Annotated in this window: 102 protein-coding genes and 1 tRNA gene (1 of these 103 only partly in view); 41 read left to right on the top strand and 62 right to left on the bottom strand. The window is 71.3% G+C overall.

Annotated elements, in window-relative coordinates:
• The first annotated feature begins 1061 nt into the window (after window positions 1–1061).
• A complete protein-coding gene (locus ACGFZQ_RS21420) occupies window positions 1062–2264 on the top strand; it encodes an amino acid deaminase/aldolase (protein WP_393841646.1) in 1203 nt (400 codons plus the stop codon).
• Here the strand turns inward: ACGFZQ_RS21420 and ACGFZQ_RS21415 are convergent.
• Genes ACGFZQ_RS21415 through ACGFZQ_RS21400 form a run of 4 tightly spaced genes read right to left on the bottom strand, consistent with a single transcriptional unit; the run spans window position 2261 to window position 6652 of the window.
• The gene (locus ACGFZQ_RS21415) at window positions 2261–3079 is read right to left on the bottom strand and encodes a DUF2510 domain-containing protein (RefSeq protein WP_393841813.1); all 819 of its coding nucleotides are present in this window, start codon (window positions 3077–3079) and stop codon (window positions 2261–2263) included. The genes ACGFZQ_RS21420 and ACGFZQ_RS21415 overlap by 4 nt on opposite strands.
• Before the next feature lie 38 nt (window positions 3080–3117).
• Window positions 3118–3909, bottom strand: a complete 792-nt coding sequence (locus ACGFZQ_RS21410; RefSeq protein ID WP_393841645.1) for a 3-oxoacyl-ACP reductase — start codon at window positions 3907–3909, stop codon at window positions 3118–3120.
• Complete coding sequence (locus tag ACGFZQ_RS21405; protein ID WP_393841644.1) at window positions 3906–5285, bottom strand: aldehyde dehydrogenase family protein; 1380 nt, start codon at window positions 5283–5285, stop codon at window positions 3906–3908. Before ACGFZQ_RS21405 ends, ACGFZQ_RS21410 begins: the two co-directional genes overlap by 4 nt.
• A gap of 8 nt (window positions 5286–5293) precedes the next feature.
• Window positions 5294–6652 carry a glutamine synthetase family protein gene (locus ACGFZQ_RS21400; protein WP_393841643.1) on the bottom strand — a complete coding sequence of 453 codons (1359 nt, stop codon included), beginning with the start codon at window positions 6650–6652 and terminating at the stop codon, window positions 5294–5296.
• Between the two features lie 95 nt (window positions 6653–6747).
• On the opposite strand from ACGFZQ_RS21400, the gene ACGFZQ_RS21395 reads away from it, so the two are divergent.
• Window positions 6748–7482: a FadR/GntR family transcriptional regulator gene (locus tag ACGFZQ_RS21395; protein WP_393841642.1), complete on the top strand. Its 735-nt coding sequence runs from the start codon at window positions 6748–6750 to the stop codon at window positions 7480–7482.
• 53 nt (window positions 7483–7535) lie between these two features.
• Window positions 7536–8222 (top strand): gamma-glutamyl-gamma-aminobutyrate hydrolase family protein, encoded by a 687-nt coding sequence (locus ACGFZQ_RS21390; RefSeq protein ID WP_393841641.1) that lies wholly within the window; start codon window positions 7536–7538, stop codon window positions 8220–8222.
• Here ACGFZQ_RS21390 and ACGFZQ_RS21385 read toward each other — a convergent pair.
• Window positions 8206–9159: a phosphotransferase family protein gene (locus tag ACGFZQ_RS21385; RefSeq protein WP_393841640.1), complete on the bottom strand. Its 954-nt coding sequence runs from the start codon at window positions 9157–9159 to the stop codon at window positions 8206–8208. The genes ACGFZQ_RS21390 and ACGFZQ_RS21385 overlap by 17 nt on opposite strands.
• 70 nt (window positions 9160–9229) lie before the next feature.
• Window positions 9230–10168, bottom strand: a complete 939-nt coding sequence (locus ACGFZQ_RS21380; protein ID WP_393841639.1) for a LysR family transcriptional regulator — start codon at window positions 10166–10168, stop codon at window positions 9230–9232.
• A 70-nt stretch (window positions 10169–10238) separates the two neighbouring features.
• On the opposite strand from ACGFZQ_RS21380, the gene ACGFZQ_RS21375 reads away from it, so the two are divergent.
• Window positions 10239–11357 (top strand): TDT family transporter, encoded by a 1119-nt coding sequence (locus tag ACGFZQ_RS21375; protein WP_393841638.1) that lies wholly within the window; start codon window positions 10239–10241, stop codon window positions 11355–11357.
• Here ACGFZQ_RS21375 and ACGFZQ_RS21370 read toward each other — a convergent pair.
• The 6 genes from ACGFZQ_RS21370 to ACGFZQ_RS21345 form a co-directional block, all read right to left on the bottom strand.
• A complete protein-coding gene (locus tag ACGFZQ_RS21370) occupies window positions 11269–11985 on the bottom strand; it encodes a helical backbone metal receptor (RefSeq protein ID WP_393841637.1) in 717 nt (238 codons plus the stop codon). The two genes, ACGFZQ_RS21375 and ACGFZQ_RS21370, sit on opposite strands and share 89 nt — an antisense overlap.
• The gene (locus ACGFZQ_RS21365; RefSeq protein ID WP_351735882.1) at window positions 11985–12554 is read right to left on the bottom strand and encodes an XRE family transcriptional regulator; all 570 of its coding nucleotides are present in this window, start codon (window positions 12552–12554) and stop codon (window positions 11985–11987) included. The genes ACGFZQ_RS21370 and ACGFZQ_RS21365 overlap by 1 nt, the downstream gene beginning before the upstream one ends.
• A gap of 151 nt (window positions 12555–12705) precedes the next feature.
• A complete protein-coding gene (locus tag ACGFZQ_RS21360) occupies window positions 12706–13140 on the bottom strand; it encodes a hypothetical protein (RefSeq protein ID WP_393841636.1) in 435 nt (144 codons plus the stop codon).
• A 534-nt stretch (window positions 13141–13674) separates the two neighbouring features.
• Complete coding sequence (locus ACGFZQ_RS21355) at window positions 13675–15807, bottom strand: zinc ribbon domain-containing protein (protein ID WP_393841635.1); 2133 nt, start codon at window positions 15805–15807, stop codon at window positions 13675–13677.
• Window positions 15808–16268: 461 nt separating this feature from the next.
• On the bottom strand, window positions 16269–18056 hold the full coding sequence (locus ACGFZQ_RS21350) for an ABC transporter permease/substrate binding protein (RefSeq protein ID WP_393841634.1): 1788 nt from the start codon (window positions 18054–18056) through the stop codon (window positions 16269–16271).
• The gene (locus ACGFZQ_RS21345) at window positions 18049–19122 is read right to left on the bottom strand and encodes a glycine betaine/L-proline ABC transporter ATP-binding protein (RefSeq protein WP_393841633.1); all 1074 of its coding nucleotides are present in this window, start codon (window positions 19120–19122) and stop codon (window positions 18049–18051) included. The genes ACGFZQ_RS21350 and ACGFZQ_RS21345 overlap by 8 nt, the downstream gene beginning before the upstream one ends.
• 218 nt (window positions 19123–19340) lie before the next feature.
• Between ACGFZQ_RS21345 and ACGFZQ_RS21340 the strand changes: the two genes are divergently transcribed.
• Together ACGFZQ_RS21340 and ACGFZQ_RS21335 are read left to right on the top strand one after the other, a co-directional pair.
• On the top strand, window positions 19341–20270 hold the full coding sequence (locus tag ACGFZQ_RS21340) for a 5'-3' exonuclease H3TH domain-containing protein (RefSeq protein WP_393841812.1): 930 nt from the start codon (window positions 19341–19343) through the stop codon (window positions 20268–20270).
• A 115-nt stretch (window positions 20271–20385) separates the two neighbouring features.
• The gene (locus ACGFZQ_RS21335) at window positions 20386–21234 is read left to right on the top strand and encodes a siderophore-interacting protein (RefSeq protein WP_393841632.1); all 849 of its coding nucleotides are present in this window, start codon (window positions 20386–20388) and stop codon (window positions 21232–21234) included.
• An 89-nt stretch (window positions 21235–21323) separates the two neighbouring features.
• Here the strand turns inward: ACGFZQ_RS21335 and ACGFZQ_RS21330 are convergent, their stop codons facing one another.
• The 3 genes from ACGFZQ_RS21330 to ACGFZQ_RS21320 form a co-directional block, all read right to left on the bottom strand.
• Complete coding sequence (locus tag ACGFZQ_RS21330; RefSeq protein ID WP_351735892.1) at window positions 21324–22100, bottom strand: ABC transporter permease; 777 nt, start codon at window positions 22098–22100, stop codon at window positions 21324–21326.
• Window positions 22097–23104, bottom strand: coding sequence for an ABC transporter ATP-binding protein (locus ACGFZQ_RS21325; protein WP_393841631.1), 1008 nt, complete (start codon window positions 23102–23104; stop codon window positions 22097–22099). The genes ACGFZQ_RS21330 and ACGFZQ_RS21325 overlap by 4 nt, the downstream gene beginning before the upstream one ends.
• A 168-nt stretch (window positions 23105–23272) precedes the next feature.
• A complete protein-coding gene (locus ACGFZQ_RS21320) occupies window positions 23273–23905 on the bottom strand; it encodes a PadR family transcriptional regulator (RefSeq protein WP_393841630.1) in 633 nt (210 codons plus the stop codon).
• 203 nt (window positions 23906–24108) lie between these two features.
• Here ACGFZQ_RS21320 and ACGFZQ_RS21315 point away from each other — a divergent pair, with 203 nt between their 5' ends.
• Window positions 24109–25644 carry an amino acid permease gene (locus ACGFZQ_RS21315; protein WP_393841811.1) on the top strand — a complete coding sequence of 512 codons (1536 nt, stop codon included), beginning with the start codon at window positions 24109–24111 and terminating at the stop codon, window positions 25642–25644.
• 110 nt (window positions 25645–25754) lie between these two features.
• Window positions 25755–26702 carry an RluA family pseudouridine synthase gene (locus ACGFZQ_RS21310; protein WP_393841629.1) on the top strand — a complete coding sequence of 316 codons (948 nt, stop codon included), beginning with the start codon at window positions 25755–25757 and terminating at the stop codon, window positions 26700–26702.
• A 9-nt stretch (window positions 26703–26711) separates the two neighbouring features.
• Here the strand turns inward: ACGFZQ_RS21310 and ACGFZQ_RS21305 are convergent, their stop codons facing one another.
• From ACGFZQ_RS21305 to ACGFZQ_RS21280, 6 genes are all read right to left on the bottom strand, one after another.
• Complete coding sequence (locus tag ACGFZQ_RS21305) at window positions 26712–28223, bottom strand: cytochrome P450 (RefSeq protein WP_393841628.1); 1512 nt, start codon at window positions 28221–28223, stop codon at window positions 26712–26714.
• A gap of 22 nt (window positions 28224–28245) precedes the next feature.
• Window positions 28246–28866, bottom strand: coding sequence for an ATP/GTP-binding protein (locus ACGFZQ_RS21300; RefSeq protein WP_351735904.1), 621 nt, complete (start codon window positions 28864–28866; stop codon window positions 28246–28248).
• Window positions 28847–29275, bottom strand: a complete 429-nt coding sequence (locus tag ACGFZQ_RS21295) for a DUF742 domain-containing protein (RefSeq protein WP_351735906.1) — start codon at window positions 29273–29275, stop codon at window positions 28847–28849. Before ACGFZQ_RS21295 ends, ACGFZQ_RS21300 begins: the two co-directional genes overlap by 20 nt.
• Entirely contained in the window at window positions 29272–29679 is a 408-nt protein-coding gene (locus tag ACGFZQ_RS21290) for a roadblock/LC7 domain-containing protein (protein WP_351700336.1), read from the bottom strand. The genes ACGFZQ_RS21295 and ACGFZQ_RS21290 overlap by 4 nt, the downstream gene beginning before the upstream one ends.
• Window positions 29676–31298: a sensor histidine kinase gene (locus ACGFZQ_RS21285; RefSeq protein ID WP_393841627.1), complete on the bottom strand. Its 1623-nt coding sequence runs from the start codon at window positions 31296–31298 to the stop codon at window positions 29676–29678. Before ACGFZQ_RS21285 ends, ACGFZQ_RS21290 begins: the two co-directional genes overlap by 4 nt.
• 323 nt (window positions 31299–31621) lie before the next feature.
• On the bottom strand, window positions 31622–32248 hold the full coding sequence (locus ACGFZQ_RS21280) for a helix-turn-helix domain-containing protein (protein ID WP_351735910.1): 627 nt from the start codon (window positions 32246–32248) through the stop codon (window positions 31622–31624).
• Between the two features lie 183 nt (window positions 32249–32431).
• Between ACGFZQ_RS21280 and ACGFZQ_RS21275 the strand changes: the two genes are divergently transcribed.
• Genes ACGFZQ_RS21275 through atzF form a run of 4 tightly spaced genes read left to right on the top strand, consistent with a single transcriptional unit; the run spans window position 32432 to window position 39039 of the window.
• The gene (locus tag ACGFZQ_RS21275; RefSeq protein WP_393841626.1) at window positions 32432–33256 is read left to right on the top strand and encodes an urea amidolyase associated protein UAAP1; all 825 of its coding nucleotides are present in this window, start codon (window positions 32432–32434) and stop codon (window positions 33254–33256) included.
• Window positions 33253–33855, top strand: coding sequence for an urea amidolyase associated protein UAAP2 (locus ACGFZQ_RS21270; RefSeq protein ID WP_351735914.1), 603 nt, complete (start codon window positions 33253–33255; stop codon window positions 33853–33855). The genes ACGFZQ_RS21275 and ACGFZQ_RS21270 overlap by 4 nt, the downstream gene beginning before the upstream one ends.
• Window positions 33852–37364 carry a 5-oxoprolinase/urea amidolyase family protein gene (locus ACGFZQ_RS21265; RefSeq protein WP_393841625.1) on the top strand — a complete coding sequence of 1171 codons (3513 nt, stop codon included), beginning with the start codon at window positions 33852–33854 and terminating at the stop codon, window positions 37362–37364. Before ACGFZQ_RS21270 ends, ACGFZQ_RS21265 begins: the two co-directional genes overlap by 4 nt.
• 19 nt (window positions 37365–37383) lie before the next feature.
• The gene (atzF, locus tag ACGFZQ_RS21260) at window positions 37384–39039 is read left to right on the top strand and encodes an allophanate hydrolase (RefSeq protein WP_393841624.1); all 1656 of its coding nucleotides are present in this window, start codon (window positions 37384–37386) and stop codon (window positions 39037–39039) included.
• A gap of 96 nt (window positions 39040–39135) precedes the next feature.
• On the opposite strand, the gene ACGFZQ_RS21255 is transcribed toward atzF, so the two are convergent.
• The 11 genes from ACGFZQ_RS21255 to ACGFZQ_RS21205 all read right to left on the bottom strand — a co-directional run bounded on the left by ACGFZQ_RS21255 (window position 39136) and on the right by ACGFZQ_RS21205 (window position 50539).
• Window positions 39136–41988: a DEAD/DEAH box helicase gene (locus ACGFZQ_RS21255; RefSeq protein WP_393841623.1), complete on the bottom strand. Its 2853-nt coding sequence runs from the start codon at window positions 41986–41988 to the stop codon at window positions 39136–39138.
• Window positions 41989–42071: 83 nt separating this feature from the next.
• Window positions 42072–43016, bottom strand: coding sequence for a twin-arginine translocase subunit TatC (tatC, locus tag ACGFZQ_RS21250; RefSeq protein ID WP_393841622.1), 945 nt, complete (start codon window positions 43014–43016; stop codon window positions 42072–42074).
• A gap of 47 nt (window positions 43017–43063) precedes the next feature.
• Window positions 43064–43351, bottom strand: coding sequence for a Sec-independent protein translocase subunit TatA (gene tatA / locus ACGFZQ_RS21245; protein ID WP_351739787.1), 288 nt, complete (start codon window positions 43349–43351; stop codon window positions 43064–43066).
• A gap of 260 nt (window positions 43352–43611) precedes the next feature.
• The gene (locus ACGFZQ_RS21240; protein ID WP_351739790.1) at window positions 43612–43806 is read right to left on the bottom strand and encodes a hypothetical protein; all 195 of its coding nucleotides are present in this window, start codon (window positions 43804–43806) and stop codon (window positions 43612–43614) included.
• Window positions 43807–43816: 10 nt separating this feature from the next.
• Window positions 43817–44050 carry a hypothetical protein gene (locus ACGFZQ_RS21235; RefSeq protein ID WP_351740300.1) on the bottom strand — a complete coding sequence of 78 codons (234 nt, stop codon included), beginning with the start codon at window positions 44048–44050 and terminating at the stop codon, window positions 43817–43819.
• Between the two features lie 107 nt (window positions 44051–44157).
• Window positions 44158–45177: a WYL domain-containing protein gene (locus ACGFZQ_RS21230; protein WP_351739793.1), complete on the bottom strand. Its 1020-nt coding sequence runs from the start codon at window positions 45175–45177 to the stop codon at window positions 44158–44160.
• Between the two features lie 19 nt (window positions 45178–45196).
• A complete protein-coding gene (locus tag ACGFZQ_RS21225; RefSeq protein ID WP_351739796.1) occupies window positions 45197–46150 on the bottom strand; it encodes a WYL domain-containing protein in 954 nt (317 codons plus the stop codon).
• 206 nt (window positions 46151–46356) lie between these two features.
• Window positions 46357–46728 (bottom strand): FKBP-type peptidyl-prolyl cis-trans isomerase, encoded by a 372-nt coding sequence (locus ACGFZQ_RS21220; RefSeq protein ID WP_393841621.1) that lies wholly within the window; start codon window positions 46726–46728, stop codon window positions 46357–46359.
• Between the two features lie 74 nt (window positions 46729–46802).
• Window positions 46803–47804, bottom strand: a complete 1002-nt coding sequence (locus ACGFZQ_RS21215; RefSeq protein WP_393841620.1) for an FKBP-type peptidyl-prolyl cis-trans isomerase — start codon at window positions 47802–47804, stop codon at window positions 46803–46805.
• Between the two features lie 104 nt (window positions 47805–47908).
• Window positions 47909–49270 (bottom strand): Pup--protein ligase, encoded by a 1362-nt coding sequence (gene pafA, locus ACGFZQ_RS21210; RefSeq protein WP_020117715.1) that lies wholly within the window; start codon window positions 49268–49270, stop codon window positions 47909–47911.
• Window positions 49271–49279: 9 nt separating this feature from the next.
• Complete coding sequence (locus ACGFZQ_RS21205) at window positions 49280–50539, bottom strand: MFS transporter (RefSeq protein WP_382535246.1); 1260 nt, start codon at window positions 50537–50539, stop codon at window positions 49280–49282.
• A gap of 88 nt (window positions 50540–50627) precedes the next feature.
• Here ACGFZQ_RS21205 and ACGFZQ_RS21200 point away from each other — a divergent pair, with 88 nt between their 5' ends.
• Window positions 50628–51644, top strand: coding sequence for a LacI family DNA-binding transcriptional regulator (locus ACGFZQ_RS21200; RefSeq protein WP_351739809.1), 1017 nt, complete (start codon window positions 50628–50630; stop codon window positions 51642–51644).
• Window positions 51645–51724: 80 nt separating this feature from the next.
• Here the strand turns inward: ACGFZQ_RS21200 and prcA are convergent, their stop codons facing one another.
• From prcA to arc, 6 genes are all read right to left on the bottom strand, one after another.
• Window positions 51725–52483, bottom strand: a complete 759-nt coding sequence (gene prcA / locus ACGFZQ_RS21195; RefSeq protein ID WP_382535254.1) for a proteasome subunit alpha — start codon at window positions 52481–52483, stop codon at window positions 51725–51727.
• A 71-nt stretch (window positions 52484–52554) separates the two neighbouring features.
• Window positions 52555–53400: a proteasome subunit beta gene (prcB, locus tag ACGFZQ_RS21190; RefSeq protein ID WP_351739816.1), complete on the bottom strand. Its 846-nt coding sequence runs from the start codon at window positions 53398–53400 to the stop codon at window positions 52555–52557.
• Entirely contained in the window at window positions 53352–53663 is a 312-nt protein-coding gene (locus tag ACGFZQ_RS21185) for an endonuclease VII domain-containing protein (protein WP_393841619.1), read from the bottom strand. The genes prcB and ACGFZQ_RS21185 overlap by 49 nt, the downstream gene beginning before the upstream one ends.
• Before the next feature lie 117 nt (window positions 53664–53780).
• Window positions 53781–53999 (bottom strand): ubiquitin-like protein Pup, encoded by a 219-nt coding sequence (locus ACGFZQ_RS21180; RefSeq protein WP_351739822.1) that lies wholly within the window; start codon window positions 53997–53999, stop codon window positions 53781–53783.
• A gap of 195 nt (window positions 54000–54194) precedes the next feature.
• Window positions 54195–55706: a depupylase/deamidase Dop gene (gene dop, locus ACGFZQ_RS21175; protein ID WP_393841618.1), complete on the bottom strand. Its 1512-nt coding sequence runs from the start codon at window positions 55704–55706 to the stop codon at window positions 54195–54197.
• Window positions 55707–55950: 244 nt separating this feature from the next.
• Window positions 55951–57717, bottom strand: a complete 1767-nt coding sequence (arc, locus tag ACGFZQ_RS21170; RefSeq protein WP_393841617.1) for a proteasome ATPase — start codon at window positions 57715–57717, stop codon at window positions 55951–55953.
• A gap of 536 nt (window positions 57718–58253) precedes the next feature.
• On the opposite strand from arc, the gene ACGFZQ_RS21165 reads away from it, so the two are divergent.
• Window positions 58254–58559, top strand: coding sequence for a ferredoxin (locus ACGFZQ_RS21165; protein WP_393841616.1), 306 nt, complete (start codon window positions 58254–58256; stop codon window positions 58557–58559).
• A gap of 46 nt (window positions 58560–58605) precedes the next feature.
• Here the strand turns inward: ACGFZQ_RS21165 and ACGFZQ_RS21160 are convergent, their stop codons facing one another.
• From ACGFZQ_RS21160 to ACGFZQ_RS21150, 3 genes are all read right to left on the bottom strand, one after another.
• Window positions 58606–59187, bottom strand: coding sequence for a hypothetical protein (locus tag ACGFZQ_RS21160; protein ID WP_351739831.1), 582 nt, complete (start codon window positions 59185–59187; stop codon window positions 58606–58608).
• A gap of 529 nt (window positions 59188–59716) precedes the next feature.
• Entirely contained in the window at window positions 59717–60619 is a 903-nt protein-coding gene (locus tag ACGFZQ_RS21155; RefSeq protein ID WP_351700261.1) for a tRNA (adenine-N1)-methyltransferase, read from the bottom strand.
• A gap of 71 nt (window positions 60620–60690) precedes the next feature.
• Entirely contained in the window at window positions 60691–62205 is a 1515-nt protein-coding gene (locus ACGFZQ_RS21150) for a site-2 protease family protein (protein ID WP_393841615.1), read from the bottom strand.
• A gap of 140 nt (window positions 62206–62345) precedes the next feature.
• Here ACGFZQ_RS21150 and ACGFZQ_RS21145 point away from each other — a divergent pair, with 140 nt between their 5' ends.
• Both ACGFZQ_RS21145 and ACGFZQ_RS21140 read left to right on the top strand, forming a co-directional pair.
• Entirely contained in the window at window positions 62346–63287 is a 942-nt protein-coding gene (locus ACGFZQ_RS21145; RefSeq protein ID WP_393841614.1) for a RecB family exonuclease, read from the top strand.
• Window positions 63288–63302: 15 nt separating this feature from the next.
• On the top strand, window positions 63303–63974 hold the full coding sequence (locus ACGFZQ_RS21140) for a response regulator transcription factor (protein ID WP_020939010.1): 672 nt from the start codon (window positions 63303–63305) through the stop codon (window positions 63972–63974).
• Window positions 63975–64046: 72 nt separating this feature from the next.
• Here the strand turns inward: ACGFZQ_RS21140 and ACGFZQ_RS21135 are convergent, their stop codons facing one another.
• The 3 genes from ACGFZQ_RS21135 to metH form a co-directional block, all read right to left on the bottom strand.
• Window positions 64047–65648: an ABC transporter substrate-binding protein gene (locus ACGFZQ_RS21135; RefSeq protein ID WP_393841613.1), complete on the bottom strand. Its 1602-nt coding sequence runs from the start codon at window positions 65646–65648 to the stop codon at window positions 64047–64049.
• A gap of 422 nt (window positions 65649–66070) precedes the next feature.
• Entirely contained in the window at window positions 66071–66772 is a 702-nt protein-coding gene (locus ACGFZQ_RS21130; RefSeq protein ID WP_393841612.1) for an HAD family hydrolase, read from the bottom strand.
• 128 nt (window positions 66773–66900) lie between these two features.
• Entirely contained in the window at window positions 66901–70416 is a 3516-nt protein-coding gene (gene metH / locus ACGFZQ_RS21125) for a methionine synthase (RefSeq protein ID WP_393841611.1), read from the bottom strand.
• 377 nt (window positions 70417–70793) lie between these two features.
• Here metH and ACGFZQ_RS21120 point away from each other — a divergent pair, with 377 nt between their 5' ends.
• From ACGFZQ_RS21120 to ACGFZQ_RS21085, 8 genes are all read left to right on the top strand, one after another.
• The gene (locus tag ACGFZQ_RS21120; protein ID WP_393841610.1) at window positions 70794–71558 is read left to right on the top strand and encodes an IclR family transcriptional regulator; all 765 of its coding nucleotides are present in this window, start codon (window positions 70794–70796) and stop codon (window positions 71556–71558) included.
• Window positions 71559–71935: 377 nt separating this feature from the next.
• Window positions 71936–72730, top strand: a complete 795-nt coding sequence (locus ACGFZQ_RS21115; RefSeq protein ID WP_351739849.1) for an MIP/aquaporin family protein — start codon at window positions 71936–71938, stop codon at window positions 72728–72730.
• A gap of 63 nt (window positions 72731–72793) precedes the next feature.
• Window positions 72794–74332 (top strand): glycerol kinase GlpK, encoded by a 1539-nt coding sequence (glpK, locus tag ACGFZQ_RS21110; protein WP_351739851.1) that lies wholly within the window; start codon window positions 72794–72796, stop codon window positions 74330–74332.
• A gap of 53 nt (window positions 74333–74385) precedes the next feature.
• A complete protein-coding gene (locus tag ACGFZQ_RS21105; protein ID WP_351739854.1) occupies window positions 74386–76002 on the top strand; it encodes a glycerol-3-phosphate dehydrogenase/oxidase in 1617 nt (538 codons plus the stop codon).
• Window positions 76003–76179: 177 nt separating this feature from the next.
• On the top strand, window positions 76180–76722 hold the full coding sequence (locus ACGFZQ_RS21100) for an SMI1/KNR4 family protein (protein WP_393841609.1): 543 nt from the start codon (window positions 76180–76182) through the stop codon (window positions 76720–76722).
• Window positions 76723–76837: 115 nt separating this feature from the next.
• The gene (locus tag ACGFZQ_RS21095; RefSeq protein WP_393841608.1) at window positions 76838–77635 is read left to right on the top strand and encodes a nucleoside phosphorylase; all 798 of its coding nucleotides are present in this window, start codon (window positions 76838–76840) and stop codon (window positions 77633–77635) included.
• Window positions 77636–77690: 55 nt separating this feature from the next.
• Entirely contained in the window at window positions 77691–78362 is a 672-nt protein-coding gene (locus ACGFZQ_RS21090) for a FadR/GntR family transcriptional regulator (RefSeq protein WP_351739862.1), read from the top strand.
• A gap of 163 nt (window positions 78363–78525) precedes the next feature.
• Window positions 78526–79569: a PAC2 family protein gene (locus ACGFZQ_RS21085; RefSeq protein ID WP_351739864.1), complete on the top strand. Its 1044-nt coding sequence runs from the start codon at window positions 78526–78528 to the stop codon at window positions 79567–79569.
• A 60-nt stretch (window positions 79570–79629) separates the two neighbouring features.
• Here the strand turns inward: ACGFZQ_RS21085 and ACGFZQ_RS21080 are convergent, their stop codons facing one another.
• From ACGFZQ_RS21080 to ACGFZQ_RS21060, 5 genes are all read right to left on the bottom strand, one after another.
• Window positions 79630–80571 (bottom strand): SMP-30/gluconolactonase/LRE family protein, encoded by a 942-nt coding sequence (locus tag ACGFZQ_RS21080; protein ID WP_393841607.1) that lies wholly within the window; start codon window positions 80569–80571, stop codon window positions 79630–79632.
• Window positions 80572–80797: 226 nt separating this feature from the next.
• Window positions 80798–82027: a cysteine--1-D-myo-inosityl 2-amino-2-deoxy-alpha-D-glucopyranoside ligase gene (gene mshC, locus ACGFZQ_RS21075; protein WP_393841606.1), complete on the bottom strand. Its 1230-nt coding sequence runs from the start codon at window positions 82025–82027 to the stop codon at window positions 80798–80800.
• Window positions 82028–82130: 103 nt separating this feature from the next.
• Window positions 82131–82946 carry an SCO1664 family protein gene (locus tag ACGFZQ_RS21070; protein WP_393841605.1) on the bottom strand — a complete coding sequence of 272 codons (816 nt, stop codon included), beginning with the start codon at window positions 82944–82946 and terminating at the stop codon, window positions 82131–82133.
• Entirely contained in the window at window positions 82910–83500 is a 591-nt protein-coding gene (locus ACGFZQ_RS21065) for a DUF3090 domain-containing protein (protein WP_351739875.1), read from the bottom strand. Before ACGFZQ_RS21065 ends, ACGFZQ_RS21070 begins: the two co-directional genes overlap by 37 nt.
• A gap of 105 nt (window positions 83501–83605) precedes the next feature.
• Window positions 83606–84292, bottom strand: coding sequence for a histidine phosphatase family protein (locus tag ACGFZQ_RS21060; protein WP_351739878.1), 687 nt, complete (start codon window positions 84290–84292; stop codon window positions 83606–83608).
• A 173-nt stretch (window positions 84293–84465) separates the two neighbouring features.
• On the opposite strand from ACGFZQ_RS21060, the gene corA reads away from it, so the two are divergent.
• Complete coding sequence (gene corA, locus ACGFZQ_RS21055) at window positions 84466–85470, top strand: magnesium/cobalt transporter CorA (RefSeq protein ID WP_393841604.1); 1005 nt, start codon at window positions 84466–84468, stop codon at window positions 85468–85470.
• Between the two features lie 31 nt (window positions 85471–85501).
• Here corA and ACGFZQ_RS21050 read toward each other — a convergent pair whose 3' ends face one another.
• Window positions 85502–86290, bottom strand: coding sequence for a ferritin-like domain-containing protein (locus ACGFZQ_RS21050; RefSeq protein WP_393841603.1), 789 nt, complete (start codon window positions 86288–86290; stop codon window positions 85502–85504).
• A 228-nt stretch (window positions 86291–86518) separates the two neighbouring features.
• A complete protein-coding gene (locus tag ACGFZQ_RS21045; protein WP_382535335.1) occupies window positions 86519–87574 on the bottom strand; it encodes an LLM class F420-dependent oxidoreductase in 1056 nt (351 codons plus the stop codon).
• Window positions 87575–87829: 255 nt separating this feature from the next.
• Between ACGFZQ_RS21045 and ACGFZQ_RS21040 the strand changes: the two genes are divergently transcribed.
• The gene (locus ACGFZQ_RS21040; protein WP_351700030.1) at window positions 87830–88813 is read left to right on the top strand and encodes an aldo/keto reductase; all 984 of its coding nucleotides are present in this window, start codon (window positions 87830–87832) and stop codon (window positions 88811–88813) included.
• Complete coding sequence (locus tag ACGFZQ_RS21035) at window positions 88810–91074, top strand: helix-hairpin-helix domain-containing protein (RefSeq protein ID WP_393841602.1); 2265 nt, start codon at window positions 88810–88812, stop codon at window positions 91072–91074. The genes ACGFZQ_RS21040 and ACGFZQ_RS21035 overlap by 4 nt, the downstream gene beginning before the upstream one ends.
• 69 nt (window positions 91075–91143) lie before the next feature.
• Here the strand turns inward: ACGFZQ_RS21035 and ACGFZQ_RS21030 are convergent, their stop codons facing one another.
• Window positions 91144–91866, bottom strand: a complete 723-nt coding sequence (locus ACGFZQ_RS21030; RefSeq protein WP_393841601.1) for a hypothetical protein — start codon at window positions 91864–91866, stop codon at window positions 91144–91146.
• A gap of 47 nt (window positions 91867–91913) precedes the next feature.
• Between ACGFZQ_RS21030 and ACGFZQ_RS21025 the strand changes: the two genes are divergently transcribed.
• Entirely contained in the window at window positions 91914–92102 is a 189-nt protein-coding gene (locus tag ACGFZQ_RS21025; protein WP_046732800.1) for a DUF5703 family protein, read from the top strand.
• A 104-nt stretch (window positions 92103–92206) separates the two neighbouring features.
• Here the strand turns inward: ACGFZQ_RS21025 and ACGFZQ_RS21020 are convergent, their stop codons facing one another.
• The 3 genes from ACGFZQ_RS21020 to ACGFZQ_RS21010 all read right to left on the bottom strand — a co-directional run bounded on the left by ACGFZQ_RS21020 (window position 92207) and on the right by ACGFZQ_RS21010 (window position 95075).
• Window positions 92207–93235, bottom strand: a complete 1029-nt coding sequence (locus tag ACGFZQ_RS21020; RefSeq protein ID WP_393841600.1) for a chaplin family protein — start codon at window positions 93233–93235, stop codon at window positions 92207–92209.
• A 135-nt stretch (window positions 93236–93370) separates the two neighbouring features.
• The gene (gene chpH / locus ACGFZQ_RS21015) at window positions 93371–93604 is read right to left on the bottom strand and encodes a chaplin ChpH (protein ID WP_123978334.1); all 234 of its coding nucleotides are present in this window, start codon (window positions 93602–93604) and stop codon (window positions 93371–93373) included.
• Between the two features lie 145 nt (window positions 93605–93749).
• Entirely contained in the window at window positions 93750–95075 is a 1326-nt protein-coding gene (locus tag ACGFZQ_RS21010) for a M20/M25/M40 family metallo-hydrolase (protein WP_393841599.1), read from the bottom strand.
• A 211-nt stretch (window positions 95076–95286) separates the two neighbouring features.
• Between ACGFZQ_RS21010 and ACGFZQ_RS21005 the strand changes: the two genes are divergently transcribed.
• Window positions 95287–95374 (top strand) — tRNA-Leu (locus ACGFZQ_RS21005).
• Between the two features lie 52 nt (window positions 95375–95426).
• Here ACGFZQ_RS21005 and ACGFZQ_RS21000 read toward each other — a convergent pair.
• Both ACGFZQ_RS21000 and ACGFZQ_RS20995 read right to left on the bottom strand, forming a co-directional pair.
• Window positions 95427–95663, bottom strand: coding sequence for a DUF397 domain-containing protein (locus ACGFZQ_RS21000; protein ID WP_351739900.1), 237 nt, complete (start codon window positions 95661–95663; stop codon window positions 95427–95429).
• A gap of 3 nt (window positions 95664–95666) precedes the next feature.
• Window positions 95667–96533 (bottom strand): helix-turn-helix domain-containing protein, encoded by an 867-nt coding sequence (locus ACGFZQ_RS20995; protein WP_393841598.1) that lies wholly within the window; start codon window positions 96531–96533, stop codon window positions 95667–95669.
• Window positions 96534–96816: 283 nt separating this feature from the next.
• Here ACGFZQ_RS20995 and ACGFZQ_RS20990 point away from each other — a divergent pair, with 283 nt between their 5' ends.
• From ACGFZQ_RS20990 to ACGFZQ_RS20970, 5 genes are all read left to right on the top strand, one after another.
• Window positions 96817–97218 (top strand): ATP-binding protein, encoded by a 402-nt coding sequence (locus tag ACGFZQ_RS20990; RefSeq protein WP_393841810.1) that lies wholly within the window; start codon window positions 96817–96819, stop codon window positions 97216–97218.
• Between the two features lie 434 nt (window positions 97219–97652).
• On the top strand, window positions 97653–101522 hold the full coding sequence (locus tag ACGFZQ_RS20985; RefSeq protein ID WP_393841597.1) for a Pls/PosA family non-ribosomal peptide synthetase: 3870 nt from the start codon (window positions 97653–97655) through the stop codon (window positions 101520–101522).
• 77 nt (window positions 101523–101599) lie between these two features.
• Window positions 101600–102946, top strand: coding sequence for a M1 family metallopeptidase (locus ACGFZQ_RS20980; protein WP_393841596.1), 1347 nt, complete (start codon window positions 101600–101602; stop codon window positions 102944–102946).
• 39 nt (window positions 102947–102985) lie between these two features.
• Window positions 102986–103393 carry a YchJ family protein gene (locus ACGFZQ_RS20975; protein ID WP_382535364.1) on the top strand — a complete coding sequence of 136 codons (408 nt, stop codon included), beginning with the start codon at window positions 102986–102988 and terminating at the stop codon, window positions 103391–103393.
• A 108-nt stretch (window positions 103394–103501) separates the two neighbouring features.
• On the top strand, window positions 103502–103981 hold the full coding sequence (locus tag ACGFZQ_RS20970; protein WP_393841595.1) for a general stress protein: 480 nt from the start codon (window positions 103502–103504) through the stop codon (window positions 103979–103981).
• 21 nt (window positions 103982–104002) lie between these two features.
• On the opposite strand, the gene ACGFZQ_RS20965 is transcribed toward ACGFZQ_RS20970, so the two are convergent.
• A complete protein-coding gene (locus ACGFZQ_RS20965) occupies window positions 104003–104704 on the bottom strand; it encodes a FadR/GntR family transcriptional regulator (RefSeq protein WP_393841594.1) in 702 nt (233 codons plus the stop codon).
• 160 nt (window positions 104705–104864) lie between these two features.
• Between ACGFZQ_RS20965 and ACGFZQ_RS20960 the strand changes: the two genes are divergently transcribed.
• On the top strand, window positions 104865–105386 hold the full coding sequence (locus ACGFZQ_RS20960; RefSeq protein WP_393841593.1) for a gluconokinase: 522 nt from the start codon (window positions 104865–104867) through the stop codon (window positions 105384–105386).
• 41 nt (window positions 105387–105427) lie between these two features.
• Window positions 105428–106825 carry a gluconate:H+ symporter gene (locus ACGFZQ_RS20955; RefSeq protein WP_393841592.1) on the top strand — a complete coding sequence of 466 codons (1398 nt, stop codon included), beginning with the start codon at window positions 105428–105430 and terminating at the stop codon, window positions 106823–106825.
• Window positions 106826–106909: 84 nt separating this feature from the next.
• Here the strand turns inward: ACGFZQ_RS20955 and ACGFZQ_RS20950 are convergent, their stop codons facing one another.
• The 3 genes from ACGFZQ_RS20950 to ACGFZQ_RS20940 all read right to left on the bottom strand — a co-directional run bounded on the left by ACGFZQ_RS20950 (window position 106910) and on the right by ACGFZQ_RS20940 (window position 109283).
• Window positions 106910–107533 (bottom strand): cytochrome b/b6 domain-containing protein, encoded by a 624-nt coding sequence (locus ACGFZQ_RS20950; RefSeq protein WP_393841591.1) that lies wholly within the window; start codon window positions 107531–107533, stop codon window positions 106910–106912.
• Window positions 107517–108239 carry a molybdopterin-dependent oxidoreductase gene (locus ACGFZQ_RS20945; protein ID WP_393841590.1) on the bottom strand — a complete coding sequence of 241 codons (723 nt, stop codon included), beginning with the start codon at window positions 108237–108239 and terminating at the stop codon, window positions 107517–107519. Before ACGFZQ_RS20945 ends, ACGFZQ_RS20950 begins: the two co-directional genes overlap by 17 nt.
• Window positions 108240–108314: 75 nt before the next feature.
• The gene (locus ACGFZQ_RS20940) at window positions 108315–109283 is read right to left on the bottom strand and encodes a hypothetical protein (protein WP_393841589.1); all 969 of its coding nucleotides are present in this window, start codon (window positions 109281–109283) and stop codon (window positions 108315–108317) included.
• A 392-nt stretch (window positions 109284–109675) separates the two neighbouring features.
• On the opposite strand from ACGFZQ_RS20940, the gene ACGFZQ_RS20935 reads away from it, so the two are divergent.
• The 4 genes from ACGFZQ_RS20935 (at window position 109676) to ACGFZQ_RS20920 (ending at window position 111935) form a co-directional block, all read left to right on the top strand.
• The gene (locus tag ACGFZQ_RS20935; RefSeq protein ID WP_351739927.1) at window positions 109676–110569 is read left to right on the top strand and encodes a DMT family transporter; all 894 of its coding nucleotides are present in this window, start codon (window positions 109676–109678) and stop codon (window positions 110567–110569) included.
• Window positions 110570–110602: 33 nt separating this feature from the next.
• The gene (locus ACGFZQ_RS20930; RefSeq protein ID WP_393841588.1) at window positions 110603–111112 is read left to right on the top strand and encodes an NUDIX hydrolase; all 510 of its coding nucleotides are present in this window, start codon (window positions 110603–110605) and stop codon (window positions 111110–111112) included.
• Window positions 111113–111231: 119 nt separating this feature from the next.
• Window positions 111232–111624, top strand: coding sequence for a YidH family protein (locus tag ACGFZQ_RS20925; protein ID WP_382533774.1), 393 nt, complete (start codon window positions 111232–111234; stop codon window positions 111622–111624).
• Entirely contained in the window at window positions 111621–111935 is a 315-nt protein-coding gene (locus ACGFZQ_RS20920; RefSeq protein WP_351739934.1) for a DUF202 domain-containing protein, read from the top strand. Before ACGFZQ_RS20925 ends, ACGFZQ_RS20920 begins: the two co-directional genes overlap by 4 nt.
• Window positions 111936–111975: 40 nt before the next feature.
• Here ACGFZQ_RS20920 and ACGFZQ_RS20915 read toward each other — a convergent pair whose 3' ends face one another.
• Complete coding sequence (locus tag ACGFZQ_RS20915) at window positions 111976–112920, bottom strand: NADP-dependent oxidoreductase (protein ID WP_393841587.1); 945 nt, start codon at window positions 112918–112920, stop codon at window positions 111976–111978.
• 129 nt (window positions 112921–113049) lie between these two features.
• Between ACGFZQ_RS20915 and ACGFZQ_RS20910 the strand changes: the two genes are divergently transcribed.
• On the top strand, window positions 113050–113184 hold the 5' portion of the coding sequence (locus ACGFZQ_RS20910) for a hypothetical protein (protein WP_382533767.1). 162 nt of this gene lie beyond the right edge of the window; the window shows 135 of its 297 coding nt (coding positions 1–135); its start codon is at window positions 113050–113052; the stop codon falls past the right edge of the window.

Here is a 113184-nt window from a genome sequence, read left to right as displayed (position 1 = left end):
GCGTGACGCCGCCGCCCTCCCGGCCCGGAGACACGAACGAATCGGACCGACGGTCCTCACGACCGGCCGACCCGGACCGGCCGCCCTCCCACCCGGAAGCCTCAGACGGCATGACGCCGCCGCCCTCCCGGCCCGGAGACACGAACGAATCGGACCGACGGTCCTCACGACCGGCCGACCCGGACCGGCCGCCCTCCCACCCGGAAGCCGCAGACGGCATGACGCCGCCGTCCTCCCGGCCGGGGGACGCCGGCGGCGCGGGGCGGTCGGTCTGTCCGGTGGAGGTGGCGGGTGGTGCGGGGCGGTCGGTTTCCCGGGCGGTGGTGGTGGGTGGGGTGTCCGGGAAGCGGGCCGAGGAGGGGGGCGGGGGCGCGCTGGGGGGACTCTGCGGGGGGCGGAGATCGGGGTAGCGGGGGCGTGTGATGCGTTCGGCGGACGCCGGGCGGGTGCCCGCCCTCTCCCCCGCACCCTGCTCGCCCTGCGCCACCGCACCGCCCCGACTCGTCCGGTCCTCGCGACTCTGCTGCACGCCGGACCGTCCCGGCAGCTGGTCCTGCCCGGTGGTGTCGGCCCTACCAGTGGATACGTCGGATGCGTGCGACCAGTTCACTCGGTTCGGCCGGTCGAAGAACCCCGGGCCGCCGGTCCGACCGGTCGCCTCGGCCGCATCCGGCGCTTCGCCCCGGCCGGCCGCACCGCTCCCCGGTCCGGCCCCGTCGGCCCCGCCGTCGGCGGTCGGCGCGGGATCGGGCGAAGGACGTCGCGGGATCGGGGCGTGCCGCGCTTCCGTGCTCATACGCCCCCCGTTTCCTCCTGCCCGGGCCAACTCCGCGTACGGGCCCGCGTGCTCCCCGGCGCGAAAGACGTCCGTCCCCGGGCACGCATACCCGCACACGCGGATCCGCATCCCGGCGCGGGTCAGGCGGCCGGAGTCGTTCCGCCGTACGTGCGCGTCACTCTACGGGTTGTCCGAGGGCGAACGGGAACCAGTCCACGACCGCGGGGTATCTGCCCGTATCGTCCCCCTACCCTGCGGTAATCCTGTCTGGCAGGCTGCGTTCATGACTGCGCGCGCCGCCGACCGGGCCCGTTACGACCGGGCCACCGCCCATCTGGACGCCCCTCTCGCGATCGTCGATCTGGAGGCCTTCGACGCCAACGCGGACGATCTCGTGCGCCGGGCCGGCGGCAAGCCGGTACGGGTCGCGAGCAAGTCCGTACGCTGCCGGCACCTGCTGGAACGGGTCCTCGCGAAGGACGGCTTCGCCGGGATCATGTCCTTCACGCTCGCGGAGTCGCTGTGGCTCGCGCGCTCGGGGTTCGAGGACATCCTGCTGGCCTATCCGTCCGCCGACCGGGCCCGGTTCGCCGAGCTGGCCGCCGACCCCAAGCTGGCCGCCGCCGTGACGGTGATGATCGACGACCCGGCGCACCTCGACCTGATCGACGCGGCCCGCGCCGGCGGGACCGAAGTGGTGCGGGTCTGCCTGGAGTTGGACACCTCGCTGAAGATGTTCGGGGGCCGGGTGCGGGTCGGGGCCCGGCGTTCGCCGCTGTACTCCCCCGCCCAGCTCGCCGACCTGGCGCGGACCGTGGCCGGGCGGCCGGGCTTCAAGCTGGTCGGGATCATGGCGTACGAGGGGCACATCGCCGGGGTCGGGGACAGTGTCGCCGGCCGGCCGCTGCGCTCCCGCGCGGTCCGGCTGATGCAGGCCACCGCCCGCCGTGAGCTGGCCGAGCGACGCGCCGCGGTGGTGCGGGCGGTCCGGGCGGTCACGCCGGACCTGGAGTTCGTCAACGGCGGCGGCACGGGCAGTGTGCAGACCACGGCGGCGGAGGACGCGGTCACCGAGATAGCGGCCGGGTCGGGCCTGTACGTGCCCCGGCTCTTCGACAACTACACGTCGTTCACCGGCCGGCCGGCCGCCCTGTTCGCCATGCCGGTGGTCCGGCGGCCGGGTGTCGGGGTCGTCACCGTCCTCGGCGGCGGCTACCCGGCCTCGGGCGCCGCGGGCCCCGACCGGCTGCCGGTGCCGTACCTGCCGCAGGGGCTGTCGTACGACCCGCAGGAGGGCCCCGGCGAGGTGCAGACCCCGCTGCTCGGCTCCGCGGCGGACGACCTGCTGATCGGCGACAAGGTGTGGTTCCGGCACGCCAAGGCGGGCGAGCTGTGCGAGCGGTTCGCCGAGCTGCAGCTGGTCGAGGGCGACCGGGTGACGGCGGTCGTGCCGACGTACCGCGGGGAAGGTCACACCTTCCTCTAACCTTCCGGTTTCCGGTCCACCGGGCGGATACCGCTGGTGATCGCGTCCATGTCGGACAGCGGCGGTCCGTCCGGTCCGGCGTCGAAGACGAACCGGACGACGACCGGGGCCGGGATGCCGGTGCGGGAGGGGAAGGCGAGGGACTGGACGTAGCCGCCGGGTCCCTCGGCCGTCCTGACCCGCCAGCGCACCAGGTATCCGTCGCCGCCGGCGACCGCGACCCGCCCGGCCTTGACGACCTGGTGGGAGCGGATGCCGCCGAAGGGCCGGCGGCCGCCGGGATCGTGGCCGTAGGCCGTCTCGGCCGCGTCCGGTACGTCCCGTTCGGCGACGGTGCGCGCGGAGCTGCCGTCGGCGCTGCCCGCGGTGCGGCTCTGAACCTCGCCGTGGCGGCACCGGCCGGTGTCGGCCGGGCAGGCGTAGGTACCGTCGGTGGTCATCACGACGTCGTCCTGGGCGAGGTACGAGGGGCTGGTCCAGCCGGTCGGGACCGGCAGGGTGATGCCGTTGAGCTGGTCGACCACGAGGGACGGCGGCGGTGGGGCGGTGGGGGCGGTGTTGATCGCGGTGTCCGTGCCGGCGCGCAGCTCGTCCGTGCGGAGCACGGTGGCGCCGCCGACGATCGCCGTCGCGAGTACCGCCCCGGCGGATATCAGCGCGACCGCCTTGGCACGTCCGGACGCCCCGGCCGCCGTCGGGGTCGGCGGCGCGGGGAGGCCGGAGGGGGTGCGCCGGTGCGCGGTCCAGGTACCGCCGTCCCACCAGCGCTCCAGGTGCGGAGCCTGTGGGTCGCGGTACCAGCCGGGCGGCGTCATGCTCACTCCCGCACTGTAGGACGGGAGTTGGGCCGCTCCTACAGGGGTGTGACGTACGCCCCGGAGATCCCGCCGTCCACCAGGAAGTCGCTGGCGTTGACGAAGGAGGAGTCGTCGCTGGCCAGGAAGGCGACGGCGGCGGCGATCTCCTCGGCCTCGGCGAACCGGCCGAGCGGGATGTGGACAAGGCGGCGGGCGGCCCGCTCGGGGTCCTTGGCGAACAGTTCCTGGAGGAGGGGGGTGTTGACCGGTCCCGGGCACAGCGCGTTGACGCGGATGCCCTCGCGGGCGAACTGGACGCCCAGTTCGCGGGACATGGCCAGAACTCCACCCTTGGACGCGGTGTACGAGATCTGTGAGGTCGCCGCGCCCATCCGCGCCACGAAGGACGCGGTGTTGATGATGGAGCCCTTGCCCTGGCGCCGCATGTAGGGGATGGCGGCCTTGCAGCACAGGTAGACGGAGGTGAGGTTGACCTCCTGGACGCGCTTCCAGGCCTCCAGGCCGGTCTCCAGGATGGAGTCGTCGTCGGGCGGCGAGATGCCGGCGTTGTTGAAGGCGATGTCGACGCTGCCGTAGGTGTCGAAGGCTGCCTCGAACAGGGCCTCGACCTGTTCGGCGTCGGTGACGTCGACCTTCACGAAGAGCCCGCCGACCTCCTCGGCGGCGGCCTTGCCGCGGGTGTCGTCGACGTCGCCGCAGACGACGTGCGCGCCCTCGGAGGCGAGCCGCCGTGCGGTGGCGAGGCCGATGCCGCTGCCGGCTCCGGTGATGACGGCGGTGCGGCCGACGAGTCGGCGGCAGACGATGTCAGGGGTCTCAGCGGTCACTGTGCGGGGCCCTCCGTGCTGATGAAGACGTTCTTGGTCTCGGTGAAGGCGGTGAGCGCGTCCGGGCCGAGTTCGCGGCCGATCCCCGACTGCTTGTAGCCGCCGAAGGGGGTCCAGTAGCGGACGCTGGAGTGGGAGTTGACGGACAGGTTGCCGGCCTTGACGGCGCCCGAGACGCGCAGGGCGCGGCCGACGTCACGGGTCCACAGGGAGCCGGAGAGGCCGTAGTCGGTGTCGTTGGCGATGCGGATCGCGTCGGCCTCGTCGTCGAAGGGGATGACGGCGGCGACGGGTCCGAAGACCTCCTCGACGGCCACACGCGCGTGCGGGTCGACGCCGGTGAGGACGGTCGGCGGGAACCAGAAGCCGGGGCCCTCGGGGGCCTTGCCCCGGATGCCGGGCGCGTCGGGGTCGACGTACGAACGGACGCGGTCCAGCTGGGATCTGGAGATCAGCGGGCCCATGTCGGTCTTCTCGTCGGCCGGGTCGCCGACGGTGACGGACTCGATCGCGGGGGCGAGGAGTTCCAGGAAGCGGTCGTGGACGGACCGCTGGACGAGGATGCGGGTGCGGGCGCAGCAGTCCTGCCCGGAGTTGTCCAGGAAGGACATGGGGGCGGCGGCCGCGGCGGCCTCGATGTCCGCGTCGGCGAAGACGATGTTGGGGCTCTTGCCGCCGAGTTCGAGGGTCACGCGCTTCACCTGGTCGGCGCAGAGCGCCATGACGCGCTTGCCGACGCGGGTGGAGCCGGTGAACACGATCTTGGCGACGCAGGGGTGGCGGACCAGGGCCTCGCCGGCGATGTCGCCCCGGCCGGGCAGCACCTGGAAGAGGTGCTCGGGCAGGCCCGCCGCCAGGGCGAGTTCGGCGAGGCGGAGGGCGGTCAGGGGGGTGGTCTCGGCGGGTTTCAGGAGCACCGCGTTGCCGGCCGCGAGGGCGGGGGCGGTCCCCCAGGCCGCGATCGGCATGGGGAAGTTCCAGGGAGCGATGACGCCGACGACCCCGAGGGGTTCGAGGAGGGTGACGTCGAGGCCGCCGGGGACCGGGATCTGGCGCCCGGTCAGCCGCTCCACTCCCCCGGCCGCGTAGTCGAGCAGGTCCCGGACGTTGCCCGCCTCCCAGCGGGCGTTGCCGACGGTGTGCCCGGCCTCCCGCACCTCCAGCTGTGCGAGCTCCTCGCGGTGTTCGTCGACGACGACCGCGAACCGGCGCAGCAGCCGGGCCCGGTCGGCGGGCGCGAGGGCGGCCCACCGCTCCTGGGCCTGGGCGGCCCGTCGTACGGCGGTGTCCACGTCCTGCTCCACGGCCCCCGGGACGGTCGCGATCACCTCCTCCGTGGCCGGGTTGAGGACGTCGAGTTCGTACTGGTGTGACAAGTGGTGCCTCACATGCGTTCGAAGGAGCGGCGCAGCTCCCAGTCGGTCACCGCGGCGTCGAAGGCGGCCAGCTCGACGCGGGCCATGTTGCGGTAGTGCGCGACGACCTCGTCGCCGAAGGCGGCCCGGGCGATGGGGCTGTTCTCCCAGAGCTCGGCGGCCTCCCGAAGCGTGGTCGGGACGTGCGCGAAGTCGGCGGTGTAGGCGTTGCCGGGGCAGGGCTCGGGGAGTTCGAGCTTGTGCTCGACGCCGTACAGCCCGGCCGCGACCAGGCCGGCGACGGCGAGGTGCGGGTTGACGTCGCCGCCGGGCAGCCGGTTCTCGAAGCGCAGCGAGCGGCCGTGGCCGACGACTCTGAGCGCGCAGGTGCGATTGTCGTGGCCCCAGGCGACCGCGGTCGGGGCGAAGGAGCCCGGCTGGAACCGCTTGTAGCTGTTGATGTGGGGCGCGTACAGGAGCGAGAAGTCCCGGAGGGCGGCGAGCTGTCCGGCGAGGAAGTGCCGCATGACCTCGGACATGCCGTCCTCGGCGGCGAAGACGCCTGCGCCGTCCGCGTCCGTCAACGACAGGTGGATGTGGCAGGAGTTGCCCTCCCGCTCGTTGTACTTGGCCATGAAGGTGAGGGAGACGCCCTCCTGGGCGGCGATCTCCTTGGCACCGGTCTTGTAGATCGCGTGCTGGTCGCAGGTGACGAGGGCCTCGTCGTACCGGAAGGCGATCTCGTGCTGGCCCGGGTTGCACTCGCCCTTGGCGGACTCGACGGTCAGCCCGGCCCCCGCCATGTCGTTCCGGATCCGGCGCAGCAGCGGCTCGATCCGCCCGGTCCCCAGCACCGAGTAGTCGATGTTGTACTGGTTGGCCGGGGTCAGCCCGCGGTAGTTGGCGTCCCAGGCGGCCTCGTACGTGTCCTTGAACACGATGAACTCCAGCTCCGTACCGACCTGTGCGGTGTAGCCGAGTTCGGCGAGGCGCTCCAGCTGGTGGCGGAGGATCTGCCGGGGCGCGGCGACGACCGGGGCGCCGTCGTTCCAGGCGAGGTCGGCGATGAGCATGGCGGTGCCCGCGTTCCAGGGCACCCGGCGGAGGGTGGCGAGGTCGGGGTGCATGGCGAAGTCGCCGTAGCCGCGGTCCCAGGAGGACATGGCGTACCCCTCGACCGTGTTCATCTCGGTGTCGACGGCGAGCAGGTAGTTGCAGCCCTCGGTGCCGTGGCGCAGGACCTCGTCGAGGAAGAAACGGGCGGCGAACCGCTTTCCCTGCAGTCGCCCTTGCATGTCGGGGAAGGCCAGGACGACAGTGTCGATCTCACCGCTCGCGACGAGGGTGTGCAGTTCCTCGACGCTGAGCGGGGGTGTGCGGTCTGCCACGGGAGGGCTCCTTGGGCTTCATCGCGCTGCTGCGGCCGGGCCGGGAGTTCTAAGGTATTGGCGAGAACCATTGCTTGGGAAGGGGGTACGGCCATATGTCGCTGGATGCGGACGGCGCCCTCGACGACCCGTTGACGCCGGTACTGCGACCGGTACGGGCGGGCAACGGCTTCGAGGAGGCGCTGGAGCAGATCCTCCAGGTCGTCCGGCTGGGCCTGGTTCCGGGCGGCGAGCGGCTGCCCGCCGAGCGGGAGCTGGCGGAGCGGCTGGGGATCAGCCGGGTGACGCTGCGCGAGGTGCTGAAGGTGCTCCAGGACCAGGGGCTGGTGGAGTCCCGGCGCGGGCGGTACGGCGGCACCTTCGTGCTGCCGCGCACCGACGCGGGCGGCGAGGACGAGCTGCGGCGCCGGATCGCCGAGGTCGACATCGAGGACGTGCTGCGCTTCCGGGAGGTCCTGGAGGTCGGCGCGGCGGGCCTGTGCGCGGCGCACGGGCTGACCGGCGAACAGACGCTCCGCCTCCGCGAGGCGCTCGCCCGCACGCACGAGGCACCGCTGGCGGACTACCGCCGCCTGGACACCCTGCTCCATCTGACGATCGCCGAACTGTGCGGCTCCCCCTCCCTCACCGCCCAGTACGCGGCGGTACGGGCGACGGTCAACGACCTCCTCGACTGCATCCCGCTCCTGGTCCGCAACCTGGAGCACTCGCAGCGCCAGCACATCGCCCTGGTCGAGGCGGTCCTGGACGGGGACGCGGACGGCGCCCGGGAGATGATGCGCGAGCACTGCGCGGGGACGGCCGCTCTGCTCCGGGGCTTTCTGGCGTAACGGCCGGTCGCCGTGCCATAAAGGTGTGGATGCACACCTTTGAGGGAGGGTCCATGGCCGGACGGCCGCTGATCGGCGTGAGCACATACCTGGAGGCCGGGGCGCGCTGGGGCGTCTGGGAGCTGGAGGCGGCCCTGCTGCCGGCCGGCTACCCCCGGCTGGTCCAGCGGGCGGGCGGCCTGGCCGCGCTGCTGCCGCCGGACGACCCGCGGCACGCGGCGTCGACGGTGGCCCGCCTGGACGGCCTGGTGATCGCGGGCGGCCCGGACGTGGAACCGGTCCGCTACGGCGCCGAAACCGACCCCCGCACCGGCCGCCCCGCCCGCGCCCGGGACGCCTGGGAGCTGGCCCTGATCGGCGCGGCGCTGACGGCGGGCACACCGCTGCTCGGGATCTGCCGGGGCATGCAGCTCCTGAACGTCGCCCTCGGCGGCACCCTCGTCCAGCACATGGACGGCCACGCGGAGGTGCCGGGCGTCTTCGGCAGCCACGAGGTGAAGCCCGTTCCCGGCACGCGGTACGCCGACACCGTCCCGGAGGAGACCGCCGTCCCCACCTTCCACCACCAGGCGGTGGACCGCCTCGGCACCGGCCTGCTGGCCTCGGCCCACGCCGCCGACGGCACGATCGAGGCGATCGAGCTCCCCGCCGGCCACGGCTGGGTCCTCGGAGTGCAGTGGCACCCCGAGATGGGCGAGGACCTGCGGGTGATGCAGGCTTTGATCACAGCCGCGTCCTGAGCCAGGCCAGCGCCGCGTCGCCCTGTGCACGCTGGAACGGGCGCAGGGTGGGCAGGCCGGGCGGCGCGGGCCGCACCGAGTGCTCCAGGAAGTAGCCGGTCAGGGCGGCGAGGGCGGCCGTGACGGCGGCCGGGTCGGCGTCCCGGCCGAGTGGATGCGCGGTGAACACGTCCTCCGGGTCCGGGCCGCCCTGCGCCCGTACGCACGGCAGCATCACGAGCAGGTCGAACCAGGGGGCGGCGCGCACCGCGTGCGGCCAGTCGACGAAGACGACTCCCCCGTCGGCCGTGAGCAGCATGTTGTCGGCGCGCAGGTCGGCGTGGGCGAGCGTGTCGCCGGCGACGGATTCCCGCCAGGGCGCGGCGAGTCCGGCCAGCTCGGCGAGGTGGGAGACGGTCCACGCGTCGAGGCGGTCGGCGACGCCGTCGGGGGCCTCGATCAGGCTGTGCCAGCCGTCGAAGGCGTCGCCGAGGTGCTCGGCGGCGGGTGGGGCGGCGCCGGGGGAGGGGGTGAGGGTACGGCCGAGGGTGGCGACGGCGTCGAGGACGCGGCGCAGTTCGTCCGGACGCCAGGGGACACGGGGCTGACGGCCGTCGACTTCCTCGAAGACCAGGGCCACCCAGGTGCCGTCGTCGTAGCTGCCGAGGAGGCGGGGCGCGGGGACGCGGGCGGGGAGGGCGGCGGCGTTGCGGGCCTCCGCGCGGTGCAGGGCGGGGCTGTCGGGGTTGGAGTCGGCGCTGACCGCCTTGACGAAGGCGGTGCGGTGGGCGGCGGTGCGGATCCGGGCGGCGACGCCCGGAGAGAAGCCGCCGGGCTGGGTGGTGGCATGGGTGACCGGGGCGCCGCCGAGCAGGTCGGCGACGGCGGTACGGACGGGGGCGGGAAGGGCTTCCCAGGGGGTACGGGTGCCTTCGGCGGGCGGGGCGGGGGTGGGCATGGGGCGATGGTGGAGGCCGTGGCATGGATACCGCCAAGGATTTTCGCGTCGGCCGGAACGGTCTCGTCCGTCACCCCCGGGTCAGGGAGAGCAGCTCGCGGGCCGGGCCGGTGGGGCGGTGGCCCGTCGGCCAGACCGCTCGCAGGTCGCGCCGTAGCGCGATGCCCTCCACCGGGATGCTCACCAGGCGCCGCATCGCCAGTTCCTCGCCCACCGCCAGTTCGCTCAGGACCGCCGGGCCCGCGCCGCTGACCGCCGACGCCTTCACCGCCGTGGTCGAGGACAGCTCGATCAGCGGGCGGGCCAGGCCGCCCAGCGCCGCGTCGAGGACCTGGCGGGTGCCGGAGCCGCGCTCGCGGAGGATCAGGGGGGTCGCCGCCAGCTCCTCGGCCGCCAGCGGGCGCCGGCGGCGGGCCCACGGGTGCGCGGGGGCCGTCACCACGATCAGGCGGTCGTGGGCTATCACCGTCGAGTCCAGGCCCTGCGGAACCGTCAGCCCCTCCACGAAGCCCAGGTCCGCCTCGTCCGCGAGCAGCCGTTCGGCCACCGCCGCCGAGTTGCCCGCGAGCAGGGACACCGCGGTGTCGGGGCGCTGCGCGCGCAGCGCGAGCAGCCAGCCGGGCAGGAGGTACTCGGCGATGGTCATGCTCGCCGCGACCCGCAGCCGCGAGTCCCGGCGGTCCCGCAGTGCCTGCGCCCCCGCGTCGAAGGCCTCCGCCGCCTCCACCACCCGCCGCGCCCAGTCGGTCACCAGCGCCCCCGCGTCGGTGAGCCGCGAGCCGCGTGGTGAGCGGTCGACGAGGGCCACCCCCAGCTGCCGTTCCATCGAGCGGATCCGGCTGCTGGCCGCCGGCTGGGTGATGCCGACCTCCCGGGCCGCCGCCCCGAGGCTGCCCAGCCGCGCCACCGCCAGGAGCAGCTCCAGCGCACCGAGATCCGGCACCCGGTGCGCCAGCGCGCCGCCTGCCGTCCGCTCCCCCGTCTCGCCCGTCTTGCCCGTCTTGCTCATAAGACCAGCTTATGCCCCCATAGACCCGGACTCCCTGGTCGCGGCCCCGCGTCAGCAGGACGGTTGATTCATGGTCACCGCAGTCCGGTATCTCGGTCCCAACTGGTACGCCTCCGTCATGGGCACCGCAGCCCTCGCCCTCGGTGGCGCCGCGCTCGGCGTCGCCGGCCTGCGCGAACTGTTCGTCGGCATCTGGGCACTGTCCCTGCTGCAACTCGTGGTCCTGCTGGCCGCGCGGGCCCTGCACTGGGCCCACCATCCCGACCAGGCCCGCGCCCACCTCCGCGACCCCGCCATGGCCCCCTTCTACGGCTGTCTCTCCATGGCCCTGCTAGCGGTCGGCGGCGGTGCCCTCGCCCTCGGGCGGGACTGGATCGGCGAGCCCGCGGCCGTCGCCCTCGACGCCGTGCTGTTCGTCGCCGGTACGGCCGTGGGCCTCGCGGCCGCCGTCACCGTGCCGTACCTGATGGCCGTACGGCACCGGGTCGAGGCCGGTCAGGCCACCCCGGTGTGGCTGCTGCCGCTGGTCGCGCCCATGGTGTCGGCCGCGCTCGGACCGCGGCTGGTCCCGTATCTGCCGCCCGGGCAGCCGCGCGAGACCCTGCTCTACGGCTGCTTCGCGCTCTTCGGGCTGAGCCTGCTGGCCACGCTGCTGATGCTGACGCTCGTCTTCGCCCGGCTGGTCACCGTCGGTCCGCTGCCCCTCGCCCTCACCCCCACGGTCTTCCTGGTGCTGGGCCCGCTCGGGCAGTCCACCACGGCGGTCGGCGCCTTCGCGGACCTCGCCCCCGGGGTCGTACCGGCCCCGTACGCCGCCGGTTTCGGCCTCCTCGCCGTGCTCTACGGCGTTCCGGTCATGGGGTTCGCGCTGCTGTGGCTGGCGCTGGCGGTCGCGCACGTGGTCCGGGCACGCCGGCAGGGCATGCGGTTCACCATGACGTGGTGGGCGTTCACCTTCCCGGTGGGGACGTGTGTCACGGGCGCCGCCGCGCTGGGCCGGCACACCGGGCTCGCGGTGTACGACTGGCTGGCGGTGGGGCTGTACGCCCTCCTCGTCGCCGGCTGGCTCGCGGCCGCTGCCGGCACCGTACGCGGGCTGGTCAGCGGCGAGCTGCTCGCAGGGCCCCGTCCAGCAGCCGTGGCGCCTCGGCCAGTGACGGGCCGTACCACGTCAGGTGCCGCCCGCTGACCAGTGCGCACGGCAGGCCGGGGAAGGCCTCCGGGCCGTCGCCGGCGGTGAAGCGGTAGGGCTCGTCCGGAAGGACGACCAGCCCGGGCCGCGCGTCGTTCAGTTCCGCGACCGGGATGCGGGGGTAGCGCTCGGGGTGGGCGGCGTACAGGTTCTCGATCCCGAGCCGCTTGAGGGCATCCCCCGCGAAGGTGTCCCTGCCGAGGACCATCCACGGCCGCCGCCAGATCGGGACGACCGCGGTGGTACGGGGTTCGGGCACCGGCGCCGACCAGGCATCCTCGGCCTCGTCCAGCCAGCGCGGGCGGGTCCGCGCGCCGCACGCGGTCAGCACCCGGGCCAGCTCGCGGAAGGCCTGTGGTACCTCCCGCACCTCCGTGACCAGCACCTCCACGCCGGCCGCCCGCAGGGCGTCGAGGTCGGGGGCGCGGTTCTCCTCCTCGTTGGCGATCACCAGGTCGGGGGCGAGGGCGAGGATCCGGTCGAGCGCGGGGTTCTTGGTGCCGCCGACACGGGTGACGTCGAGGTCGGCCGGATGGGTGCACCAGTCGGTGGCACCGACGAGGACTTCGGGGAGCGTTTCCGCGACCGCCTCGGTGAGCGAGGGGACCAGGGAGACCACGCGCATCAGCGGGGGCGGTCCTGGACCGCCTCGATGTGTTCCGCCACCGCGACCACGATGACCCGGGTGTCCGGGACCGTCGCCCGCCAGCGGTGCCGGACTCCGCCGGTGAGGTAGAGGGTGTCGCCGCGGCCGAGGCGGTAGGCGCGGCCCTCGGCCTCGACCTCCACCGCGCCGTCGGCGACGTACATCAACTCGTCGTTGCGGTGCTGGAATTCGCGGCCGGCGTCGTGGTCGCCGGTGAACTCTGAGGCGTGCAGTTGATGGTGGCCGCGCACCAGGGAGCGCACCTTGCGCGCGAAGTCCGGCTCGGTGGCGTCGGCGCGTACGACGTCCACGCTGCACGCCGGGTCGGCGGCGGCGAGGAGTTCGACGGCCGTGGTGCGCAGGGCGTCGGCGAGCTTCTCCAGGGAGGTGCGGCTGGGCCGGGCCCTGTCGTTCTCGATCTGGCTCAGGAAGGGCACCGACAGGCCGCTGCGTTCGGCCACGACGGCGAGGGTGAGCTCCAGCGCCCGGCGGCGCCGCCGGACTGCCGCGCCCACCCGCACGGGTTGCTGGTCTTTGTGGTCGCCCATCGCTCCGGCTCCCTCCTTCGCTCGTCGTTCCGTCTTCCGGGTGCCCCGCTTCGGCCGGGCCCCCTCTGTTGGGTTCTCTGCACCCTACGCATGTTCGGCAAACCGTTTCAGGCGGGCGTCACATCCCCGTCACGTCGGGTGAGCGCGACCCTCACAGTTCGCGCCAGTAGACGAGCTCGCCGGACTCGCCGGGCGCGGACTCCTCCTTCGGGATGAAGACGCTGACCAGGAGGGCCGGACGGCCGTCGGGGTCGGTGAGCAGCGTGGCCGACGGATTGGCGAAGGCGCCGCTGCCGCCGGGGGTGCGCAGGCCGAGCCGGTCGGCCCGGCCGGAGGCGGGGTCGTAGGCGTAGACCGACCAGCTGCCGAAGTCGTCGCGCAGGCGCTGGCCCTCGATCAGGACGAGGGAGTGCCCCATCAGTTCAGTGCGTGAGCGGTCGCCGATGTTCCCGGCGGTGCCCCAGGCCAGGAGTGCCAGGTCGAGGCGCTGATCCGGGCGGGCCCGCCAGACGGTGAAGTCCCGCAGGGTGGCGCGGAGTTGGCGGTCGGTGGCGCAGCCCGCGCGGTAGTGGCCGGTCAGTTCCACGGTGTCGCCGTGGACCGCGGTGATGTCCGGGGTGCCCTCGGCGCAGCGGGACAGGGTGCGCGGCGCGTCGAACGCGCGGTCGGCCGTTCCGGTCAGCAGCGGTGAGGCTTGGGTAGTGCCGTAGCGCTATGTGGTTGGCCGGATCCTTTTCGTAGGCGAGGACCCATCCCCCGGTGCCGTCGGTGCGCAGGGAGGGCTGGCTGGTGCCCGGGCCGAAGTTGTGGCGGCGGGTCCAGGTGCGCAGGTCGGTGGAGGTGGCGACGGCCGTGTGGAAGCGGCCGTCGGCGAGGGTGGTGTGGTAGGCGGCGAGGTAGCCACCGCCGTACGCCCCGGGTACCGGGGTGATCTCGGCGGTGTCCATGGTCCGGCCGGTGTCGTCCCGGGCGTCGAACACCGCGCCGTCCGCCCGTGTCACGTCCCCGGCGAGCGCCTCGAACCGGGCGGTGGCGACCGACGCCGGGTCCGGGCTCGCCTCGGAGAACTGCGGCACGGCCACGGCGGCCGTCAGCAACAGCAGGAGAGGCAGAAGCGTCTCTAGAACTCTGTGTGTGCCTGGGGTTTCCGGGCTTTTCGGGCGCGGCGTGGCCGTGTGCGGTCGCTGTCCGGTGGTCCGATCCTCGGGGTGAGGGGGTGGACTTCGGTGGCGTGCAGGTGGTGGAAGCCGGTCCGCTCGGCGGCGCGGGTGCGTCGTCGACAGGTTCTGCGTGAGAGCCGCATCCGGCCGGATCGAAGAGGGTCTTCCGCGATCGGGTGGGGTGCGGGTACTCCATGACCTGGCACCGGCCCGGAAACGGGGGCTGGTGTCGTGGTGTCATGCCCCGCCGGACGCTGAACCATCCCGGTGGGGGTGGTGGCGGGGACCGTACGCACATCGGGCATACGGCGGGAAGTCTTCTGGCCCGGGCCGGTGCCTGCGGCGGAGTACCGGGGGCTGCTCGGCCTGCTGGGCGTGGGATACCCCTTGCCTGGGGTGGCCTTCGGCCCGCGCGGGCGGGGCGGGGCCATCTCCGCGTGGCGCTGGCGGCGCAGGCGGCGGGTGCTCTTCTTGGGGCGGCGGACCAGAGCCACCATGCCCTCCACCGTGGTGCGGATATTCCGGGTGCCGGTGGAGCGGTCGGTGGTGGTGTGGGCCTGGGCGAGCAGGCCTCGGGAGACGATCCGGCGGGCGGCGGCCTGGTCGCGGTCCATCGACAGCCCGCAGCTCGCGCAGTGCGCCCACTTCCAGCCCCGCTCGTGCAGCCGGTCGGGCGCGGGGTGGTGGGTGAGCGTGCCCAGGCAACCCGGACACAGTCTGGAGGTACCCCGGGCCGGAACGGTGACCACCGCGATACCCGCCTTCACGGCCAGATGCCGGATCGCCTCGGCCACCGTGCCGCGCACCTGCCCGGACAGCCGGGCATTGCCCCGCCGGTGGCCACGCGCTTCCAGAGTCGCGAGGTCTTCGAGGTAGATGACACTGGCGCCGAGCGCTGCCGCCTGGTCGACGGCCCAGCGGGCCGCCGCCCAGGCCAGCGCGGCATTCAGCTGCCGGATCCGGGCACACACCCGCACATGCTCCGCCTCCAGCACCCGGGCCCGGTCGAGGTGTTCGGGCCGGCGCAGGTGTGGGGAGCCGAGCCCGTCCGCGAGGGCCTGGTGGTGGTCGCGTTTGGCGGCCAGGTGCTCGCGGTGGCCGCGCAGCCGGTGCAGGGCGGCACTCACGGTGGTGGCGTCGAAGACCAGGGGACGCCCGTCGGTGACCACCCGGCGGGTGGCGCCGCGTCCGGTCAGGCGGCCCAGGGTTCCGGTGAGCAGGGGGTTGACGCCCCAGTCGAAACCGAGCGCGATCGTGTGCCCGCCCGTCTTGGTGGCCGTCACGGGCCGGGAGTGCGGCAGGTCGACGGCGATCCGGCCGGTGCGGGTGGGACGCAGGGTCGGAGTGTGCAGTACAGCGTCCGGCGTGACAGTGCGGGGCAGCCGGATGTCGATCACATGCCAGGCCCAGTCGCGGCCCGTGGCGGGGACCGCCCGCAGGGGGAGCTTGACCCGCAGCCGGGCACTGGCCGCATCCACCCGGGCCAGGGTGACCTGCTGGCCGTCCATCGCCGCCAGCAGCACCTGGGGAGCAATCTGCGGCGGATCCTCCAGGGCGCACAGCCCGGCGGGCAGGCATCCGTGCCCGGCCACGTACGCGCGGACCTGCCGGGTGCGGTTGCGGATCTCCGCACCGCTCACCCCAGCCGGCAACAGCCCACGCAGCGCCGCCCACTTTGCCTCCGTGTGACGGCTCGGATCGGCCGGCCAGGCCTCCAGGACCGCGGCCACGATGGTCCGCCGGTGCAGGGCCAGCCGCAGAGTACGCGCGGCATACTCCTCCACGCCCCGCCGCACCCGGTCCGAGACATACACCCCAGCCGGGGACGGCACAGCCTGCGGCCAGTTCAGACGGCGCATCGCCATCCACCCCTTGGACGGCAGCTTCTCGCCCCGCTCGTCCACCCCGGCGGCCAGCACGTCCAGGGACTCCTCATCCCACCGGGAAGCCACCAACGCGCCGGTCAGTGTCCGGCTCAACTCCGCCAGAAAACCCACCCGTTCCAGCAGGACCCGTCGGCCGACCCGCTCACCACTGGCCTCCAGGACACCGGCGAAGGCGGTGCACGTGGCCGTCGCCATCAGCCTGGCCATGCCCACCACCCCGCCTTTCCACCACGTGTCCAGTCATCTTCAGCGGCCGCATCCCGGCACTCCGATCGACCTAACGACCGACCATCACACAAAGACACGACCCTCCCGCACGTTGAGGGGGCGGGAAGACCGGAGAAGCGAGGGAGGCACACGATCGACGACATCCGACGAGGACGAGACGGCGAACACCCACAAGTCTCGAAGCTTACGGAATCCATGACCAAACAGGGCGAAAACGGTGGCAGATCCAGAAGATCCGCGCTGATGACACGAAGCAGCATCAACCAGCCTGCTCAAGCCAAACACCCAGCAGTCGAAGACCCTGCGGATCACGGGCTGCTCACAGGAACGGGCGGGACCGGGGCGTCAGAGACTACGGGCCCCGGCCCCGCCCGAAGCGGGCCGGAAGAGGTGGGCTTCGCCACACCGGCGGTGCGGCTTCGGGCGGCGGCCCGCCCAGTTCACTTCCGGATCGGCGCCCACTTGTCGACGAGTCCCGGGTTGCGCTTCAGCCAGGCCCGGACCGCGTCCTGTTCCTTGCCCTGGCCGGCCTTCTGGATCGCGGCCTCCAGGCCGGTGAGCTGTTGCTCCGTCATCGAGAAGTCCCTGAGCCACGTGCCGACCTCGGGGTTGTCCCCGACGAAGCCCTTGCGGGACAGGGTGTGCACGCCGTCGCCGGAACCCCAGGCGCCCTGCGGGTCCTTCAGCTTCTTGAGCTGGTAGTCGCTGTAGGCCCAGTGCGGGGACCACAGGGTGACCAGGATCGGCTGCCGCTTGGCGTAGGCCCGCTTGAGCTCGGCGAGCATGGCGGGCGTGGAGCCGTCGACGACCTGGTAGCTGCCGTCGAGGCCGTATGCCTTGAGGACCTTGGACTTGAGCAGGCCCATCATGCCGGCGCTGGGCTCGATGCCGACGATCTTCCCGCCGAACTCCGAGGCGTGGTTCTTCAGGTCCGCCAGGGAGTTCACGTCCTTCACGTACGACGGGACGGTCAGCTCCAGGGAGGTGGGGCCGTACCACGAGCCGAGGTCGTCGAGCTGCTTGCCGTACTTCTTCCAGTACTCGGCGTGTGTGGTGGGCAGCCAGGAGTCGGTCTCGAAGTCCAGCTGGCCGGTGGCGAGGCCGGTGTAGAGGGGGCCGGCCGCGTACTGGCTGGTGGTGACCTTGTATCCGCGCTCCTCCAGGAGTTCCTTCCAGAGGAAGGTGGAGGCGATGCCCTCGTCCCAGGGGATGTAGCCGATCTTGATCTCCTTGCCCTGGCCGATGTTCGTGGCGGAGGCAGGGGTGCTGTCGGACGAGGAGCCGAAGATGCCCAGACCGCTCGCGACCAGGGCGAGGACGACCACACCGACGACGGCGACGGCCGGGCGGGGGCGGTAGGTCCACGGGGTGAGGCGGACCTTGGCGGCGGCGCGGCGGCCCAGCGGGGACAGCTGGGTGCCGAGCGCGCTGGTCATCCGGTCGAGGTAGATGGCGAGGACGACGATGCCCACGCCCGCCTCGAAGCCGAAGCCGATGTCGAGCTGGCCGATGGCCTCGTTGACGGCGCCGCCGAGGCCGCCGGTGCCGACCATGCCGGCGATGACGACCATCGACAGGCCCAGCATGATCACCTGGTTGACGCCGGCCATGATGGTCGGCAGCGCGAGCGGCAGCTGGACGCGCAGCAGGGTGTCGCGGGGTGTGGTGCCGAACGCCTCGGCGGCCTCGACCAGTTCGGCGTCCACCTGGCGGATGCCCAGCTCGGTCATGCGGACGCCGGGGGCCAGCGCGAAGATCAGGGTGGCGATCACGCCGGCGGCGGTGCCCAGGCCGAAGAAGAGGATCGCCGGGATGAGCAGGACCATCGACGGCATGGTCTGGAGCAGGTCCAGGACCGGTCGTACGGTCGCGCTGACCGCCCTGGAGCGGGCCGCCCAGATGCCCAGCGGCACCGAGATGACCAGTGCGATCACCGTGGCGACCAGGACCAGCGCCAGGGTGGACATCGCGCGGTCCCACAGGTCGAGGGAGTCCACGAGGGCGAAGCCGGCGAAGGCCAGGACGCCCGCGGTCAGTCCGCGCAGCCACCAGGCCAGGACCGCGAAGATGCCCGCCAGCAGCAGGGGTGCGGGGGCGGTGAGGACGCCGTCGATGCCGTCGTACATGCCCTCGACGACCGCGCGGATCGCGTCGAAGAGCCAGGACATGTGCGCGACCAGCCAGTTCACACCGGAGTCGACCCAGTCGCCGAGATGGAGCCTAGGCACGGGCGGTCACCTTCTCTCCGCCGTCGCAGACGACGGGTTCGCCCGTGTCCTCCGCGAGGAACCCGACCAGACGCGCTCGCGGTACGACGCCCACGACAGCGTTGTCCCGGTCCAGGACGGCGACCGGGTGGGCCAACCGGGCGCTGAGCGCGCACAGTTCGGTGAACGGCGTGTCCGGGGTCGCGGTGGCGCAGCCGCAGTTCGCCTCGTCGCCGGTCACGTCGGTGTCCATGACGGCGGCGGCGGTCAGCACCCGGGAGCGGTCGACGTCCTGGGTGAAGGAGGCGACGTAGTCGTCGGCGGGCCGCAGCAGGATGTCCTCGGCGGTGCCGGTCTGGACGATGCGTCCGTCGCGCATCACGGCGATGCGGTCGCCCAGGCGCATGGCCTCGTTGAGGTCGTGGGTGATGAAGACGATCGTCTTCTTCAGCGTTTTCTGCAGTTCCAGCAGCTGGTCCTGCATGTCGCGGCGGATCAGCGGGTCCAGGGCGCTGAACGACTCGTCCATGAGGAGCAGATCGGCGTCGGTGGCCAGGGCGCGGGCCAGGCCGACGCGCTGCTGCATGCCGCCGGACAGCTCGTCGGGCCAGGAGTCCTCCCAGCCGGCCAGGCCGCACAGGGCGAGCGCCTCGTCGGCGCGGCGAGCGCGCTCGGCGCGGGGCACGCCCTGCACGGCCAGGCCGTAGGCGGCGTTGTCGCGGACGCTGCGGTGCGGGAAGAGCGCGAAGTGCTGGAAGACCATACTGATCTTCTTCGAGCGCAGCTCGCGCAGTTCGCGGTCGGTGAGCGCGGTGAGGTCCTGGCCGTCGAAGCGGACCTGTCCCGCGGTCGGTTCCAGCAGGCCGTTGAGCATGCGCAGCAGGGTGGACTTGCCGGAGCCGGACAGGCCCATCACGACGAATATCTCGCCGGGGTCGACCCGGAAGGAGGCGTCGATCACGGCGGCGGTGGTGCCGTCGGCCCGCAACTCCTCCCGGTCGGCTCCGTCGCGAAGCCGCTCCACGGCGGTGTCCGGTCGTCTGCCGAAGACTTTGTACAGGTGCTCGGTCTCTAGCCTGGGTGACACGCGAACCTCTCTCGGGGGCGCCAAGCCCTGGAAACGCGGGGCCCGGCACCTCGGGGGCATGGGACAGAAGCCGCGCCTGCCCTGGTCCGCGCAGGTCAAACGCACAAGTGGGCCAGGTCACGAGGTCTCCACAAGCCGTACCCCGGCACGGAGACCCGGTGACCGTCGGTGCCGTACGGCCGCGGAGCGACCTGGCGCCGTCAGTGCCGTACGGCATGATGCGAGGCGTGACCGCACGACTGATGCTTCTCGACACCGCCTCGCTGTACTTCCGCGCCTACTTCGGCGTCCCGGACTCCGTGAGGGCGCCGGACGGCACGCCGGTGAACGCCGTGCGCGGGCTGCTGGACTTCATCGACCGGCTGGTCAAGGACCACCGTCCGGACCGGCTGGTGGCCTGTATGGACGCCGACTGGCGGCCGCAGTGGCGGGTCGACCTCATCCCCTCCTACAAGGCCCACCGGGTCGCCGAGGAGCGCGCGACGGGACCGGACGAGGAGGAGGTGCCGGACACCCTCTCCCCGCAGGTGCCGGTCATCGAGGAGGTGCTGGACGCGCTCGGCATCGCCCGGGTCGGCGTCGCGGGTTACGAGGCGGACGACGTGATCGGCACGTTCACCGCACGCGCCGACGGCCCGGTCGACATCGTCACCGGCGACCGTGACCTCTACCAGCTGGTGGACGACGGGCGCGGGGTGCGGGTGCTGTACCCGCTCAAGGGCGTCGGCACGCTGCAGATGACGGACGAGGCGTGGCTGCGCGAGAAGTACGGGGTGGACGGAGGCGGGTACGCGGATCTGGCGCTGCTGCGCGGCGACCCGAGCGACGGCCTGCCGGGGGTGCCGGGCATCGGCGAGAAGACGGCCGCCAAGCTGCTCGCCGAGTTCGGCGACCTGGCCGGGATCATGGCCGCCGTCGACGACCCGAAGGCCAGGCTCACACCGTCGCAGCGCAAACGGCTGGACGAGGCCCGGCCCTATGTGGCCGTGGCGCCGACGGTGGTCCGGGTCGCCGGGGACGTCCCGCTGCCGGACGTCGACACCGCCCTGCCGAAGGCTCCGCGCGATCCGGCCCGGCTGGACGCGCTGTCGGCGCGCTGGGGGCTGGGCGGCTCGCTGCACCGGCTGCTGCTGACACTCGGCGGCTGAGTGTCGGAGAATTGTTCCGGCAAAACATGCTCATCAAGTGTTCATGGAAGAGGTGTTAACTACGAAGGAGATGCTAACTTAGGCAAACCTAACCAATGGAGCAGGGAGGTCGGTCATGGCTGAGCGCCCGGGACGTAAGCCGCGCAAGCCCCATTCCGCCCAGGTGGTGCGCACCGAACGGCTGACCCCGCATATGCAGCGCGTCGTTCTCGGCGGTGACGGACTGGCCGGCTTCGCCGCGGACACCTGCACCGATCATTACGTGAAACTCCTCTTCGGGCCGGAGGGCATCACCTATCCGGAGCCCTTCGACGTGGAGCGGATCCGCGCCGAGTTCCCACGCGAGCACTGGCCGGTGACCCGGACCTACACGGTGCGTTCCTGGGACGCCGAGCGCCGTGAGCTGAGCCTGGACTTCGTCGTGCACGGCGACGAGGGCCTGGCCGGCCCCTGGGCGTGCCGCGTCCAGCCCGGCGAGACCGTGCGTTTCATGGGCCCCGGTGGCGCTTACGCCCCGGCCGTGGAGGCCGACTGGCATCTGCTCGCCGGTGACGAGAGCGCGCTGCCCGCGATCGCCCGCTCCCTGGAGTCCCTGCCCGCCGGGGCGAAGACCTTCGCCTTCATCGAGATCTCCGGCCCCGAGGAGGAGCAGAAGATCGACTCCGACGTGGAGGTGGTCTGGCTGCACCGGGGCGCGCGGCCCGTCGGCGAGGCCCTGGTCGAGGCCGTACGGGGGATGGAGTTCCCGGATGGCCGGGTGCACGCCTTCGTCCACGGCGAGGCGAGCTTCGTGAAGGACCTGCGGGCCCTGCTGCGCGTCGAGCGCCAGATCCCGCGCGAGGACCTGTCGATCTCCGGCTACTGGCGCCTCGGCCACAACGAGGACGGCTGGCAGGCCTCCAAGCGTGACTGGAACGCCCGTATCGAGGCGGAGCAGGAGGGCGGCGGGGCGGCCGCCGCCTGACACCGCGAGGCCACGAGACCGTACGGCCGGCCGAGCCCGTGCGCCATGGAGACCGGCGGCACCCGCGGGTGCCGCCGGTCCCGTGTCGGTCACACCGATCGCTGGTACGACCGGAACGTTCTGATCGACAGCCACACGGCCGCGACCGCCAGCGCCAGCAGTGCGCCGCCGCGGCCCAGCACCGCACCCCAGTCGGGATCCGCCGACATCGCCGAACGCCCGGCCACCATCGCCCAGTTGAGCGGATTGAAGTCGGCAATGTGCCGCATCCAGCCGGGCATCTGGGACGGTGCCATGAACGCGCTGGACAGGAAGGTCAGCGGCAGCAGCAGGAAGGTGTTGATCCCGATGATCGACTCCCGCTCCCGCACCAGCATGCCGAGCGCGTTGGACAGTGCCCCGAAGACGGTGCCGAGCAGTACGGCGGCCACCACCAGGACCGCGATCCCCCCGATCCCGCCCGGGTAGTCGGCGCCGCCCAGCAGGCCGAGCAGCACGATGATCAGCGACTGGCCGGCGGTGACCAGGCCGTTGTTCACCACGTTGCCGTTCATCAGCGCGGCCCGGCTGACCGGTGTGGTCAGGAAGCGGTTCAGGGTGCCGCGCTGGATCTCCTCCAGGGTGCCCATGCCCGCCCACATGTTGGAGCTGAGGGCGCTCATCACGACCACGCCCGGCACCAGGTAGTCGAGGTAGCTGGTGGTGCCGAAGCCGCCCAGCTCGACGACCTTCTTGAAGAGGTTGCCGAACAGGAACAGCCAGATCACCGGCTGGATCAGGGTGATGACGGCGAACGCGGGCTGGCGGGCGAAGACCAGCAGCTGGCGCTGGGTCATGTACCAGGTCTGGGACAGGGCGTTGCTCATCGGGCACCTCCGGCCAGGGCGAGGGAGTCGGTGGTGTCGGCCTCCGCGTAACGGCGGCCCGCGTAGCGCAGATAGACGTCGTCGAGGGAGGGCCGGGCGACGGTCGCGGCCACCACGGCCACCCCGGCCCGCTCCAGGGCGGCCAGCAGCGCCGGCATCGCCGCGGCCCCGTCGTCGGCGCGGGCGCTGATCCGGCGGCCGTCGAACAGCGCCTCGTGCACACCCGCCAGCCCGGTCAGGGCGCCGGTGAGCAGGGTCCGGCCGGCTTCCCCGGGCGCCTCGCGCAGCTCCACATGGACGGCGTCGCCGCGCAGTTCGCCCTTGAGGGAGTCCGGGGTGCCCTCGACCACGACCCGGCCGCGGTCGACGATCGCGATCCGCTCGGCGAGCCGGTCGGCCTCCTCCAGGTAGTGCGTGGTGAGCAGGATGGTCAGGCCCTCCTGGCCGGCCAGCCGGCCGATCTCGTCCCACATCGCGGTGCGGGCCTCGGGGTCGAGACCGGTGGTGGGCTCGTCGAGGAAGAGCACCTCGGGCCGGTGGACCAGGCCGAGCGCCACGTCGAGGCGGCGCCGCATACCGCCGGAGTAGCCCTTGACCGGGCGGCCGGCGGCCTCGGTGAGGGTGAAGCGGTCCAGCAGCTCCTCGACCCGGCGGTTCAGCCCGGCCCCGCGCAAGCCGTACAGCCTGCCCTGGAGTTGGAGGTTCTCCCGGCCGGTGGCGACCGGGTCGGCGCCGGAGTTCTGGGCGACCACGCCGATCGCCCGGCGCACCCGGTCCGGATGGCGCAGCACGTCGTGGCCGGCCACGGTGGCGGTGCCCGAGTCGGGGCGGGCCAGCGTGGTGAGGATCTTGACGGTGGTGGACTTGCCGGCGCCGTTGGGCCCGAGGAGCCCGAAGACGGTGCCGGGTTCGACGGTGACGTCCATGCCGTTCAGCGCGGTGACGTCACCGGGGTAGGTCTTGACCAGCTGGCGCGCCTGCACTGCGGGCGCACGGGTGTTCATGACAGGGCTCTCCTGAATGAGCGGATGACAGCTGATCCGCCTGAGGAGTGCCGGGCTATCCTGGGTGTGCCGCACCTCGATCGCCCGGATCTGCCTCACGGCGGGTTCAGCTCGGGGTTCGAGACCCTGGCGGAGCTGCTGCAACAGCTCTGCCGGGGTCTGTTTCTCTTACTGGTCCGCCTCCGTGAACTCCGGCGGGAACTCGCCGGTCTCGTGGAACCGGCGCCAGCTCTCGACGCCCGGCAGCGAACCGTCCTTCATCTCCCGCACGAAGCCGCGGACCCATTCGGTCTGCGCCTCCAACATGTGCAGGTGGTATTCGACCTCGACGACGAACAGTCGGGGCAGTGTCTCGTGCAGCTTCTCCAGCACGGCCCGGCCGCCGGCGACCTCCACCTCCAGGGAGCTCAGCCGCTCCTCCAGCAGGCGCTCGACCTCGTCCGGCGGCAGGGCGCCCATCAGCGAGAGCGCCGTCTCGAAGATCGGGTACTCCTTGACCGGGACGGCCATCAGGTCGGACAGCCAGTGGACCGCCTCCTCGCGCCCGGCGTCGGTGATGCCGTAGACCGTGCGCTCCGGGCGGTTGCCCTGCCGCTCCACGTCGGCCACCTCGACGAAGCCGTGCTTCTCCAGGTTCTGCATGACCGTGTAGAGCGAGCCGTAGTTGATCCGGGTGCTGGTGTCCTTGCCCTGACGGCGCATGGTCTGGGCGATCTCATACGGATGCATCGGCTTCTGCCAGAGGGTCGTCAGCACGACGAGCGCCAGAGGATTGCCGAGCTTGCGCCGCTTCACCGCCATGTTGACCACCCCGTCTCCGAATATCCGTACCCGAACATATCGCGTCCTCACAACAACGTCAACACACACGATGTATCGCGTCTGGAGGAGCTCCGCAAGAGCGTGAGGACTTGGGCCCGCCCCGGACATGCCGGTGTGACGCCGTCGAAACAGCGCGTCCCTAATTTCTGTCGCCCGACAGGAAATCCGCCTGACAGGCAGGTATCGCCGTGACGACCACCGACGACCGCTCCCTGAAGGAGTCCGACGACCACTCCCTGGAGGAGTTCGGCTACCGCCAGGAGCTGCACCGCAGCCTCGGCCGGTACGCCTCGTTCGCCGCCGGGTTCTCCTTCATCTCCGTACTGACGACCGTCTTCCAGTTCTTCGCCTTCGGGTACGCGTTCGGCGGCCCGGTCTTCTTCTGGGCCTGGCCGGCCGTGCTGATCGGCCAGTTGCTGGTGGCCGCCTGCTTCGCCGAGCTCGCCGGGCGCTATCCGATCTCCGGCGCGATCTACCAGTGGTCCTCACGCCTGTCGAACCCGTCCTTCGGCTGGTTCGCCGGCTGGATCATGGTGATCGGGCAGATCGTGGTGGTCGCGGCGGCCGCGCTGGCCCTGCAGATGGTGCTGCCCGCGCTCTGGTCCGGCTTCCAGCTCATCGGCACGGACGCGGCGCCGACCTCGGCCGACGGAGCCGCCAACGCGGCCGTCCTGGGGGTCGTCCTGCTGGTCCTGACCACCCTCGTGAACATCATGGACAACCGCGTGATGTCCGTCGTCAACCGGGTCGGGGTGACCGCCGAGATCATCGGCGCGGTCCTGATCATCGTGCTGCTGCTCACCCACTCCAAGCGCTCCCCCGGCATCACGTTCCACACCGGGACGGCCGCCGAGGGTGGCCTGCTGGGCGCCCTGCTGGTCGGGTCGTTCACGGCCGCGTACGTGATGATCGGCTTCGACAGCGCCGGCGAGATGAGCGAGGAGACGCACCAGCCGCGGCGGACGGCGCCGCGCACGATCCTCACGGCGCTGGGGGCGGCGGGGCTGCTGGGCGGGCTGGTCGTCCTCGGCGGCCTGCTGGCCGCGCCGAGCCTGACCGACGGGCGGCTGGGAGTGGACGGGCTGAGCTACGTCCTGACCAGCAGTCTCGGCGACGGGGTGGGGCGGGTGCTGCTGGCCGACGTGGTGGTGGCCATCGCGGTGGCGACGCTGGCAATCCAGACGGCGGCCTCGCGCATGCTGTTCTCCATGGCGCGTGACGGGCAACTGCCGTTCGCCGGCCGGCTGGCGCGGGTGAATCCCCGTACGGGCATGCCGGGGGCGCCGGCCGTGGTGGTGGGGGTGCTGGCCGGTGCGTTGCTGCTGCTCAACTTCGCCTCTCCGGACGCGTTCCTGGCGATCGGGACGACGTGCATCGTGATGCTGTATCTGGCGTATGCGATGGTCACCGGGCCGCTGCTGGTGCGGCGGCTGCGGGGGGAGTTCCGTGTCGAGGGGACGGACGAGACCGGGGCGCCGTTGTTCTCGCTGGGGCGGTGGGGGGTGCCGGTCAACGCGGTCGCGCTGCTGTACGGGCTGGTGATGAGCGTGAATCTGGCGTGGCCTCGGGGGGCGGTGTACGACCCCAGTGGGGGCCACTGGTACTTCCGGTGGTTCACCGTGTTGTTCCTGGTCGGAACTGTCGTGGTGGGCGGCGTTTGGAGGCTCACCCGGGCGGAGTCTCGAAGTGCGGTTGCTGTGCCGGAGGCTGTGGCGTAGCCGGTCGGGTGCCGGTTTGTGGGGGCTGGTCGCGCCCACGCGGCGGAGCCGCATATCGACACAGCCCCGCGCCCCCAAAGATGGCATGCCCCGCTTACCCTTGGCTGCAAATGAGACGCAAGACCAGCATTCCGCCCTCCCCCCTTCCCCAGCACAAAGGGGTAGACCCCGTTCGGGTGCGGTTGCCCGTCTCCGACGAGTGGGACACCGTCGGTGAATACCTCGTGGCGCGGCTCTCCGGAGCCGCGCCCGGCGTCGTCGCGGAAATGCTGGACTCGGGGCTCGTCGTCGGTGCCGACGGGCACCCCGTCGCCGCCCACACGCCCTACACCCCCGGCCTCCGCCTCTGGTTCCACCGCGATCTGCCCCCCGAGGTCCCCGTCCCCTTCCCCCTCGAAGTCGTGCACCGCGACGACCACCTCGTCGTCGCCGACAAACCGCACTTCCTCGCCACCACCCCACGCGGCAGTCACGTCACCGAGACCGTCCTCGCCCGGCTGCGGCGGGAGCTGGGGATCCCCGCGCTCGGGGCCGCGCACCGGCTGGACCGGCTCACCGCCGGGCTCGTGCTGTTCACCGTGCGGCCCGCGGAGCGCGGCGCGTACCAGAGGCTGTTCAGCGAGCGGCGGGTGCGCAAGGAGTACGAGGCGATCGCGCCGTACGACCCCTCGCTCGCCGTTCCCCGGACCGTGCGCAGCCGGATCCTCAAGGAGCGCGGGGTACTGGCGGCCCGGGAGATCGAGGGGAAGCCCAACGCCGAGACCCTCGTCGAACTGGTCGAACGCAGAGGCGACCTGGGCCGGTACCGGCTCACCCCGCACACCGGGCAGACCCATCAACTGCGCGTCCACATGAGCGCGCTGGGCGTGCCGATTCTCGGGGATCCGCTGTATCCCGAGGTGACCGGCCCCGTGCCGGCCGGTGACTTCCGGCGTCCGCTGCAACTGCTGGCGCGGAGGCTGGAGTTCACCGATCCGGTCACGGGGGTGGAGCACCGGCTGTGCAGCGGGCGGACGCTGCGGGCCTGGGAGTCGTACGAGGACTGGGCCGGTCTCTAGCCAGGCCCGTCAGTGGCCGAGCCACCAGCGGCGCAGCCGGGGCCAGATGCCGCGCGGCCTGGCCGCCGGTTCGGGCGTGAGCGACGGCGCGGGCGACGGCGCGGCCGGGACCACGGGTTCCGGCCGGGGCACGGTCGGCCGGGGCTCGGGGGCCGGTGCCGGCGCTGCCGGGCGGGTGGTGCCGACCTGCCAGTCGGAGCGCTGTGGCGGGACCAGCGCGGGGCTCGGCATGAGCGTCACGTCCTGCTTGGGCTTCGGGTCGAAGCGCACCGGCAGTTCCACCAGGTGCCGGGACGCGATCGACGCGCGCCAGCGCAGCTCCTCCTCGTCGCAGTCGAGCTGGATGTCGGACAGCCGGGTCAGCAGCTGGTCGACCCCGACGTCGGCGATGGCACGGCCGATGTCCTGACCGGGGCACTCGTGCGGGCCGCCGCCGAAGGCGAGGTGGGAGCGGTTGCCCTGCATGTTGGCGTTCAGGTCGGGGCGGACGCGTGGGTCGACGTTTCCCGGTGCGGGCGCGTACAGCAGTCCGTCGCCCTTGCGGATGCGCTGGCCGCCGAGCTCGGTGTCCTGCTTGGCGAAGTAGGCGAAGACCGTGCTGAACGGCGGTTCGTCCCACAGGGACTGCTCGATCGCCTCCGGCACCGTCATCTGGCCGCCGTTGAGCTGGGCGCGGAAGCCCGGCTCGGTGAGGACCATGCGCAGCGCGTTGGCGAGGAGGTTGGCGGTGGTCTCGTAGGCGGCGTAGAGAACGACCCGCAGGTGCTGGGCGACCTCGTCGTCGTTGAGTCCGGCCGGATGGTTGACGAGGTGGCTGGTGAAGTCGTCCTCGAGGCGGGCCCGGCGGCGGGCGGTGAGCCGGGTCAGGCAGCCCATGACGTACTCGTTGCTGGCGATCGCGGTCTCGGTGCCCTTGAGCGCGTCCCGGGTGGCCTCCACGATCCGCTCGTTGTACTCCTCGGGCATGCCGAGCAGTTCGCACATGACCGCCATCGGCAGGTGCTCGGAGTACTGGGAGACCAGTTCGGCGCGGCCTCTCTCGCAGAACTCGTTGACCAGCAGCTGGGTGTAGCGGCCGATGAGACGGCGGATGCTGCGGTGGTCGATGGTGGTCATGGCGCCCTGGACCGCCGCGCGCAGCCGCAGGTGCTCGTCGCCCTCGGCGTGCGAGCAGATCGGCTGCCAGGCGATGTGCGGCATGAGCGGGTGGTCGGGTTTGACCATGCCCTCCCGCAGCGGGGTCCAGATGCGGCTGTCGCGGGTGTAGACGGCGGGGGTGCGGACCATCTGGAGGTTCTCGGTGAGTCCGAGGACCGCCCAGATCGGCACGTCGTCGTGGAGCAGGACGGGGGCCACCGCGCCGTGTTCCTCGCGCAGTTTCTCGTACAGCTCGCCCAGGTGGTCGGCGTCGGCGCCGTAGAGCCGTTGCAGTCCGCCGGGTCCGCGGTCGTGCGCCGGGCAGCCGGGCGGCGGGGCCGGGTCCGTGCTGGCGCCGGCCGGGGAGGGGGATTCAGGCGTCACAGTGATCGCTCCGGTGGGGGTGTCAGGTGAGCGCGCCGGACATGGCGAGCGAGTGCAGGAAGCGCACCAGGGTCATCAGGACGTCCCGGCTGGAGGCCCGGCGGCGGGCGTCGCACTCCAGGATGGGGATCTCGGGGGACAGGTCCAGCGCGGTGCGCAGTTCCTCGATGGGGTAACGGGGTGCGTCCGGGAAGGAGTTGACGGCGACGACGAACGGCACCCCGCGTTCCTCCAGGCGTCCCATCACGTCGAAGCTGACTTCCAGGCGCCGGGTGTCGATGAGGACGACGGCACCGAGGGCGCCTTCGAACAGGCCGTTCCACAGGAACCAGAACCGCTCCTGGCCAGGGGTGCCGAAGAGGTAGAGGACCAGTTGATCGGTGATGCTGATGCGGCCGAAGTCCATGGCCACGGTGGTGGCGGTCTTCGAGTCGGAGCCGTAGTTGTCGTCGACCCCGATGCCGGCCTGGGTCATGGTCTCCTCGGTGGTCAGCGGTCTGATCTCGCTGACGGAACCGACCATGGTGGTCTTGCCGACTCCGAAACCGCCCACGATCACGATCTTCACCGCGGCCTGGGCGGTGTGCGGCAGCTGATCCTCGGTGCGGGGGCCGGGGATCGTTTCAGAGCTTTTGAAGTCCATGCATCACCGCTTCGAGAAGTGAACGGTCGGGGAGCGCCTGGCGGACGATCGGGGCTCGCGCCTGCACCAGTTCGGCCGTGATCAGCTCGGTGATCAGTGCCGTCATCGCACTGAACGGCAGATTGAGGTAGGCCGAGAGCTCGGCCACGGACAGGGGGGCGAGACAGAGCCGGAGCAGCGCCGCCTGCTCCGGTGTGACCGAGGGCGGTGGGTCGGCGCGCGCCACGATTAAGGTGACCAGGTCGAGTTCGGCCCGTGCGCCGTCGGCGCCGCTGATGACGTAGAGCCGCTCGGGGTTCTTGTTGTCGCCGTCCTCGCCGCCGTTCTCGGGGACCGGCGGCGTGGGCGGGAGCAGTGGCGGCTGGTGTTCCGGCCTGGGCTGACGCCGTTTGCGTTGCGGAGGAGTCATACGGTCTGCCCGTTCCGCCGGGGCGGACTGGTGAGATGGGCGCCGATGCGGACGACGAGGTCGCGCATCATCTCGCTCATCCGGCCGGGTTCGCAGGTCACGTCGGCGAGCACCGCGAGGTAGGCGTTGGCGCCGGCGGACATGAGGTAGAAGTAGCCCCGGTCGATCTCGATGAGGACCAGGTTCATGTCCCCGTTGCTGATCGGGAGTTCCTGGGCGACGGCGGTGGCCAGGCTCTGCACTCCGGCGCAGGCGGCGGCGAGCCGGTCGGCGGCGTCGGGGTCGCCGCCGTGCCGGGCGATGCGCAGTCCGTCGGCGGAGAGCACGACGATCATCTCGACGCCCGGTACGCCGTCCGCGAGTTGCTTGAGCATCCAGTCGAAGTTGCCTCGCTGCTGGATCACTTGAGGTCCCCCTCGTCGTCGGCTTCGGGGCCGGCCTGGTCGTTGATCAGGTGCAGGTACTTGGTCGGGTTCCGGGTGAAGTCGGTGGGGTGGACACCCGGGTTGTTCTTCTTGAGCCCCTCCCAGAAGGCCTCGACCCAGAGGCCGGGTTCACGGCGCTCCGGCTCCGGCTGCTCGGGCTCGGCTTCCTTGTGCTGCGACCAGATGGTCGGGGTGCCCTCGCGCTCGGCGCGCTCGATGGCGGCCTGTTCGGCGAGCCGCTGGCTGAGCGGGGTCTTCATCCGGCTGCGCCGCTGCGGCAGTCCGCCCGCGGTCCACTCGGTGACCTCGGGGACGTCGTCCTCCATGGAGATCCCGGCGGGGATGCGGGGGCTGGTGGGCCGGCGCTTCTTGGGGGGCCGCTTGGGGCCTTCGAGGGCGCCGAGTTCGGGCTTCGGGATGCCGGTGGCGCCGATGCCGTGGGCGATGCCGGGGGCCGGGTCGGTGGTCATCATGTCGCTGGGCACGATGAGGACGGCCCGGACACCGCCGTACGCCGAGGCGCGCAGCGAGACGTCCATGTCGTACGTGGTGCAGAGGCGGCCGACGACGGAGAGGCCCAGGCGCGGGTTCTCGCCGAGGACCTGGATGTCCTTGCCCTGCTTGGCCTTCTCCAGCATGCCCTCGATCCGGCCGCGGGCCTCCTCGTTGAGGCTGACGCCGGCGTCCTCGATCTCGATGCACACGCCGGACTGCACCTCGACGGCGGTGACGTGCACCTTGGTGGAGGGCGGGGAGTAGCGGGTGGCGTTGTCGAGGAGTTCGGCGGCCGCGTGGATGAGCGGTTCGACCGAGGTGCCCTTGATGTTGACCTGGCAGATGGAGTGCAGCTCGATGCGCCGGTACTCCAGGATCCGGGACATGGCGCCGCGCAGCACGCTGTAGAGGGCGACGGGGTTGGGCCACTGACGGCCGGGGCGGCCGCCGCCGAGGACGGAGACCGAGTCGGCGAGGCGTCCGATCAGCGCGGTGCCGTGGTCGATGCGGAGCAGGTCGTCGAAGACCTCGGGGTTGCGGCCGTGGTCCTCCTCCATCTCCCGCAGTTCGTGTGCCTGCTGGTGGACGATGGCCTGGACGCGCCGGGCGACGCTGACGAACGAGCGCTCCAGGGAGTCGCGCTGGAGGTCTTCCTCGTCGACGATGTCGAGCATGGTGCGGATCAGCCGGCGCTGCGACTCGGGGGCGTGGCGCAGCCGGGGGTCGAGATCGAAGACCTGGCGAATCACCTCTTTGGGGGACTCGCCGGCCTTCAGCCGGTAGAGCGCGGTCGGGAACACCTCTTTGCCGAGGCGCTCGATCTCCTGGTCGCTCGTGGTCAGACGCTGTTCCAGATACGCGCTGTGACGGGCGTGCTCGGCCTTGGCGTCCTGGAGCCTACGGCCGCGGCGTACCGCTTCCGCCGCCGTCGCGAGCACCAGCAGCATGCCGACGGCCCCGCACACGCCGACGGCGGTCCGGGCGCGCTCCGCCACCAGGAGGACGGCTGCGGCGGTCGCCGCGGCCATCAGTATGGCGGGCAGCAACAGCACCCGCGCCAGGGAAAGTTCACGGCCATTGGGAGGCGATTGCACACTCACCATGTATGCCTTCTGAGACGAATCGGCTGGGTGTCGGGGGAGTTCGTGGGGGGAAGGTTCATGGAGCAGTCAGGATCTTCCGTATGATTGGGAACAGGCGCCCGAATTCATCTCAACTCGGTGCGCCGCGGGCGAGCTTAGTCCGACCGGATCAACGCCGTGTCATATTCGGCAAGCACCTGAAAACACCCAAACGACTGGAGTACCCTCAGTCGTTTTGTACGCACGGCATGTGTTCGCACACGTTACGTGACGACGTACAGGCGTACGAAGATGACTCACCGTGATGGGTGAAACAGTCCTCCGAGCCGAAACCTCCGCCCGGTTCAGACCCCCGCGATCCGCAGTGCGGCGTCGGCCGTGGCGCGGGCGAACTCGTCGACGGGGCGTTCCGGTTCGGAGCGGTGGATCAGGATGACGCCCTCGATCAGCCCGAAGACGAGGTCGGTCCGCAGCTCCAGCTCACCCTTGGCGAGCCCCCCGCCGGCGGCCGTCGCGGCGATCAGCTGCCGGTAGGCGTCCTTGAGTTCGGCCCGCACGGCATGGAACCCGGCGAACCGCTCGGTGTGCACCTCGGGCAGCAGGTAGAGCGCGCCGAGGTTGTACGGCCCGGTGCACAGCAGCTCCACGTCGGCCCGGCACAGCGCCCGCAGCCGCTCCTCGGCCGGGGTCACGTCGTCGGCGAGCAGCTCACGCGCACAGTCCAGCGACGGCGTGACGGTGGACTCAAGGAGCTCGGCGAGGAGTTCCTCCTTGCCGGAGACGTAGTGGTACATCGACGCCTGCCGCATGCCCGCCCGCTCGGCGACGGCCCGGGTGGTGGTGGCCGCGTAGCCGCGCGTGGTGAACAACTCGGCCGCGGCCACGAGCAGTTCGGCCCGCGGGTCCAGGCCGCTGTCCGGCCGCTGCGCCGCCCGCGGCCGGCCGACCCGGCGGCCACTGCTCGTCCCCATGCGTTCGATCCTCGCACACGGCACCGCACGACGATCACCACGGCCCGGCAGCCGGGCCGCACTCCCCCGGTGAGCCCTCGGTAACCGGGCCGGAACGCCACGGCAACGCCCCGGACCCGGCCCGCCCCTAATTTCTGTTGGGCGACAGAAACAACGCCGAGCCCACGAAGCCGGAGGTCAGCGATGGCGACAGCGACCACGTACGGAGCCCGGGCGCATGCCCGCGCCCAGGAGGGCACCCGCGCCGCGGCCATGCCCGTCGTACCGGCCGCCGACTGGCCGGACCCGCCCTGCGAGGCGGGCCACCTGGTGTGGGCGGAGACGGTCGCGGGCGGCAACTACACGCACCGCGTCCTGGCCCGCGGCACCGAGCTGCGCCTGACCGACCCGCACGGCGACGCCTGCGCGCACGTTCTGCTGTATGCCGCCGACCGCCCCTGGGAGCGGCTGAACGTCGCCGACACGGTCAAGGTCCAGTGGAACGCCTACCTCGGCGAGGGGGTGCTGCTCCTGTCCGACCAGGGCCGGGTCCTCGCCTCCGTCGTCGCCGACACCTCCGGCCGGCACGACGCGCTGTGCGGCACCTCCACCCTGGTCCGCAACGCCGCCCGCTACGGCGACGGCACCCCGCAGTCGTCCTCCCCCGCCGGCCGCGAGCTGTTCAAGCTGGCGGCGGCGAAGAACGGCCTGGAACCGCGCGACCTCCCGCCGTCCCTGTCGTTCTTCCAGGGCGTGGAGGTGCGCGACGACGGCACGCTGGACTTCACCGGCTCGGCCGGCCCCGGCGGCAGCGTCACGCTCCGCGCCGAGCAGGACCTGACCGTACTGATCGCGAACGTCCCGCACCCGGCCGACCCCCGCCCCGACTACGTCAGCACCCCGCTGGAGGTCCTGGCCTGGCGGGCCGCCCCGACCTCGCCCGGCGACCCGCTCTGGGACGCCACCCCCGAGGGCCGCCGCGCCTTCCTGAACACCGCCGAATTCCTCGCCTCGAGGGGGCTCGCATGACCACGGGTACCGTCGTCCCGGCCCGCGCCGCCTGGTCCGCCGTCATCCGCGCCGGCGAGACCCTCACCGTCACCGACCTGCACGGCAACCAGGCCGTCGACTTCCTCGTCTACGACGCCCACGACACATCGGTCCGCTACAGCGCGCCGGACACCGTCCACGCCCAGGGCAACCTCTTCCTCACCACCGGCAGCGTGCTGCTCTCCAACGAGCACACCCCGCTGATGACCGTGGTCGCCGACGAGGTCGGCCGGCACGACACGGTCGGCGGCGCCTGCTCCAAGGAGTCCAACACCCTGCGCTACGGCCACCACACCTGGTCGCAGCACGCCTGCGTGGACAACTTCCTGGCGGAGGGCGCCAAGCACGGCCTCGGCAAGCGCGACCTGGTCTCCAACATCAACTGGTACATGAACGTGCCCGTCGAGCAGGACGGCACCCTCGGCATCGTCGACGGCCTCTCGGCCCCGGGCCTCAAACTGACCCTGCGGGCCGAACGGGACGTCCTCGTCCTGGTCTCCAACTGCCCGCAGATCAACAACCCGTGCAACGGCTTCGAACCGACAGCGGTGGAGATGACGATCGGGGCCGCCGGATGAGCTTCGACACCCTGCTGGTCGCCAACCGCGGCGAGATAGCCGTCCGGGTCATCCGCACCGCCCGTGAGCTGGGCCTGCGCACGGTCGCCGTCTACTCCGACCCCGACCGCTCGGCACCCCATGTCCGCCTCGCCGACGAGGCGGTACGGCTCGGCCCGGCCCCGGCGAAGGAGTCGTACCTCGACGCCGACCTGGTCCTGAAGGCCGCCAAGGACACCGGCGCGGGCGCGATCCACCCCGGGTACGGCTTCCTGTCCGAGGACGCCGGTTTCGCCCGGCGCTGCGAGGAGGCCGGGATCGTGTTCGTCGGCCCGACCCCGGAGCAGCTGGAGCTGTTCGGCGCGAAGCACACGGCACGCGCGGCGGCCGAGGCGGCCGGAGTGCCCCTCGCACCGGGCACCGGGCTCCTCTCCGACCTGGCCGAGGCCCTGCGCGAGGCGTCCGCCATCGGCTACCCCGTGATGCTCAAGGCCACCGGCGGCGGTGGCGGCATCGGTATGTCGGCATGTCGATCCGCCGCCGAACTGACCGACGCCTGGGACCGCGTCCAGCGCGTGGCCGCCGCCTCCTTCTCCTCCGCCGGGGTCTTCCTGGAACGCCTGGTCGAGCACGCCCGCCATGTCGAGGTCCAGGTCTTCGGCGACGGCGCCGGCCGGGTCGTCACCTTCGGCGACCGGGACTGCTCCCTCCAGCGTCGCAACCAGAAGGTGGTCGAGGAGGCCCCGGCCCCCGGCCTGCCCCCGCACGTCCGCGCCCAACTCGCCGCCTCCGCACGCGACCTGTGCGCGGCCGTGGGCTACCGCTCCGCGGGCACCGTCGAGTTCGTGTACGACGCGGCCCGCGAGGAGGCCTGCTTCCTGGAGGTCAACACCCGCCTCCAGGTGGAACACCCGGTCACCGAGAAGATCTACGGCGTCGACCTGGTCGCCTGGATGCTGCGCCTGGCGAGGGGCGAGTCCGACGTCGTCCGGGAGCCGGGCGCACCGCGCGGTCACGCCGTCGAGGCCCGCGTCTACGCCGAGGACCCCTCCCGCGACCACCGGCCCAGCGCCGGCCTGCTGACCCGGGTGGAGTTCCCGGAGGGGGTGCGCGTCGACGGCTGGGTGGAGACCGGCACCGAGGTGACGACGTCGTACGACCCGATGCTCGCGAAGGTGATCGCCCACGGCCCCGACCGCGACCGGGCGCTGCGCACCCTCGACGAGGCGCTGGCCCGCACCCGTGTCGACGGCATCGAGACCAACCTGGGTCTGGTGCGCGCCGCGCTCACCGAACCGGCCTTCCGGGCCGCCGCCCACTCGACGGCGACCCTCGCCACGGTCACCGACCCGACTCCCCGGATCGAGGTCGTCGCCGCCGGCACGCTCACCACGGTCCAGGACTGGCCGGGCCGCACCGGCTACTGGCAGGTGGGAGTGCCTCCGTGCGGCCCGATGGACGACCGCTCCTTCCGGCTCGGCAACCGCGCGCTGGGCAACCCGGAGGGCGCCCCCGGCCTCGAATGCACCCTCCAGGGCCCGTCGCTGCGCTTCACCCACCCCACGACCGTCTGCGTGACCGGCGCCCCGGCCCCGGTGACGCTGGACGGCGCCCCGGTCGCGCAGTGGGAGCCGGTGACGGTACCGGCGGGCGGGCTGCTGGAGATCGGCGCCCCTTCCGCATACGGCCTGCGCACCTACGTCCTCTTCGCGGGCGGCGGCCTGGACGTGCCCGCCTTCCTCGGCAGCGCGAGCACCTTCACACTGGGCCGGTTCGGCGGCCACGGCGGCCGGGCGCTGCGCACGGGTGACGTCCTGCACGGCGGCGCCGTGACGGACGGCAGGCCCGTCGCCGAGCGGCCGCCCTTCACCGCCGTCTGGCACATCGGGGCCGTCGAAGGCCCCCATGCCGCCCCGGAGTTCTTCACCGAGGACGACATCCGGGACTTCTACGCGGTCGAGTGGAAGGTGCACTTCAACTCGGCCCGCACCGGGGTCCGGCTGGTCGGCCCCAAGCCGCGCTGGGCACGCACCGACGGCGGCGAGGCGGGCCTGCACCCGTCCAACATCCACGACACCCCGTACTCGGTCGGCGCCGTCGACTACACCGGCGACATGCCGGTCCTGCTCGGCCCCGACGGCCCCTCCCTCGGCGGGTTCGTGTGCCCGGCGACCGTCCTGAGCGGCGAACGCTGGAAGCTGGGCCAGCTCCGGCCCGGCGACACGGTCCGCTTCGCCCCGGTCGACGTGACGGGCGCGCCCCGCCAGGAGATCGTCGACGGCGGTGTCCTGGCCCACGACGGGGACGTGACCTACCGGCGCAGCGGCGACGACAACCTGCTGGTCGAGTTCGGCCCGATGCAGCTGGACCTGGCCCTGCGGATGCGCGTCCACGCGCTGATGGAGGCGGTGACGGCGGCGGACCTGCCGGGGGTCAGGGACCTCACGCCGGGGATCCGCTCGCTCCAGATCCAGACCGACCCGGGTCTGCTCACCCAGGCCGAACTCCTTGCCGCGGTACGGGAGATCGTCCTGGGGCTGCCGCCCACCGACGAACTGGTGGTGCCGTCCCGCACGGTCCACCTCCCCCTCTCCTGGGACGACCCGGCGACCCGCGAGGCGATCGCCCGCTACATGGCGGGGGTCCGCGACGACGCCCCCTGGTGCCCGTGGAACATCGAGTTCATCCGCCGGATCAACGGCCTGGACTCGGTCGAGGACGTCTATCGCACGGTCTTCGACGCCGAGTACCTGGTCCTGGGCCTGGGCGATGTGTACCTGGGCGCCCCGGTCGCCACCCCGCTGGACCCGCGCCACCGCCTGGTCACCACGAAGTACAACCCGGCCCGCACCTGGACCGCCGAGAACTCCGTCGGCATCGGCGGCGCCTACCTGTGTATCTACGGCATGGAGGGCCCGGGCGGCTACCAGTTCGTGGGCCGTACGACCCAGGTGTGGTCGGGCTGGCAGCAGCGCGGGGCGTTCCAGCCGGGCTCGCCGTGGCTGCTGCGCTTCTTCGACCGGATCAGGTGGTATCCGGTGTCCGCGGACGAACTCCTCGACCTGCGGGCCGACATCACCTCCGGCAGGTTCGTGCCGCGCATCGAGGAGGGGACGTTCTCCCTGACGTCGTACCAGGAGTTCCTCTCCGAACACGCCGATGCCATCGGGGACTTCAGGGCGCGCCAGCGGCAGGCCTTCGCCGCGGAGCGCGACGCCTGGGAGGCGGCCGGCGAGTTCGCCAGGGCGGAAGCGGCGACGGCACCCGCGTCCCCCGCAGCGGCCGAGGTGTCCGTCCCGCCGGGCGGCCGCCTGATAGAGGCCGAGTTCGCGGCCTCCGTATGGCAGCTGAACGTGGCACCCGGCGACGAGGTGACCAGCGGCCAGGCCCTCCTCGCCCTGGAGGCGATGAAGATGGAGTCCAGGGTGCACGCACCGATGGCCGGCGTGGTGACGGAGATCCTGGCGAGGCCGGGCGACCAGGTGGAGGCGGGGACGGCACTGCTGGTCCTGGCGCCGACCGCGAACTGACCGACAGGAGTAAGAGAGCATGTCCAGCACCGTCTCCCGGGTCCGTGCCGCCTACGCGCGCATCGAAGCGGTCGACCGCCCCGAGATCTGGATCGACCTGCGCCCGCGGGAGGAGGCCGAGGCGGAGGCCCGGGCGATCGACGCGCGGGTGGCCGCGGGCGAACGCCTCCCCCTCGCCGGGCGCCTGTTCGCCGCCAAGGGCAACATCGACGTACAGGGACTGCCCACGACGGCGGGCTGCCCGGCCTACGCCTACGAGCCGGAGTCCGACGCCCCGGTGGTGGCCCGGCTGCGCGCGGCCGGCGCACTCGTCCTCGGCACCACCAACCTCGACCAGTTCGCGACCGGCCTGGTCGGCACCCGCTCCCCGTACGGCGCGGTCCGCAACGCCATCGACCCGACCCGGATCAGCGGCGGCTCCAGCTCGGGTTCGGCGGTGGCCGTGGCCCTCGGGATCGTCGACTTCGCGCTCGGCACGGACACGGCGGGCTCGGGCCGGATCCCGGCGGCCTTCAACGGCATCGTCGGCCTGAAGCCCACCCGGGGCCTGGTACCCACCGCCGGGGTGGTCCCGGCCTGCGCCTCCCTCGACTGCGTGACGGTGTTCGCCCGCACGCTCCCGGAGGCCGAGCAGGCGCTGTCGTACCTGGCGGCCCCGCCGGACCGCACGCTCCCGCCCCTCCCCCCGCGGGCCCCGGGCCCCTGGCGGATCGCGGTCCCGCCGCTCTCCCAACTCGGCGAACTGGACGAGGGCTGGGCGGATGCGTACGAGGAGGCGGTCGCGCGTCTCGACGCTTCGGGCGCCTCGATCCGCCCGCTCGACCTGACCCCGTTCACCGAGGCGGCGGCGATGCTGTACGAGGGCGCGTTCGTGGCGGAGCGCTACACGGCAGTGGGTCTCTTCATCGACAAGTTGCTCGCTTCCGGCGGCGCGGGCCTCGACCCCACCGTCACCGGCATCATCACCCGGGCCCGCGACATCCCGGCGCACCGCCTCTTCACCGACCAGGACCGCCTGTCCGCCCTGCGTGCCCGTGCCCTGGCCGAGCTGTCCGACGCGGACGCCCTGCTGCTCCCCACGGCCCCGGGCCACCCCACCCTGGCCGAGGTGGCGGCCGACCCGCTGGGCGCCAACGCCCGCCTGGGCCGCTTCACCAACTCCACGAACCTCTTCGACCTGGCGGCGGTGGCGGTACCGGCGGGCGAGGTGAACGGACTGCCGTTCGGCGTGATGCTGATCGGCCCCGCCTTCACGGACGACCGCCTGGCCACCATCGCCCGCGCCCTGGAGCCGAGGGTGAGCCTGGCGGTGCTGGGCGCGCACCTGACCGGCCAGCCCCTGAACCCGCAGCTCCTGGCGCTGGGCGCGGTCCTGGACCGCACGACGACCACAGCACCGACGTACCGCTTCTACGCCCTTGGGACGACCCCACCAAAGCCGGGCCTGGTGCGGGTGGACGAGGACGGGGCGGCGATCGAGACGGAGGTGTGGAGCGTTCCGGCCGAGGGCTTGGGCCGCCTGCTCGCGACGCTCCCCCGCCCCATGGCGCTGGGGAGCGTGGAGCTAGCGGACGGCAGCCAAGTCCCGGGCTTCCTTTGCGAGCCGAGCGCTTTGAGAGGCGCCGAGGACATCACGCGCCACGAAGGCTGGCGGAACTACCTGAGCCGGGCGTGAGGAACCCGACCTAGGGGCGCGGGGCTGTATTCGATATGCGGCTACCGCCGCGTGGGCGCGACAAGCCACACACAACCCGCGCCCGCCAGGCAAAAGTCACCCCACCGACGAGTAGGCCACAACCCCCCGCAGCACCAGATCAACCGCCTTCCGCGCGGTCTTCGACACAGTCGACCCCTCCACCGGAGCCGCCGCAGCAATCTGCCCGAGCACGTCGATGACCTGCTTGCACCACCGCACGAAGTCCCCGGCCGGCATCTCCGCCTCCCGCAGCACCTCGTCCAGCCCCGTCCCCGACGCCCACATGTACGCGGCCCAGGCGAAGCCGAGGTCCGGTTCCCGCTGCCCGACACCCTCGGTCTGGGTGATCCGGAACTCCTCCTCCAGGGCGTCCAGCCGCCCCCAGATCCGCACCATCTCACCGAGCGCGGCCTTGGCGTTCCCGGAGGGCAGCTTCGGGGCCATCGCGTCGTCCCCGACGCGCGCCTCGTACACCAGCGCCGAAACGCACGCGGCCAGTTCGGCGGGGCCGAGCCCCTCCCAGACCCCGGCCCGCAGGCATTCGCTGGCGAGCAGGTCGAGTTCGCCGTACAGCCGGGCCAGCCGCTTCCCGTGTTCGGTGACCTCGTCGCCGCGCAGGTAGTCCAGCTCGGTGAGCAGTGCCACGATCCGGTCGAAGGTGCGGGCGATGGTGTTGGTCCGGCCCTCGATCCGCCGCTCCAGCTGCGAGGTGTCCCGCATCAGCCGGTGGTACCGCTCGGCCCAACGGGCGTGGTCCTCCCGGTCGTTGCAGCCGTGGCAGGGGTGCGCCCGGATCGCGGTCCGCAGCCGTGCGATCTCGCGGTCGTCGGCGGCCTGCGACCGCTTCTTGCGGGCCCGCTCCGGCGGGATGTGCCCGGCCTTGGTGCGCAGCGCGGACGCGAGGTCGCGACGGGACTGCGGGGAGCGGGGGTTGAAGGACTTGGGGATCCGCATCCGCTCCAGCGCCTCGACCGGCACCGGGAAGTCCATCGACGCCAGTCGCTTGACCTGCCGTTCGGCGGTCAGCACCAGCGGCCGCGGCCCGTCGTGCTGCTCGAAGCCACGATGGCCGTTGGACCGCCCGGCGGGCAGCCCGGGGTCGAGGACCAGCGCGAGCCCCGCGTACTTGCCGGTCGGCACGTGGATGACATCGCCCGGCTTGAGCTTCTCCAGCGCCACCGCGGCCTCGGCCCGCCGCTCGGCGGCGCCCTGCCGGACGAGTTCGGTCTCCCGGTCCTTCAGCTCGCGCCGCAGTCGCGCATACTCCTCGAAGTCGCCGAGGTGGCAGGTCATGGACTCCTTGTAGCCTTCGAGTCCTTCCTCGTTGCGCTGCACCTGACGGGAGATCCCGACGACCGACTTGTCGGCCTGGAACTGCGCGAACGAGGTCTCGAGAAGTTCCCGCGACCGGTGCCGGCCGAACTGCTCGACCAGGTTGACCGCCATGTTGTACGACGGCTTGAAGCTGGAGCGCAGCGGATAGGTGCGGGTGCCGGCGAGCCCCGCGAGGTGCTCGGGGCTGAACCCCCGCTGCCACAGCACCACGGCATGACCCTCGATGTCGATGCCGCGCCGGCCCGCACGGCCGGTCAGCTGGGTGTACTCGCCGGGGGTGATGTCGGCGTGCTGCTCGCCGTTCCACTTGACGAGCTTCTCCAACACCACCGAGCGCGCGGGCATGTTGATGCCGAGCGCCAGGGTCTCGGTGGCGAACACCGCCTTGACCAGGCCGCGTACGAAGAGTTCCTCGACGACTTCCTTGAAGGTCGGGAGCATGCCGGCGTGGTGGGCGGCGATGCCGCGCTCCAGGCCCTCCAGCCATTCGTAGTAGCCGAGGACGTGCAGGTCCTCGCGTGGGATCGACGAGGTGCGCTCCTCGACGAGGGCGCGCACCTGTTCGCGTGCTTCCTCGTCGTTGAGCCGCAGGCCCGCGTGCAGGCACTGCTCGACGGCGGCTTCGCAGGCGGCGCGGCTGAAGATGAAGGTGATGGCGGGCAGCAGGCCCTCGGAGTCGAGGCGTTCGATGACCTCGGGGCGTCCCGGTGTCCACACCCTGGACCGCTGCCGGCGCTCCCGCTCCCGGTCGGCCTCGCGCATGGCACGCCCGCGCCTGCGGTCCTGGTAGGAGGGTCTGCTCGCCTCCATCCGGGCCAGCCGGGTGAGGTCGGGGTTGACGGCCTTCTTCTGGCCCTCGCCCTCCTCGAACAGGTCGTACATCCGGCGCCCGGCGAGCACGTGCTGGAACAGCGGGACGGGACGGTGTTCGGAGACGATGACCTCGGTGTCGCCGCGGACGGTGTCGAGCCAGTCGCCGAACTCCTCGGCGTTGGACACGGTGGCCGACAGGGACACCAGGGTCACGGACTCCGGCAGGTGGATGATCACCTCTTCCCAGACGGCACCGCGGAAGCGGTCGGAGAGGTAGTGCACCTCGTCCATGACCACATAGCCGAGGCCGAGCAGCGTCTGGGAGCCCGCGTACAGCATGTTCCGCAGCACCTCGGTGGTCATCACGACCACGGGGGCGTCGGAGTTGACGCTGTTGTCGCCGGTGAGCAGGCCGACCTTGTCCGCGCCGTAGCGGCGGCACAGGTCGGCGTACTTCTGGTTCGACAGTGCCTTGATGGGTGTCGTGTAGAAGCACTTCTTGCCCTGCTCCAGGGCGAGGTGGACGGCGAACTCGCCGACGATCGTCTTGCCGGAGCCGGTGGGGGCGGCCACCAGTACGCCCTTCCCGGCTTCGAGCGCCTGACAGGCCTCGATCTGGAAGGGGTCGAGGCCGAATTCGTACATCTCGCGGAAAGACGCGAGCGCGGTGGCCTGCTCGGCGGCCCGCCTGCGGGCCGCCGCATACCGCTCGGCCGGTGAGAGGTCCTCTGTCATCGTGCTTTCGAGCGTACCGGTCCCCACTGACAACAGGACGATCATTATCCGGAACATGGGACGACCGACAACAAAGAGGTGCCGCGCCGTGGGGCGCGGGCACCTCTCGATGGCCGGTTCGGACCCGGTCAGGTCACGTCGTCGTAGCCGTTGACCCGCTCCGGGGTCTCGGGCAGCGCGCGGCTGGCCGAGACGGTCTCGATCTCGCCGATGTCGTCGGGCGTGAGGTCGAGGTCGGAGGCCTGGTCGTCGTCGGGGCCCTCGGCGTCGCGGCGGCGCCTGCGCCGGTCGTTGAGCAGCGAGAAGAGGACCGCGCCGAAGTACAGCACCCAGATCGGCCCGGCGAGCGCCAGCATGGAGAGCGGGTCGGTGCTCGGGGTGGCGACGGCAGCGAAGACCGTGATCCCGAGGATCATCGCCCGCCACCAGCCGAGCATCCGCCGGCCGGTGACGATGCCGGTGAGATTGAGCATGACCAGCAGCAGCGGCAGCTCGAAGGAGAGCCCGAAGACGATCACCATGCGGGTGACCAGCTGGAGCAGGTCGTCCAGCGGCAGCAGGTTGCTCACGCTGTGCGGGGTGAACTGGAGGAGCACCTTCGCGGTGGTCGGCAGGACCTTGTACGCGAAGAACGCGCCGCCGAAGAAGAGCGGGACGCCGGTGGCGACGAACGCGTAGGCGTACTTCTTCTCGTTCCGGTGCAGACCGGGCGCGACGAAGGCCCACAGCTGGTACAGCCAGACCGGCGAGGCGAAGACCACGCCTGCCATCAGCGAGACCTGGAGGGCCAGCGTGAAGGGCGCGAGCAGACCGTTGATCGTGATCTGCGCGCAGGGATGCGAGTCGGACTTGGCCCTGGCCAGTTCCCCGAAGGCCTGCTCACAGCCGACCGAGTCGAGGACCGGCTTGGTGAGGAAGTTGATGATGTCGTTGTAGAAGAAGGCGGCCACCACCGTCACGATGACGATGGCCAGCATGGCCTTCGCGAGCCGGTTGCGGAGCTCACGAAGGTGATCTCCGAGAGGCATCCGCCCCTCGGGATCCTTCTCCTGTTTGCGGGCAGACTTGGGCAACCCACGTCCTCATCTCGTGCGGCAGGCCGGGGGTCACCGGCCTTGCGTCAGCGCTGGGTGGTGTCCGACGGCTCGTTGACCGGGCGGGAGCTGGTCACGTCGCCGGGGGCCGCCTGGATGGTGCGCTGGGCCTGGGCCTGCTCGCCGGAGGCGGGCGCCTGGGCGGAGGAGGTGGTGTTGCTGCCGTCTTCCTTCATCGCCTTGGCCTCGCTCTTGAGGATGCGCGCGGACTTGCCGAGCGAGCGGGCCATGTCCGGAAGCTTCTTCGCGCCGAACAGCAGGATGACGACGACAAGGATGAGAATGATCTCGGGAGCTCCGAGCCTTCCGAACATAAGTCTTTACCTTCTCACCGAGGCGGCTGGATGGGATGCTGTCCGATCCGTCGGACATGCGTCCGAGTAATCGTGCTGACAGCGATCGTAACGCTCAGGGGTAAACGCGAGGCAATCCCTGTGCGTACGCCCGGTCCGCGGTACGGGCCTCGTTCTCCGCGCCGCGAGCAGCAGCGTACCCGCCGCGGTGGGCGCCGTGACAGGGCGAAGTGACGCAAAGCGCTTATGGCGCAGTACTCACACCGGTTCCACAGCAGACCTCAGAGGGTGTCCACAGTCCGCGCGGCGCTCGCCGCCGCCCGCTCCAGGTCCTCGGCGGCCCGGCTGATGCGCCGCGCCGAGTCCGTGACCTGCGCTCCCAGCAGCCGCGCCGCCAGGAAGACCCGTACGGCGAGCACGCCGAGCACGGCGAGACCCACGAAACCCACAGCTACCGCGAACATCGGCCAGAACATGCGGGAGAGCCTAGACGGTGGGGTGCAGCCGCAGGGTTCTGACCCCGCCGCCGGTCAGCAGCTCGATGATCCGCTCGCCCGCGGGCTTGCGGACCAGGACGCCGCAGTCGGGGCAGGTGAAGGAGTAGAACGTGGTCTTGCTGGTGGCTCCGATGGCCAGCCGCAGGGCGCTCGCGGTGAGCTCGAAACTGCCCCGGCAGTCCGGGCAGCCGGCCTTGAACACCACGGGGACCACTCTTCTCATCCCGGCGAACGCGGCCGCGACCGTCACGTCCCTCGCGCCTGCGACACCGGAACCCGAAGACTCGTTCAGATCCCTCGCGCCTGCGACACCGGAACCCAAAGACTCGTTCAAATCCCTCGCCCCTGCCCTTCCTCATCGCCGTGCCCAGCACTGTCGTACGCCGCCAGGGCCTCGCGGGCCGCCCGGCGGGCGCTGTCGGCCAGCTCGGGCGGTGACACGATCCGGCCGTCGCCGCCGAGCCTGAGTGCCAGTCGGCGCAGGGAGGCCGGATCGGGGGTGCGCAGAGTGATACGCAGCCCGCCGTCGGGAAGCTCATCCGCGCTGTCGTGCGGGTAGTACTCGGCGACCCAGCGGCCGGCCGGGCCGACCTCGACGACCACCTCGGGGTCCTCGGCGGCCGGCTGCACCAGGGCCTCGGACAGGTCCCGCAGCTCGATCTCGGGGGGCGCGGACGGCTCGTCGAGGATCTTGATCTCGGCGACGCGGTCGAGGCGGAAGGTGCGCCGGGCCTCGGAGCGGCGGCACCAGGCCTCCACGTAGGTGTGCCCGACGCTGACCAGGCGGATGGGGTCGATCTCGCGCTCGGTGACCTCGTCACGGGCCGGCGAGTAGTAGCGGATCCACAGCCGGCGGCGCTCGGAGATCGCCCGGTCGACGTCGGCGAAGACCCCGCCCTCGGACTCGAAGGTCACCGACAGCCGGGCGCTGGCGCCGGCCGCCTCGCCGGCCGCGGTCTCCACCTTGGCGGTGGCCCGCAGGAGCGCCTGCCGGTCGCCCTCGCGCAGCCCGGGCAGCGTGGACACGGCCCGGGCGGCCACCAGCAGCGCGGTCGCCTCGTCGGCGGCCAGCCTCAGCGGCTCGGCGGCCTCCTCGCCGAGCGCGGCGGCGTTGTGCCACCAGATGCGCTCGCCGTCGGTGTCGATGTCCAGCAGATCGCCGCCCCGGAAGCTGGTGCCGCACATGGGCAGCACGTCCAGGTCGGAGACCAGCTCGTCCTCGGTGATGCCGAAGGCCCGGGCCACGTCCGCGATCCGGGCGCCGGGGCGCTCGCGCAGATAGGTCACCAGGGAGAGCATCCGCCGGGTCTGGTCGATGGCGTTCACGGGCCTGACCGGTTTGCCTGCCACTGTCTTGCTCCGCTCCCCCTCAGCCCTTGGCCACGGCACGCAGCCGGTCCACCACGTCCGCGCGCAGCTCGGCCGGCTCCAGGACCACCACGTCCGGCCCGAACTCCACCAGCCAGGCGTCCAGGCCGTGCCCGTACGGAATCTCCAACTCGTCCCAGCCGTCGCCGAGTTCCCGGACCGTCGTGGCCTTCGCCCGAAGGGGGTAGCCGGCGCCCGAGCGCAGCCGGATCAGCGCCGAGCGGTCGGCGATCTCCCCGGCCCAGCTCGCGACGGTCTCCCGGACGGTGACCACGTCCGGGACGGGCACGGTGAAACGGGTACCCCGGGAGCGCACCCGGCCGGTGATCCGGGACAGCCGGAACACCCGCTCGGCACCCCGGTCCCGGTCCCAGCCCGCCAGATACCAGTGGCCGCGCCAGCACTCCAGGGCCCACGGCTCCACGTGCCGGGGCTCGGGGCGGGCGGCGGTGGCCTTGCGGTAGTCGAAGAGGACCGGGCGGCGGTCGCGGCAGGCCAGCATCAGCGGCTCGAAGGCGGCCTCGTGCACCGGGATGCGCGGCTCCAGGGCGCCGTGCGCCTCGTACGGGTCGACGTCCTCGGGCAGCCCGGCGGCGCGCAGCTTCTGCAGGGCGCCGCTGGCCGCGCCGGCCAGCCGGGCCTGCTGCCAGACCTTGGCGGCCAGTCCCAGGGCGGCGGCCTCCTCGGCGTCCAGCGTGATCGCGGGCAGGCTGTTGCTGTCGCGGCGGGCCAGATAGCCGACCTCGCCGTCCAGGTTCTCGACGGTCTCGATCACCAGTCCGAGCTCGCGCAGATCGTCCTTGTCCCGCTCGAACATCCGGTTGAAGGAGTCGTCGGACCCGGCCTCGAGGTAGGCCTCGATGGATTCCCGCAGCTCACGCTTGCTGAGCGGCCGTCTCGTCCCCAGCAGGCACAGCGCCAGGTTCATCAGCCGCTCGGCCTTGGCAATGGCCATCGACGCCCTTCGCCTTCCCTATGGTGCTTCTGACCGATGACCGTACCGCTCCGGAGTGGCACGGCAAAAGCCAGTACAAACAACGAGGACCGAAACGGACAGGACACGACAAACACCGAGGGCCCGCGCACACGGCACGGGCCCTCGTCCAGCCGGTTTCCGACCGGGGCGATCAGCGCCGGAACGGCGCCGACCAGGCACGGGGCTCAGACCCCGAGCAGGTCCACGACGAAGATCAGCGTCTCACCGGGCCGGATCAACGGGCTCGGGCTCTGGTTGCCGTAGGCGAGGTGGGCCGGGATGGTCAGCTGGCGGCGGCCGCCGACCTTCATGCCCTCCACACCCTGGTCCCAGCCCTTGATGACACGGCCGCCGCCCAGCGGGAAGCGGAACGGCGTGCCCCGGTTCCAGCTGGCGTCGAACTCCTCGCCCGTGCTGAACGCGACACCCACGTAGTGCACGGTGACGGTCTGGCCGGCCTTGGCCACCTCGCCGTCGCCCTCCCAGATGTCCTTGATCTCCAGGTCGGCCGGGGGCTCGCCGCCCGGGAAGTCGATCTCCGGCTTGTCGATGCTCACGTCTCTCGCTCCTGCTTGTGTACGACACGGAACCCGGACAGTCTTTCATCCCCGCCCGGCTCCCGCCCGCGCGACTACATCGCCGCCAGGATGTCCACCGAGAACACCAGCGTCGAACCCTTCTTCACCACACCACCGGTCGGCGGGTTGTTCCCATAGGCCAGATCCGGCGGTACGACGATCAGCAGCCGGCTGCCCACCTTCTTCCCGGTGATGCCCTGCGCCAGCCCCTTGACGACTTTTTGCATCTGCGCGACCGCGAACTGGGCCAGCCGCCCGCTGTCGTACGTCTGCTCGAAGGCCTTGCCGCTGTCCCAGACCTCGCCCTTGAACTGGCACAGGACCGTCTGCGACGACTTCACCTCCGCGCCGTCGCCCTCCAGGACGTAGTTCGACACCAGCGCCTTCGGCGGGTCGGCCTTGGGAATGTCGATCGACGGCGCCTTCCCGTCGGTGTTGGTGCCGACCTTGGGCAGCGCGGCGTCGCTCTGCGCTACCACCTTGCCGGTGCTGGAGCTCTTGGAGTTGAAGGAGTTCAGCACATCCACCACGAACACCAGCGTGTCGGTGCCCTTGATACCCGCCTGCGAGTTGCCCGCCGTGCCGTAGCCCCAGGTCGGCGGCACCGCCATCAGCACCCGGCTGCCGACCTTCTTCCCGGCCAGCCCGTACCGCCAGCCGTCGATGATGCTGCCCTGGGCGAGCTGCATGAGCAGCGGCGTACGGTCGTACGACTGGTCGAAGACCTTCGCCGTGGACCAGATCTGCCCGAGGTAGTTGGCCTGGATGAAGTCGTTCTCCGCGACCGCCTTGCCGCCGCCCGCGATCACCGTCTTGACCGCCAGGTCCTTCGACGGATCCCCGGAACCCTTGGCCACCGTCGGCTTCTCGTCGAACTTCGTCCCCGCCGTGATCGCCGGCAACGGCCCGTCCACGATCTTCGGCGGCGGCACCGAGGAGGCGGAACCCGACGGCGCCGCGCTGGCCTTGCTGGAAGCGGACTTGTCGTCACCGCACGCGGCAAGCGTGACCAGTCCTGCGGGTACGGCGGCAAGGAGAAGAGAGCGTCGGCGCACGGAAACAGCCTCATAATCGATCGATCTTGCGGATGCGTGCGCGCAACTCTACGACGTGACACGGGCGCCGTACGGTAAACGTACGGCGCCCGTGTGGCGTTCGCTCACATACCGGCGATGAGCTTCTCCACCCGGTCGTCGACCGAACGGAACGGGTCCTTGCACAACACCGTCCGCTGTGCCTGGTCATTGAGCTTCAGGTGCACCCAGTCGACCGTGAAGTCCCGGCGCTGCTCCTGAGCCCGCCGGATGAAGTCACCGCGCAGCCGCGCCCGAGTCGTCTGCGGCGGTACCGACTTGCCCTCGAAGATCTTCAAGTCATTGCAGATCCGCGCGGCTTGGCCCTTCCTCTCCAGCAGGTAATACAGACCCCGCCGACGGTGAATGTCGTGATAAGCGAGGTCTATCTGCGCCACCCGCGGATGAGACATGGTCATGTTGTGCTTGGCCCGGTACCGCTCGATGAGCTTGTACTTCATCACCCAGTCGATCTCGGTGCCGATCCGGTCCAGGTCCTCGGCCTCGATCGCGTCCAGGGTCCGGCCCCACAGCTCCAGGACCTGGTCGACCGTGCCGGTACGGATACCCCGGCGCTCGACGAAGTCCACGGCCTTCTCGTAGTACTCCCGCTGCACCTCCAGGGCGGAGGCCTCACGGCCACTGGCCAGGCGCACCTTGCGCCGGCCCGTGATGTCATGGCTGACCTCACGGATCGCCCGGATCGGGTTCTCCAGGGTCAGGTCCCGCATCACCGTGCCCGCCTCGATCATGCGCAGCACCAGGTCGGTGGCACCGACCTTGAGCAGCATGGTCGTCTCGGACATGTTCGAGTCGCCCACGATGACATGGAGCCGGCGGTAGCGCTCGGCGTCCGCGTGCGGCTCGTCCCGGGTGTTGATGATCGGCCGGGAGCGGGTCGTCGCCGAGGAGACGCCCTCCCAGATGTGCTCCGCCCGCTGACTGACGCAGTACACCGCACCGCGCGGCGTCTGCAGCACCTTGCCGGCGCCGCACAGCAGCTGCCGGGTCACCAGGAACGGAATGAGGATGTCCGCGAGCCGGGAGAACTCCCCGTGCCGCGCCACCAGATAGTTCTCGTGGCAACCGTAGGAGTTGCCCGCCGAGTCCGTGTTGTTCTTGAAAAGGTAGACGTCGCCCGCGATTCCTTCCTCGTGCAGGCGTCGTTCCGCGTCCACCAGGAGTCCTTCGAGAATGCGCTCGCCGGCCTTGTCGTGGGTGACCAGTTCGGTCACGTTGTCACACTCGGGTGTCGCGTATTCCGGATGTGATCCCACGTCGAGATAGAGCCGGGCGCCGTTACGAAGAAAGACATTGCTGCTACGGCCCCATGACACGACACGGCGGAAGAGGTACCGCGCCACCTCGTCAGGCGACAGGCGGCGCTGTCCCCTGAACGTGCACGTGACGCCGTACTCGTTCTCCAGCCCGAAAATGCGGCGGTCCATGACTGAACATTACGCCCGATCCCCTGAGCTGAAACGGGGTTCGGCAGCACGATTTGGATCATTTTCCAATGAAGCCGCAACCACCGCGCCCCCACCGGGAGCTGCGAGGACCCGCCGCGTGACCACCAGGACCAGCAATGACACACCCCCCGCCGCACCCGGCACCGCGAAGCCCCACAGCGCCCCGCCCGCCTCGACGACCGGGCCGGCCAGGCCCGTTCCCACCGACGCGCCCACTGTGAACGTCGTCACAAGCCAGGAGAAAGCCTCGGTGACCGTCCCGGTCGGCGCATGCCGGTCCACCAGCACGAACGCACATGCGATCGCCGGCGCCAGGAACACCCCCGCCAGCACGATGAGCAACACCATGGCCACCGCACCCGGCATCACCATCAGCGGCAGATAACACACCGCCAGAAGCGCCACCAGCACCCGCAGTCGCACCGCCGGCTCCCCCCGCCACAGCCGCGCCCCGTACACCGAGCCACCGAGCAGCGCGCCCAGCCCCAGCCCCGCCATCATCCAGCCGTACACCCCGTCACCACCGTGCTCGTCCGCGTACGGCACCGACGCCACCGTGATGGAGCCCAGCGCGATCCCGACGAACAGGAACGCGCCCAGCAGCGCCACCAGCCCGGACGACCGCAGCGCACCCAGCCAGTGCGCCGCACGCGGCGCCGAACGCCACGCGCGCGAAGGCGGCGAGACCACCACGGAAAGCGCCCCCAGCACGCCCACCGCGTTCACCACCAGCAGCGCCGCCTGCGCCGACCACAGCGACACGCACAACGTCACCAGCAACGGCCCCACCGTGAACATGACTTCCTGCGCCACCGCGTCCATCGCATACGCCGTGTGCACCTGGTCCTCCTTGCCGAGCACACTCGGCCACAGCGCACGCAGACCACCCTCCAGGGGCGGCGTGAACAACCCCGCCGCGGCCACGCACGCGTAGGCGAGCGGCAGCGGATCGGTGCCGGCGAAGGCGAAACCGGCCATGGCGAGAGCCGACGCGACAGCCGCGGGCAACTGGACCCGCGGCTGCCCGTGCACATCCACCAACCGGCCCAGCACCGGCTGACCCACCGCGTTGGCGACGCCGTACACGGCCGCGAGCGCCCCCGCCAGGCTGTACGTACCGCCCTCCGCCCGCACGAACAGCACGATCGCGATCGCCGCCGTGGCGTTGGGCAACCGCCCCACCAAGGTGCCCGTCAGCAGGCGGACCGCATGCCTCGCCCTGAGGATCTCCAGGTATCCCGCGGCCATGACCCGCCTCCAAGTTTTACGTATAACCCCGACTCCCATACGTACCATGTGCCCAGTTCACACGTCCAGACGAAGGAGCCCACACCCGGTGGCACGCAGCAGCACGCGCCCGACGAGCCGCGACGTCGCCCAGGCCGCCGGCGTCTCCCAGGCCGCCGTGTCACTCGTCCTCGGCGACAAATGGCGCGGCCGGGTCTCCGAGGCCACCGCCGAACGCGTCCGGGAAGCCGCCCGCGACCTCGGCTACCGCCCCAACCTCGCCGCCCGCAACCTCCGCCTCGGCCACACCCGCACCGTCCTCCTCGTCGTCCCCGCACTCACCACCGAGTTCTTCGCCGGCGTCTACACCGGCGCCGCCCGCGTCGCCGCCGACCACGGCTTCGGCCTCGTCCTCTACCCCTCCCCCGAAGGCATCGGCCCAGCCCGCGACCCCTTCGCCTCCGCCCAGGCCGCCCTCGACGGCGTCATCGCGTCCTCCATGGCCGCCGACGCCCTCACCGCCATCCGCGGCGACCAGCTCCCCCTCGTCATGCTCGACAGCGACCCCGACGGCAGCCTCGGAGCAGCCACCGTCAACCTGGACATCGCCGACGGCGTACGCCAGGTCGCCCAACACCTGCTCGGCCTCGGCCACCGCCGCTTCCTCCACCTGGCCGCCGACGTCCCCTCCTGGACCTTCGAAGTACGCGCCCGCGAACTGGCCGCACGCACCGCCGAGGTACCCGGCACCTCGGTACGCACCGTCCACGCCCCGATCTCCATCGAAGGCGCCCGCACCGCCACCGAAACCGCCCTCGCCGCCCCCGGCCCCCACCCCACCGCCCTCGTCTGCGACGACGACAAACTCGCCGCCGGCGCCTACAAGGCCCTGCGCCGCCACGGCCTGCGCATCCCCGACGACATCTCCGTCACCGGCCTCGACGACCTCGCCCTCGCCACCGCCATCGACCCCGAACTCACCACCGTTCGACTGGACGCCGAACTCTTCGGCGAACGCGGCATGCACGCCCTCCTGGCCGTCCTGGAAGGCCGCCCGCCAGAAGGCCGGGACATCCCCGTCGAACTGGTCGTACGAGGCTCCACCGCGCCCCCACCACAGCCCTAGCCGCACCCGGCCGCACACACACCCGCGCCCCGCCCGGACGACTCACCGGGCGGGGCGCACAGAGCGGGTGGGAGCAAGGACTACTCGACGTCCCCGCCGGACTCCTCCGCCTCGTCGGTGGCCGCAGCCGTGGCCGTACCCTCCGACTCCAGCAACCGGGACAACTGCGGGCCGCCGATACGCCTGAACTTGCGCTTCTGCGGACGCGTACGGTCCAGCAGCGCAACCTCCAGACGCTCCGCCGGAATCTCCCGCTGCGTGCCGTTCGACTCCCGCGACAGAGCCGTCACCGCCAGCTTCAGAGCCTCCGCCAGAGTCATACCGTCCCGGTGCTCCCGGTCCAGATAACTGCTGATCTGCTCCGCATTGCCACCGACCGCCACCGAACCGTGCTCATCGACGATCGAACCGTCATGCGGCAGCCGATAGATCTGGTCACCCTCCGGAGTCTCCCCGACCTCCGCGACCACCAACTCCACCTCGTACGGCTTCTCGGCCGCACTGGAGAAGATCGTGCCCAGCGTCTGCGCATAGACGTTGGCAAGACCACGCGCCGTCACATCATCACGGTCATAGGTGTAACCACGCAGGTCGGCGTAGCGCACCCCACCGATCCGCAGATTCTCGTACTCGTTGTACTTCCCCGCGGCCGCGAAACCGATCCGGTCATAGATCTCGCTGAACTTGTGCAGCGCACGGGACGGGTTCTCACCGACGAACACGATGCCATCGGCGTACTGGAGCACCACCAGACTCCGACCGCGCGCGATGCCCTTCCGGGCGTACTCCGCACGGTCCGCCATGGCCTGCTGAGGTGAGACATAGAACGGCGTCGACACCGGTATCCGTCCCCTTCCTTAGGGTTCCGTCGAAGTCACTGGGATCACCTTCACAACAAGCGCCGAGCGCCTCAGAGCAGCGCCGCGCGCGGGCCGTCCGGCTCCTCCAGACGGCGCGCCAGCACCGCACGGGCGAGCCCGGAGGCCTCGTCGTCGGTGAGCCGGCGGAACCCGTCCTCGGTGATCACGGTGATGATCGGGTAGATCCGGCGGGCGACATCGGGACCACCGGTCGCCGAATCGTCGTCGGCCGCGTCGTACAGAGCCTGCACCACCAGTGTGGTCGCCTGCTCCTCACTCAGGTCCTCACGGAACAGCTTCTTCATGGCCCCGCGCGCGAAGACCGAGCCGGAACCCGTCGCGGAGAAGTTGTGCTCCTCGGAACGGCCGCCCGTGACGTCGTACGAGAAGATCCGCCCCTTGCCCCGGTCCACGTCGAACCCCGCGAACAGCGGCACGACCGCCAGGCCCTGCATGGCCATGCCCAGATTGGACCGGATCATCGCCGACAGCCGGTTCGCCTTGCCCTCCAGCGACAGCTGCGCACCCTCGACCTTCTCGAAGTGCTCCAGCTCCAGCTGGAAGAGCTTGACCATCTCCACGGCGAGGCCGGCGGTGCCGGCGATACCGACCGCCGAGTACTCGTCGGCCGGGAACACCTTCTCGATGTCGCGCTGGGCGATCACGTTCCCCATCGTGGCCCGGCGGTCACCGGCGAGCACCACGCCCCCGGGGAAGGTCACCGCCACGATCGTCGTCCCGTGCGGCGCCTCGATCACCCCCTGCGTGGGCGGCAACTGCCGCTTGCCGGGCAGCAACTCCGGCTGGTGGTCACCGAGAAAGTCCATGAACGAAGAGGACCCAGGCGTCAGGAAGGCAGCTGGTAGACGCCCGGTGCTACGAGTGTTGGCTTCCACGCGTTTCCTTCCAGGTAGTCGGCTGCTCGGTTGATCGTCTCGGGGTCGTCCCTCAACAGACCGATGGCCGAATTGCAGTTGAAGCACAGTACGCCTCGGACCCTACCCGTCTTGTGGCAGTGATCCACATGAATGGGCGGGGCAGTCAGACAGATCGCGCAGAGCCCGTACTGAGCGGCGATCAGTGAGTCGCGCTCGGCTTCGGTGAGACCGTAGTTGGTACGCGGCCGCGCACTCCCGACGGTTGGCTGGCAGGCCGTCACGCATCGACCTGTTCTTGGCGAACGCCGCTCGCGGCTTGCACTCCTTGCACCGCGAGCAGCGTTTCGCGTTTCCTTCGCTTGCCAACCCGAACTCCCCCGAACCCTTTAATTCGAAGGTTACTGGCCGCCTTTTTGAACGAAGCTTCGAACGAAGTCCTCTGCGTTCTCCTCGAGTACATCGTCAATCTCGTCAAGAACCGAGTCCACGTCGTCGCTCAGCTTCTCGTGGCGCTCCTTGAGGTCCTCCGAAGCCTGCGCTTCCTGCGTCTGCTCCTCGGCCTCCTCGGTGGAACGTGTGGCCTTCTGCTGTCCGCCGCCGGTGTCCTTGGTTGCCATAACCCTCACCCCGCTCAGTTCGCGTTCGCCCGACATGGTCGACAGGTCGGCATTCCTGCCGATCGGTGGTGATCAGACCCTACAAGCCGGGTCCGACATCGGCCCCGCAGTTTCTCCAACGTACGGGGGCCACCTCGATGATTCCCGGGCAGCGGGGTTTTGACCCCGGTCGCCCGGTACGGCCCGGGTGCTGGTTCAGCCGCCGGAGAGGACCCTGACCAGGTCTTCTGCGGTGCGGCAGCGGTCCAGGAGCTCCTTGACGTGATTTCGCGTTCCGCGTAGTGGTTCCAGGGTTGGGACGCGCTGGAGGCTGTCCCGGCCCGGGAGGTCGAAGATGACCGAGTCCCAGCTGGCGGCGGCGACGTCGTCGGCGTACTGCTCCAGGCAGCGGCCGCGGAAGTACGCGCGGGTGTCCTCCGGCGGGCTCGTGCGGGCCTTGTCGACGTCGGCCTCGGCGAGCAGCCGCTTGATGCGCCCACGGGCCGCGAGGCGGTTGTAGAGGCCTTTCTCGGCCCGTACGTCGGCGTACTGGAGGTCGAGGAGGTGGAGCTTGGCGGCGTCCCAGTCGAGGTCGTCGCGGCGCCGGTAGCTCTCCATGAGTTCCTTCTTGGCCACCCAGTCGAGTTCGCCGGAGAGACTCATGGGGTCGTTCTCGAGGCGGTTGAGGGTGTCCTCCCACCGCTGCAGGACGTCCCGGGTCTGTTCGTCGGCGTCGGAGCCGTAGCGCTCCTCGACGTATTTGCGGGAGAGCTCGTAGTACTCCATCTGGAGCTGGACAGCGGTGAGTGTGCGGCCGCTGCGGAGCGTGACGAGGCGCTTGAGGCTGGGGTCGTGGGAGACCTGGTGGAGGGTGCGTACGGGCTGGTCGACGGCGAGGTCGACCGCGATGAAGCCGTCCTCGATCATCGAGAGCACCAGGGCCGTGGTGCCGAGCTTGAGGTAGGTCGAGATCTCCGACAGGTTCGCGTCGCCGATGATCACGTGCAGCCGGCGGTACTTCTCGGCGTCCGAGTGCGGCTCGTCGCGGGTGTTGATGATGGGGCGCTTGAGGGTGGTCTCCAGGCCGACCTCGACTTCGAAGTAGTCGGCGCGCTGGCTGAGCTGGAAGCCGTGCTCGTGGCCGTCCTGGCCGATGCCGACGCGGCCTGCGCCGGTGACGACCTGGCGGGAGACGAAGAAGGGGGTGAGGTGGCGCACGATGTCGGAGAAGGGGGTTTCCCGCTTCATCAGGTAGTTCTCGTGCGTGCCGTAGGAGGCGCCCTTGTTGTCGGTGTTGTTCTTGTAGAGGTGGATGGGCTGGGCGCCGGGGAGCTGGGCGGCGCGTTCGGCGGCCTCGGCCATGATGCGTTCGCCGGCCTTGTCCCAGAGGACGGCGTCGCGGGGGTTGGTGACCTCGGGGGAGCTGTACTCGGGGTGGGCGTGGTCCACGTAGAGGCGAGCGCCGTTGGTGAGGATGACGTTGGCGAGGCCGATGTCCTCGTCGGTGAGCTGGCTGGCGTCGGCGGCCTCGCGGGCGAGGTCGAATCCGCGGGCGTCCCGCAGCGGGTTCTCCTCCTCGAAGTCCCAGCGGGCGCGGCGGGCCCGGTGCATCGCCGCCGCGTAGGCGTTGACGATCTGGGATGAGGTGAGCATGGCATTGGCATTGGGGTGGCCGGGGACGGAGATCCCGTACTCCGTCTCGATGCCCATTACTCGCCGTACGGTCATGCGGCCCTCCTTGCCCGGCGGAGCCCTCGGTCGTGGGCTCCGCTCGCGTACCGCTGGCGCTCCGGTGCGTGTGCGGTGCCCGTCCCCGCACTGCGCGACTCGGCGGTAGGAAAGAGCCTAGAACGCCTTTGCGCTGGTGGGGAGATCATTTGCGTCATTGCCTTGCTCGCCTCGGTTCCGGTTTTGGCCGGAAAAACAGTCGGCTGCGGGTACCCGGTGGGGGCACCCGCAGCCGCCCTGTGTTTTACAGGTACTGCCCGGTGTTCGCCACCGTGTCGATGGAGCGCCCGGTGTCGGCGCCCTGCTTTCCGGTGATGAGGGTACGGATGTAGACGATCCGTTCACCCTTCTTTCCGGAGATTCGGGCCCAGTCGTCGGGGTTGGTGGTGTTGGGCAGGTCCTCGTTCTCCTTGAACTCGTCCACGCAGGCCTGGAGGAGGTGGGAGACGCGGAGGCCCTTCTGGCTGTGCTCCAGGAAGTCCTTGATCGCCATTTTCTTGGCGCGTCCGACGATGTTTTCGATCATTGCGCCGGAGTTGAAGTCCTTGAAGTAGAGGACTTCCTTGTCGCCGTTGGCGTAGGTGACTTCCAGGAAGCGGTTTTCCTCGGATTCGGCGTACATGTGTTCCACTGCCGTCTGGATCATGCTGGCGACGGTGGTGGCCTTGCTGCCGCCGTGCTCGCCGACGTCGTCGGAGTGCAGCGGGAGGCGTTCGGTGAGGTACTTGCCGAAGATGTCCTTGGCTGCCTCGGCGTCCGGGCGCTCGATCTTGATCTTCACATCGAGGCGGCCGGGGCGGAGGATGGCGGGGTCGATCATGTCCTCGCGGTTGGAGGCGCCGATGACGACCACGTTCTGCAGGCCTTCGACACCGTCGATCTCGGCGAGCAGCTGGGGGACGATGGTGTTCTCCACGTCCGAGCTGACGCCGGAGCCGCGGGTGCGGAAGAGGGACTCCATCTCGTCGAAGAAGACGATGACGGGGGTGCCCTCGCTGGCCTTCTCCCGAGCACGCTGGAAGACGAGGCGGATCTGCCGCTCGGTCTCGCCGACGTACTTGTTCAGGAGCTCGGGGCCCTTGATGTTGAGGAAGAAGCTCTTGCCGGCGGCCTGGCCGGTGACCTCGGCGACCTTCTTGGCCAGCGAGTTGGCGACGGCCTTGGCGATGAGCGTCTTACCGCATCCGGGGGGTCCGTAGAGCAGGACGCCCTTGGGCGGGCGCAGTTCGTGCTCCTTGAACAGGTCCGGGTACAGGTACGGCAGCTCGACCGCGTCGCGGATGGCCTCGATCTGGCCGCCGAGACCACCGATCTGCTCGTAGCCGATGTCGGGGACCTCTTCGAGGACGAGTTCCTCGACCTCGCTCTTGGGCACGATCTCGTAGACGTAGCCGGAGCGGGGTTCGAGCAGCAGGGCGTCGCCGGGGCGGATGTTCACGTCCAGCAGCGGCTCGGCGAGCCGCACCACCCGCTCCTCGTCGGTGTGCCCCAGCACCAGGGCGCGTTCGCCGTCCTCGAGGATCTCCTTGAGGGTGACGATGTCGCCGACGCGCTCGTACTGCATGGCCTCGACCACGTTGAGCGCTTCGTTGAGCATGACTTCCTGGCCGCGCCTGAGCTCGTCCAGGTCAACGCTTGGGCTGACGTTCACCCGCAGTTTGCGGCCGCCGGTGAAGATGTCTGCGGTGCCGTCCTCGTTCGCCGTGAGGAAGACGCCGAAGCCGGCCGGCGGCTGTGCGAGTCGGTCGACCTCCTCCTTGAGGGCCACGATCTGGTCGCGGGCCTCGCGGAGTGTGTTCGCGAGTCGTTCGTTCTGGGCGGACACGCCGGCCAGGTTCGTCTGCAGCTCGACGATCCGCTCTTCGAGAATCCTCGTGTGTCGCGGAGAGTCGGCGAGCTTGCGTCGCAGGACGGCGATCTCCTGCTCAAGGTAGGCAATCTGCCCGGCGGGGTCGTCGGACCCTCGTCCCGGGCGGATGCCGCGGTTCATGTCGTCGTCGTGGGCTGCCACGGTCCTCACCTCCTCCAAGGGGAGCTGGACGCTTCCAGACCCTACCTGGGTGGGTGTCGATTGAAACCCCTAGATCACAAAGACTGTCAAGGTGTGTCGTCGGTCACCCATCGCTTCTCCCTCGTGCCCGGTGGATACCCACTCAACGCGATTCAGAAGCTGCGTGTTCCAGGCCGGGAGCGGTCAAAACCCTTCGTGACTGACCGGAGTTGTCCGCTCCGATGCCGGTTCAGGGGTTGTGCCCCGGTGAGTACTTCCTTACACAGAGCAACCGGGCGGGTGGCGTGGGTGATCGCGGACGCGGGGTGCGGGTTGGCTCAAGTCGATCGATCCGGTGGCCGAGCGCCGTCGTCCCGCGCGGCCGGGTGCGCCGTGTGCGCGGGTCTGAGGGCCCGCAGGGCGCGGGTGGGGGCGTGGCGGAGGGCACGGCCGGGGGCGGTTCGGGCGGGGGTAGGGTCGATGGAGTTCAACACCCGCCGGGGCGGGACCGGGTGACCGCCGGGTCCGGCCGTCCGGCGCTTTCGACGGCAGGAGAGATGACCGTGCAGCAGGAGGCCCTGGCCGGCGCGGAGGCGCTTGAGGTCTGGATCGACCAGGATCTTTGTACGGGTGACGGGATCTGTGCCCAGTACGCCCCGGAGGTGTTCGAGCTGGACATCGACGGCCTGGCCTATGTGAAGGGCGTGGACGATGAGCTGCTGCTGGCGAAGGGGGCGACGGTGCCGGTGCCGTTGCCGCTGCTGACGGATGTGGTGTATTCGGCGCGCGAGTGTCCGGGCGAGTGCATTCATGTGCGCCGGGTCACGGACCGGGTCGAGGTGTACGGGCCGGACGCGGAGTGACTTTCCGGCCACTCCGCGTGGCCTGTGGGTCGTGCGGGTGTGGCGGTCAGACGCTGTGGGCGGCCGCGGGGGTGGAGCGGACGAACGTGTGGCCGTCCCAGCGCCAGGTGGCGCGGGTCTTCACGTCCGGGCAGCAACTGGGCACATTGTCCGAGGAATAGCCGAGCAGGGTCGTGGTGACCGCTCTGGCGGCGACCGTGAAGTCGGTGACCGTGAGCCGGTCCTTGGGGTCGACGAGGGTGGCGACGACGCGGGGGCGGGTGGCGTCGGCGGCCTGGGTGAGGACGTAGACGCCGTCGGGCGGGGTGCCCATGGCCGAGTCGCAGTGGACCACCGCCACGGTTTCCGGTCTGCCGTCGCCGTCGAGGTCTCCGGTGGCTTTCTTCACGACCACCTCCTTCACGGGGCCGCAGTCGAGGGGGAAGTCCACGCCGGTGACGCTGGGCGGCGCGGTGGCCGCGGGGGTGGGCTTCGTCTCGGTGCCGGCCGTGGGCTGGGCGGCCTTGGCCGCGCCCGGCTGGAAGAGGGATGACAGCGCGATGACGCCGGTCACAGCAGTGGCGGTGGCTAGCCAGTGCATGGGGCGGGGGTCGGTGTGAGCGAGCTCCGGGACCACGGATTGCTGCACTAGGAGTGTCTCCTGCGAGGCCTGTGCCGGTGGGGGATGGCCTGCATAGTGCCACACGTCACAGTGGGTGGGGAACGGCGGGGTGTGCTTCCGACGGCGGCCGACTCCCGCGGCGGCCGACGAGGCTTCCGCCACAGCTCCGGCGGGGCTTCCGCCACAGCTGGCGAGGCTTCCGCGTCGGCCGGGGAGGCTTTCGCGTCGCGGCGAGCCGCCGCGACGGCGGGGTGAGCTTGCGCGCGACAGCGGGGTGAGCCGCCGCGGACGGCGGGGTGGGCTGGCGTGACAGTGGGGTCAGCCGCCGCGGACAGTGGGGGGCTTCCGCGCGACAGCAAGGCCGGCTTCCGTGGCGGCGGGTGGGGTTCCGTGGGGTGGGGTGTGGCGTTGGGTTCCGGGGTCCTGCGCCGCGTCGGCTGTCGCGTCGGCGTTCTGTCGCGTCAACGCGTGAGCGCCGCTGCCGAGTTCCGGTCGGGTCGGAGGAACTCGGCAGCGGCGCTCGTACGTTGACGCTGCGACACGCTGACGGGACGGCTCAGCGGCCGGTGCCGCCGTCGGCGTTGGGGCCGTCGTAGTCCTCGCCGTAGGCGCCCTTGGCGGGGCGGCGGCGGCGCATGGGCGGCTCGACGCCGTCGGCGAGGCGCCGGGCGGTGAGCAGGAAGCCGGTGTGGCCGATCATCCGGTGGTCGGGCCGGACGGCCAGGCCTTCGACGTGCCAGTTGCGGATCATCGTCTCCCAGGAGGTCGGCTCGTTGAAGCAGCCGATCTCGCGGATGGACTCGACGGTCCGCGCGAGCTGGGTGGTGGTGGCGACGTAGCAGCACAGGATGCCGCCGGGCACGAGCGCCTTGGAGACGGCCTCCAGGCACTCCCAGGGCGCGAGCATGTCGAGGATGACACGGTCGACGTCGGTGTCCGACAGGTTGTCCTGGAGGTCGCCGACGGTGAGCTGCCAGGCGGGGTGCGGGCCGCCGAAGTAGCGTTCCACGTTCTGCTGGGCGATCTCGGCGAAGTCCTCGCGGCGCTCGTAGCTGTGCAGCATGCCCTGGTCGCCGATGGCGCGCAGCAGGAAGCTGCTGAGCGAGCCGGAGCCGACGCCGGCTTCGACGACGCGGGCGCCGGGGAAGATGTCGGCGAAGGAGAGGATCTGCCCCGCGTCCTTGGGGTAGACGACGGCGGCCCCGCGGGGCATGGACAGGACGTAGTCGGGGAGCAGGGGGCGCAGCGCGAGGTAGGCGACGTTGCCGGTGGTGCGGACAACGCTGCCCTCGGGAGCGCCGATCAGTTCGTCGTGCGGGAAGGAGCCCTTGTGGGTGTGGAAGTTCTTCCCGGCTTCGAGCGTGAACGTGTAGTGGCGGCCCTTGGGGTCGGTCAGCTGAACCTGGTCCCCGACCTTGAAGGGCCCGCGCCTGCGGGCGGCACCGGTCGGTTCGGACATGTGAACAGCCTACCGGGGTTTGTGGAGGCCACCGACCACGGGGAACGCGCACCGCCTGGGCGGAGCGGGGCTCAGCTGGGGCGGGCCATGGCCCGTACGAAGGCGCGCTCGACGTCGGCCGCCGACAGGACACCGTAGATCTCGCCGGTGTCCTCGACCACCAGGTACTCGGTGGCGGGGGTGGCGCGCAGCACGTCGAGGAGGTCCTCTCCCGCCAGTTCCGCGGAGACGCGCATGCCGTCGGTGAGGTCCTGGGCGAGGCCGCTGACGGCGACCCAGGGGCGGCGGTGCTCGGGTACGCCGACGATGGCGGCCTCGCGGACCAGGGAGAGGGGGTTGCCGTCGGCGTCGACGACGACCAGGGCGCGGGCCCCGGCGGCGTTGGCGCGGCGCAGGGCCTCGGAGAGGGGGGTTCCGGTCTCTACCGGGACGGCGCGGCGGGTGAGGGTGCGGGCGCGCAGCTCCGGGAGGTGTTCGCGCAGCCTGGCCATGCGCAGGCTGTTGCCGGCGCCGGTCCAGATGATCGCGGCGAGGACGGCGGCGAGCAGGCCGTCGGTGAGGGCGTCCATGCCGTTGGCGTCCTCGGTGCCGCCGCCGAAGGCGCCCGAGTAGTTGAGCAGCGGGAGGCCGATCAGGACGGAGACGGCGAGGGCGCGGCCGACCCAGGCGGCGGCGACGGTGCCGCTCATGGGCCTGCCGGTGATCTTCCAGACGACGGCGCGGAGCATCCGGCCGCCGTCGAGGGGCAGGCCGGGCAGGAGGTTGAAGATGGCCACGATGAGGTTGGAGACCATCAGGCCGGCCAGCAGGACGCCGGGGACCGTGCCGGGCTCGACGGGCTGCATGGCGAGATAGAAGAGGCCGGAGAGGACGAGGGAGAGCAGTGGGCCGACGAAGGCCAGCACGAACTCCCGGCCGGGGGTCTCGGCCTCTTTCTCGATCTCGGAGACGCCGCCGAAGAACTGCAGCTGGATGCGGCGGACGGGGAGTTTGAAACGGATCGCGGCGACCGTGTGGGCGAGTTCGTGGACCAGGACGGAGGCGTAGAAGGCGATGGCGAAGAAGAGGGAGACGAGGTAGCGGGCGGCGCCGAGTTCGGGCAGCACGCGGTCGAGCTGGCCGCCGAAGACCCAGGTGATCAGCGCGGCGACGATGAACCAGCTGGGGGCGACGTACACGGGTACGCCGAAGGGCCGCCCCATGAGCAGCCCGCCGCCGGGTTCCCTGGGCCGCTGCGGCGGCCGCCCCTTCGCCATACCGGCGTGCGCGTGACCACGCTCGCCGGTCTCGTCGGGACGGGCGGCGCCGACCGCGCCGGTGCGGTCGGAACCGGTGGCGGAGGTCGGTGGTTCGGGAGGTGTCTTCGGGTTCTTGTTCTCGGGGGTGGGCGTCTCGGCGGGCGGTTCCGGCTTCGGCTCCGGCTCCGGTTTCCCGGGGTCGGCGGGTGTCCCGGCCCGTGGCGGAGCCGTCGGGGCGTCGGTGGGGTCCGGGCCTCCGTCGTTGGTCGGGGCCGTAGGGTCTGCGGGCCGCTCGGTCGGTTCGCCGTCGTCCGACCGGGGCTGCCCGCTCCCGCCGCTCACGTCCACGGTGTCCCCTCGTTAGAAGCGTCGTCTCCGGTCGATGGTATGCGGCCGTCGTGACGCGTTTCGCCCCGGCACCCCTTGTGTTGGCCGGGGCCTCACGCGGGTTGGGTGACTGTCAGTGGCGGGCCGTATGGTCTGTGGCCATGGAGAGCAGCATCGAGGACGCCTCGCCGGCTCAGGGCGCGGTCGTCGCTCAGGGGGAAGAGCCGGTCACGGCGGTGCGGGCCAGGGCGGCCGCTCCGCCGTCGTCGCTGTCGCCGTCGCGGGCCAGCGACTTCATGCAGTGTCCGTTGCTGTACCGGTTCCGGGTGATCGACCGGCTGCCGGAGAAGCCGAGCGAGGCGGCGACCCGGGGGACGCTGGTGCACGCGGTCCTGGAGCGGCTCTTCGACGCGCCCGCCGCGGAGCGGACGGTGCCGCGGGCCAGATCGCTGGTTCCGGGGCAGTGGGACCGGCTGCGGGAGAGCAGGCCGGAGGTCGGTGAGCTGTTCGCGGACGATCCCGAGGGCGAGCGGCTGGCCCGCTGGCTGGGTGAGGCGGAGCAGCTCGTCGAGCGCTGGTTCACGCTGGAGGATCCGTCGCGGCTGGAGCCGGTGGAGCGGGAGCTGTTCGTCGAGACGGAGCTGGAGTCGGGGCTGCGGCTGCGCGGGATCATCGACCGGGTCGACGTGGCGCCGACGGGTGAGGTGCGGATCGTCGACTACAAGACCGGCAAGGCGCCGCGACCGGAGTACGCCGAGGGCGCGCTGTTCCAGATGAAGTTCTACGCCCTGGTGGTGTGGCGGCTGAAGAACGTGGTGCCGAGGCGGCTGCAGCTGGTCTATCTCGGCAGCGGTGACGTGCTGACGTACGACCCGGTGCTCGCCGATCTGGAGCGGGTGGAGCGCAAGCTGCTCGCGCTGTGGGAGGCGATCCGGCAGGCGACGGAGTCCGGGGAGTGGCGGCCGCGTCCGACGAAGCTGTGCGGCTGGTGCGACCACCAGGCGCACTGCCCGGAGTTCGGCGGTACTCCCCCGCCGTATCCGCTGCCGGTGAGGTCGGCCGACTCCGGGGAGGTTCCGCAGGGCAGAATGGGCGCGGACTAGCGAAGGAGACTCACCGTGGCCATCCGCGTCCTACTGGTCGACGACCAGCCACTGCTGCGAACCGGGTTCCGGATGATTCTGGAGGCCGAGCAGGACATCGCGGTCGTGGGCGAGGCCGGAGACGGCCTTCAGGCTCTCGACCAGGTGCGCGCCCTCCAGCCCGATGTGGTGCTGATGGACATCCGGATGCCGCGGATGGACGGCGTGGAGGCGACCCGGCAGATCACCGGTCCCGGCCGGGACGGCCCGGCGAAGGTGCTGGTGCTGACCACGTTCGATCTCGACGAGTACGTGGTGGAGGCGCTGCGTGCGGGCGCCAGCGGCTTCCTGCTGAAGGATGCTCCGGCCAACGAGCTGGTGCAGGCGATCCGGGTGGTGGCGGGCGGCGAGGCGATGCTGGCGCCGAGCATCACGCGCCGGCTGCTGGACAAGTACGCCACGCATCTGCCGTCCGGCGAGGAGCCGGTGCCGGACACCCTGCACACGCTCACCGACCGTGAGGTGGAGGTGCTGAAGCTGGTCGCGCGGGGGTTGTCGAACGCGGAGATCGCCGCCGACCTGTTCGTCAGCGAGACCACGGTGAAGACGCATGTGGGGCATGTGCTGACCAAGCTGGGGCTGCGGGACCGGGTGCAGGCGGCGGTGTACGCGTACGAGAGCGGCCTGGTGCGGCCCGGCGCGCAGTAGGCGAAGGAAACGGCAAGGGCGCCCCCTCTCCGTGGAGAGGGGGCGCCCTTCGCGTGCTCGTGTGACCGGTCGTCAGCTGGAGCCGCGGCCGAGCTCCCACAGCTGGAGGCTGGCGGAGGAGTTGAGGGTGTAGGCGACGCCCGTGATGTCGTCGCGGGCGGCGACGAACTGCTTGCCCTGCCACAGCGGCAGCACCGGGACGTCGTCGGCGACGTCGTCCTGGATCTCGGTCAGGCTGCCGGTGGCGCTGGCCCGGTCGGCCTCGCGGCGGGATTCCGGGATCAGCGTGTTGATGATCCGGGTGTTGGCGTAGGGCGACTTGAGGAAGTTGTCCTTGTCGAGGAACGGCGCGAGGAAGTTGTCGGCGTCCGGGAAGTCGGGGAACCAGCCCATGCCGTAGACGTCGTAGTCGCCCTTGCGTTCGGCCGTCTGGTAGGTCGACCAGGGGGTGCCCTCGATGCTGACGTCGAACAGGCCGCTGTCGTTGAGCTGCTGCTTGAGGACCTCGAACTCCTGCTTGGTGGCCGGACCGTAGTGGTCGGTCGTGTAGTGCAGCGTGAGCTTCACCGGGGTGGTGATGTTCGCGGCGGTCAGCAGGTTCTTGGCCTTGGAGACGTTCGGGTCGCCGTACTTGTTGAAGAAGGAGTTGGAGTGGCCGGTCACGGAGGCCGGGACCAGCGAGTACAGCGGCTCGGCCTGCGTGCCGTACACCTTGCCGACGAGATCGTCGCGGTTGATGACCTGGGCCATGGCCTGGCGGACGGCCTTGGACTTGACCGTGGGCGCGTCGGTGTTGAAGCCGAGGTAGCGGATCTCCAGCCCGGACATCTCGACGAGGTCGACGTTGGCGTCGTCGCCGGTGTCGAGCTTCTTGATCTGGGACGGCGACATGGTGCGGGTCATCAGGTCGATGTCGCCCTTGTCGATCGCCTCGCCCATGGCGTCGGCGTCCTTGTACGAGCGCATGACGACCTGCTCGTTGTTCACCTTCACGCTGCCCTTGTAGTTCGGGTTCTTGGTGAAGGTGGCGGAGACGAGCTCGTCGTTCTTGACGTCGGCCTTGAAGGTGTAGGGGCCGGAGCCGTCGATGTCGAAGCCGTCGCGGAGCTTGTCCTTCTCGTAGTCCTTCGGGTTCACGATGCCCGCGACCGGAGTGGACAGCTTGTACGGGAAGGTGGCGTCGGCGGTCTTGAGGTGGAAGATGACCTCGCGGTCGCCCTGGGTCTCGATGGTGTCGATGTTCGAGAGGAGGGCGTAGACGCCGGTGTCGGACTTGATCCGCAGGGCGCGCTGCATGGACCACTTGACGTCCTCGGCGGTGACGGCGTTGCCGTCGGAGAACTTCAGGCCCTCGCGCAGCTTGCAGGCGTAGCGCTCGCTGCCGCTGTCGGTGAAGGAGCAGCTCTCGGCGGCGTCGGGGACCGGGTCGCCCTCGCCCTTGGGCTGACTCATCAGGGTCTGCACCGTCTGACGCAGGATGTTCCAGCCGCCGACGTCGTAGGAGTAGGCGGGATCGACCGGCGCCGGGGCGTCCTTCGTGGCGGTGAACCCGTCGGTGGTGCCGACGACGATCGCGCCGTCACTCGCGCTGCCACTGTCGGATCCACCGCACGCGGCGAGAACCGGAGTGAGCAGGCCGATCACAGCCGGCAGCACCAAAGTCTTGCGGTTCATGCTCGAAGTTCTCCAGAGCTGTTCGAGTCCGTGTATCCGGCATGCAGGGGTGTCGAAGCGGACCACGGGGGTAACGGCGATGTTCTCGCGATGAGATTAGTGCGCGCCCGCAGGAGGGCTCACAGGCGCATGAGTTGAGGTCCCATCACGCAGTGGAACCGGCTGCGGACAGACCGAAAACCCGACGGCGGCAGGATTAGTGCAGCGTCTCCCCAATCGGGACACAAGGGCGCCTGAATTCCCCCCGATCAGGGGGAAGCGGCACACCCGGGCAACGTTGTCGACCCCCGTGCACGTGGGGAACGTCACATGGGCAATGGTGGGGATGGGTATCGGAATTCAGCCGGTTGAACAGTTGCGAATTCCGTTGAATGAGCGTCGCCGGGATTTCACCCAATGCCGTTCGCACGCTGGGTGAACGGCTAGCGCATTTCCGTCATCAGTCCGCGCAGGAATGCCAGGTCGACCTCTTCCAGGGAGGTGACCACGGTGCGCCGCTCGGCCGGGGCGATGGGCGCGACGGACGGTACGGCGACCACCTGGCAGCCGGCGGCCTCGGCGGCGGCGACACCGGTCGCGGTGTCCTCGACCACCGCGCATCTGGCCGGATCCACCCCAAGGCCCGCGGCGGCGAGCAGATACGGGTCCGGATAGGGCTTGGTGCGGGAGACCTCGTCGCCGGCGACCGACAGGGCGAAGTGGTGGGGGCCCAGCGAGGTCAGGACGCGGTCGATGATGCGCCGGTGCGAGGCGGAGACCAGGGCGGTGGGGATCTGCTGTTCGTGGAGTTCGGCGAGCAGCCGCTTGGCGCCGGGCATCAGCGGCAGGACGGTGCCGATGCGCTGCTCGAAGCCGTCGTTGAGCAGCACGCTGAGTTCGGCGAGCGTGATGGCCGCTCCGGTGGCCTCGATGAGGAACCCGGCGCTGCGGGTCATGGGGCCGCCGACCACGACATGGCGCCAGGACTCGTCGAGGGTGTGGCCGAGGCGGGCGAAGATCTCGACCTCGACGTCCCACCAGAAGCCCTCGGTGTCCACCAGGGTGCCGTCCATGTCGAGGAGCACCGCCTGAAGCGCCGAGCCTTCCGCCGTACGGGTTCCGAGCGCGGGGACCGTGCTGGTCATCCACACACCTCCTTGAGGGACGACCAGGCCGGTTCCCATGCGGGGAACCGGCCTGCTGTGGACCGACCAGTGTACGACTTATCGGATCAATGTGCGGTGTGGGACACGTCTCGGTGTCGCCGTACCGTTCACCGTGCGTTGAAGTACTTCGCCTCCGGGTGGTGGATCACGATGGCGTCGGTGGACTGCTCGGGGTGCAGCTGGAACTCCTCGGACAGCTGGACGCCGATCCGCTCGGGCTGGAGCAGGTCGGCGATCTTGGCGCGGTCCTCCAGGTTCGGGCAGGCGCCGTAGCCGAGGGAGAAGCGGGCGCCCCGGTACTTCAGGGCGAACATGTCCTCGACGTCGCTCGGGTCCTCGCCGGCGAAGCCCAGCTCCGCACGGACGCGCGCGTGCCAGTACTCGGCGAGTGCCTCGGCCAACTGGACGGACAGGCCGTGCAGTTCGAGGTAGTCACGGTAGGAGTTGGCCTCGAAGAGCTTGGCGGTCCGCTCGCCGATGCGGGAGCCGACGGTGACGACCTGGAGGCCGACCACGTCCGTCTCCCCCGACTCCTCCGGGCGGAAGAAGTCGGCGAGGCACAGCCGGCGGCCGCGGCGCTGGCGCGGGAAGGTGAACCGGGTGCGCTCGTTGCCGCGTTCGTCCAGGATGATCAGGTCGTCGTCCTTGGAGACGCAGCGGAAGTAGCCGTAGACCACGGCCGCTTCCAGCAGGTTCTCGGTCTGGAGCTGGTCCAGCAGGCCGCGCAGCCGGGGGCGGCCGTCGGTCTCGACGAGTTCCTCGTATGTGGGTCCCTCGCCGGTGCGGGCCTGCTTGAGGCCCCACTGGCCCTTGAAGAGGGCGCCCTCGTCGAGCCAGCTCGCGTACTCCTTGAGCTGGACGCCCTTGATGACGCGGGTGTCCCAGAACGGCGGGGTGGGCACCGGGTTGTCGACGGCGACGTCGGAGCGGACGTGGCCCTCCTCGGGCCGCTCCTCGGCCTCGACGGTGGCGGTCGGCCGCACCCGACGCTGCTTCAGTTCCGGCAGGCTGGCGCCGGGCACTCCGCGCTTGACGCCGATGAGCGCGTCCATCAGGCGCAGGCCCTCGAAGGCGTCGCGGGCGTAGCGGACCTCGCCCTCGTAGATCTCGTACAGGTCCTGCTCGACGTAGGCGCGGGTGAGGGCGGCGCCGCCCAGGATCACCGGGTAACTGGCCGCCAGGCCGCGCTGGTTGAGCTCCTCCAGGTTCTCCTTCATGATCACCGTGGACTTGACCAGCAGACCGGACATGCCGATGACGTCGGCCCGGTGCTCGTCGGCGGCCTCCAGGATCGCGGAGACGGGCTGCTTGATGCCGAGGTTGACGACGTTGTAGCCGTTGTTGGACAGGATGATGTCGACGAGGTTCTTGCCGATGTCGTGGACGTCGCCGCGCACGGTGGCGAGCACGATGGTGCCCTTGCCCTCGGCGTCCGACTTCTCCATGTGCGGTTCGAGGTAGGCGACCGCGGACTTCATGACCTCGGCGGACTGGAGGACGAACGGCAGTTGCATCTGGCCGGAGCCGAACAGCTCGCCGACGACCTTCATGCCGTCCAGCAGGGTCTCGTTGACGATCTCCAGGGCGGGGCGGTCCTGGAGGGCCGCGTCCAGGTCGGCCTCCAGGCCGTTCTTCTCGCCGTCGATGATGCGGCGCTTGAGGCGCTCCTCCAGCGGGAGGGCGGCCAGTTCCTCGGCCTTGCCGGCCTTGAGGGACTTGGCGGTGGCGCCCTCGAAGAGGGCCATCAGCTTCTGGAGCGGGTCGTAGCCCTCGGTGCGGCGGTCGTGGACGAGGTCGAGGGCGGTCTGCACCTCCTCCTCGGAGAACCGGGCGATCGGCAGGATCTTGCTCGCGTGCACGATCGCCGAGTCCAGGCCCGCCTTGACGCACTCGTCGAGGAAGACGGAGTTCAGCAGGATGCGGGCGGCCGGGTTGAGGCCGAAGGAGATGTTGGACAGACCGAGCGTGGTCTGGACATCCGGGTGGCGGCGCTTGAGTTCGCGGATCGCCTCGATGGTGGCGATGCCGTCGCCCCGGGACTCCTCCTGGCCGGTGCAGATGGTGAAGGTCAGGGTGTCGATGAGGATGTCCGACTCGTGGATGCCCCAGTTCCCGGTCAGGTCCTCGATCAGCCGTTCGGCGATCTCGACCTTCTTCTCGGGGGTGCGGGCCTGGCCCTCCTCGTCGATGGTCAGCGCGATCAGCGCGGCGCCGTGCTCGCGCGCCAGCTTGGTGACCTTGGCGAAGCGGGACTCCGGGCCGTCGCCGTCCTCGTAGTTGACGGAGTTGATGACGGCGCGGCCGCCGAGCTTCTCCAGGCCGGCCTGGATGACGGGGACCTCGGTGGAGTCCAGGACGATCGGCAGCGTGGAGGCGGTGGCGAAACGGCCGGCCAGCTCCTGCATGTCGGCGACGCCGTCCCGGCCCACGTAGTCCACGCAGAGGTCCAGCATGTGGGCGCCCTCGCGGATCTGCTCGCGGGCCATCTCCACACAGTCGTCCCAGCGGGCCTCCAGCATGGCCTCGCGGAACTTCTTGGAACCGTTGGCGTTGGTGCGCTCGCCGATGGCCAGGTACGAGGTGTCCTGGCGGAAGGGGACGGTCTGGTAGAGGGAGGCGGCGCCGGGCTCGGGGCGCGGGCTGCGCTCGGGCGGGGTGACGTCCCGGACCCGCTCGACGACCTGGCGCAGGTGCTCGGGGGTGGTGCCGCAGCAGCCGCCGATGAGGGAGAGGCCGTAGTCCCGTACGAAGGTCTCGTGGGCGTCGGCCAGTTCGGAGGGGCTGAGCGGGTAGCTGGCGCCGTCCTTGCCGAGGACGGGCAGGCCGGCGTTGGGCATGCACGACAGCGCGATCCGGGAGTGCCGGGAGAGGTAGCGCAGGTGCTCGCTCATCTCGGCGGGGCCGGTGGCGCAGTTCATGCCGATCATGTCGATGCCGAGCGGCTCCAGCGCGGTGAGCGCGGCGCCGATCTCGGAGCCCAGCAGCATGGTGCCGGTCGTCTCGACGGTGACGGAGACGATGATCGGGACGTCCAGGCCGGCGACCTCGCGGGCGCGGTGGGCGCCGATCACGGCGGCCTTGGTCTGGAGCAGGTCCTGGGTGGTCTCCACGATCAGCGCGTCCGCGCCGCCCGCGATCAGGCCCTCGGCGTTCTGCTGGAAGGCGTCGCGGATCGTGGTGTACCCGATGTGACCGAGGGTGGGCAGCTTGGTGCCGGGGCCGATGGAGCCGAGCACCCAGCGCTGGCGGCCGTCGCGGGCGAGATAGCCGTCGGCGGTCTCGCGGGCGATCCGGGCGCCCGCCTCGGAGAGTTCGTGGACGCGCTCGGGGATGTCGTACTCGGCCATCGCCGCGTAGTTGGCGCCGAAGGTGTTGGTCTCGACGCAGTCCACGCCCGCGTCGAAGTACGCCTCGTGGACCGAGCGGACGATGTCGGGTCGGGTCAGGTTCAGGATCTCGTTGCAGCCCTCTAGCTGCTGGAAGTCGTCGAGGGTGGGGTCCTGAGCCTGGAGCATGGTGCCCATGGCTCCGTCGGCGACCACCACACGGGTGGCGAGCGCCTCTCGGAGCGCGGACACGCGGGTCCGGCTGTCGGCGGAAGGGGACGGCGGCAACGAGGCCATGAAGGGGCTCCCTTGGATGCGACGGCTGTCGGCTATGCGGTCCGCCGGGCCGGGCCCGGCCACGGACGCACTGCGCCAGCCTAACCGGGTGTGGGCTTGGATGGGCAGGGCGTCCATGTGGCGGACGGGTGAGGGGCTGGTGAGCCGCCGGATGGGCGAGTATGTCGCCCACCACGGCGTCCGCGCCGCGCACGGGAACCGCACGTGAGGTGGGCCGCGGGGACCACACGTGCGGTGGGCGCGGACCACGCCTGGTGTAACAGGTGTCGACCGACCATTAGCGGAGAGTCGACGTGGACCGGTAGTGTTCGACATTGCCGAACGACGGTTACGGCAGTCTTACGGCGAGGGTCGTAGGGGACGGAGGCAGGACTGCGATGGCACGGAACATCCAGTCGCTCGAACGGGCGGCCGCGATGCTGCGGCTGCTCGCGGGCGGCGAGCGACGGCTCGGCCTGTCCGACATCGCCTCGTCACTGGGTCTGGCCAAGGGCACGGCACACGGCATACTGCGCACCCTCCAGCAGGAGGGCTTCGTCGAGCAGGACGACGCCTCGGGGCGCTACCAGCTGGGCGCCGAGCTGCTGCGGCTCGGCACCACCTATCTGGACGTGCACGAGCTGCGGGCCCGGGCGCTGGTGTGGACGGACGACCTGGCCCGCTCCAGCGGGGAGAGCGTCTACCTGGGCGTTTTCCATCAGCAGGGCGTGCTGATCGTGCACCACGTGTTCCGGCCCGACGACAGCCGGCAGGTGCTGGAGATCGGGGCGATGCAGCCGCTGCACTCCACGGCTCTCGGCAAGGTGCTGTCGGCCTACGACCCGGTGGCGCACAGCGAGGCCCTGGAGGCCGACCGCAAGCCCTTCACCGACCGTACGACCTGCGACCTGGACGCTTTCGAACACGTTCTGGACATCACGCGCGCGCGAGGATACGCGGCGGACGTGGAGGAGACCTGGGAGGGCGTGGCCTCGGTGGCGGCCCCGATCCACGACCGGCGGCGCATGCCGGTGGGCGCGGTGGGCATCACGGGCGCCGTGGAGCGGCTGGGCAAGGACGGGGAACTGCGGCCGGAGCTGATCGCCGCGGTGCGGGACTGCGCCCGCGCGGTGTCGCGGGACCTGGGCGCGGGACGGTTCTGACCGCGCGCCACTGATCACCCCCTGAGGCCGGTCCGCCTGTCGGCGGACCGGCCTCAGTCGTACTCTGATGTGGACAAAACAGAACAAAAGTGGAGTTCAGCGGGGCTGCCGCCGCACATCCGGCCCAGGATCCCGACAAAGATCGACAACTCACGGCAATCAATAACGATCGCGCTTTCGGTAACAGAACTCTTGACGCACGTGTAACGCCGGGGCGAGACTCCCGTCCATCGGTCGGCATTGTCGAACACCTACCGGCAATACGCGCTAGAGTGTGACAACGCCAAGGGCCGGATTCGCTCTCACCCACGAGGGCGCCAACACCCCGAAGGGACTCGGGGTTCGGCTTCCCTGGACGAAGGACAAAGGAGTCGCGGGTGTCCAGCTCCGACATCTTCATCGGCGAGACCATCGGTACCGCCATACTCATCCTGCTCGGCGGCGGTGTGTGCGCCGCCGTCACGCTCAAGGCCTCCAAGGCCCGTAACGCCGGCTGGCTCGCCATCGCCTTCGGTTGGGGCTTCGCCGTCATGACGGCGGTCTACATCTCCGGACCGCTGTCCGGCGCCCATCTCAACCCGGCCGTCACCGTCGCCCTCGCGATCAAGAACAGCGACTGGAGCAACGTTCCGGTCTACTTCGCCGGCCAGCTGCTCGGCGCGCTGATCGGCGCGACCCTGGTGTGGGTCGCCTACTACGGCCAGTTCCACGCGCACCTGACCGACAAGGAGATCGTCGGCGGTCCGGGCGCGCAGGCCACCACGGCCAAGGCCGTCGAGGCACAGGAGAAGGGCGCCGGCCCGGTCCTCGGCATCTTCTCCACCGGCCCCGAGATCCGGAACGTGGTGCAGAACCTCGCCACGGAGATCATCGGCACCGTCGTGCTGATCCTGGCGGTCCTCACCCAGGGCCTCAACGACAAGGGCAACGGCCTCGGTGTGCTGGGCGGACTGATCACCGCCCTGGTGGTCGTCTCCATCGGTCTCTCGCTCGGCGGCCCGACGGGGTACGCCATCAACCCGGCCCGTGACCTCGGCCCGCGTATCGTGCACGCGCTGCTCCCCCTGCCCAACAAGGGCGGTTCCGACTGGAGCTACGCCTGGATCCCGGTGGTCGGTCCGCTGATCGGCGGAGCGATAGCCGCAGGCATCTACAACGTCGCCTTTGCTTAGAAGCAGACCTCCGCTGAAGCAGCAGACGTACCGCCACACACCACGGATCTTGAGGAGCACACAGTGACCGACGCCCACACCGCAGGCCCCTTCATCGCCGCGATCGACCAGGGCACGACCTCCAGCCGCTGCATCGTCTTCGACAAGGACGGCCGTATCGTCTCGGTCGACCAGAAGGAGCACGAGCAGATCTTCCCCAAGCCGGGCTGGGTCGAGCACAACGCCAACGAGATCTGGACCAACGTCCAGGAAGTCGTCGCCGGAGCCGTCCAGAAGGCCGGCATCACCCGCGACGACATCAAGGCCATCGGCATCACCAACCAGCGCGAGACCACCGTGCTGTGGGACAAGAACACCGGTGAGCCCGTCTACAACGCCATCGTCTGGCAGGACACCCGCACCGACGCCCTCTGCCGCGAGCTCGGCCGCAACGTCGGCCAGGACCGCTTCCGCCGCGAGACCGGCCTGCCGCTGGCCTCCTACTTCGCCGGCCCCAAGGCCCGCTGGCTGCTCGACAACGTCGACGGCCTCAAGGAGCGCGCCGAGGCGGGCGACATCCTCTTCGGCACCATGGACACCTGGGTCATCTGGAACCTGACCGGCGGTGTCGACGGGGGCCGCCACGTGACCGACGTCACCAACGCCTCCCGCACCATGCTGATGAACCTGCACACCACGCAGTGGGACGAGAAGATCGCCGAGTCCATCGGTGTGCCGCTGCAGATCCTGCCCGAGATCCGCTCCTCCGCCGAGGTCTACGGCGAGGTCACCGGCGGTCCCCTGGGCGAGCTGCTCGGCGGCATCCCGGTCGCCTCCGCGCTCGGCGACCAGCAGGCGGCCCTGTTCGGCCAGACCTGCTTCTCCGAGGGCGAGACCAAGTCGACCTACGGCACCGGCACCTTCATGGTGATGAACACCGGTGACAAGATCATCAACTCCTACGCGGGTCTGCTGACCACCGTCGGCTACAAGATCGGCGACCAGCCGACCGTGTACGCGCTGGAGGGCTCGATCGCCGTCACCGGCTCGCTGGTGCAGTGGATGCGCGACCAGATGGGCCTGATCTCCACCGCGGCCGAGATCGAGACGCTCGCGCTCTCGGTCGAGGACAACGGCGGCGCCTACTTCGTGCCGGCCTTCTCCGGTCTGTTCGCCCCGCACTGGCGTTCCGACGCCCGCGGTGTGATCGCCGGCCTGACCCGGTACGTCACCAAGGCGCACCTGGCCCGCGCCGTCCTGGAGGCCACCGCCTGGCAGACCCGCGAGATCGCGGACGCCATGGTGAAGGACTCCGGCGACGAGCTGGTGGCCCTCAAGGTCGACGGTGGCATGACCGCCAACAACCTGCTGATGCAGCAGCTCGCCGACGTCCTCGACGCACCGGTGGTGCGCCCGATGGTCGCGGAGACCACCTGCCTCGGCGCCGCCTACGCCGCCGGCCTCGCCGTCGGCTTCTGGTCCAGCACCGACGAACTGCGCGCCAACTGGCGCCGGGCCGCCGAGTGGACCCCCCGCATGGACGCGGAGACCCGCGACCGTGAGTACAAGAACTGGCTCAAGGCCGTCGACCGGACCATGGGCTGGATCGACGACGAGAGCTGACGAGAGCGAGCGCGCTCTCACGATCGAGCTCTGACGAGGAGTAAGAACCCGACATGACCAGTCAGTCCACCCTGCAGTCCGTACCTGCCCTGGGAACGCACCCGGCCTCCGGCTCGCTTCCGAGCCGGGCCGAGACCAGGGAGCAGCTCTCCAAGGCGTCGTACGACCTTCTTGTGATCGGCGGCGGCATCCTGGGCATCTCCACCGCCTGGCACGCCGCGCAGTCCGGCCTCAGGGTGGCCCTGGTCGACGCCGGCGACTTCGCCGGCGCCACCTCCTCCGCCTCCTCCAAGCTCCTCCACGGCGGTCTGCGCTACCTGCAGACCGGCGCGGTGAAGCTGGTGGCGGAGAACCACTTCGAACGCCGTGCGGTCTCCCGCCAGGTGGCCCCCCACCTGGCGAACCCGCTCACGTTCTACCTCCCCGTGTACAAGGGCGGTCCGCACGGCGCGGCGAAGCTCGGGGCGGGCGTCTTCGCCTACTCCGCGCTCTCCGCGTTCGGTGACGGCGTCGGCCACCTGCTCTCGCCCGCGCGGGCGCAGCGGGACGTGCCGGAGCTGCGCACCGAGAACCTCAAGGCCGTGGCCGTGTACGGCGACGACCAGATGAACGACGCGCGCATGGCGCTGATGACGGTCCGCGCGGCCGTCGAGGCGGGCGCGGTCGTCCTCAACCACGCCCAGGTCACCGGCCTGCGCTTCACCAAGGGCCGGGTGACCGGCGCCGACCTCAAGGACGCGGTCTCCGGCGAGGAGTTCGGCGTCAACGCCCGGCTGGTGCTCAACGCGACCGGCCCCTGGGTCGACCACCTGCGCCGGATGGAGGACCCGAACGCGGCCCCGTCCATCCGCCTGTCGAAGGGCGCGCACCTGGTCCTGAAGCGGACGGCCCCGTGGAAGGCCGCCCTCGCGACCCCCATCGACAAGTACCGGATCACCTTCGCCCTCCCCTGGGAGGACATGCTCCTGCTCGGCACCACCGACGAGGAGTACGAGGGCGACCCGGCGGACGTCTCCGTCACCGAGAAAGACATCAACCAGATCCTGGACGAGGCCGCGTTCTCGGTCCGGGACCAGCAGCTCCAGCGCGACCTGATCACCTACTCCTTCGCGGGCCTGCGGGTGCTGCCGGGCGGCCCCGGCGACACCGCCAAGGCCAAGCGGGAGACCGTGGTCACCGAGGGCAGGGGCGGCATGCTGTCCGTCGCGGGCGGCAAGTGGACCACCTTCCGGCACATCGGCCGTACGGTGATGGAGAAGCTGGAGGCGCTGCCGGGGCACCCGCTGGGCGACGACTTCGAGCCGATCGCCTCGCTGCCGAAGAAGCTGCCGCTGCCCGGCGTCGCCAACCCCCGTGCGGTCGCCCACCGGCTGCTGGTGGACAACCCGGCCCCCGGCCCGCGCATGGCCGCCGACACGGCCAAGCACCTGGCCACCCACTACGGTTCGCTGGCCTTCGACATAGCCCGGCTCGCCAACGAGCACCCGGAGCTGGCCGAGCGGGTCCACCCGGACGCCCCGGAGATCTGGGCGCAGGTCGTGTGGGCCCGGGACAACGAGTGGGCCGAGACGACGGACGACGTGCTGCGCCGCCGTACCACCCTGACGATCCGCGGCCTGGCCACGGACGACGTCAAGGCCAGGGTCCAGGACCTGCTCGACAAGAAGTGACCCGCCGCGAGGCGGACGAGATACGGGCGGTGCGCCGGGTCCCCTGACCGGTCCGGCAGCCGCTGGAGTCCCGGCCCCGCCGTACCGGGGGCGGGTCTGCGAGGGGGCGGCTCCTCTCCCCTAGGGAGCCGCCCCCTTCGCGCGCCCGTTGTCAGTGCCGGGTGCTTCCATGGACGCATGAACACCGATCAGGCGGATCCGGCCGAACTGGCGGCCCTGCGCGAGGCGTTCGGCGTGGCCGAGGGCGGCGCGTCGGCGCTCGGCTGGGAGGGGGTGCACGCGTTCGAGGCGAAACACGGGGTGGTGCTGCCGGAGCCGTACCGCACGTTCGTGGCGGAGCTGGCCGACGGCTCCTGCCAGGGGCCGCCGGAGTACGGCCTGTGGGAGCTGGCGATGGCCGCCGAGTGCCAGCAGCCCGGGCTGCCGTTCCCGCTCACCCGGGGCTGGATCTGGGAGGACGACTCCTGCGACGACCCCGAGGAGCAGGACGCGGCGATCGTGCGGGTCGCCCACCACGGTTCGATATCGCTGGGCACCGACGGCTGCGGCATGCACTGGCATCTGGTCGTCAACGGCGCGCACCGGGGCCACATATGGCTGATCACCGGCGAGGGCGCGCTGCCGTTCGGCGCGGAGTTCGGGTTCACCACGGCCGAGCCGGGCTTCACCGGCTGGGTGCGGCACTGGGCGGCCGGCCGGGAGTGGTTCGACGCGGAGTGAGGCCGCCGCCCGGACGAACGATGTCCCGCGCTTAGGCCGCTCCCCCGGCGGCACGCGGTCGCCGGGGCGTACGCGACACTCCTGATGTTCCGTTCGCTCTCGCTGGAGTCGCCGTATGACGCAGGACCTGCTGCCCATCACCCGGATACCGCGCTCGGGGCTGCCGGCCCACGCGATCGTGGTCGGGGACCCGGCGCGGGCGGCGGCGGTGGCCGCGCTGCTCGACGGCGCCGACGAGGTGTCGTACCACCGCGAGTACCGGGTGTTCGGCGGCAGTTGGCAGGGGCTGCCGGTGGCGGTGGCCTCGCACGGGGTGGGGGCGCCGGGGGCGATCCTGCTGTTCCAGGAGATGGCCGACGCGGGGGTGACCACCTTTCTGCGGTTCGGTACAGCGGGGGCGATGAAGCCCGGCATCAAGGACGGTGACCTGGTCATCGCGGAGGCGGCCGTCCGCGACGACGGGGTGACCCAGCAGTTGCTGCCGCCCGAGTATCCGGCGTACTCCTCGCCGGAGGCGGTGTTCGCGCTCCAGCGGGCCGCGCGGGAGGCCGGCGCGCCGTACCACCGGGGTGTGGTGTGGACCCGGGCGGCCTTCCAGCCGGGCCTGCTGCCGCTGTTCTCCTACCGGGGTGCGGGGCTCGCCGCGATCGAGATGGAGCTGTCCGCGCTGCTGGTGACGGCCTCGCTGCGCGGACTGGTCGCGGGCGGGATCGTGGTCGTCGACGGGGTCAACGCCGACGAGCTGGTCGACGCGGAGGCCACCGGTGGGTACGACCCGCACCGGGAGGTCGTCGCGGCCGGTGTCGAACGCGGTGCGGTGGTGTCCCTGGAGGCGCTGCGGCTGCTGGCGGCGGAGAGCGGGGCGCTCACCGCTCCCGGCCGGTGCCCGGCACCACGGTCTGCCCCGGCCTGACCAGGTCGCATAATGTGGCTGAGACATCGGATGTCTCAGCGACAAGGAGGCCGGTATGGCAGTCACCGATGAGGCGATCGAGAAGATCAAGGACATGATCGTCTCCGGTGCGCTGCGCCCCGGTGACCGGTTGCCGAAGGAGAGCGAACTCGCCGCCGAACTCGGCCTGTCCCGCAACTCGTTGCGGGAGGCGGTGCGGGCTCTGTCGCTGATCCGGATCCTGGACGTACGGCAGGGCGACGGCACCTATGTCACCAGCCTGGACCCGCAACTGCTCCTGGAGGCGATGAGCTTCGTCGTCGACTTCCACCGCGACGACACGGTCCTGGAGTTCCTCGCGGTGCGCCGGATCCTGGAGCCGGCCGCCACCGCGATGGCCGCCTCCCGGATCAGCGAGCAGCAACTGGACGCGCTGGCGGCACAGTTGAACGCGCTGGGTGCCGCGCCGTCGGTGGAGGAGCTGGTCGCCTGCGACCTGGAGTTCCACCGGGGCATCGTGCAGAGCTCCGGGAACTCGGTGCTCTGCTCGCTGCTCGACGGGCTGTCCGGGCCGACCACCCGGGCCCGGATCTGGCGCGGGCTGACCCAGGAGGACGCGGTCGCCCGGACCCTGCGCGAGCACCGGGCGATCCTGGCCGCGCTGCGCGACCGGGACGCGGAGGCGGCCCGCTCCTGGGCGACCGTGCACATCGCGAGCGTGGAGCAGTGGCTGCGCAGCAGTCTGTGAAGCGCTTACTACCCGTGAGCGGTTACTCGCCGAATCGGGGTGTTCGAGGGTGGCGAACGGGGCAGTGATCCGTTCACTCCCCCGTGCAAGGGGGCTGCGGGCGCCCCCGCCGGACGCCGTAAGGTTGGGGCGTACGCGAGGGTACGTCGGAAGGAGGCGCTGGGTGATCGAGCTGGAGGGGGTTCCCGAGCTGATCGACCCAGTCATGGTGGCCGCGTTCGAGGGCTGGAACGATGCCGGCGACGCCGCCTCCACCGCGGTCGCGCATCTGGAGCGGGAATGGAAGGGCGAGGTGTTCGCGGCCCTGGACGCCGAGGACTACTACGACTTCCAGGTGAACCGCCCCACGGTGTGGATGGACGCCGGCGTGCGCAAGATCACCTGGCCGACCACACGGCTGTCGGTGGTCCGGGTCGGCGGCGACAAGCCGCGGGACCTGGTGCTGGTGCGGGGCATCGAGCCGTCCATGCGCTGGCGCTCGTTCTGCAACGAGCTGCTCGGCTTCGCCCATGAGCTGGGCGTGGAACTGGTGGTCGTCCTGGGCGCCCTGCTCGGTGACACCCCGCACACGCGTCCGGTGCCGGTCAGCGGGGTCACGTCCGACCCGGACCTGGCCCAGCGGATGGACCTGGAGGAGACCAAGTACGAGGGTCCGACGGGCATCGTCGGCGTCCTCCAGGAGGCCTGCACACACGCGGGCGTCCCGGCGGTCTCGCTCTGGGCGGCCGTCCCGCACTACGTCTCCCAGCCGCCCAACCCGAAGGCCACGCTGGCGCTGCTGAACCGCCTGGAGGACCTGCTCGACCTGCGGATCCCGCTGGGCGAGCTGCCCGAGGACGCGCGCGCCTGGCAGGTCGGGGTGGACCAGCTGGCCGCCGAGGACACCGAGGTCGCGGAGTACGTGCAGACGCTGGAGGAGGCCCGGGACACCGCCGAGCTGCCGGAGGCGTCGGGCGAGGCGATCGCCCGTGAGTTCGAGCGCTATCTGCGGCGCCGGGATGTGAACCCGCCGCCCGGCGGGCACGCCACGGCGGACGGCACCGACAGCGCGTCGTACCTGCGGGACAGCCCGAGCGGCAAGACCCGGCCGCCCAGACCGCCGAAGCCCGACACGCCCGGGAACACGGGGAATCCCGCGGACGCCGACGGCTCCGCGGACTCCGATGAGGACCTGGGCCCGGAGGGCGAGGACACCTCCGAGGACTGAACGAAGGCTGGACGAGGGGCGGTACGCGTGATGCGTACCGCCCCTTCTTCATGCCACGGCTCAGGCGTCGACCGCGGTGACGGAGTACGTCGTGCCGGGCGTCGGCGCGGTCGTGAAGCGGGCGTTGGGCAGATAGAGCCGGCCGCCGTACGCGGCGACCGTGGTCGGGACGTCGAAGGCCGGGTCGGTGATGCGCCGCTGGAAGACCCCGCTGCGGCCGTCCGGGGCCAGCCGGAAGACGTCGATGGCGTTCTGCCGGTTCTGTACGGCGTACAGCGTGCGCCCGCGGACCAGCAGGCCGTCGCCGTTGCCGAGCGGGGCCGCGTCGCCCAGGTCGACGGTCGCGGTGACCCCGGTGCGCGGGTCGACGCGGTGCAGCAGGCCGACCCCGGCCTGGACGACGAGGAGTGCGGAGCCGTCGGGGGTCCGGGCGATTCCGTTGGCGTTGATGGCACCGTCGGTCGACTGGGTCCAGTCGCCGCTGAGCGGCAGCCGTACGACGTCCTCGGTGGCCGGGAGTTCGCCGCCCCGGCCGAGCGGGAGGCCGTAGAGCACCGGCTGGTAGGACTCGGTGAACCAGGCGGCGCGCGGGGTCAGCACGACGTCGTTGGCGAAGCTCGGGGTGGCGGTGGCGGTGGCGAGGGGGTAGGAGGCGAGGGTCTCGCCGCTGCGGGCGTCGACCACCCGGGCGCCGAAACCGCGCGCGGCCACGAACAGCCGTCCGCGGGCGTCGAGTTTGAGGCCGACGGCGGGGGTGCCGGGACCGGTGGAGATCACCTTGCCGGTGCCGGTGCGCAGGTCGGCGCGGTAGATGGAGCCGTCGGCGAGGGAGCCGAGGTAGGCGTAGGGGGCGGCACCGATGGTGATGCCCTCGGGTTGCCAGCCGTTCGGGAGGGGGACGGAGGTGGGCGCTGCCGCTTGCGCGTGGGGGCCGAGGGCGAGAGCGCCGAAAGTTGCCGTGCCGAGGGTGAGCAGTCGGCGTCGGCTTAAGGGGTGGGCCACGGGGTGCCTTCCGCGTGGGGGACCGGCAGTTGGCCGGTCCGTTCGGTCAACTGACCGTGACAGCCCACCACATGGGTCACATGGAGCACACTCGCGTGGGGTGATCGACAGGGTTTCGACAGGTGGGGGGTGCGCGTCGAATACCGGCCCCGCGCCGGTGGGGGCTGAGCGCGCAGTCCCCCGCGCCCCTGAAAGACAAAGACAGGGGCGCGGGAAATGGCGCTTCTTAGAGGGCCACACCCAGCAGGGCGTCCACGGCCCGCGACACCACACCCGGCGCGCCCGTGTCCGTGCCGCCCTGTTCCTCCTGTACGGCTGCCCAGCGGTCCACCGCGGCCAGTGCCGCCGGGGCGTCCAGGTCGTTGGACAGGGCCTCGCGGATCTCCTCCACCAGGGACTCGGCGGGCGGGCCGTCCGGGCGGGAGACCGCCGCGCGCCAGCGGTCCAGCCGGGCCACCGCATCGGCCAGGACCTGGTCGGTCCACTCCCAGTCGGCGCGGTAGTGGTGGGAGAGCAGGGAGAGGCGGATGGCGGCCGGGTCGACGCCGTCGCGGCGCAACTGGGAGACGAAGACCAGGTTGCCCTTGGACTTGGACATCTTCTCGCCGTCGAGGCCGACCATGCCGGCGTGGACGTACGCCTTGGCCATCGGGAACTCGCCGGTGAGCACCTGGGCGTGCGAGGCGCCCATCTCGTGGTGCGGGAAGGCGAGGTCGGAGCCGCCGCCCTGGACGTCGAAGGTCATGCCGAGGTGGTCGAGGGCGATGGCCACGCACTCGATGTGCCAGCCCGGACGGCCGCGGCCGAGGGAGCCGCCGTCCCAGCTCGGTTCGCCCTCGCGGGCGGCCATCCACAGCATCGGGTCGAGCGGGTTCTTCTTGCCGGGGCGGTCGGGGTCGCCGCCGCGCTCGGCGGACAGCAGCCGCATGGCGGCGGCGTCGAGACGGGAGACCTTGCCGAAGTGGGGGTCGGACTCGACGGAGAAGTAGATGTCGCCTTCGAGTTCGTAGGCGGCGCCGAGGTCGCGCAGCCGCTCGACCAGCGGCACGATGCCGGGTATCGCCTCGACCGCGCCTATGTAGTGCTGCGGCGGCAGCATCCGCAGGGCGGTCATGTCCTCGCGGAAGAGGGTCGTCTCCTGCTCGGCGAGGGCGACCCAGTCGACGCCGTCGCGCTCGGCGCGCTCCAGGAGCGGGTCGTCGACGTCCGTCACGTTCTGGACGTAGTGCACCTGCCGCTTGGTGTCGAGCCACACACGCTGAACGAGGTCGAACGCGTTGTAGGTCGCCGCGTGCCCCATGTGGGTGGCGTCGTACGGAGTGATGCCGCAGACATAGATTCGGGCGACGGGACCGGGGTCGAGGGTGACCGGACCGCCGGTCGCGGTGTCGTGGATCCTCAGGTCGCGGCCCTGACCAGGCAGGGCGGGGACCTCGGAAGCGGGCCAGGCATGCATGTACATGAGCGTAACCGGACCCGAGTTCGGTATACGAACCGGACCAGGCCAGATGACCGGGAAGGCACTCTTGATCTTGCGTCCGCGATGTGCTGCGGGCCGGTCACACGGGCGGCCAGGGGATGGCCGGCCACTCTCCGCTGGGTTCCGGGTGCTTTCCGGTGGTGAGCAGCGCGTCGACACGCACGCGCGTGGCGTCGAGTTCGGCGGCGGTGATCAGCTCGGCCAGCCGGGCCCCCAACGTCCCGCCGAGGGCCTCACGGAGCCCCTTGAGGGCCTCGACGGCCTCTGAGGTGAGCGGCTCCCCCGCCCAGCCCCACAGCAGGGTGCGCAGCTTGTTGTCGACGTTGAAGGTGACCCCGTGGTCGATGCCGTACAGGCGCCCGTCGGCGGTGGGCAGCAGGTGGCCGCCCTTGCGGTCGGCGTTGTTGATCACGGCGTCGAGGACGGCGAGCCGGCGCAGCCGCTCGTCGTCGGCGTGCACCAGCAGCGCGGTCTTCCCCTCCCCGACCTCGGCGAACCCGATCGCCTTCCAGCCCGGCTCCGGTTCCTCCGCGTCGACCAGGGCGAGCAGATCGGCGCTCTCGGGGTCGATGTCGACCCACAGCTGGCACATGCCCTCGCCGTAGGGCCCGTCGCGCAGCACGGTGGGCGGGACCAGGTCCCAGCCGGTGGCCGCGGCGACCTCGTAGGCGGCGACCTCGCGCTGGGCGAGGGTGCCGTCGGGGAAGTCCCACAGCGGGCGTTCCCCGGCGACCGGCTTGTAGACGCAGGACGCTTCCTCGCCGTCGTGCGCGACCGCGCAGAACAGCGCCGCGTTGGAGGCGTCGCGGATGCGGCCGCGTACCTTCAGCTCACCGTGGACGAGCAGTTCGGCGGGGGTCACGCTCCGCGGCGGTATCCGTTCTGGCGCGGACATACGTGTCCTTCCGGGTCGAGCGGGAGGCTGCACAGCGGGCACGGCGGCCGCCCGGCGTTGACGACGTCGAGGGCGCGCTTGCAGAAGGCCCTGGCCTGCGCGCCGGTCAGCCGGACCCGCAGCATCGGGGGCCCGTTCTCCTCGTCCTGCAGGAGCCGCTCCTCGGCCTCGGCGAGGTCCTCGTCGGAGTCGGCGTCCAGTTCCACGAGCGCCTGCGCCTCGACGATCATGCGCTCTTCCTCGCCGTCCCAGGCGAGCGCCATGGTACCGACGCGGAACTCCTCCTCGACGGGGGTGTCCAGCGGGGCGCTGTCGGCGACCTCGGTGGGTGCGACGGCGGGGACGGCCGCGTTCCCGCCGCTGCGCCGGACCACCTCGTCGAGGAGTTCGTCCATGCGTTCGGCGAGCGCGGCGACCTGGGTCTTCTCCAGGGCCACGCTGGTCGTCCGGGGGCCGGCCGTGGCCTGGAGGAAGAACGTACGGCGTCCGGGCAGTCCGACCGTGCCCGCGACGAAGCGGTCCGGCGGATCGTAGAGGAACACCTGACGGGACACGTCCTGTCTCCATGGGAATCGAGAGTGCGTGGGCTCGGAAGGGCTGACCGTGCGGGTTGCCGGTCGGCGACTACGTGGATCGCTTCACCCTACTGCGGCTGACGATCACGGCGCGCCGGCACCGCCACCGACCGGGGCGTCTTCCCCGGGAGGTTCCTCGCGGGGGGCAAGGGAGGCGAAATCTCCGGTGTCCCCGAGACGAACGAGAAACGGCCGCAGGCGGGTGTAACGGATCGCGGTGATGGAACACGGTTCGACGGAGATCCGCTGGAAGAGGTCGAGATGCAGGCCGAGCGCGTCCGCGACGAGCGACTTGATGATGTCGCCGTGCGAGCACATCAGGTAGACCGCGTCGGAGCCGTGGTCGCGCTCCACGCGCGCGTTCCACTCGCGTACGGCCTCGGCGGCGCGGGTCTGCATGGCGCGCATGGACTCCCCGCCCGGGAAGGCGGCCGCCGACGGGTGCGCCTGCACCACCTCCATCAGCGGCTCGTCCTTGAGCTCGGCGAGCTTGCGGCCGGACCAGTCGCCGTAGTGGGCCTCCCCGATCCGCTCGTCGGTGTGGGCGGTGAGCTCCGGGCGGGCGTCCAGCAGCGGGCGGATAGTCTCCTGGCAGCGCTCCAGGGGGCTGGCGACGACCTCGGAGATCGGCAGCCCGGCGAGCCGGCCGGGCAGCGCGGCGGCCTGGGCGGCGCCGCGCTCGTCGAGGGTGACGCCGGGCGTCCAGCCGGCGAGCAGCCCGGAGGTGTTGGCGGTGGACCGTCCGTGCCTTACGAGGATCAGCGTGGGCATGCGGCCCAGGGTAGGCGTTTGGCCGGCGAAGGGGTGCGCCGGTGTCGAGGGGCCGAACGCGCCCGCCGCTTCGGGGCTCCGTGCGTTCGGCACCTCGACGCCGACCGGGGCGGCCCGGAGGCGGAGAACGTCACGGAATGCGGTGCGGGCCGGGCGACGGGACAATACTCTCCGTGATCGTCGACTGTGCCATCTACCGGGACGGGGAGCGGACGGAGACACCGCAGGACTTCTCCGACGCCCTCGCGGAGGCACGCGCGCGTGGCGACAGTTTTCTCTGGATCGGCCTGTACGAGCCGACGGAGCACGAGTTCGACCTGGTCACCGACGAGTTCGGGCTGCATCCGCTGGCCGTCGAGGACGCCCTTACCGCCCACCAGCGGCCCAAGCTGGAGGTGTACGACGACTCGCTGTTCGTCGTCCTGAAGCCGGTGACGTACGAGCCGCAGAGCGACACGGTGACCTCCGGAGAGCTGATGATCTTCATCGGGGACTCCTTCGTGGTCACGGTGCGCCACGGGACGCCCTCGCCGCTCGGGGACATCCGGCGCCACCTCGAAGAGCAGCACGAGCTGCTCAAACACGGGCCGACGGGGGTGCTGTACTCGATCTCCGACGCGGTCGTCGACAACTACCTGGAGGTCGCGACCGAGCTCCAGAACGACCTGGAGGAGCTGGAGACCGAGGTGTTCTCGCCGAGCGGCGGCGGCTCCCGGCACACCGCGTCGCGGATCTACACCTTCAAGCGGCAGATCCTGGAGTTCCGCCGGGCCACCGTGCCGCTGGCCTTGCCCATGACCAAGCTGGCGGGGGTGGGCCCGTACGGCAGCGGTCTGACGGTGCCCTTCGTGCGCGAGGACGCCCGCCCCTTCTTCCGGGACGTCAACGACCACCTCCTGCGCGTGAACGAGGGCGTGGAGGCCCTGGACCGGCTGGTGTCGGACGTCCTCAGCGCCCATCTCGCGCAGATGAGTGTGCGGCAGAACGACGACATGCGGAAGATCTCCGCGTGGGCGGCCATGGCGGCGGTCCCCACGCTGATCGCGGGGATCTACGGCATGAACTTCGACCACATGCCCGAGCTGCACTGGCTCTGGGGATACCCGGCGGTGATCCTGGTCATGGCCGCCCTGGAGCTGGTGCTGTTCCGGCTGTTCAAGCGCCGCGGCTGGATGTGAGGCGCCGCGGCGGCCGGCACCCTCCTCCTGCTCAGGCGAGCTCGGGGGCGGGGGTGGCGGGGCCGCCCAGGGCGTTCCTGCGCTCCGGCATCCGCAGCGAGACCATCCGGCGCCAGCCGGCGGCGCGCTCGTAGGCGTAGACGGCGTGGATGCCGAACGCGAGCAGCGCGGACCTGCCCTTCGGCCAGCCGAGGATGCGGCCCATGCGGGCCATGACGGCGAGACTGACGTCCCGGTGGATCCGGATCTCCGCGAGCGCGCACTCCCGCAGGGTGCGCTGGATGGCGCGGCCGTGCCCGGCGGCGGCGAACCGCAGCAGTTCCTCGTGGCAGTAGGCGAGGTGGTTGTCCTCGTCCTCGGAGATCATCCGCACCGCACGGCCGAGGTCCGGGTGGTCGGCGAAGTGCCTGCGCAGCAGCTCCATCTGCTCCGAGGCGCGCTGCTCGGTGACCCGGCTGTGGGCGAGGTAGGTGACGATGTCCTGCTCGGTGAGCGGCCGGTCGGCCCGGAGCCTGTCGTGGGCCAGCCCGATGCCGTGCCGCTCCAGGAGCACCGTGTAGTCGGTGTCGGGCGGGACCGGGACGGGGGTGAGCCCGCGCTTCTTCAGGAGGGCGTTGAAGATCCGCCCGTGCTTGTCCTCGTCGGCGCCATGGCGGGTGATCTTGGGGGCGAGGTCGCGTTCGCCGCGCGGTACCAGTGCGGCGATCCGGGCGTTCTCCCAGCCGCCCTGCGACTCCCCGCTGGCCGCGATGGAGCAGAAGAGCCGGAAGGACTCGTCGTTGTCGACGATCTCCAGGAAGAGACTCTTGGCCGAAAGCATCGTGGGCACCCCTCCGGAGAACTCACCAGACCCCCAGAGAACGAGTCAAATGCCGCATCCGGGCAGCTGCAACAGCTGTGCGGACGAACTCGGCCGAAAGGAGGAGCACCGGGGTCACGCCGGGGGCGTAACCGCGCGGGCGCGGGCGCGTTGTTCTGCGTGACGGCCGTGGCGGGGAAGACCCCCGAGCCCCCACCACGGCCGCGGACTTCTCTCTCGCCGAGGCGCCTACGCGAGCCCGGCGCGCTCCAGGGCCTCGGCGCCGGCCCGCAGCGAGGCGAGCCGCTCGTCCAGGGCGAACCCGGCGGGCGCGAGGGAGAGCGTGGTGACGCCGGCGGCCGCGTAGGCCTTCATCCGGTCGGCGATCCGGTCCACGGAACCCAGCAGCGTGGTCTGGTCGATCAGCTCCTGCGGTACGGCGGCAGCGGCCCCGTTCTTGTCCCCGGACAGGTACTTGTCCTGGATCTCGGCGGCCTCCCGCTCGTAGCCCATGCGCTGGGCGAGCTGGTTGTAGAAGTTCTGCTTGCGGCTGCCCATGCCGCCGACGTACAGCGCGGTGTACGGCCGGAAGGTGTCGGCGAGCGTGGCCACGTCCTTGTCGTCACCGAGGGCGAGCGGCAGCGTCGGGCAGATGTCGAACCCGTCGAGGGTCCGGCCGGCCTTCTCCCGCCCCGCGCGCAGGTACTTGACGGCCGTCTCCTCCAGGTGCTCGGCGGAGGGGAAGATCAGCAGCGCGCCGTCGGCGATCTCACCGGTCTGCTCCAGGTTCTTCGGCCCGATGGCGGCGATGTAGACCGGGATGTGCTCGCGCTCCGGGTGCACGGTCAGCTTGATCGGCTTGCCGGGACCGCCCGGCAGCGGCAGCGTCCAGTGCTCGCCCTCGTACGACAGCCGCTCGCGGCTCATCGCCCTGCGCACGATCTCCACGTACTCGCGGGTGCGGGAGAGCGGCTTGTCGAACTTGACGCCGTACCAGCCCTCGGAGACCTGCGGCCCGGAGACGCCGAGGCCGAGCCGGAAGCGGCCCTTGGAGAGCGAGTCGAGCGTCGCGGCGGTCATCGCGGTCATCGCGGGCTGCCGGGCCGGGATCTGGAAGATGGCCGAGCCGACGTCGATACGCTCGGTCTGCGCGGCGACCCAGCTGAGCACGGTGGCGGCGTCGGAGCCGTAGGCCTCGGCGGCCCAGCACACGGCGTACCCGAGCCGCTCGGCCTCCTGCGCCACGGCCAGATTGTCCCCGTCCATCCCGGCACCCCAGTAGCCGAGGTTGATCCCGAGCTTCATGGCCGATCCCCTTACCGATCAGTAACGTCGCTGTTGCGGAGACCTTAGCGCGGCGATTTTCTGTGTGAGGGATCGGTCGTGGTCCGACGGCGAGTCGTGGGGGCTGAGCGCGCCCACGCGGCGGAGCCGCAATTCGATACCGCCCGCGCCCCTGGGCAGGGCGGCTCCCGCCTCCTGCACACGCACCGCTGCCTTGTGAAATCGGTTATCCACAGGCAACCCAACGCACCAACTCTGGCCAGTAATCTCGCGGGCATGGAGCAGAGGCATCTCGGCCGTACCGGCCTGCGCGTGTCCCGGATCGGGCTCGGCACCCTCACCTGGGGCCGGGACGTCGACGAGCACGACGCCGCGGACATGCTGAAGGCGTTCTGGGAGGCCGGCGGAACCCTCGTCGACACCGCGGACGTGTACGGCGACGGAGAGGCCGAGTATCTGCTCGGACAGCTCATAGAAGGGCTGGTGCCGCGCCGGGACCTGGTCATCTCGACGAAGGCGGGCAGCGTCCCCGACCCCGACCGCCGTTTCGACGGCTCCCGCGGCCATCTGCTCGCCGCGCTCGACGCCTCCCTGGCCCGCCTCGGCACCGACTACGTCGACGTCTGGCACGTGCACGCCTACGACCCGGACACCCCGCTGGAGGAGACCCTCCAGGCCCTCGACCTGGCCGTGAGCAGCGGCCGCGCCCGGTACGCCGGGGTCTCCAACTTCTGCGGCTGGCAGATCGCGAAGGCGGCGACCTGGCAGCTCGCGGCGCCGGGCACCCGCACCCGGCTGGCCAGCACCCAGCTGGAGTACTCGCTGCTCCAGCGGGGCGTGGAGCGCGAGGTGCTGCCCGCCGCCCTCGACCTCGGCATCGGCCTGCTGCCGTCGTCCCCGCTGGGCCGGGGCGTGCTGACCGCGAAGTACCGCCACTCCACTCCCCCGGACTCCAGAGGCGCCTCCGAGCATCTGGCGCCGTTCGTCGCGCCGTATCTCGACGACACCGCGACCCGGATCGTGGACGCGGTGCAGACGGCGGCGGACGGGCTCGCCGTGACCCCGCTGCAGGTGGCGCTCGCCTGGGTCCGGGACCGGCCGGGCGTGGCGGCGCCGATCGTCGGCGCGCGCAACGCGCAGCAGCTCACGGGGGCATTGTCAGTGGAGGCGCTTAGTCTTCCTGACGAGATCTGCCGGGCGCTCGACGACGTGTCGGCGCCCGTGCACCGCTATCCCGATCACGACTGGAGCACGCTGTGAGCACGGAGCCGGGGCTGGGCGCCACGCCCGAGGCCGACGAGGGAACGACGGCCGGGAGGACGACGGAGGCCGACGCCCTCGCCACCACCGCCGCGGCAAGCGACACGCAACCCGCCGACTCCCGCGCGGGCGCCGCGGGCAACGGGAGCGACGGGGCCGAGGGCGGCAAGCGCGACACCGCAGGCGCGGGCGGTGGTGCGGAGGCCAGTGCAGGCGGAGAGGGCGGCGCGGGTGACGGCGGCTCGGTGGGTGCCGCGCGGCAGTCCGAGGCCGAGGCCGAGCTGGCTGCCCAGCGGGTCGAGCGGGAGCGGATCGAGCGGCGGAAGGCCGAGAAGGCGGGGCCGGTCGAGGCCGGGGCCAAGCTCAGCGGCAAGGCGGCCGATCTGCTCGCCGCGATCCGGGCGGTGGAGAGCGGCGAGCAGCCGACGGCCACCGTGTTCGCAGCGCCGGAGCCCGCGCCGCGTCCGGCGGCCGCCCCGGAGCCGGTCCACAGGCCCCAGCCGGCGCCTGCCGCCGTCGCGCCCGCCACGGAGACGGTCGCGGCGGTACGGGCGCTGCTGACCGAAGGCGGTGCGCCCGAGTCGCTCGCCCCCCAGGTCGCCGCCGCCCTCGGTGAGGGCGCGGACATCCTGCTGCGGGAGGACCCCTGGCAGCTGCTGCGGGTCACCGGCGTACGGCCGGACCAGGCGGACGGGTTCGCACGGGCGCTGCTGGGCGCGGAGTGCGGTCCGGACGACGAGCGGCGCGGCCGGGCGGTGACCGGCTGGCTCCTGGAGCAGGCCGCCCTGGCCGGGCACACCGCGCTGGAGATGCCGGCGCTCACCGCCGCGCTGGCCCAGCGGGCGGTGCCCGACCCCGAGGCGGCCGTGCAGGGCGCGATCGCCGAGGGAGACGCGCTGGTCTTCCAGGACCCCCTGGATCCCGGCGCCCCCGAGCCCGAGGACGACGAGGAGGAGCGGCCGGTGCGGGTCCTGGTCGGTCTGGAGCGGTACGCGCTGGCCGAGGAGAGCCTCGCCGACGGACTGGCCCGGCTGGTCAACTCCCTGTCCAAGGACGCCGAGGAGCGCTGGGAGGCGGCCGCCGCGGCGGTTACCGGCGGCGCGGCCGAGCTGGCGGCGGCGGTCGCCGGACACGGCCTGGTGCTGCACACGGGCGGCGAGGCGGCGCGCGCCGAACCGGCGGCCCTGCTGAGCGCCGCCCGGAGCGCCGGACTGCGTGCCTTCGCCGCCACCCACACCCCGGAGGGGCACCGCCGCCTGCCCGCCCTGCCGGCGGACGGCGAGGCGGCGGACGGCGAGGCGGCCGTCGGCACGGTCGCCGGTCTGCTCTCCGGCGCCGAGGGGCCCGGCCGGGACGCGGAGGGTGCCCTGGACCTCGATCTGCTGATCGTGCTGGACGCGCCCCAGCTGGACGTGGAGGGCGCGGCGATCCTCGTGGAGGCGCTGCCCGACGGGGCCCGGCTGGTGTTGAGCGGGGATCCGGCGGTGCTGTGGTCGGCGGGCCCCGGGCGGGTCTTCGCCGACCTGCTGGCGGCCCGGGTGTGCCCGGCGATCGCCTCGCGCACACCCGACCCCGGCCCGCTCGGCGAACTGGTCTCCGGGATCGGCGCCGGCGAACTGAACCAGGTGGAGGCGCCCGGCAAGGAGATCGTGATCGTGCCGGTGCGGGACGCGGGCGAGGCGGTGCACCGGACGGTACAGCTGGTCGCCGACTCCGTCCCGCGCGCCATCGGCGTCCCCGCCGAGCAGACCGTGGTGATCACCCCGGGCCACGGCGGCGCGGCCGGCACCCGCGCTCTCAACGCGGCGCTCAAGGAACGGCTCAATCCGGGCCCCGGCCGCTTCGGCGGCTTCGACCCGGGTGACCGGATCGCCTACTCCCCCACGCCGGGCCGTACGGTCCCGGGCCAGGTGGTGAACGCCGACGCCGACGGGCTGCACCTGTCGTGCGCGGGCACGCCCGTCGTCGTACCGAAGGAGCGGGTCGAGCAGGCCGTACGCCACGGCTGGGCGCTCACCGCCCACCAGGCGGTGGCCGGCCGCTGGCCCGCCGCGGTCGTGGTGCTGCCCGGGGACGCGGCCCAGTCCCTCAGCCGCCCCTGGGTGTACACGGCGTTCAGCCGGGCGGAGCGGCATCTGTCAGTGGTCCACGGCGTGGAACAGGCCCTGCCGAAGGCGGTGGCCGAGGCCCTGCCGAAGCCCCGGACGACCCGCCTGCCCCTCCTCCTCACGACACAGGCGCCGACGACGGCCGAAGCCTGACCCGGCCCCGGCGACCGGCGGTGCCCGACCGGCCTGAAGGCCCGGGAGGCACCACCGGTCACCGGAGGGTCAGCGTTCGGCGTCCAGCGGCTCCAGGTCCTCGTCCTCGTCGAGGTCGAGGTCGTCGTCCAGCTCGTCCGCGCCCTGGCTGCGCGCGGTGTCCTCGCCGTCGTCGCCGCCGTCGTCGTCGAACACCGCGCTGACGTCGAACCGGCACACCACCCGCTGCGGGTCGACCCCCTCGAACGGGGCCTCCAGCCACTCACCGGGCTCGGCCTGCTCGTCCGCCGCGGTCACCCACAGTGTGGAGTCGCCCTCCTCCAGGCCGAACTCCTTGTGCCGGGAGGCGATCTCGTCCGGCTCGAACTCGCCGAACAGGATCCCCAGCGCCCCGTGGATCGTGCCGGCGGCGTCCTGGTCCGCGCCGGGACCGTCGTCGTACTCCGCCGCCTCGACCCGCTGGGCCTGCGCCAGCAGCCGCTGTGGTTCCGCCACGGCGTAGTCGCGGCGGATCAGCACGCTGATCGCGTTCGGTTCCTCGGGCCCCGCATACGGTGGCAGCGAGTCCTCGGTACCGGGGATCTCGAAGGGGGTGACCTCGTCGTAGCGGTCGTAGAGCAGCTCGTCGTAGACCTCGGCGGCCGCGGCCAGCTGGTTGAACGCCTCGTAGACAGCCGGGTCGTCCTCCCCCGACCTGCGTTCGACCGCGGCCAGATGGCGGTCGAGCGCGGTCTTGACCGCCTCGGCGGCGGCGCGTACCTCGGCAGCGGTGGGCTGCGCAGCATCAGACATAGTGCAGACGCTATCCGTACCGGGCACCAGCCCGCACAATAGATGCGATGCCGGAATACGAATTTGTCGACGTGTACGTGCCTCGCGGGGTGTCCCGCAAGGAGGCGACACGCCTGCTGACGGACCATGCCGAGTACGGACACTGGGAGTTGGACCGACTGAGCCTCATGCGCGACGGCAGCCGCAGGGTGCGGTTGCGCCGGCGGATCATCCGCCAGGTGCGTGCCACATGGTGAGACTCGCCGAATGACGGAAGGGGCCCCGCATCGACGGGGCCCGCTCCGTTCCACGCACCGTCGCTGCGGACGCCCCTTCTGTGGGGAGTGTCACGGTCCGTGCGCTACGCCGAGGCGCGCGCCTTGCGGTACAGCACGGCGCCCGCGAGCAGCGCGCCGGCGCCCGCCGGGAGCGTCAGGCCCAGCGGCAGGTCACTGCCGGTGTGCGCGAGCTGCGCGGTGGCCGGGCCGGGCCGGGTCACCGAGAGGCTGCCCAACGGGTCGACGAGGGTGGAGCCGTGGGTACCGGTCGTGACGGTCCGCCCCCCGGAGTGACCGGGCGGCGTACCGGGGTGCTGGCCCGGGTTGCCGGGGTTGCCCGGGTGCTCCGGCTGACCAGGCGTCCCGGGGTTGCCCGGGTGCTCCGGCTGACCAGGCGTCCCGGGGTGGCCCGGCTGACCCGGAGTCCCCGGCTGACCCGGCTTCCCGGGTGGGTTGCCGCCGTGCCCTTCGTGTCCCGGGGGCGTCCCGTGTCCCCCGTGCCCGGGCGGGGTCCCGTGTCCGTGCCCCCCGTGTCCGGGCGGCTGCGTGTGGTGACAGTCGCCGGAGTGGCCGGAGCCGCCGGAATGTCCGGAACTCCCCCCGTTGGCGCACTCGTCGCCCACGGCGGTGTTGCCGACCCCGATGACGTTGACGCTGTTCCCGCACACGTTGACCGGGACGTCGATCGGCACCTGCACGGTGTTGCCCGAACCGACCCCGGGCGAGCCACCGGTGTGTCCCCCGGCGTGCGAGCCACCGTGACTCCCGTGCCCACCACCGTGCCCCGCGTGCCCCGCGTGTCCCCCGTGGCCGCCGTGGCCGCCGTGGCCGCCGTGGCCGCCGTGGCCGACGGAAGTACCGCCCCCGTCGCCGTGGTTGGCGCACTTGTTGCCCATCGACGGGTTGAGGGCGCCGACGACGTTCACGGTGTTGCCGCAGACGTTCACCGGGACGTGCACCGGCGCCTGCACCGTGTTCCCGGAGAGCACACCGGGTGAGTCGGTGGCGGAGCCGGTGGCCCCCGAGTCGGCGTGGGCGTAACCGCCCGCCGCGGCGATCACGCCGGTCGCCGCGGCCACTGTCATGAGGCCCTTACGGGTGCCCTGTCGCATTTCTGAATTCCCCCCTGCCTTGGATCCTGACCGTTGCATTTCTCGCGGAAAGAGCCCGCGGAAAAACCGGTTGACCCCGGAGCGCATGGCGCGCGCTCCGGGGCCGACGGAAAGACGCCCCTCAGGGAGTGGGCGTCACTTGTTGATGCAGGTGTTGCCGAAGGCGGGGTTCAGCAGCCCGATCACCGAGATCGTGTTGCCGCAGACGTTCACCGGGACGTGCACGGGAACCTGGATCACGTTGCCGGAGACGACACCCGGGGAACCCACGGCAGCGCCCTGGGCACCCGAGTCGGCGACAGCCAGGCCCGCACCCGCGAGAACCAGACCACCAGTGGCAGCCGCAGCAGCGACGACCTTCTTGAGCATTATTCCTCCTTGTTGGCAATGCGATCCCAAGTAGCGGATCGCATTAGATGTAACGAGGAGGAAGTAATGGAGCTACGAGCTTATCGTCGCATTCACTCTTCTCAGTCGATCTCGCACAGCCGCCCGATTACCTGAAGCCAGGGCTTCACGACGCGTCGATGAAGCGGTCGAGCACCCGCACGCCGAACTGCAGGCCGTCCACCGGTACCCGCTCGTCCACGCCGTGGAACATGCCCGCGAAGTCCAGCTCCGGCGGCAGCTTCAGCGGTGCGAAGCCGAAGCCGCGGATGCCGAGGTCGTCGAAGGACTTGGCGTCGGTGCCGCCGGAGAGCATGTAGGGGATCGCCTTGGCGGTGGGGTCCTCGGCCAGCAGCGAGGACTGCATGGCCTCCACCAGCGCCCCGTCGAAGGAGGTCTCCAGCGCCTTGTCGGAGTGCACGTCCTCGCGGACCACGTGCGGGCCGAGGATCCGGTCGAGGTCGGCGAGGAACTCGTCCTCGTGACCGGGCAGGAATCGGCCGTCCACGTGCGCGGTGGCCTCACCGGGGATGACGTTGACCTTGTAACCGGCGTTCAGCTGGGTGGGGTTGGCGGTGTTGCTCAGGGTCGCGCCGATGAGCTTGGCGATGCCGCCGAGCCGGGCCAGCGTCGACTCCATGTCCTCCGCGTCCAGTTCGGTGCCGAGCGCGTCGCCCAGTTCGTCCAGGAAGGCCCGGGTGGTCTTGGTGACCCGTACCGGGAACTTGTGCCGGCCGAGCCGGGCGACGGCCTCGGACAGCTCGGTGATCGCGTTGTCGCGGTGGATCATCGAACCGTGCCCGGCGGTGCCGGCCACCTTCAGCTTCATCCAGTGCATGCCCTTCTCGGCCGTCTGGATCAGATAGAGCCGGCGCTGCTCGTTCACCGTGAAGGAGAAGCCGCCCACCTCGCTGATCGCCTCGGTGACGCCCTCGAAGAGGTCCGGGTGCTGGTCGACGAGGTGCCGGGCGCCCCAGGTGCCGCCGGCCTCCTCGTCGGCGAGGAAGGCGAGCACGATGTCCCGGGGCGGCTTCCGGCCGCTGCGCAGCCGGTCCCGTACGACCGCCAGGGTCATCGCGTCCATGTCCTTCATGTCGACCGCGCCCCGGCCCCACACGCACCCGTCGGCGATCTCGCCGGAGAACGGGTGGTGGGTCCAGTCGTCGGCGTTGGCCGGTACGACGTCGAGGTGGCCGTGGATCAGCAGCGCGGGCCGGGTCGGGTCCGCGCCCTCGATGCGGGCCACCGTCGAGGCGCGGCCCGGGTGCGACTCGAAGATCTTCGGCTCGAGCCCGACCTCGGCGAGCTTCTCGGCCACCCACTCGGCGGCCTTGCGCTCGCCCGGCCCGGAGTGGTCGCCGTAGTTGCTGGTGTCGAAGCGGATCAGCTCGCGGCAGAGGTCCACGACCTCGTCCTCGCCGGTGACGCTCCTGGCCGTGTCCGTCTCGCTCACGCTGCTTCCTTCCGCTGTCACTGCCGGCCGGTCCCTGTCATCCTTTCCGTCATCCTCTCTCCCTTCCGGCTCCGAGCCCAAGACCGGTCCCGGTCCGTCACACGCCGTTCACGCCCGCCCGTCCCCGGAACAGGGTGTGATCGGCCACCTCCGAAAGCCTGGTAATGTTTCCTCCGTCGCCGCGAGGGAAGCCCCGCGCGACAGACACCTTGTCCGGGTGGCGGAATGGCAGACGCGCTAGCTTGAGGTGCTAGTGCCCTTTATCGGGCGTGGGGGTTCAAGTCCCCCCTCGGACACCACGAAGAAACCCCTGCTGAGCAGGGGTTTCTTGGTTTTCGGGGAGCGTGCGGGTCAGCCGAGGCGGCCTATTCGGCCGTTCCCGGGGTCTCCGAGGGACACGGCCGTGGTGAACGCGGAGAGTGCCGCTCGACCCAGCAGCAGGGCGGGCCCGTGGGGCCGCTTGCTGTCGCGGACGGCGACCGTCGCCCCGTCGACGATCCCGCATTCCACGCAGTCGGACTGTGATGCGGACGCCGAGGACTTCCACCAGGTCACCGGCAGAGTCGACGCGTCGTCAACGTGCTTCATTCGCTATTCGTTCTTCCTTATCTGGGTGATCAGTTCCACCGACGCCTCGACGGACTCGGCGGCAGACGTGAGGCGTTGCCACGCGGCCCGGTGCGTGGAGACCCGATCACGTTCCTCGATGTACAGGGCGGAGGTCAGCCCTTCCTGGTGGACGACGTCCAGGTCCGTGTGCGGACCGAAGCCCAGGATGCTGAAGGTGCCGGTCAGCCCGGCGTGCAGGGGGGCGTCCGAGCGCAACACCTGGATGTTGATGTTCGGGCGCCGCCCCATCGTAAGCAGGCGCCCCAACTGCTCGTACATCAGGGCGGGATCCTCGGTGGTGCAGCGCAGGGCCTGTTCGGAGATGATCGCCCAGAGCGCCAGCGGGTCGCTGTCGCGGGTGAGGACGGCCTGACGTGCCAGCCGTACCTCGACCAGTGCGTCGACCCGAGCCTCGACCGCCTCGGACATGGCGGTCGCCCGGATGATCTCGCGGGCGTACTCGGCGGTCTGGAGCAGTCCGGGAACCATCCCCAACTGCCAGGTGGACACCGTCTCCGCCTCGGCCTCCAGACTGATCAGATCCTCGTACACCGGCGTGAGGACACCCCGGTACGAGTGCCACCAGTCGCGGCGGCCGCCCTCCTTGGTGAGTGTGATCAGGGCCGCGCGCAGTTCGTCGCTCACGTCACGGCCGAGTGCGGTGTACAGGTCGAGCAGCGCCTGGATGTCCACTGCCTTGGGGGCGGTCTTGCCGGTCTCCATCCGGGACAGCTTCGAGGAGACGAACGCGCCTTCGGAGTGCTCCGCGACCTCGTCGAGGGTGAGTTCGCCGCGCAGTTCGCGCAACTTCGCACCGAGTCGTCGCCGGCGCACCGTGGGCGTGCTCACGGGTTCCCCCTTCTGTCCGGTGAACTGCCCGACAGTCTGCCGTGCCGCCCGCACCCTCGCCACCGGCTCACAGCTTGTGCCGCAACTCTCCCGCAGAGGTGCGCAATTTTTCACATCACGTGGAACGTATTGCGGTCGACTGTGCCGTGAAGGCACCATGAATCCGGGAAATACGAAAGTGACCGCACTCGCATGGCGAACCACCGTGCCTGCGTTGGGACATGCCCGTGAGGGGATCTACATGATCGAACGCCAGCGGAGCACCACGACCGAAACCCGTGCACTGCAAGTCGCCCCGCCGCCCGTCCTGTTACTGGCGAGCGAGCCTCAGTCCGCCAGGGCGGCACGGACGTTCGTGAGCGACTTCATCATCCATCACACACCGGACGCCTCCCGCGACCACATCGAGGCCGTCGCGCTGGTTACCTGCGAACTGGTCACCAACTCCCTGCGGTACGAGACCGACCCGGACGACCCGGTCCGTCTCCTCATCGACACCGACGGCTCCCGGACCCGGGTCGAGGTGCACGATCCGCTGAACCACCACCCCCGGCTGCGGCCCATCTCCGTCGAACGCGACCGCGGGCGCGGCCTGCTGATCCTGGACGCGCTGTGCTCGGGCCGCTGGGGCGTGGGCAACCTGCCCTGGGGCAAGTCCATCTGGGCCGAGGTCAGCGCCGCGTGAACAGCGCAGCCTGAACCGGGCAGTCTGAACCGCGCAGCCCGGTCCGTACCCTCCGATCCACACCGCCCCCCACGGCGACAGCCGGTTCCGCGGCGCTCTCCCCTCCCCGCCGCGGCACCGGCCGTCGTCGTGCGCGCGGCCGGGCCCGTGGAGTCGGCCCGCCTCACACCGTGTTGGCCTTTCTCACACTGTGTTGACCCGGCTCACGCTGTGTGTCTCATCTCTCGTCACCTTCGGAGAAGGCCTGGTCAGAGGTGACTTAAGGTTCAACAGACTGCTCCGAACGGCCGCTTCCAAGTGGCCACAAGATGAACGGGAGCCTAGCGTCGTACTAATATTTCCGGCTTGTTACCCAGCCGGAGCCGGATAACCCCAGGCACACCTGAGGACCCGCCGGTGCCCCGGAGGTTCCGGGAACGAGACGCGAGGACCGGATGGCAGCGATTGACGAGAGCAGTGCTCTCGGCCTGCTCGACGAAGAGATCCGCGAGGAGTTCGGGGACACGGCACGATTCTCGGCGGGAACCGCGGCCTCGCCGCGCACGCTCGTGGACGTGTTCGAAGCAACGGTACGGGCGCACCCCGACGAGCTCGCGCTGGACGACGGTACCGCCCAGCTCACCTACCGCGCACTCGCGGTCGAGGTCGAGCGGCTGCGGCGACGGCTGCACGAGGCCGGGGTCGGGCTCGGCGACCGCGTGGGCGTGCGGGCGCCGTCCGGGACCAACGATCTGTACATCGCCGTGCTCGGCGTGCTCGCGGCCGGTGCCGCCTATGTACCCGTCGACGCCGAGGACCCGGACGAGCGGGCCGCGCTGGTGTTCGGGGAGGCCGAGGTCGCGGCCGTCCTCGGCGCCGGCCTCTCGATCGACGTACGGAACCCCGAGGCCGGCAACGCCGCCCGGCGGCCCGGCGCCGAGCACGACGCCTGGATCATCTTCACCTCCGGTTCCACCGGCAAGCCCAAGGGCGTCGCCGTCACCCACCGCAGCGCCGCCGCCTTCGTGGACGCCGAGGCCGCGCTCTTCCTGACCGAGGAACCGATCGGACCCGGCGACCGGGTCATGGCGGGCCTCTCGGTGGCCTTCGACGCCTCCTGCGAGGAGATGTGGCTGGCCTGGCGCTACGGCGCCTGCCTGGTCCCGGTCCCCCGCTCCCAGGTCCGCAGCGGCGCCGATCTCGGCCCCTGGCTGGTCGAGCAGGAGATCACCGTCGTCTCGACCGTGCCGACCCTGGCCGCGCTCTGGGAGCCCGAGACACTCAACGACGTCCGCCTGCTGATCTTCGGCGGTGAGGCCTGCCCGCCCGAGCTGGCACAGCGGCTGGTCACCGAGGGCCGCGAGGTCTGGAACACCTACGGGCCCACCGAGGCCACCGTCGTGGCCTGTGCCGCCCTGATGACCGGCGAGGAGCCGATCCGTATCGGGCTGCCGTTGAACGGCTGGGAGCTCGCCGTCGTGGACGACGCGGGCGTGCCCGTCTCCCTGGGCGAGAGCGGCCAGCTGGTGATCGGCGGGGTCGGCCTGGCCCGCTACCTCGACGCCGAGAAGGATGCCGAGAAGTACGCGCCCCTTGAGTCGCTGGGCTGGGACCGGGCGTACCGCAGCGGTGACCTGGTGCGCGCCGACCGCGAGGGGCTGGTGTTCCTCGGGCGCGCGGACGAGCAGATCAAGCTCGGCGGCCGCCGGATCGAGCTCGGCGAGGTCGACGCGGCCCTCCAGGCGCTGCCCGGTGTCGCGGGCGCCGCGGCGGCCGTACGCACCGCCCGCAGCGGCAACCAGCTGCTCGTCGGCTATGTGGTCACCCAGGACGGCTGGGACCAGCCGACCGCCGTCGAGAAGCTGCGCGCCGAGCTGCCCGCGGCCCTCGTCCCGCTGCTCGCGCCCGTCGCGGAGCTGCCCACCCGCACCTCGGGCAAGGTCGACCGCAACGCCCTGCCCTGGCCCCTGGAGGGCCTGGAGACGGCCGGCAAGGCCGAGCAGCTGTACGGCACCGAGGCCTGGCTCGCCGAGCAGTGGACCGAGGTCCTCGGCATCCCGGTGGCCGGCGCCTCCGACGACTTCTTCGCGATCGGCGGCGGCAGCCTGTCCGCCGCCCAGCTCACCACCCGGCTGCGCACCCGCTACCCGAGCGCGGCCGTCCTCGACATCTACCAGCAGCCGGTGCTGCGCAAGCTGGCCCGCCACCTGGAGGAGTCCGCGCAGGACGACAGCGCGCAGCGGACGATCGCTCCGGTGCCGCGCGCCGCCCAGCTGGTGCAGCTCATGGTGCTGCTCCCGCTGTTCACCCTGCTCGGGCTGCGCTGGACGGTCGTCCTGGCCGCGCTCGGCAACGTCCTGAGCGGCTACGGCTGGCTGCCCACCGCGCCCTGGTGGCTGGTGGCCGTCGGGGCCCTGGTCCTGTACACCCCGCCCGGCCGGATCGCGATCGCCGCCGGTGGCGCGCGGCTGCTGCTGCGGGGCGTGAAGCCCGGCCGGTACCCGCGCGGCGGCTCCGTGCATCTGCGGCTGTGGACGGCGGAGCGGCTGGCCGAGTTCACCGGGGCGACCGCGCTGACCGGGTCCTGGCTGGAGCGGTACGCGCGGGCGCTGGGCGCCAAGATCGGTCCCGAGGTGGACCTGCACTCGCTGCCGCCGGTCACCGGCCTGCTCAGGGTGGGGCGCGGCGCGGCGGTGGAGTCCGAGGTGGACCTGTCCGGGCACTGGCTGGACGGCGACCGGCTGGTGATCGGCCCGGTCCGGATCGGCGCCCACGCGGTCGTCGGGACGCGCGGCATCCTCTTCCCGGGCGCCCGGGTCGGCAAGCGCGCCGAGGTGGCCCCCGGCTCGGCGGTCACCGGGCAGATCCCGACCGGCCAGCGCTGGGCCGGCGCCCCGGCGGTCAAGCTGGGCAAGGCCAAGCGGAACTGGCCCAAGCACCGGCCGCAGCGCGGCACCCACTGGCGGGTGATGTACGGCCTGACGGGCGTCGGACTCAGCGCGCTGCCCGTGCTGGCGGGTGCCGCCGCGCTGCTGGTCGCCGGGCGTTTCGTGGCTCCCGGGGACGGCCTGGCCGAGGCCCTGCGGGGCGCGGCGGTCGCCCTGGTGCCGGCCACGCTGGCCTTCGGGCTCGTGTACGCGCTGCTGATCCTGGTCGCCGTACGGCTGCTCAGCCTGGGCCTGCGGGTCGGCACGCATCCGACGCACAGCAGGATCGGCTGGCAGGCCTGGACGGTCTCCCAGCTGATGGACCGCTCCCGCGACACCCTGTTCCCGCTGTACGCCGGTCTGGTCACGCCCGTGTGGCTGCGGCTGCTCGGGATGCGGATCGGGCGCGGCGCCGAGGTCTCGACCGTGCTCGCGCTGCCGAGCCTGACGACGGTCGGCGAGGGCGCGTTCCTGGCCGACGACACGCTGACCGCGCCGTACGAGCTCGGTGGCGGCTATGTGCGGATCGGACGCGCGGAGATCGGGCGGCGGGCGTTCCTCGGGAACTCCGGGATGACCGCGCCGGGCCGCAGTGTGCCGGACGGCGGTCTGGTGGGTGTGCTGTCGGCGACGCCGAAGAAGGCGAAGAAGGGCACGTCGTACCTGGGGCTGCCGCCGGTGAAGCTGCCGCGCAGCGCGTCGGACGGCGACCAGAGCCGGACCTACGAGCCGCCCGCGCGGCTGCTGTGGGCGCGCGCTCTGGTGGAGCTGTGCAGGATCGTGCCGGTGCTGTGCTCGGTGGCGCTGGCCGGGCTGACGGTCGCCGCGCTGTGCGCGCTGGGCGGCTGGGCGCCGGTGCTGTCGGGGCTGGTGCTGCTCGCCGCCGGTGCCTTCGCGGGCCTGGTGTCGGTGCTGGCCAAGTGGCTGCTGGTCGGGCGGCACCGCAGCGGGGAGCACCCGCTGTGGAGTTCGTTCGTGTGGCGCAACGAGCTGGCGGACACCTTCGTCGAGGTGCTGGCGGTGCCGTGGCTGGCCGGCTCGGTTCCGGGTACTCCCCTGATGACGGCCTGGCTGCGCGGCCTCGGCGCGCGCATCGGCAAGGGAGTCTGGGTGGAGAGCTACTGGCTGCCGGAGACGGATCTGGTCACACTGGAGGACGCCGCCACCGTGAACCGCGGCTGTGTCCTGCAGACTCACCTCTTCCACGACCGGATCTTGCGGACGGATACTGTGGTTCTCCGTGAGGGCGCCACACTGGGCCCTGGCGGGATCGTGCTGCCCGGCAGCACGATCGGGGCCCGTACCACCCTGGGTCCCGCGTCGCTCGTCATGGCGGCGGAGTCGGTTCCCGACGACACCCGCTGGCTCGGCAACCCGATCGAGGCATGGCGTCCCTGAGCGCGGGCCGTTCGGTGGCCGCGGGCATCGGTGCACCGAGAGACGGTTCGGGCAAGGCGCAGGGAGCGAACGCGGAAGTGGCAGTGCAGCAGTCAGCGGGTCCGGACCCGTACTTCCCGGACAACGGCGATCCCCGGTACCGGGTGCATCGCTATGAGCTCACGCTGGACTACCGGCCCGGCCCCAACCGACTGGCCGGCTCGGTCCGGATCAACGCCATAGCGGGCCGGGCGGCACTGCCCGAGTTCCAGCTGAACCTGGCCGACTTCAAGATCGGCCGGATCCGGGTGGACGGCCGCCAGCCGCACTGGACGCACCGGGGCGGCAGGCTGCGGGTGAAGCCCGCCAAGCCGCTGCGGGCCGGGGCCGCCTTCACCGTGGAGATCCACTGGTCGGGCAATCCCAGGCCGGTGAACAGCCCGTGGGGCGGGATCGGCTGGGAGGAGCTGACGGACGGCGCGCTGGTGGCGAGCCAGCCGACCGGTGCGCCCTCCTGGTTCCCGTGCAACGACCGGCCGGCCGACAAGGCGTCCTACCTGATCTCGGTGACCTGCCCGTCCGCGTACTCGGTGGTGGCCGGCGGGCGGCTGCTGACCCGGACCACCAAGGCATCCACGACGACCTGGGTGTACGAGCAGGCGGCGCCGACGTCGAGCTATCTGGTGGGCCTCGCGATCGGCAAGTTCCAGACGGTGCTGCTGGGCGATCCGGGCTTCGGCGGGATCCCGATGCACGGGCACATACCCGCGCATCTGCTGCCGGAGTTCTCGCGGGACTTCGCACGGCAGCCGGCGATGATGGACCTGTTCCAACGGCTTTTCGGGCCCTACCCGTTCGAGGAGTACGCGGTCGTCGTCACCGACGAGGAGTTCGATGTCCCCGTCGAGGCGCAGGGGTTGTCGCTGTTCGGCGTCAACCATGTGGACGGGGCGCGGGGTTCGGAGCGGCTGGTAGCGCACGAGCTGGCCCACCAGTGGTTCGGCAACAGCGTGTCCATCGCGGACTGGCGGCACATCTGGCTGAACGAGGGGCTCGCCAAGTACGCGGAGTGGCTGTGGTCGGAGCGGTCCGGCGGTCGCACCGCCCAGCAACTGGCGGCCGTCGCGCACCGGTTGCTGTCCGGGCTGCCACAGGACATCCGGATCGCCAACCCGGGCCGCAAGGCGATGTTCGACGACCGGCTCTACGAGCGCGGCGGGGTCACGATCCACGCGATCCGCTGCGTGCTCGGCGACGAGCGGTTCTTCCACATGCTGCGGGCGTGGGCGGGACTGCACCGGGGCGGCTCGGTGACCACGGCGACCTTCGTCGCCCATGTCGCCCGGTTCACGCAGGAGCCCTTGGACGACCTGATCGACGCCTGGGTCCACCGCACTGCGCTACCACCGCTGCCGGTGCTGGGCGACGTCGCCGAGTCGGCCTGAGGAGAGGGCGTCCGCGGGCGGTGCCGCAGAATGGGCCGCATGTCCCGTCGCACCCCTCGCCCCTCGCGCCCCGCCCCGCCCGCCGACTGCCCCTGCGGCCTGTCCGAGCCGTACGACGAGTGCTGCGGCCGGTACCACTCCGGTGCCGCAGCCGCGCCGACCGCCGAGGCGCTGATGCGGTCGCGGTACAGCGCGTTCGTGACCGGGGACCCGGCGTATCTGCTGCGCACCTGGCATCCGCGGACGCGGCCGGCGCGGCTCGATCTCGACCCGGGGATGCGCTGGACGGGGCTGGAGATCCTGGGCGCGGCTGACGGGTCCGCGTTCCACTCCACGGGGACGGTGGAGTTCCGGGCGTCGTACCGGGGCGGATCCCTGCACGAGCTCAGCCGGTTCGAGCGGGTCGACGGAGCCTGGGTGTACCTGGACGGCGACTTCCCGGGCTAGGGGCGGCAGCGGATCCCCCTGTGTGTCCGGCCGGTGGGCTCCGCCTTGCGGGGGTCACCGGCTCGCAGCAGGCTGTTCGACGGGGACGGTGAGGAAGGGAGCCCCGCGATGACCCAGCAACCGCCCACGGCACCGCTCGACCGGCCGGTGGTCGGCTCGTATCCGACCTACGAGGGCGCGCAGCGTGCGGTCGACTTCCTCTCCGACAGCAAGTTCCCGGTGGAGCACACCGCGATCATCGGCTCCGACCTGCGGATGGTGGAGACGGTGCTCGGCCGGCTCACCCGTGGCCGGGCCGCCTTGGCCGGCGCGGGCTCGGGGGCCTGGTTCGGGCTGCTCGTCGGCCTGCTCCTGTCGCTGTTCGCCGCGGGCAACCATCACGTCCTGGTGCTGATGATCAGCGGCCTGTTCTACGGCGCGATCTTCGGCGCGCTCTTCGGGTTCGCCGGCCACGCGTTCACCGGAGGCCACCGCGACTTCGCGTCCCGCAGCCAGATCGTCGCCGCCCGCTACGACGTGGTCGCCCAGGCGGAGGTCGCGGACGAGGCGAAGAACCTGCTCATCAAGCTCGGCTGGCGCGAAGACTGAGCGACCGGCGACACGGCGGCCCTAGGGCGCCAGGATGTCCAGTTCCTGGAGGGCGCCCACCGTGATCTCGCGGGTCAGCTGCTCGGCGCGGACCGCGTCGCCCTCCCGTACCGCCTCGGCGACCTGGACATGGAGGGTGACGGCGCCCGGGGCGGGGTCCTCGAACATCACCTCGTGGTGGGTACGGCCGGCGAGGACCTCGGCCACGACGTCGCCGAGCCGGGCGAACATCTCGTTGCCGGACGCGTTGAGGATCACCCGGTGGAACGCCATGTCGTGCACGAGGTACTGCTCCAGCCGGTGGCCGCGTGAGTTGGCCACCATGCCGAGCGCGCACTCGGTGAGCTCGGCGCACTGCTCCGCCGTGGCGTTCTTCGCCGCCAGGTGCGCGGCCGCCGGTTCGATCGCCGAGCGCAGCACGGTCAGCGAGCGCAACTGGTGGGGGCGGTCGGCGCCGGCCAGCCGCCAGCGGATGACCTGCGGGTCGTAGACGTTCCACTCGGCCTTCGGCCGGACCGTCACGCCGACCCGGCGGCGGGACTCGACCAGGTGCATGGACTCCAGGACCCGGACCGCCTCGCGCATCACGGAGCGCGACACCTCGAACCGCTGGGCCAGTTCGTCCGTGCGCAGGACGCTGCCCGGCGGGTACTCGCCGGCGGTGATCGCGGGACCGAGGCTGTCCAGTACGCGGCCGTGCAGCCCTCGCCCCATCGTGCTCATGCACTCAGCGTACCGAGTGGATCACAGGGCCAAAAAGTCAGACTTATTTGTCACAGACTCTTGAATTCGTCGTACCTAATGGGTTTCAGTGAGGCCGACGCCGGATGTCGTACGCCGGTGTCTCTCGTTGAGGAATCCCGAGGAAGACAGCGAGGCAGTGATGCGGACCCCCCACGTCGTCGTGGTGATGGGCGTCGCCGGCACGGGCAAGACCACGATCGGTCCTCTGCTCGCCGCCCGGCTCGGCGTCCCGTACGCCGAGGGCGACGACTTCCACCCGCCGGCCAACATCGCCAAGATGTCGGCCGGGCACCCGCTGGACGACACCGACCGGTGGCCGTGGCTGGACGCCATCGGCTCCTGGGCGCACGGGCGGGAAGGCCTGGGCGGGGTGGTCAGCAGCTCCGCGCTGAAGCGGTCGTACCGGGACCGGCTCCGCGCCACCGCCCCCGGCGTCGTCTTCGTGCACCTCACCGGTGACCGGAAGCTCATCGAGGACCGGATGTCGCACCGGCAGGGTCACTTCATGCCGACGGCGCTGCTGGACTCCCAGTTCGCCACGCTCGAACCGCTGGCGGCGGACGAGCCGGGCGTGGCCGTGGACGTCACCGGCACGCCCGAGGAGATCACCGCGCGGGCCGTGCGGGCCCTGGACGCGCTGCCCGACCTCACCCGGCAGTAACCTCCCCCACTTCTTTGTCCCCGGATCTGCAAGGAACCACCGTGCCCAGACTCAGCGTCGAGATGCTGGCAGCGGACACCGTCGCGCCCATCACCTCGGCCGGACATGCCCAGCTCGGCATCGCCGTCCTCGCGGCCTTCGCCGTCATCGTCCTGCTCATCACCAAGTTCAAGCTCCACGCCTTCCTGGCGCTGACCATCGGCTCGCTCGCGCTCGGCGCGTTCGCCGGGGCGCCGCTGGACAAGGTCATCACCAGCTTCACCACCGGCCTCGGCTCCACGGTCGCCGGCGTGGGTGTCCTGATCGCGCTCGGGGCGATCCTGGGCAAGCTGCTCGCCGACTCCGGCGGCGCCGACCAGATCGTCGACACCATCCTCGCCAAGGCCGGCGGACGGGCCATGCCGTGGGCGATGGTGCTGATCGCCTCCGTGATCGGTCTGCCGCTGTTCTTCGAGGTCGGCATCGTGCTGCTGATCCCCGTGGTGCTGATGGTCGCCAAGCGCGGCAGCTACTCCCTGATGCGCATCGGCATCCCGGCGCTGGCCGGTCTGTCCGTCATGCACGGCCTGGTGCCGCCGCACCCCGGCCCGCTGGTCGCGATCGACGCGGTCCACGCGAACCTGGGCGTGACCCTGGCGCTCGGCGTCCTGGTCGCCATCCCGACCGTGATCATCGCCGGTCCGCTGTTCTCCAAGGTCGCCGCCCGCTGGGTGGACGTCCCGGCCCCCGACCGGATGCTGCCGCAGCGCCCCTCGGAGGAGCTGGAGAAGCGCCCCGGCTTCGGCGCCACCCTCGCCACGATCCTGCTCCCGGTCGTGCTGATGCTGGCCAAGGCACTGGTGGACATCGTCGTCGACGATCCGGCGCACACCGTCCAGCGGGTCTTCGACGTCATCGGCTCCCCGCTGGTCGCCCTGCTCGCGGCCGTGGTCCTCGGCTTCTTCACGCTCGGCCGCCCGGCCGGCTTCTCCAAGGAGCGGCTCCAGCAGACGGTCGACAAGGGCCTGATGCCCATCGCGGGCATCCTGCTCATCGTCGGCGCGGGCGGCGGCTTCAAGCAGACGCTGATCGACTGCGGTGTCGGCCAGATGATCCTGGAGGTCTCCAAGGACTGGTCGATCCCGGCCCTGCTGCTGGCCTGGCTGATCGCGGTGGCGATCCGGCTGGCGACAGGCTCGGCGACGGTGGCGACCGTCTCGGCGGCGGGCCTGGTGGCCCCGCTGGCGGCGGACATGTCGACGGCCCACACGGCCCTGCTGGTCCTGGCCATCGGCGCCGGCTCGCTCTTCTTCAGCCATGTCAACGACGCCGGTTTCTGGCTGGTCAAGGAGTACTTCGGGCTGAGCGTCGGGCAGACCGTCAAGACCTGGTCGATCATGGAGACGATCATCTCGGTGGTCGGCGGCGGCCTGGTCCTCCTCCTGTCCCTCGTCATCTAGACGCGTCGGACCGGGCCTGCAAAGTGCTGCTGGACCTCGGAGGCCGAGGGTGCGGTTCTGCGGAGTGGGAGTGGGTCCCGAGGGCTACGGCCGCCACAGCGGATGCTCGCGCTTGGCCCACTCCCTGCTCACCTTCCCGGTCCGCAGCCCCTGCCTCGCCTCCGGGTCGGCCATGGCCATGCCGATGTGGCCGGCCAGGACGACGCCGATCGTCAGGGCCAGCCAGTCGTGGACGAAGGTGGCCGAGGTACGCCACATCAGCGGGGTGAGGTGGGTGAACCACATCAGCAGGCCGGTGGCGAGCATGACCAGGGTGGCACCGGCGATCCAGTTCGCGTAGATCTTCTGGCCGGCGTTGAACTTGCCCGCCGGGCGGGAGGACGGGCGCTTGTCGCGGCTCAGGGCGGCCCGCAGCCAGAGCCTGTCGTGGGCGCCGAAGCGGTTCAGGAAGCCGAGGTCCCGGCGGAAGGCGCGGGAGGCGAGGCCGAGCAGGACCGGGACGGGCAGGGCCAGGCCCGCGCACTCGTGGACGCGGACGACCAGTTCGCGGCGCCCGACCAGGATCGCCAGCTGCGGGATGTAGAGGCAGGCGGCCGTCAGGACACAGATGCCCATCAGCGCCGCCGTCGTGCGGTGGATCCAGCGCTCGGCGGGGGTGAAGCGGTGCAGCCGGTCCGTGGCGGCCGGTGCCTCAGCTCGTAGGCTCATCGTCGCGTCCGTTCGAACGGCCGACCCAGGCGTCGACGTCATAGCCGAGGTGCTCCCAGTATCCCGGCTGCACCTCGTCGGTCACCGTGATGCCGGAGAGCCACTTGGCCGATTTGTAGAAGTACATGGGGGCGACATAGAGGCGGACCGGGCCTCCGTGGTCGTGGCCGATGGCCTTGTCCTGCATGCGCAGCGCGACCAGGATGTCCGGCCGTCGCGCCTGGTCGAGGGTGAGGCTCTCGCTGTACGCGCCGTCGAAGCAGGTGAAGCGGATCGCCTTCGCGCTGCCGCCCACTCCCGCCAGGTCCAGCAGGTGCGAGAGGCGGACCCCCTCGAACGGGGTGTCCGGCACCCGCCAGCCGGTCACGCACTGGACGTCCTTGACCAGCCGGGTCTGCGGCAGTGCGCGCAGGTCGGCCAGGCTGTAGGTGCGCGGCTTGTCGACCAGGCCGTCGATCTTCAGCTGGTAGTCCGCGGCGGTCCTGTTCGGCACCGATCCGGTCACCGAGTAGTAGCGGAAGCCGCCGCCGTTCGGGAGCAGGCCGGTCAGGCCTGTCGGGTCCTTGCCGGAGAAGGTGCCGAGGACCGACTCGGTGACGCGTTGCAGCACCGGCGCGGTCACGACACCTAGGGCACCCAGGCCGATGGTGCCGAGGAACACCCGGCGGCCGACCGGCCGGCCCTCCTCGGATCGTTCAGAGTTCACGCACTCATTCGAACACCCTCGGGGCGGGCCCGGCCAGGAATCCGGCCGCCGTAAGAAATCCACAACCTCTTTTCATCAACCGCCGAGCGCGCGCTCCCGGGCCGCCCGGAACGTCTCGCAGGGGTCGCGGTCCGGGTAGGACCAGGGGGCCCGGGTGGCGTGGCGGCCGATGCGCTGGAACAGGGCCGCGGCCTCCGCGTACCGGCCGGCGCCGGAGGTGGCGTGGGCGAGGTGGTTGAGGTCGACATGACGGCGCGGGTGCTCCTCGATCCCCCACTCCAGCCACCAGTCGAAGGCCGCGCTCAGGGCGCGCCGGGCGGACGGCTCGGCCCAGTGGCCGGCCGCGGCCGGATCGGCGGGCGCCCGGCCGGTGGCGGCCAGCACCCGGTGCCGCTCGGTGTAGGCGACGACGGGGAGCACGGCCAGCGGGGAGTCGGCCGGGGCGTCGGCGGCCGAGCGTTCCGCGAAGGCGCACAGTTCGTACGTCCCCTCGGCCTCGGCCTCCGCGATGCGGGCGGCCATCAGGTGGTGGGCGTGGTGGTGCTCGGGATGACGGCCGCGCACCTCGTCGAACATGCGCCGCGTCTCGTCGGCGGTGCCGAGGTGGCGGGCCAGCAGGAGGAGGCCCAGCCACGGGGTGGGGTCGGCGGGGGCGAGCGCGGTGGCGGCGGTGCAGGCCTCGCGGGCCCGGTCGGGGGGTTCCTTGCCGCGCAGGGCACGCCGGACCAGGGTCAGGGCGTAGAAGGTGGCGGCGCCCGCGGAGCCGGGCTCGGCGAGCAGCCACTCGCGGGCCCAGGCGATGGCGTAGGGCTCGCCGGCGAGGACGGTGGCCCGGTGGCCCCGGCGGTCCCAGTCGTCACCCGTGTGGAGCAGCAGGGAGCGGGCGGACTGCCAGCGGCCCTGGGCCAACGCGGCTCGCGCGGAGATGAGTTCGGCGTCGTCGAAGGCGTCGTCGGGACAGTGTTCGCACCCGGGGTGCGCTGCCGCGCGGAGACCTTCGGCGACGGCCCGGCCTGGGCCTAAGAGGGGCGGGGTTGGGGGCACCGCGGAACTTCCTGGTTGTCGGGCTGCCATCGGCCGATCACGCACAGCAAACCCCCAGCCAAGACTTTGCGTCAAGCTGAACGGGGCTGGTACCCCGTTCAACTACCTTGAACACAGCGGAACTTGACGCGCACCGGGGTCCGTTCGGCGTACCGTGGCCGTGGGGCTCCGGGTTCCGGGTGTGGCGTACGCCATGGCGCGGGCCGCCCGGGCATCGGACCATGGCCGTACCGGTCCCGCCGCCGCCCTGATCCACCCGCCGCGTTCGGCTCGGGCATCGTGACCGAGTCAACCGCCCGGTTCCGGGTACTCCCGGGGCAACACACATCCGCGAGCGCTACAGTCGGCCACTACGCACCCCGTAGCCCGGCCGCATGATCGAGGTACGCAGCGTGTCCGTTCTGGTTCTGGTTCTCGCCGTGAGTGCGGCCTGTTGCCTCGGCTTCGGGTTCGTGCTCCAGCAGAACGTCGCCCAGAAGGCCCCGCTCAGCGACTTCCTCTCGTTCCGGCTGCTGCTCGACCTGATGAGGGTGCCGCGCTGGCTCGGCGGGATCGGCCTGATGGTGGCCGGCATGGTCCTCGGCGCGATCGCCCTCGGCAAGGGCGAGATCTCCCTCGTCGAACCGCTGCTGGCGACGAACCTCCTCTTCGCCCTCGCGCTCTCCCGGCACCAGACCAAGCATCCCCTGAGCCACCAGGGCTGGGCGGGCCTCGTCCTGCTCGCGGGCGGGGTCACCACGTTCATCCTGGCGGGCCAGCCACGCGGCGGCGACGCCGTCACCAACCCCGCGCGCCACTGGCTGATCATCGGCGTGACGGTCGGCATAGCCCTGCTGCTCACGACCTACGCCAAACGGTCCCGGCTCAGCGCGGGACCGACCCTGCTCGCCCTCGCCGCCGGCCTGCTGTACGGCGTACAGGACGCGCTGACCCGGGTCACCAGCACCCGATTCTCCGAGGGCGGCATCATGGAGGTCCTGACCGGCTGGCAGCCGTACGGCGTGCTGGTCCTCGGGGTCACCGGGCTGATCCTCGTCCAGAGCGCGTTCGAGACGGCGGAGCTGCGCAACTCGCTGCCCGCGCTCACCGCGGCCCAGCCGCTCGCCGGGATCCTGTGCGGCGTCGGCTTCCTCGGGGACCGGCTGCGCACCGACACCGGGGCGCTGGCCTGGGAGGCGGCGGGGCTCGCGGCGATCGTGGCGGGCATCGTGCTGCTCGGACTGCACCCCGCGATGCCGCGCGGTCCGGCGCCGAAGGAGCCCTCGCTGGACCTCCAGCCGCGCTGACGTCCCGGGCCGCCGGCCTGCTTGGATGGCGGCATGAAGCCTGCTGACGAAATCCTCGACATCGTCGACGAGCACGACCATGTGATCGGACAGGCGCCCCGCGGTGAGGCGTACGCCCGGGGGCTGCGCCACCGCTGCGCCTTCGTCCTGGCCCGCGACGCCGCCGACCGCGTCTTCGTCCACCGCCGCACCGCGACCAAGCTGGTCTTCCCCTCCCTGTACGACATGTTCGTCGGGGGCGTGGTCGGCGCGGGCGAGTCCTACGACGACGCGGCGCTGCGGGAGGCGGAGGAGGAGCTGGGCGTGTCCGGGCTGCCCCGCCCGGCGTACCTCTTCAAGTTCCGGTACGACGACGGCGCCGGGCACAGCTGGTGGTCGGCCGTGTACGAGGTCCGCTGCGAGCTGCCGGTACGGCCGCAGGTGGAGGAGGTGGCCTGGCACGACTTCCTGACGGAGGAGGAACTGGCCTCCCGACTCGGGGAGTGGGAGTGGGTCCCGGACGGACTGGCGGCCTGGGAGAGGCTGCGGGAGTGGCGGGGCTGAGGTAGGGCGGGGACGCTTACCGGCGACGGGCCCCGTAAGGGGCGCGGGGAACTGCGCGAGCAACCCCCACGCAGCCGCAGCCGAACGACCGCGGCCCCGTCCCGGTAGGCTCCCTGCACGTGATCGAATTCGCGCGGAACGTCCGTTTGTGGTTCGCCCCCGAAGCGGTGCGCGAAGAGGGAACCACCCCCGACTACCGTTTCTCCCTCGCCAACGAGCGGACCTTCCTGGCCTGGCTGCGCACCGCCCTCGCCCTGATCGGCGGCGGCTTCGCCGTGGACCAGTTCCTGCCCGACCTCCGCTTCGCCTGGCGGGTCGGTCTCGCGCTCGCGCTCCTCGCCGCCGGCGTGCTGTGCTCACTGCGGGCCGTGAACCACTGGATGCGCTGCGAGCGGGCGATGCGGCGCGGCGAGGACCTGCCGGTCTCCCGGTTCCCGGCCCTGCTCGGCGTGGTCGTCGCGGTGGTCGCCGTCGCGATGGTCGTCGTGGTGCTCGTCGGGTGGGAAGGATGACGGCGCCGGCCCGTGACCCGGGGCTCCAGCCGGAGCGGACCCGGCTGGCCTGGCGTCGTACGACCCTGTCGGCGACCGTCGCCGCCGTGCTCGCGGCGAAGACCGCCCTGCACGGCAGCGCCTCGGCCGGCGGCGTGCTCGCCTGCGCGGCCTGCAGCGTCCTGTGGCTGGGCTTCCTCCTGGTCGCCAACCGCCGTATCCGCGCCCTGGCGGCCACCGGCCGCCCCGCGGCGCTGGCCCCGCGGCAGGCGACCGCCGCGGTGCTGTGCACGGTCGCCGTCGCCCTGTGCGCCGCCGCACTGGTCGTATAGGCCCCCGGGCGCACCGAAGGCCTGGAGGCCTAGCCCAGGCCTAGCCCTCCTCCTCCGGCCACTCCACTGTGACCACCAGCTTGCCCCGAGTGCGCCCCTCCTCGCTGCGCCGGTGTGCGTCGGCCGCCCGCTTCAGCGGAAACGTCTCGGTGACATGGACGGTCACCGCGCCCTGTTCCGCGAGCGCGGCGAGCCGTGTCAGGTCCCCTGCGTCGGGGCGCGCCCAGCAGTAGCGGCCGCCGAAGTCGACGACGTCCGGGTCGGCGATCGAGGCCATCCGGCCCTCGGGGGCGAGCAGATTCGCCGAGACGGTCAGGGCCTCCCCGCCGACGGTGTCGAAGACTGCGGCCACGCCCTCCGGGGCCAGTCCCCGGACACGTTCGCTCAGGCCCCGGCCGTAGGCCACCGGCTCGCCGCCGAGGCCCCGTACGAAGTCGTGGTTGCGTTCGCTCGCCGTACCGATGACCCGGGCGCCGAGGTGGGCCGCGATCTGGACCGCGAGGGAGCCGACCCCGCCGGCGGCGGCGTGCACCAGGACCGTCTCGCCGCGCTTGACCTCCAGGGCGTGGACCAGCACCTGGTAGGCGGTGAGGCCGGCCAGCGGCAGCCCCGCGGCCTCCTCGAAGGAGAGGTTGCGCGGCTTGCGGGCGAGGGTGCGCACCGGGGCGGCGACGTACTCGGCGAAGGTGCCCCGGGAGAGGAAGTCCTCGCGGACGTAGCCGATCACCTCGTCGCCGACCGCGAACTCGGTGACGGCCGGGCCCGGCTGGACGACGACCCCCGACACGTCCCAGCCGGGGATCACCGGGAAGACGGCGTCCATGATGCCGTGCAGATGGCCCTCTCGGCCCTGCCAGTCGACCGGGTTGACGGCCGCCGCCCGGACCTTCACCAGCACCGAGTCGGGGCCGACCTTCGGGTCCTTGACCTCGCCGTACTCCAGCACATCGGGTCCGCCGTACCGGCTGTAGCTGATGCCCTTCATACGAACGACCCTCCGGTGTACTCGGACGCCACGCAACCGGGATGCCCGCATATGTGCCGTTCGCGTGGCAGCCTGTCCGTCGGCAGCACGCCACCTTCCTGAACCCCGTACCGCTGAAGGCGACACACCATGACCACCCTTCATCAGGAACACACCGCACACGGCCACAGCCACGGACCGGGCTGCGGGCACGACCAGGTGCCGCACGGCGACCACGTCGACTACGCGCACAACGGGCATCTGCACCGCGAGCACGGCGGCCAC

It is taken from the genome of Streptomyces sp. NPDC048254 (assembly GCF_043201895.1).
GTDB lineage: Bacteria > Actinomycetota > Actinomycetes > Streptomycetales > Streptomycetaceae > Streptomyces.
This window is presented reverse-complemented; position numbering and strand designations above follow the sequence as displayed.

Bases quoted from the DNA above. Each gene is read 5' to 3' on its own strand.
- ACGFZQ_RS21385 (WP_393841640.1), bottom strand. From the start codon at position 9,159: ATGCCCACCCCCGCCCCGCCCGCCGAAGGCACCCGTACCCCCTGGGAA.
- ACGFZQ_RS21145 (WP_393841614.1), top strand. From the start codon at position 62,346: ATGGAGAGCAGCATCGAGGACGCCTCGCCGGCTCAGGGCGCGGTCGTC.
- dop (WP_393841618.1), bottom strand. From the start codon at position 55,706: ATGACCGTACGGCGAGTAATGGGCATCGAGACGGAGTACGGGATCTCC.
- pafA (WP_020117715.1), bottom strand. From the start codon at position 49,270: ATGGACCGCCGCATTTTCGGGCTGGAGAACGAGTACGGCGTCACGTGC.
- ACGFZQ_RS21295 (WP_351735906.1), bottom strand. From the start codon at position 29,275: ATGACTCCTCCGCAACGCAAACGGCGTCAGCCCAGGCCGGAACACCAG.
- ACGFZQ_RS21020 (WP_393841600.1), bottom strand. From the start codon at position 93,235: ATGCGACAGGGCACCCGTAAGGGCCTCATGACAGTGGCCGCGGCGACC.
- ACGFZQ_RS21050 (WP_393841603.1), bottom strand. From the start codon at position 86,290: ATGCTTTCGGCCAAGAGTCTCTTCCTGGAGATCGTCGACAACGACGAG.
- ACGFZQ_RS21370 (WP_393841637.1), bottom strand. From the start codon at position 11,985: ATGCGCGTGGTCTCCCTGGTCCCCTCGCTCACCGAGGCGGTCGCGGAA.
- ACGFZQ_RS20970 (WP_393841595.1), top strand. From the start codon at position 103,502: ATGACCCAGCAACCGCCCACGGCACCGCTCGACCGGCCGGTGGTCGGC.
- ACGFZQ_RS21375 (WP_393841638.1), top strand. From the start codon at position 10,239: ATGGTCACCGCAGTCCGGTATCTCGGTCCCAACTGGTACGCCTCCGTC.
- ACGFZQ_RS21355 (WP_393841635.1), bottom strand. From the start codon at position 15,807: ATGGCCAGGCTGATGGCGACGGCCACGTGCACCGCCTTCGCCGGTGTC.
- ACGFZQ_RS21320 (WP_393841630.1), bottom strand. From the start codon at position 23,905: ATGGCGGTGAAGCGGCGCAAGCTCGGCAATCCTCTGGCGCTCGTCGTG.
- ACGFZQ_RS21280 (WP_351735910.1), bottom strand. From the start codon at position 32,248: ATGGGGACGAGCAGTGGCCGCCGGGTCGGCCGGCCGCGGGCGGCGCAG.
- ACGFZQ_RS21135 (WP_393841613.1), bottom strand. From the start codon at position 65,648: ATGAACCGCAAGACTTTGGTGCTGCCGGCTGTGATCGGCCTGCTCACT.
- ACGFZQ_RS21395 (WP_393841642.1), top strand. From the start codon at position 6,748: ATGTCGCTGGATGCGGACGGCGCCCTCGACGACCCGTTGACGCCGGTA.
- ACGFZQ_RS20975 (WP_382535364.1), top strand. From the start codon at position 102,986: ATGTCCCGTCGCACCCCTCGCCCCTCGCGCCCCGCCCCGCCCGCCGAC.
- atzF (WP_393841624.1), top strand. From the start codon at position 37,384: ATGTCCAGCACCGTCTCCCGGGTCCGTGCCGCCTACGCGCGCATCGAA.
- ACGFZQ_RS21335 (WP_393841632.1), top strand. From the start codon at position 20,386: ATGGCTGAGCGCCCGGGACGTAAGCCGCGCAAGCCCCATTCCGCCCAG.
- ACGFZQ_RS21180 (WP_351739822.1), bottom strand. From the start codon at position 53,999: ATGGCAACCAAGGACACCGGCGGCGGACAGCAGAAGGCCACACGTTCC.
- ACGFZQ_RS21225 (WP_351739796.1), bottom strand. From the start codon at position 46,150: ATGGCCATTGCCAAGGCCGAGCGGCTGATGAACCTGGCGCTGTGCCTG.
- ACGFZQ_RS21380 (WP_393841639.1), bottom strand. From the start codon at position 10,168: ATGAGCAAGACGGGCAAGACGGGCGAGACGGGGGAGCGGACGGCAGGC.
- ACGFZQ_RS20965 (WP_393841594.1), bottom strand. From the start codon at position 104,704: ATGAGCACGATGGGGCGAGGGCTGCACGGCCGCGTACTGGACAGCCTC.
- ACGFZQ_RS21030 (WP_393841601.1), bottom strand. From the start codon at position 91,866: ATGTCTGATGCTGCGCAGCCCACCGCTGCCGAGGTACGCGCCGCCGCC.
- ACGFZQ_RS20920 (WP_351739934.1), top strand. From the start codon at position 111,621: ATGACGGCGCCGGCCCGTGACCCGGGGCTCCAGCCGGAGCGGACCCGG.
- ACGFZQ_RS21240 (WP_351739790.1), bottom strand. From the start codon at position 43,806: ATGTTCTGGCCGATGTTCGCGGTAGCTGTGGGTTTCGTGGGTCTCGCC.
- ACGFZQ_RS21090 (WP_351739862.1), top strand. From the start codon at position 77,691: ATGGCAGTCACCGATGAGGCGATCGAGAAGATCAAGGACATGATCGTC.
- ACGFZQ_RS21235 (WP_351740300.1), bottom strand. From the start codon at position 44,050: ATGAGAAGAGTGGTCCCCGTGGTGTTCAAGGCCGGCTGCCCGGACTGC.
- ACGFZQ_RS21415 (WP_393841813.1), bottom strand. From the start codon at position 3,079: ATGACGCCGCCCGGCTGGTACCGCGACCCACAGGCTCCGCACCTGGAG.
- ACGFZQ_RS21300 (WP_351735904.1), bottom strand. From the start codon at position 28,866: ATGGACTTCAAAAGCTCTGAAACGATCCCCGGCCCCCGCACCGAGGAT.
- ACGFZQ_RS20985 (WP_393841597.1), top strand. From the start codon at position 97,653: ATGGCAGCGATTGACGAGAGCAGTGCTCTCGGCCTGCTCGACGAAGAG.
- ACGFZQ_RS21025 (WP_046732800.1), top strand. From the start codon at position 91,914: ATGCCGGAATACGAATTTGTCGACGTGTACGTGCCTCGCGGGGTGTCC.
- ACGFZQ_RS21365 (WP_351735882.1), bottom strand. From the start codon at position 12,554: ATGGGCGACCACAAAGACCAGCAACCCGTGCGGGTGGGCGCGGCAGTC.
- ACGFZQ_RS21205 (WP_382535246.1), bottom strand. From the start codon at position 50,539: ATGGCCGCGGGATACCTGGAGATCCTCAGGGCGAGGCATGCGGTCCGC.
- ACGFZQ_RS20960 (WP_393841593.1), top strand. From the start codon at position 104,865: ATGCGGACCCCCCACGTCGTCGTGGTGATGGGCGTCGCCGGCACGGGC.
- ACGFZQ_RS21390 (WP_393841641.1), top strand. From the start codon at position 7,536: ATGGCCGGACGGCCGCTGATCGGCGTGAGCACATACCTGGAGGCCGGG.
- mshC (WP_393841606.1), bottom strand. From the start codon at position 82,027: ATGCATGCCTGGCCCGCTTCCGAGGTCCCCGCCCTGCCTGGTCAGGGC.
- ACGFZQ_RS21100 (WP_393841609.1), top strand. From the start codon at position 76,180: ATGAACACCGATCAGGCGGATCCGGCCGAACTGGCGGCCCTGCGCGAG.
- ACGFZQ_RS21275 (WP_393841626.1), top strand. From the start codon at position 32,432: ATGGCGACAGCGACCACGTACGGAGCCCGGGCGCATGCCCGCGCCCAG.
- ACGFZQ_RS21165 (WP_393841616.1), top strand. From the start codon at position 58,254: ATGACCGTGCAGCAGGAGGCCCTGGCCGGCGCGGAGGCGCTTGAGGTC.
- ACGFZQ_RS21120 (WP_393841610.1), top strand. From the start codon at position 70,794: ATGGCACGGAACATCCAGTCGCTCGAACGGGCGGCCGCGATGCTGCGG.
- tatA (WP_351739787.1), bottom strand. From the start codon at position 43,351: ATGTTCGGAAGGCTCGGAGCTCCCGAGATCATTCTCATCCTTGTCGTC.
- ACGFZQ_RS21420 (WP_393841646.1), top strand. From the start codon at position 1,062: ATGACTGCGCGCGCCGCCGACCGGGCCCGTTACGACCGGGCCACCGCC.
- ACGFZQ_RS21255 (WP_393841623.1), bottom strand. From the start codon at position 41,988: ATGATCGTCCTGTTGTCAGTGGGGACCGGTACGCTCGAAAGCACGATG.
- ACGFZQ_RS21330 (WP_351735892.1), bottom strand. From the start codon at position 22,100: ATGAGCAACGCCCTGTCCCAGACCTGGTACATGACCCAGCGCCAGCTG.
- ACGFZQ_RS21325 (WP_393841631.1), bottom strand. From the start codon at position 23,104: ATGAACACCCGTGCGCCCGCAGTGCAGGCGCGCCAGCTGGTCAAGACC.
- ACGFZQ_RS21040 (WP_351700030.1), top strand. From the start codon at position 87,830: ATGGAGCAGAGGCATCTCGGCCGTACCGGCCTGCGCGTGTCCCGGATC.
- ACGFZQ_RS21000 (WP_351739900.1), bottom strand. From the start codon at position 95,663: ATGAAGCACGTTGACGACGCGTCGACTCTGCCGGTGACCTGGTGGAAG.
- ACGFZQ_RS21060 (WP_351739878.1), bottom strand. From the start codon at position 84,292: ATGCCCACGCTGATCCTCGTAAGGCACGGACGGTCCACCGCCAACACC.
- ACGFZQ_RS20950 (WP_393841591.1), bottom strand. From the start codon at position 107,533: ATGAGCCTACGAGCTGAGGCACCGGCCGCCACGGACCGGCTGCACCGC.
- ACGFZQ_RS20915 (WP_393841587.1), bottom strand. From the start codon at position 112,920: ATGAAGGGCATCAGCTACAGCCGGTACGGCGGACCCGATGTGCTGGAG.
- metH (WP_393841611.1), bottom strand. From the start codon at position 70,416: ATGGCCTCGTTGCCGCCGTCCCCTTCCGCCGACAGCCGGACCCGCGTG.
- ACGFZQ_RS21095 (WP_393841608.1), top strand. From the start codon at position 76,838: ATGACGCAGGACCTGCTGCCCATCACCCGGATACCGCGCTCGGGGCTG.
- ACGFZQ_RS21045 (WP_382535335.1), bottom strand. From the start codon at position 87,574: ATGAAGCTCGGGATCAACCTCGGCTACTGGGGTGCCGGGATGGACGGG.
- chpH (WP_123978334.1), bottom strand. From the start codon at position 93,604: ATGCTCAAGAAGGTCGTCGCTGCTGCGGCTGCCACTGGTGGTCTGGTT.
- ACGFZQ_RS20930 (WP_393841588.1), top strand. From the start codon at position 110,603: ATGAAGCCTGCTGACGAAATCCTCGACATCGTCGACGAGCACGACCAT.
- ACGFZQ_RS21265 (WP_393841625.1), top strand. From the start codon at position 33,852: ATGAGCTTCGACACCCTGCTGGTCGCCAACCGCGGCGAGATAGCCGTC.
- ACGFZQ_RS21155 (WP_351700261.1), bottom strand. From the start codon at position 60,619: ATGTCCGAACCGACCGGTGCCGCCCGCAGGCGCGGGCCCTTCAAGGTC.
- ACGFZQ_RS21270 (WP_351735914.1), top strand. From the start codon at position 33,253: ATGACCACGGGTACCGTCGTCCCGGCCCGCGCCGCCTGGTCCGCCGTC.
- ACGFZQ_RS21130 (WP_393841612.1), bottom strand. From the start codon at position 66,772: ATGACCAGCACGGTCCCCGCGCTCGGAACCCGTACGGCGGAAGGCTCG.
- ACGFZQ_RS21070 (WP_393841605.1), bottom strand. From the start codon at position 82,946: ATGTCCGCGCCAGAACGGATACCGCCGCGGAGCGTGACCCCCGCCGAA.
- ACGFZQ_RS21105 (WP_351739854.1), top strand. From the start codon at position 74,386: ATGACCAGTCAGTCCACCCTGCAGTCCGTACCTGCCCTGGGAACGCAC.
- ACGFZQ_RS21285 (WP_393841627.1), bottom strand. From the start codon at position 31,298: ATGGTGAGTGTGCAATCGCCTCCCAATGGCCGTGAACTTTCCCTGGCG.
- ACGFZQ_RS21340 (WP_393841812.1), top strand. From the start codon at position 19,341: ATGCGAGGCGTGACCGCACGACTGATGCTTCTCGACACCGCCTCGCTG.
- ACGFZQ_RS21310 (WP_393841629.1), top strand. From the start codon at position 25,755: ATGAGACGCAAGACCAGCATTCCGCCCTCCCCCCTTCCCCAGCACAAA.